Annotated in this window: 101 protein-coding genes and 1 riboswitch (1 of these 102 cut by a window edge); of the genes, 53 read left to right on the forward strand and 48 right to left on the reverse strand. The window is 69.5% G+C overall.

Going from position 1 to position 95,523, the window contains the following annotated elements; genetic code table 11:
* The 4 genes from gcvP to E4V01_RS14630 form a co-directional block, all read right to left on the reverse strand.
* Positions 1-1,845: the 5' portion of an aminomethyl-transferring glycine dehydrogenase gene (gene gcvP, locus E4V01_RS14610; RefSeq protein WP_135298901.1), read on the reverse strand. The gene continues 1,002 nt to the left of window position 1, outside the view; only the first 1,845 of its 2,847 coding nucleotides appear in the window; it begins with the start codon at positions 1,843-1,845; its stop codon lies off the left edge, out of view.
* A gap of 192 nt (positions 1,846-2,037) precedes the next feature.
* A complete protein-coding gene (gene gcvH / locus E4V01_RS14620) occupies positions 2,038-2,400 on the reverse strand; it encodes a glycine cleavage system protein GcvH (protein WP_135298839.1) in 363 nt (120 codons plus the stop codon).
* A gap of 26 nt (positions 2,401-2,426) precedes the next feature.
* Positions 2,427-3,605: a glycine cleavage system aminomethyltransferase GcvT gene (gcvT, locus tag E4V01_RS14625; RefSeq protein WP_135298840.1), complete on the reverse strand. Its 1,179-nt coding sequence runs from the start codon at positions 3,603-3,605 to the stop codon at positions 2,427-2,429.
* 47 nt (positions 3,606-3,652) lie between these two features.
* Positions 3,653-3,758, reverse strand: a riboswitch (glycine riboswitch).
* 155 nt (positions 3,759-3,913) lie between these two features.
* Positions 3,914-4,141, reverse strand: coding sequence for a hypothetical protein (locus tag E4V01_RS14630; RefSeq protein ID WP_060768584.1), 228 nt, complete (start codon positions 4,139-4,141; stop codon positions 3,914-3,916).
* Positions 4,142-4,248: 107 nt separating this feature from the next.
* Between E4V01_RS14630 and E4V01_RS14635 the strand changes: the two genes are divergently transcribed.
* Positions 4,249-5,400, forward strand: a complete 1,152-nt coding sequence (locus E4V01_RS14635; RefSeq protein ID WP_135298841.1) for an aminotransferase class I/II-fold pyridoxal phosphate-dependent enzyme — start codon at positions 4,249-4,251, stop codon at positions 5,398-5,400.
* Between the two features lie 6 nt (positions 5,401-5,406).
* Here E4V01_RS14635 and E4V01_RS14640 read toward each other — a convergent pair whose 3' ends face one another.
* Positions 5,407-6,267, reverse strand: coding sequence for an NlpC/P60 family protein (locus E4V01_RS14640; RefSeq protein ID WP_135298842.1), 861 nt, complete (start codon positions 6,265-6,267; stop codon positions 5,407-5,409).
* Between the two features lie 311 nt (positions 6,268-6,578).
* Here E4V01_RS14640 and E4V01_RS14645 point away from each other — a divergent pair, with 311 nt between their 5' ends.
* Positions 6,579-6,950 carry a hypothetical protein gene (locus E4V01_RS14645; RefSeq protein WP_060768587.1) on the forward strand — a complete coding sequence of 124 codons (372 nt, stop codon included), beginning with the start codon at positions 6,579-6,581 and terminating at the stop codon, positions 6,948-6,950.
* 58 nt (positions 6,951-7,008) lie between these two features.
* Here E4V01_RS14645 and E4V01_RS14650 read toward each other — a convergent pair whose 3' ends face one another.
* Together E4V01_RS14650 and E4V01_RS14655 are read right to left on the reverse strand one after the other, a co-directional pair.
* Positions 7,009-7,695, reverse strand: a complete 687-nt coding sequence (locus E4V01_RS14650; protein WP_060768588.1) for an SDR family NAD(P)-dependent oxidoreductase — start codon at positions 7,693-7,695, stop codon at positions 7,009-7,011.
* A gap of 62 nt (positions 7,696-7,757) precedes the next feature.
* Positions 7,758-8,474, reverse strand: coding sequence for an MgtC/SapB family protein (locus tag E4V01_RS14655; protein ID WP_135298843.1), 717 nt, complete (start codon positions 8,472-8,474; stop codon positions 7,758-7,760).
* Positions 8,475-8,766: 292 nt separating this feature from the next.
* Between E4V01_RS14655 and E4V01_RS14660 the strand changes: the two genes are divergently transcribed.
* The 10 genes from E4V01_RS14660 (at position 8,767) to E4V01_RS14710 (ending at position 18,193) form a co-directional block, all read left to right on the forward strand.
* Positions 8,767-9,762, forward strand: a complete 996-nt coding sequence (locus E4V01_RS14660; RefSeq protein ID WP_060768590.1) for a MoxR family ATPase — start codon at positions 8,767-8,769, stop codon at positions 9,760-9,762.
* Positions 9,763-9,767: 5 nt separating this feature from the next.
* The gene (locus E4V01_RS14665; protein ID WP_135298844.1) at positions 9,768-10,697 is read left to right on the forward strand and encodes a DUF58 domain-containing protein; all 930 of its coding nucleotides are present in this window, start codon (positions 9,768-9,770) and stop codon (positions 10,695-10,697) included.
* A 171-nt stretch (positions 10,698-10,868) separates the two neighbouring features.
* Positions 10,869-11,330, forward strand: coding sequence for a DUF4381 domain-containing protein (locus E4V01_RS14675; protein WP_135298846.1), 462 nt, complete (start codon positions 10,869-10,871; stop codon positions 11,328-11,330).
* Between the two features lie 5 nt (positions 11,331-11,335).
* Entirely contained in the window at positions 11,336-12,355 is a 1,020-nt protein-coding gene (locus tag E4V01_RS14680; RefSeq protein WP_135298847.1) for a VWA domain-containing protein, read from the forward strand.
* An 11-nt stretch (positions 12,356-12,366) separates the two neighbouring features.
* On the forward strand, positions 12,367-13,290 hold the full coding sequence (locus E4V01_RS14685) for a VWA domain-containing protein (RefSeq protein ID WP_135298848.1): 924 nt from the start codon (positions 12,367-12,369) through the stop codon (positions 13,288-13,290).
* Positions 13,290-14,228, forward strand: a complete 939-nt coding sequence (locus E4V01_RS14690; RefSeq protein ID WP_135298849.1) for a tetratricopeptide repeat protein — start codon at positions 13,290-13,292, stop codon at positions 14,226-14,228. Before E4V01_RS14685 ends, E4V01_RS14690 begins: the two co-directional genes overlap by 1 nt.
* Positions 14,222-15,547, forward strand: a complete 1,326-nt coding sequence (locus E4V01_RS14695) for a BatD family protein (RefSeq protein ID WP_135298850.1) — start codon at positions 14,222-14,224, stop codon at positions 15,545-15,547. Before E4V01_RS14690 ends, E4V01_RS14695 begins: the two co-directional genes overlap by 7 nt.
* Positions 15,548-15,634: 87 nt before the next feature.
* Entirely contained in the window at positions 15,635-16,717 is a 1,083-nt protein-coding gene (locus tag E4V01_RS14700) for a catalase family protein (RefSeq protein WP_060768597.1), read from the forward strand.
* A gap of 124 nt (positions 16,718-16,841) precedes the next feature.
* On the forward strand, positions 16,842-17,174 hold the full coding sequence (locus E4V01_RS14705) for a hypothetical protein (protein ID WP_060768598.1): 333 nt from the start codon (positions 16,842-16,844) through the stop codon (positions 17,172-17,174).
* A gap of 50 nt (positions 17,175-17,224) precedes the next feature.
* Positions 17,225-18,193, forward strand: coding sequence for a DMT family transporter (locus tag E4V01_RS14710; protein WP_245517573.1), 969 nt, complete (start codon positions 17,225-17,227; stop codon positions 18,191-18,193).
* Here the strand turns inward: E4V01_RS14710 and E4V01_RS14715 are convergent.
* The 7 genes from E4V01_RS14715 to E4V01_RS14745 all read right to left on the reverse strand — a co-directional run bounded on the left by E4V01_RS14715 (position 18,169) and on the right by E4V01_RS14745 (position 25,790).
* Positions 18,169-18,459, reverse strand: a complete 291-nt coding sequence (locus tag E4V01_RS14715) for a hypothetical protein (RefSeq protein ID WP_060768600.1) — start codon at positions 18,457-18,459, stop codon at positions 18,169-18,171. The two genes, E4V01_RS14710 and E4V01_RS14715, sit on opposite strands and share 25 nt — an antisense overlap.
* A 309-nt stretch (positions 18,460-18,768) precedes the next feature.
* A complete protein-coding gene (locus E4V01_RS14720; RefSeq protein WP_060768601.1) occupies positions 18,769-19,824 on the reverse strand; it encodes a hypothetical protein in 1,056 nt (351 codons plus the stop codon).
* A gap of 245 nt (positions 19,825-20,069) precedes the next feature.
* Positions 20,070-20,486, reverse strand: coding sequence for a peptide-methionine (R)-S-oxide reductase MsrB (gene msrB / locus E4V01_RS14725; protein ID WP_135298851.1), 417 nt, complete (start codon positions 20,484-20,486; stop codon positions 20,070-20,072).
* Positions 20,487-20,589: 103 nt separating this feature from the next.
* Positions 20,590-21,747, reverse strand: coding sequence for a YihY/virulence factor BrkB family protein (locus E4V01_RS14730; protein WP_060768603.1), 1,158 nt, complete (start codon positions 21,745-21,747; stop codon positions 20,590-20,592).
* Between the two features lie 132 nt (positions 21,748-21,879).
* The gene (locus E4V01_RS14735; protein WP_135298852.1) at positions 21,880-23,346 is read right to left on the reverse strand and encodes an HWE histidine kinase domain-containing protein; all 1,467 of its coding nucleotides are present in this window, start codon (positions 23,344-23,346) and stop codon (positions 21,880-21,882) included.
* 206 nt (positions 23,347-23,552) lie between these two features.
* Positions 23,553-25,085, reverse strand: a complete 1,533-nt coding sequence (locus tag E4V01_RS14740; RefSeq protein WP_135298853.1) for a malonyl-CoA synthase — start codon at positions 25,083-25,085, stop codon at positions 23,553-23,555.
* Positions 25,086-25,349: 264 nt separating this feature from the next.
* Positions 25,350-25,790: a hypothetical protein gene (locus E4V01_RS14745; RefSeq protein WP_135298854.1), complete on the reverse strand. Its 441-nt coding sequence runs from the start codon at positions 25,788-25,790 to the stop codon at positions 25,350-25,352.
* 351 nt (positions 25,791-26,141) lie between these two features.
* On the opposite strand from E4V01_RS14745, the gene E4V01_RS14750 reads away from it, so the two are divergent.
* Complete coding sequence (locus E4V01_RS14750; protein ID WP_135298855.1) at positions 26,142-27,047, forward strand: collagen-like protein; 906 nt, start codon at positions 26,142-26,144, stop codon at positions 27,045-27,047.
* A gap of 12 nt (positions 27,048-27,059) precedes the next feature.
* Here the strand turns inward: E4V01_RS14750 and E4V01_RS14755 are convergent, their stop codons facing one another.
* Positions 27,060-28,283, reverse strand: a complete 1,224-nt coding sequence (locus E4V01_RS14755) for a TIGR03862 family flavoprotein (protein WP_135298856.1) — start codon at positions 28,281-28,283, stop codon at positions 27,060-27,062.
* Between the two features lie 446 nt (positions 28,284-28,729).
* On the opposite strand from E4V01_RS14755, the gene E4V01_RS14760 reads away from it, so the two are divergent.
* On the forward strand, positions 28,730-29,755 hold the full coding sequence (locus E4V01_RS14760; RefSeq protein ID WP_135298857.1) for a TerC family protein: 1,026 nt from the start codon (positions 28,730-28,732) through the stop codon (positions 29,753-29,755).
* 141 nt (positions 29,756-29,896) lie between these two features.
* Complete coding sequence (locus tag E4V01_RS14765) at positions 29,897-30,199, forward strand: hypothetical protein (RefSeq protein ID WP_060768610.1); 303 nt, start codon at positions 29,897-29,899, stop codon at positions 30,197-30,199.
* 76 nt (positions 30,200-30,275) lie between these two features.
* Here the strand turns inward: E4V01_RS14765 and E4V01_RS14770 are convergent, their stop codons facing one another.
* Positions 30,276-30,854, reverse strand: coding sequence for a type 1 glutamine amidotransferase domain-containing protein (locus tag E4V01_RS14770; RefSeq protein WP_135298858.1), 579 nt, complete (start codon positions 30,852-30,854; stop codon positions 30,276-30,278).
* A 185-nt stretch (positions 30,855-31,039) separates the two neighbouring features.
* On the opposite strand from E4V01_RS14770, the gene E4V01_RS14775 reads away from it, so the two are divergent.
* Together E4V01_RS14775 and E4V01_RS14780 are read left to right on the forward strand one after the other, a co-directional pair.
* Positions 31,040-31,261 (forward strand): hypothetical protein, encoded by a 222-nt coding sequence (locus E4V01_RS14775; RefSeq protein ID WP_060768612.1) that lies wholly within the window; start codon positions 31,040-31,042, stop codon positions 31,259-31,261.
* Positions 31,262-31,442: 181 nt separating this feature from the next.
* Entirely contained in the window at positions 31,443-31,877 is a 435-nt protein-coding gene (locus E4V01_RS14780) for a translation initiation factor 2 (RefSeq protein ID WP_135298859.1), read from the forward strand.
* Between the two features lie 62 nt (positions 31,878-31,939).
* Here E4V01_RS14780 and E4V01_RS14785 read toward each other — a convergent pair whose 3' ends face one another.
* On the reverse strand, positions 31,940-32,329 hold the full coding sequence (locus tag E4V01_RS14785; RefSeq protein WP_003598900.1) for a hypothetical protein: 390 nt from the start codon (positions 32,327-32,329) through the stop codon (positions 31,940-31,942).
* Positions 32,330-32,673: 344 nt separating this feature from the next.
* On the opposite strand from E4V01_RS14785, the gene E4V01_RS14790 reads away from it, so the two are divergent.
* On the forward strand, positions 32,674-32,883 hold the full coding sequence (locus tag E4V01_RS14790) for a cold-shock protein (RefSeq protein WP_003598898.1): 210 nt from the start codon (positions 32,674-32,676) through the stop codon (positions 32,881-32,883).
* A gap of 207 nt (positions 32,884-33,090) precedes the next feature.
* Positions 33,091-33,318, forward strand: a complete 228-nt coding sequence (locus E4V01_RS14795; RefSeq protein ID WP_056200536.1) for a hypothetical protein — start codon at positions 33,091-33,093, stop codon at positions 33,316-33,318.
* A 169-nt stretch (positions 33,319-33,487) separates the two neighbouring features.
* Here the strand turns inward: E4V01_RS14795 and E4V01_RS14800 are convergent, their stop codons facing one another.
* Positions 33,488-33,928, reverse strand: a complete 441-nt coding sequence (locus E4V01_RS14800) for a DUF1489 family protein (protein ID WP_060772130.1) — start codon at positions 33,926-33,928, stop codon at positions 33,488-33,490.
* Between the two features lie 102 nt (positions 33,929-34,030).
* Positions 34,031-35,230 carry a hypothetical protein gene (locus E4V01_RS14805; RefSeq protein ID WP_135298860.1) on the reverse strand — a complete coding sequence of 400 codons (1,200 nt, stop codon included), beginning with the start codon at positions 35,228-35,230 and terminating at the stop codon, positions 34,031-34,033.
* Between the two features lie 168 nt (positions 35,231-35,398).
* On the opposite strand from E4V01_RS14805, the gene E4V01_RS14810 reads away from it, so the two are divergent.
* From E4V01_RS14810 to E4V01_RS14830, 5 genes are all read left to right on the forward strand, one after another.
* Entirely contained in the window at positions 35,399-36,604 is a 1,206-nt protein-coding gene (locus E4V01_RS14810) for an MFS transporter (protein ID WP_135298861.1), read from the forward strand.
* Between the two features lie 246 nt (positions 36,605-36,850).
* Entirely contained in the window at positions 36,851-37,999 is a 1,149-nt protein-coding gene (locus E4V01_RS14815; protein ID WP_060768616.1) for an MlaE family lipid ABC transporter permease subunit, read from the forward strand.
* Positions 38,000-38,090: 91 nt separating this feature from the next.
* Positions 38,091-38,963, forward strand: a complete 873-nt coding sequence (locus E4V01_RS14820) for an ABC transporter ATP-binding protein (protein ID WP_135298862.1) — start codon at positions 38,091-38,093, stop codon at positions 38,961-38,963.
* A 71-nt stretch (positions 38,964-39,034) separates the two neighbouring features.
* Positions 39,035-40,117, forward strand: coding sequence for an MlaD family protein (locus E4V01_RS14825; protein ID WP_135298863.1), 1,083 nt, complete (start codon positions 39,035-39,037; stop codon positions 40,115-40,117).
* Positions 40,118-40,237: 120 nt separating this feature from the next.
* Positions 40,238-40,861: an ABC-type transport auxiliary lipoprotein family protein gene (locus tag E4V01_RS14830; RefSeq protein WP_135298864.1), complete on the forward strand. Its 624-nt coding sequence runs from the start codon at positions 40,238-40,240 to the stop codon at positions 40,859-40,861.
* Between the two features lie 66 nt (positions 40,862-40,927).
* Here the strand turns inward: E4V01_RS14830 and E4V01_RS14835 are convergent, their stop codons facing one another.
* A complete protein-coding gene (locus E4V01_RS14835) occupies positions 40,928-41,746 on the reverse strand; it encodes an inositol monophosphatase (protein ID WP_135298865.1) in 819 nt (272 codons plus the stop codon).
* A 344-nt stretch (positions 41,747-42,090) separates the two neighbouring features.
* On the opposite strand from E4V01_RS14835, the gene E4V01_RS14840 reads away from it, so the two are divergent.
* Positions 42,091-42,591, forward strand: coding sequence for a DUF6101 family protein (locus tag E4V01_RS14840; RefSeq protein ID WP_135298866.1), 501 nt, complete (start codon positions 42,091-42,093; stop codon positions 42,589-42,591).
* A gap of 14 nt (positions 42,592-42,605) precedes the next feature.
* Here E4V01_RS14840 and rmf read toward each other — a convergent pair whose 3' ends face one another.
* The 3 genes from rmf to E4V01_RS14855 are packed head-to-tail and all read right to left on the reverse strand — an operon-like array spanning position 42,606 to position 44,404.
* Positions 42,606-42,848: a ribosome modulation factor gene (rmf, locus tag E4V01_RS26635; protein WP_135298867.1), complete on the reverse strand. Its 243-nt coding sequence runs from the start codon at positions 42,846-42,848 to the stop codon at positions 42,606-42,608.
* On the reverse strand, positions 42,830-43,780 hold the full coding sequence (ubiA, locus tag E4V01_RS14850) for a 4-hydroxybenzoate octaprenyltransferase (RefSeq protein WP_135298868.1): 951 nt from the start codon (positions 43,778-43,780) through the stop codon (positions 42,830-42,832). The genes rmf and ubiA overlap by 19 nt, the downstream gene beginning before the upstream one ends.
* A 21-nt stretch (positions 43,781-43,801) precedes the next feature.
* Positions 43,802-44,404, reverse strand: coding sequence for a hypothetical protein (locus E4V01_RS14855; RefSeq protein WP_060768624.1), 603 nt, complete (start codon positions 44,402-44,404; stop codon positions 43,802-43,804).
* A 305-nt stretch (positions 44,405-44,709) separates the two neighbouring features.
* On the opposite strand from E4V01_RS14855, the gene E4V01_RS14860 reads away from it, so the two are divergent.
* Positions 44,710-45,462 carry a 16S rRNA (uracil(1498)-N(3))-methyltransferase gene (locus E4V01_RS14860; protein ID WP_135298869.1) on the forward strand — a complete coding sequence of 251 codons (753 nt, stop codon included), beginning with the start codon at positions 44,710-44,712 and terminating at the stop codon, positions 45,460-45,462.
* Between the two features lie 29 nt (positions 45,463-45,491).
* On the opposite strand, the gene E4V01_RS14865 is transcribed toward E4V01_RS14860, so the two are convergent.
* On the reverse strand, positions 45,492-46,268 hold the full coding sequence (locus E4V01_RS14865; RefSeq protein WP_135298870.1) for a hypothetical protein: 777 nt from the start codon (positions 46,266-46,268) through the stop codon (positions 45,492-45,494).
* Positions 46,269-46,422: 154 nt separating this feature from the next.
* Between E4V01_RS14865 and E4V01_RS14870 the strand changes: the two genes are divergently transcribed.
* The 7 genes from E4V01_RS14870 (at position 46,423) to E4V01_RS14895 (ending at position 51,298) form a co-directional block, all read left to right on the forward strand.
* On the forward strand, positions 46,423-47,406 hold the full coding sequence (locus E4V01_RS14870) for an asparaginase (RefSeq protein ID WP_135298871.1): 984 nt from the start codon (positions 46,423-46,425) through the stop codon (positions 47,404-47,406).
* A 186-nt stretch (positions 47,407-47,592) separates the two neighbouring features.
* A complete protein-coding gene (locus E4V01_RS14875) occupies positions 47,593-48,963 on the forward strand; it encodes a glutamate--cysteine ligase (protein ID WP_135298872.1) in 1,371 nt (456 codons plus the stop codon).
* Between the two features lie 112 nt (positions 48,964-49,075).
* Positions 49,076-49,492 (forward strand): hypothetical protein, encoded by a 417-nt coding sequence (locus E4V01_RS14880; protein ID WP_135298873.1) that lies wholly within the window; start codon positions 49,076-49,078, stop codon positions 49,490-49,492.
* Positions 49,493-49,572: 80 nt separating this feature from the next.
* Positions 49,573-49,839: a sulfurtransferase TusA family protein gene (locus E4V01_RS14885; RefSeq protein ID WP_060768630.1), complete on the forward strand. Its 267-nt coding sequence runs from the start codon at positions 49,573-49,575 to the stop codon at positions 49,837-49,839.
* Between the two features lie 40 nt (positions 49,840-49,879).
* Positions 49,880-50,446 (forward strand): NUDIX hydrolase, encoded by a 567-nt coding sequence (locus tag E4V01_RS14890; RefSeq protein ID WP_060768631.1) that lies wholly within the window; start codon positions 49,880-49,882, stop codon positions 50,444-50,446.
* Positions 50,447-50,543: 97 nt separating this feature from the next.
* Positions 50,544-50,678, forward strand: coding sequence for a hypothetical protein (locus E4V01_RS26560; protein WP_256371258.1), 135 nt, complete (start codon positions 50,544-50,546; stop codon positions 50,676-50,678).
* Between the two features lie 221 nt (positions 50,679-50,899).
* Positions 50,900-51,298 carry a DUF3775 domain-containing protein gene (locus E4V01_RS14895; protein WP_135298902.1) on the forward strand — a complete coding sequence of 133 codons (399 nt, stop codon included), beginning with the start codon at positions 50,900-50,902 and terminating at the stop codon, positions 51,296-51,298.
* Between the two features lie 149 nt (positions 51,299-51,447).
* Here E4V01_RS14895 and E4V01_RS14900 read toward each other — a convergent pair whose 3' ends face one another.
* The 5 genes from E4V01_RS14900 to cobS form a co-directional block, all read right to left on the reverse strand.
* Positions 51,448-51,888: a hypothetical protein gene (locus tag E4V01_RS14900; RefSeq protein WP_135298874.1), complete on the reverse strand. Its 441-nt coding sequence runs from the start codon at positions 51,886-51,888 to the stop codon at positions 51,448-51,450.
* A 766-nt stretch (positions 51,889-52,654) separates the two neighbouring features.
* Complete coding sequence (locus E4V01_RS14915) at positions 52,655-53,347, reverse strand: TIGR02281 family clan AA aspartic protease (protein WP_060772131.1); 693 nt, start codon at positions 53,345-53,347, stop codon at positions 52,655-52,657.
* Positions 53,344-53,556: a DUF1289 domain-containing protein gene (locus tag E4V01_RS14920; protein ID WP_135298875.1), complete on the reverse strand. Its 213-nt coding sequence runs from the start codon at positions 53,554-53,556 to the stop codon at positions 53,344-53,346. Before E4V01_RS14920 ends, E4V01_RS14915 begins: the two co-directional genes overlap by 4 nt.
* Positions 53,557-53,611: 55 nt before the next feature.
* On the reverse strand, positions 53,612-54,289 hold the full coding sequence (locus tag E4V01_RS14925) for a hypothetical protein (RefSeq protein ID WP_060768636.1): 678 nt from the start codon (positions 54,287-54,289) through the stop codon (positions 53,612-53,614).
* Positions 54,290-54,303: 14 nt separating this feature from the next.
* On the reverse strand, positions 54,304-55,131 hold the full coding sequence (gene cobS, locus E4V01_RS14930; RefSeq protein ID WP_135298876.1) for an adenosylcobinamide-GDP ribazoletransferase: 828 nt from the start codon (positions 55,129-55,131) through the stop codon (positions 54,304-54,306).
* 167 nt (positions 55,132-55,298) lie between these two features.
* Here cobS and cobT point away from each other — a divergent pair, with 167 nt between their 5' ends.
* Positions 55,299-56,336: a nicotinate-nucleotide--dimethylbenzimidazole phosphoribosyltransferase gene (gene cobT, locus E4V01_RS14935; RefSeq protein WP_135298877.1), complete on the forward strand. Its 1,038-nt coding sequence runs from the start codon at positions 55,299-55,301 to the stop codon at positions 56,334-56,336.
* Positions 56,337-56,540: 204 nt separating this feature from the next.
* Here cobT and E4V01_RS14940 read toward each other — a convergent pair whose 3' ends face one another.
* Positions 56,541-58,082: a HAMP domain-containing sensor histidine kinase gene (locus E4V01_RS14940; protein WP_060768639.1), complete on the reverse strand. Its 1,542-nt coding sequence runs from the start codon at positions 58,080-58,082 to the stop codon at positions 56,541-56,543.
* A 327-nt stretch (positions 58,083-58,409) separates the two neighbouring features.
* Here E4V01_RS14940 and E4V01_RS14945 point away from each other — a divergent pair, with 327 nt between their 5' ends.
* From E4V01_RS14945 to E4V01_RS14955, 3 genes are all read left to right on the forward strand, one after another.
* Positions 58,410-58,865, forward strand: coding sequence for a (2Fe-2S)-binding protein (locus tag E4V01_RS14945; protein ID WP_060768640.1), 456 nt, complete (start codon positions 58,410-58,412; stop codon positions 58,863-58,865).
* A gap of 35 nt (positions 58,866-58,900) precedes the next feature.
* Positions 58,901-61,096: a xanthine dehydrogenase family protein molybdopterin-binding subunit gene (locus E4V01_RS14950; protein ID WP_135298878.1), complete on the forward strand. Its 2,196-nt coding sequence runs from the start codon at positions 58,901-58,903 to the stop codon at positions 61,094-61,096.
* A 170-nt stretch (positions 61,097-61,266) separates the two neighbouring features.
* Positions 61,267-64,662 carry a GAF domain-containing protein gene (locus tag E4V01_RS14955; protein ID WP_060768642.1) on the forward strand — a complete coding sequence of 1,132 codons (3,396 nt, stop codon included), beginning with the start codon at positions 61,267-61,269 and terminating at the stop codon, positions 64,660-64,662.
* Positions 64,663-64,794: 132 nt separating this feature from the next.
* Here E4V01_RS14955 and E4V01_RS14960 read toward each other — a convergent pair whose 3' ends face one another.
* Positions 64,795-65,787 carry an alpha/beta fold hydrolase gene (locus E4V01_RS14960; protein ID WP_135298879.1) on the reverse strand — a complete coding sequence of 331 codons (993 nt, stop codon included), beginning with the start codon at positions 65,785-65,787 and terminating at the stop codon, positions 64,795-64,797.
* 77 nt (positions 65,788-65,864) lie between these two features.
* Between E4V01_RS14960 and E4V01_RS14965 the strand changes: the two genes are divergently transcribed.
* A complete protein-coding gene (locus E4V01_RS14965) occupies positions 65,865-66,701 on the forward strand; it encodes a LysR family transcriptional regulator (protein WP_135298880.1) in 837 nt (278 codons plus the stop codon).
* A gap of 105 nt (positions 66,702-66,806) precedes the next feature.
* On the opposite strand, the gene E4V01_RS14970 is transcribed toward E4V01_RS14965, so the two are convergent.
* The gene (locus E4V01_RS14970; RefSeq protein ID WP_193763204.1) at positions 66,807-68,039 is read right to left on the reverse strand and encodes an amidase; all 1,233 of its coding nucleotides are present in this window, start codon (positions 68,037-68,039) and stop codon (positions 66,807-66,809) included.
* Between the two features lie 113 nt (positions 68,040-68,152).
* Here E4V01_RS14970 and E4V01_RS14975 point away from each other — a divergent pair, with 113 nt between their 5' ends.
* The 6 genes from E4V01_RS14975 to E4V01_RS15000 all read left to right on the forward strand — a co-directional run bounded on the left by E4V01_RS14975 (position 68,153) and on the right by E4V01_RS15000 (position 72,600).
* Positions 68,153-69,142, forward strand: coding sequence for an extensin family protein (locus E4V01_RS14975; RefSeq protein ID WP_135298882.1), 990 nt, complete (start codon positions 68,153-68,155; stop codon positions 69,140-69,142).
* 78 nt (positions 69,143-69,220) lie between these two features.
* Complete coding sequence (locus E4V01_RS14980; RefSeq protein WP_135298883.1) at positions 69,221-69,427, forward strand: hypothetical protein; 207 nt, start codon at positions 69,221-69,223, stop codon at positions 69,425-69,427.
* 85 nt (positions 69,428-69,512) lie between these two features.
* Entirely contained in the window at positions 69,513-69,785 is a 273-nt protein-coding gene (locus tag E4V01_RS14985) for a hypothetical protein (RefSeq protein WP_135298884.1), read from the forward strand.
* Between the two features lie 295 nt (positions 69,786-70,080).
* On the forward strand, positions 70,081-70,548 hold the full coding sequence (locus tag E4V01_RS14990) for a hypothetical protein (RefSeq protein ID WP_135298885.1): 468 nt from the start codon (positions 70,081-70,083) through the stop codon (positions 70,546-70,548).
* Between the two features lie 100 nt (positions 70,549-70,648).
* Positions 70,649-71,323, forward strand: a complete 675-nt coding sequence (locus tag E4V01_RS14995; protein ID WP_060768646.1) for a ribonuclease T2 — start codon at positions 70,649-70,651, stop codon at positions 71,321-71,323.
* 470 nt (positions 71,324-71,793) lie between these two features.
* The gene (locus tag E4V01_RS15000) at positions 71,794-72,600 is read left to right on the forward strand and encodes a 23S rRNA (adenine(2030)-N(6))-methyltransferase RlmJ (RefSeq protein ID WP_135298886.1); all 807 of its coding nucleotides are present in this window, start codon (positions 71,794-71,796) and stop codon (positions 72,598-72,600) included.
* A 16-nt stretch (positions 72,601-72,616) separates the two neighbouring features.
* Here E4V01_RS15000 and E4V01_RS15005 read toward each other — a convergent pair whose 3' ends face one another.
* From E4V01_RS15005 to E4V01_RS15015, 3 genes are all read right to left on the reverse strand, one after another.
* Complete coding sequence (locus tag E4V01_RS15005; protein ID WP_060768648.1) at positions 72,617-72,886, reverse strand: hypothetical protein; 270 nt, start codon at positions 72,884-72,886, stop codon at positions 72,617-72,619.
* A 14-nt stretch (positions 72,887-72,900) separates the two neighbouring features.
* Positions 72,901-73,131 (reverse strand): hypothetical protein, encoded by a 231-nt coding sequence (locus E4V01_RS15010; protein ID WP_135298887.1) that lies wholly within the window; start codon positions 73,129-73,131, stop codon positions 72,901-72,903.
* A 105-nt stretch (positions 73,132-73,236) separates the two neighbouring features.
* Positions 73,237-74,670, reverse strand: a complete 1,434-nt coding sequence (locus E4V01_RS15015) for an FAD-linked oxidase C-terminal domain-containing protein (RefSeq protein WP_135298888.1) — start codon at positions 74,668-74,670, stop codon at positions 73,237-73,239.
* A 315-nt stretch (positions 74,671-74,985) separates the two neighbouring features.
* On the opposite strand from E4V01_RS15015, the gene E4V01_RS15020 reads away from it, so the two are divergent.
* Positions 74,986-75,348 carry a cytochrome c family protein gene (locus E4V01_RS15020; RefSeq protein ID WP_060768650.1) on the forward strand — a complete coding sequence of 121 codons (363 nt, stop codon included), beginning with the start codon at positions 74,986-74,988 and terminating at the stop codon, positions 75,346-75,348.
* A 96-nt stretch (positions 75,349-75,444) separates the two neighbouring features.
* Here the strand turns inward: E4V01_RS15020 and E4V01_RS15025 are convergent, their stop codons facing one another.
* The 4 genes from E4V01_RS15025 to E4V01_RS15040 form a co-directional block, all read right to left on the reverse strand.
* The gene (locus tag E4V01_RS15025; RefSeq protein WP_060768651.1) at positions 75,445-75,930 is read right to left on the reverse strand and encodes a MarR family winged helix-turn-helix transcriptional regulator; all 486 of its coding nucleotides are present in this window, start codon (positions 75,928-75,930) and stop codon (positions 75,445-75,447) included.
* Between the two features lie 610 nt (positions 75,931-76,540).
* A complete protein-coding gene (locus E4V01_RS15030; protein WP_056200642.1) occupies positions 76,541-77,146 on the reverse strand; it encodes a hypothetical protein in 606 nt (201 codons plus the stop codon).
* Positions 77,143-77,862: a DUF1214 domain-containing protein gene (locus E4V01_RS15035; RefSeq protein ID WP_135298889.1), complete on the reverse strand. Its 720-nt coding sequence runs from the start codon at positions 77,860-77,862 to the stop codon at positions 77,143-77,145. The genes E4V01_RS15030 and E4V01_RS15035 overlap by 4 nt, the downstream gene beginning before the upstream one ends.
* Positions 77,863-77,872: 10 nt before the next feature.
* The gene (locus E4V01_RS15040; protein WP_135298890.1) at positions 77,873-80,182 is read right to left on the reverse strand and encodes a transglycosylase domain-containing protein; all 2,310 of its coding nucleotides are present in this window, start codon (positions 80,180-80,182) and stop codon (positions 77,873-77,875) included.
* A 311-nt stretch (positions 80,183-80,493) separates the two neighbouring features.
* Here E4V01_RS15040 and E4V01_RS15045 point away from each other — a divergent pair, with 311 nt between their 5' ends.
* Positions 80,494-80,958, forward strand: a complete 465-nt coding sequence (locus tag E4V01_RS15045) for a YcgN family cysteine cluster protein (protein ID WP_060768654.1) — start codon at positions 80,494-80,496, stop codon at positions 80,956-80,958.
* A 9-nt stretch (positions 80,959-80,967) separates the two neighbouring features.
* Here the strand turns inward: E4V01_RS15045 and E4V01_RS15050 are convergent, their stop codons facing one another.
* A complete protein-coding gene (locus tag E4V01_RS15050) occupies positions 80,968-81,624 on the reverse strand; it encodes a GNAT family N-acetyltransferase (protein ID WP_135298891.1) in 657 nt (218 codons plus the stop codon).
* Positions 81,625-81,901: 277 nt separating this feature from the next.
* On the opposite strand from E4V01_RS15050, the gene E4V01_RS15055 reads away from it, so the two are divergent.
* From E4V01_RS15055 to zapE, 4 genes are all read left to right on the forward strand, one after another.
* The gene (locus E4V01_RS15055) at positions 81,902-82,453 is read left to right on the forward strand and encodes a TadE/TadG family type IV pilus assembly protein (RefSeq protein ID WP_060768656.1); all 552 of its coding nucleotides are present in this window, start codon (positions 81,902-81,904) and stop codon (positions 82,451-82,453) included.
* On the forward strand, positions 82,453-83,286 hold the full coding sequence (locus E4V01_RS15060) for a TadE/TadG family type IV pilus assembly protein (protein WP_135298892.1): 834 nt from the start codon (positions 82,453-82,455) through the stop codon (positions 83,284-83,286). The genes E4V01_RS15055 and E4V01_RS15060 overlap by 1 nt, the downstream gene beginning before the upstream one ends.
* On the forward strand, positions 83,271-84,704 hold the full coding sequence (locus E4V01_RS15065; RefSeq protein ID WP_193763205.1) for a pilus assembly protein TadG-related protein: 1,434 nt from the start codon (positions 83,271-83,273) through the stop codon (positions 84,702-84,704). Before E4V01_RS15060 ends, E4V01_RS15065 begins: the two co-directional genes overlap by 16 nt.
* 308 nt (positions 84,705-85,012) lie before the next feature.
* Positions 85,013-86,227 (forward strand): cell division protein ZapE, encoded by a 1,215-nt coding sequence (gene zapE, locus E4V01_RS15070; RefSeq protein WP_135298893.1) that lies wholly within the window; start codon positions 85,013-85,015, stop codon positions 86,225-86,227.
* Between the two features lie 100 nt (positions 86,228-86,327).
* On the opposite strand, the gene E4V01_RS15075 is transcribed toward zapE, so the two are convergent.
* The 4 genes from E4V01_RS15075 to E4V01_RS15090 all read right to left on the reverse strand — a co-directional run bounded on the left by E4V01_RS15075 (position 86,328) and on the right by E4V01_RS15090 (position 88,698).
* Complete coding sequence (locus tag E4V01_RS15075) at positions 86,328-86,906, reverse strand: DNA-3-methyladenine glycosylase (protein ID WP_135298894.1); 579 nt, start codon at positions 86,904-86,906, stop codon at positions 86,328-86,330.
* Positions 86,907-86,925: 19 nt separating this feature from the next.
* Positions 86,926-87,603 (reverse strand): ribonuclease HI, encoded by a 678-nt coding sequence (gene rnhA, locus E4V01_RS15080; RefSeq protein WP_135298895.1) that lies wholly within the window; start codon positions 87,601-87,603, stop codon positions 86,926-86,928.
* Between the two features lie 61 nt (positions 87,604-87,664).
* Positions 87,665-88,450 (reverse strand): hypothetical protein, encoded by a 786-nt coding sequence (locus tag E4V01_RS15085; RefSeq protein ID WP_135298896.1) that lies wholly within the window; start codon positions 88,448-88,450, stop codon positions 87,665-87,667.
* The gene (locus E4V01_RS15090; RefSeq protein WP_060768662.1) at positions 88,447-88,698 is read right to left on the reverse strand and encodes a hypothetical protein; all 252 of its coding nucleotides are present in this window, start codon (positions 88,696-88,698) and stop codon (positions 88,447-88,449) included. The genes E4V01_RS15085 and E4V01_RS15090 overlap by 4 nt, the downstream gene beginning before the upstream one ends.
* A gap of 463 nt (positions 88,699-89,161) precedes the next feature.
* Here E4V01_RS15090 and E4V01_RS15095 point away from each other — a divergent pair, with 463 nt between their 5' ends.
* Both E4V01_RS15095 and gshB read left to right on the forward strand, forming a co-directional pair.
* The gene (locus E4V01_RS15095) at positions 89,162-89,470 is read left to right on the forward strand and encodes a hypothetical protein (RefSeq protein WP_060768663.1); all 309 of its coding nucleotides are present in this window, start codon (positions 89,162-89,164) and stop codon (positions 89,468-89,470) included.
* A 406-nt stretch (positions 89,471-89,876) separates the two neighbouring features.
* Positions 89,877-90,839, forward strand: coding sequence for a glutathione synthase (gene gshB / locus E4V01_RS15100; RefSeq protein ID WP_135298897.1), 963 nt, complete (start codon positions 89,877-89,879; stop codon positions 90,837-90,839).
* Between the two features lie 58 nt (positions 90,840-90,897).
* On the opposite strand, the gene E4V01_RS25720 is transcribed toward gshB, so the two are convergent.
* The 4 genes from E4V01_RS25720 to E4V01_RS15115 all read right to left on the reverse strand — a co-directional run bounded on the left by E4V01_RS25720 (position 90,898) and on the right by E4V01_RS15115 (position 94,859).
* Positions 90,898-91,053 (reverse strand): hypothetical protein, encoded by a 156-nt coding sequence (locus E4V01_RS25720; RefSeq protein WP_193763206.1) that lies wholly within the window; start codon positions 91,051-91,053, stop codon positions 90,898-90,900.
* Positions 91,054-91,709: 656 nt separating this feature from the next.
* A complete protein-coding gene (locus E4V01_RS15105) occupies positions 91,710-93,287 on the reverse strand; it encodes a Na+/H+ antiporter (RefSeq protein WP_060768665.1) in 1,578 nt (525 codons plus the stop codon).
* Between the two features lie 91 nt (positions 93,288-93,378).
* Positions 93,379-94,137, reverse strand: coding sequence for an N-acetylmuramoyl-L-alanine amidase (locus tag E4V01_RS15110; RefSeq protein WP_135298898.1), 759 nt, complete (start codon positions 94,135-94,137; stop codon positions 93,379-93,381).
* Entirely contained in the window at positions 94,134-94,859 is a 726-nt protein-coding gene (locus E4V01_RS15115; RefSeq protein ID WP_060768667.1) for a TerB family tellurite resistance protein, read from the reverse strand. Before E4V01_RS15115 ends, E4V01_RS15110 begins: the two co-directional genes overlap by 4 nt.
* Before the next feature lie 349 nt (positions 94,860-95,208).
* Here E4V01_RS15115 and E4V01_RS15120 point away from each other — a divergent pair.
* A partial coding sequence (locus tag E4V01_RS15120) for an SRPBCC family protein (RefSeq protein WP_135298899.1) occupies positions 95,209-95,523 on the forward strand: 315 nt, incomplete at its 3' end.

Raw genomic sequence — 95,523 nt, forward strand, 5'->3', positions numbered from 1 at the left:
GGCCCCGACCACGACGACGCTCATGCCGCACATCTGCGCCGAGGCCGGGTTGGTGCCGTGGGCCGAGGACGGGATCAGGCAGACCGTGCGGTGCCCCTCCCCGCGCGAGAGGTGGTAGCGGCGGATGGCCAGCAGCCCCGCATACTCGCCCTGCGCGCCGGAATTCGGCTGCATCGAGATCGCGTCGTAGCCGGTGATCGCGCAGAGTTTTTGGCTGAGGTCGTCGATCAACTCCCGATAGCCCAGCGCCTGATCCTCCGGCACGAAGGGATGCAATTCCGAGAACTCCGGCCAGGAGATCGGCAGCATCTCGGCGGTGGCGTTGAGCTTCATCGTGCAGGAGCCGAGCGGGATCATCGCCCGGTCGAGCGCGAGGTCGCGGTCCGCGAGGCGGCGCATGTAGCGCGTCATCTCGCTCTCGGCCCGGTTCATGTGGAAGATCGGGTGGGTGAGATATGCCGAGGTCCGCTCCAGGGCCGCCGGCAGGCGCGGCTCGGGATAGGCCTCGTCATAGGCCAGTTCGGTGCCGCCGAAGGCGCGCCAGACTGCCTGGACGATGTCGGGCCGGGTGCGCTGATCGACGCTGATGCCGATGCGGTCGGTGCCGATCCGGCGCAGGTTCACCCCGTTCTCGACCGCGCTCTTCAGGATCACGCCCTGGAACGCGCCGACCCGCACCGTGATCGTGTCGAAGAAGTGCTCGGGTTCGACGGTGAAGCCGAGCTGTTCCAGGCCGGCGGCGAGGCGCACGGCGTCGCGGTGGACGCGCAGGGCGATGGCCTTGAGGCCGGCCGGCCCGTGATAGACGGCGAACATCGAGGCGATGACCGCGAGCAGCACCTGGCTGGTGCAGATGTTCGACGTTGCCTTCTCGCGGCGGATATGCTGCTCGCGGGTCTGGAGGGCGAGGCGGTAGGAGCGGTTGCCGCGGGCATCGACCGAGACGCCGACGATGCGGCCGGGCAGCGCCCGCTTGTGGGCGTCGCGGGTCGCGAGATAGGCGGCGTGCGGGCCGCCATAGCCCATCGGCACGCCGTAGCGCTGCATCGAGCCCACCGCGATGTCGGCACCCATCTCGCCCGGCGCCTTCAGCAGCGTCAGCGCGAGCGGGTCGGCGGCGACCGCGGCGAGCGCACCGGCGTCATGAAGCGCGGCGATGAGATCGGAAAAGTCGTGAACCGCGCCGTTCACGCCAGGATACTGGAACAGCGCTCCGAAGACCCTGGACGGGTCCAAATCCGAAAAGGGATCGCCGACCACGACCTCCCAGCCGAGCGGCGCCGCGCGGGTCTTCAGCACGGCGATCGTCTGGGGCAGGCAGTCGCGATCGACGAAGAAGGCGCATCTGTCCGACTTCGCCACGCGCTTGGCCATGCCCATGGCCTCGGCCGCCGCGGTCGCCTCATCGAGCAGCGAGGCGTTGGCCACATCGAGCGCGGTCAGGTCGCAGACGAGGGTCTGGAAGTTGAGAAGCGCCTCCAGCCGGCCCTGGCTGATCTCCGGCTGGTAGGGCGAGTAGGCGGTGTACCAAGCCGGGTTCTCGAAGATGTTGCGCTGGATCGCCGGCGGCATCGTCGTGCCGTGGTAGCCCTGGCCGATCAGTGAGACGAGCAGGCGGTTCTTGTCGGCGGTGGCGCGCAGCTTCTCGAGCGAGCGCCGCTCGGTGAGCGAGACCCCGAAATCGATGTACTCGGCCTGCCGGATGTCGGGAGGCAGCGTCTCGTCGATCAGCGCGTGAAGCGACTTGGCGCCGACCGTCTCCAGCATCTGGTCGATCTCGGAGAGCTTCGGGCCGATATGGCGGCGGGCTGCGAAGTCGAAGGGATCATGGCGATCGTATTTCATGGGGCAAGCCTTTCGAAGGCGGATGCCGCGCGTCTCGTCACCCCCTCCCCCCCTCATCCTGAGATGCTGCGAAGCAGCCTCGATAAGAGGGCTCCAGGGATCGTGGCGGGTACGGGAGGTCTCCTTCGAGGCCTCCGCTGCGCTCCGGCACCTCAGGATGAGGGGGATGGCTGGGAAGGGATCCGGCCGGCGCTACTTCGCGAACTCCGCGTAGGCCGCCTCGTCCATCAGGCCGTCCATGGCGGAGGCGTCGTCGAGCTTGAGCCGGTAGAGCCAGCCGCCGCCCTGCGGGTCGGTGCCGACCGAGGCCGGGTCGGCGACCGCCGCCTCGTTGACCTCGGTGACTTCGCCGGAGAGCGGCGCGTAGACGTCGGAGGCCGCCTTGACGGACTCGACCACCGCGGCCGCCTCGCCCTTGGTCAGCTTCGTGCCGACCTTCGGCAACTCGACGAAGACGAGGTCGCCGAGCTGTTCGGCGGCGTGCGCGGTGATGCCGACCGTGGCGACGTCGCCATCGAGGCGCAGCCATTCGTGCTCATCGGTGAAACGCAGCATGGTCAAAACTCCTGACACGAGAGAGATCAGCCGCGCTTGAAGCCGGCCGGGACGAAGGGAAGCGGGGAGACGACAAGGGGGAGACGCTGGCCGCGAACCTCGGCGAAGACGCGGGTGCCGGGCGCGCTCAGCGCGGCCGGGAGAAAACCCATGGCGACCGGCGCCCCGACGCTCGGGCCGAAGCCGCCGGAGGTGACGCGGCCAACCGGCTCGCCGCCGGCCTCCACGGCGAAGAGCGGGGCCTCCGCCCGCACCGGCGCCCGCCCCTCGGGGCGCAGGCCGACGCGCCGCCGGGACGGGCCGGCCTCCATCGCGGCGAGGATCGTGTCGGCCCCCGGAAACCCGCCTTCGCGGGCGCCGCCCCAGCGGCGGGCGGGCGAGATCGCCCAGGCGAGGCTCGCCTCGACCGGATTGGAACCGGGGTCGATATCCGCCCCGTGGAGCGGCAGGCCGGCTTCGAGGCGCAGGGAATCGCGGGCGCCGAGGCCGACCGGCATCACCTCGGCCTCCGCGAGCAGGGCTTGGGCCACAGCCTCCGCGCGCTCGGCCGGCACGGAAATCTCGAACCCGTCCTCACCGGTGTAGCCGGAACGGCTGACGAGGCAGGGCGCGCCGAGGATCGCGACCGCGCGCACATCCATGAAGCGCATCGTCTCGGTCTCGGGGGCCAGCCGCGCCAGCACCTCGGCCGCCTTCGGGCCCTGAAGCGCGATCAGCGCATCCGGCACGAGCGTCATGTCGATGCCGTCCGGGAGATGCGCCCGGAGATGCGCGAAACCGGCGGCTTTGTTGGCAGCGTTGACGACGACGTGGAGCCGGTCCGGCAGGCGCGCAACCATGAGGTCGTCGAGGATGCCGCCGGCTTCGTCGGTCAGGAAGCCGTAGCGCTGACGGCCTTCGGGAAGCCCGAGGATATCGATGGGGGCGAGCACTTCGAGGGCGCGGGCCGCCTCCGCGACGTCGCCGGAGCGGGGCGTCACCGCGATCTGGCCCATATGCGACACGTCGAAGAGGCCGGCCGCTGCCCGCGTGTGCAGATGCTCCTTGAGCAGCCCGGCGGGGTATTGCAGCGGCATCGCGTAGCCCGCGAACGGCACCATCTTGGCGCCGAGGCGCAAGTGAAGCGCGTGCAGCGGCGTCTGTGCCAGCGGATCAGCGGAAACGGGAGCGGCAGGGCTCAAGGCCCCGGCAGCTTGCAGACTCATCGGGCACTCCACGACAGACGGATCTTGCCCGCCGGCCGGCTGGCAAGTTGCCCCCATCTGTCGCGCTTACCTGAGAGTTTCCCTCACTCGGCATTCGAGCGAGGTTTCTCCTTCGGTGGACGCCGGACGGCGCCTCTCTCCAGATTGTCCAACGGTACGGTGATTGTGCCTGAGAGTTTCCGGGGGTGGTTGCTCCGTCGGCGCCATGACTCATCTTTCGATAGGCCTGGGCTCTCCCGTATCGTCTGTATCGGACGCCGGAAGGCTCGCACTTTGCGCCCGCCTACGCAAGTCAAGTCCGGTGACGATCAGCGCATCATGTTGCGCAGCCGGCAATAGCCGCGGAAGCTCTCGTAGCCGGCCGGGCAACGGCGGAGGCAGGCCCCGGCCGCGTATTTCAGAGGCGGAGGGCAGGCATTGCGGAAGCGTTGCTCGCCGAACAGGTAGGACTGGGCCGGGCCGGCCGAGGCTGGCACCGGGCTGACGAGGGGGCCGGCAAAGGCCGTCAGCAGGAGGACGACGAGGCGGCGGCGCATGGCAGGGGGTTCCAGCGGAGCCTGTGCAACGCGCCGCCCCGCACCGGGTTCGCCACGCTCATCACCATCGGCTTGACATCCCTTCAGTGCCATCGCCTTCAAGCGTCATGTCGCCGAACCCATCGAACAGCCTCGACGCCTTCGCCGGAGAAAAGCTCGCCGGCCTCGAAGCCGCCGCCTTGCGCCGCCGTCTGGCCGTGACCGCCCGCGGCCCCGAGGCGGCGGCCGAGCGGGCGGGCCGCAGCCTCGTCTCGTTCTCCTGCAACGATTATCTCGGCCTCGCCCACGATCCGCGGGTAATCGCGGCGGCCACCGAAGCACTGGCCCGCTACGGCGCGGGCGCGGGCGCCTCGCGTCTGGTGACCGGCAATTCCCCCCCGCTCGCGGCGCTGGAGGAACGGCTGGCCCGGCACAAGGGCAAGGAGGCCGCCCTCGTCTTCGGCTCGGGCTATCTCGCCAATCTCGGCATCGCGCCGGCCCTCGTCGGCGCGGGCGACCTGATCCTGATCGACGAACTCGGCCATTCCTGCCTGTTCGCGGGGGCGAGGATGTCGGGGGCGCGGACCGTGCGCTTCGCCCACAACGACGTCGCGCAGTTGCGTGCGCTTCTCGCCGAGCATCGCGGCGCGGCGCGGCGGGCGCTGATCCTGACCGAGCGGGTGTTCAGCATGGACGGCGACCGGGCGCCGCTCTCCGAAATCCTGGCACGCGCGGGCGAGTACGACGCCTGGACGCTGGTGGACGATGCCCACGGCCTCGGCGTGGTCGAGCCCGGCCAGCGGGCGCCGCTCGAAATGGGCACGCTCTCGAAGACGCTGGGCTCCTATGGCGGCTATCTCTGCGCCTCGCGGCCCGTGATCGACCTGCTGACCAGCCGGGCGCGCAGCCTCGTCTACACCACCGGCCTGCCGCCGGCGTCCGCCGCCGCGGCGCTCGAAGCCCTCGACATCGTCGAGACGGAGCCGGAGCGCGCCACCCGGCCGCTGGCACTCGCCCGCCGCTTTACCGCGCGTCTCGGCCTGCCCGAAGCGATGAGCCCGATCGTGCCGGTGCTCATCGGCGCGGCGGAGGCGGCGCTCGCCCTCTCGGCGGCTTTGGAGGCGCGCGGCTTCCTCGTGGTGGCGATCCGTCCGCCGACCGTCGCCCCCGGCACCGCCCGTCTGCGAGTCGCCTTCTCGGCAGCGCATGACGAGGGGCAGGTCGATGCCCTCGCCGAAACGCTGACGGAATTGGCGCCGGAGAGCGTCCGCGCCGGCTGAACACCCTCAGGCGATCGAATCGAGCCGGCGGATCGAGGTGACGGCGCCGAAACTCTTGGCGGCGATACGCTCGACCGCCTCGCGCAAGGACTCGACCGCCACCGCCATGTGGTGGCCGTTGGCATGGATCAGCCGGTCAGCGTCGAGCATCAGCCCGACATGGCCCTTCCAGAATACGAGGTCGCCGCGCTGCAGCCCGTCGAGCCCCGGCGGCAGGGCGTTGCCGAGGGTCCGCTCCTGCTGGTCCGCATCGCGCGGGCAGGCCAGGCCCGCGGTTTCCAGGCAGAGCTGGACGAGGCCCGAGCAATCGAGGCCGAGACTGGTGCGCCCGCCCCAGAGATAGGGTGCGCCGACGAGTCGCTCGGCGGTGGCCGGAAAATCGGGCTCGGCGGTGCCAAGCGGCACGGCGTGGCCGGCAAAGACGTAGCCGCCGCCGGCGAGCCGCCAGTACGCGCCCTCTTGCATCTCCGCCGCGAAGGCGGCGCCGAGGCTGAGATGGGCGAGGTGCGGACGCTTCAGGTCGGGCGCCGGGTAGACGAAGGTGCGTAACGCGGCGACGCGATGGGTCGGCGCCGGATCGATGGCCCCGAGCGCCGTCTCCGGCAGGTAGCCGACATAGCCGTCGCGGGCGATCTGGCCCCAGGCGAATCCATCCTGGATCTCGAAGACCGTCACGGCGTCGCCCATGACCGCCTCGGTCTCGAGCCCGGCCTCGAGGCGCGGCGCACGGCGTAAGGGAGCGGAGGGCACGACGATTCGCGCCGGCTTGCCCGCGACGTAGCGCTCGGCCGTGACGACGCCTTTCAGGCGGATGTCGGCGAGGTCGGGCCGGGCCGGGGTGAGACGGGCGTCGCATGGATCTGGCATCGTGGCGCATGCGTGACGCAGGATCGGGGCGGGATTCGGGATGGAGGATCCCAAGACTCCCGATTTTCGGGCGACCCGTTGGCTCGTGGGTTCACCGAGTTATTTGCTGCGCTGCCGCGACACTATGACCGGCGCGGGCCTTCTGCGCTGGATAGCCCCGTCAACGAATGTGCTGGCGCCCGCACGGATCGGCGCGCATCCTGCATGCTCGACGAGCGGGGCGTCCGCCCGGCAAGCCATGCGGCCGGCGGTCCGTCACGTCCGATTTGGGTGCAGTGCACAAACCGGATGGACCGTCCTATGATCGGTGCATGAAGACCGCGAGTCGTGCCGTGAAAAAATCTCCGAAGAGCTTTCAGGATCTGCCTCCGATCCGGGTGCGGCGCGAGCCGCCCACGGTCGCCGAGGCGGTCGCCGCCGCCCAGGATCTCGCCGACGACGTCGAGCAGCAGGTGGAGATCGCCTGCGGGCTGATCGGCCTCGGCCCGGACGAGGTGCGCCCCCACGTGGTCGCCGCCGCCAAGGCCGCGGCGGCGCGTCCGGCGCACCGGCCGCTGGAGCAGCGCATCCTCGCACCGACGAGCCCGAACCGCTCTCCGCCGCGGGCAGTGATCGTCGAGCGCCGCAGCCGCCCGACCGTGGTGGTCGAGCGCCGCAGCCGGCCCCTCGACCCGCGCCGGTAAGACCAGGGTATCGTCTTTTAGGGAGTCCGGCGGTAGGCTTTCGGGACGACGCCCGGACTCACCAGGGCAGCGTCTCACCCCGGTGGTCGAGAAAGGCGAGATCCGTCCGGCCGGCTCTCGCTTCGATCACATCGGCCAAACCGGCCGCGCTCGTCGCCACGTCGAGGTCGGCCCCCTCGCCGCCCATATCGGTGGCGACCCAGCCGGGATGCAGCAGCAGCACGCCGAACGCGCCGTCGGCGTGGCGCGCCGCGAAGCTCCGGGCGTTGGTGTTGAGCGCCGCCTTGCTCGCCCGGTAGTTCTCCCATCCGCCCTCGGTGTTGAGGCCGACGCTGCCGAGCACCGAGGACATGAAGGCGAGCGTGCCGCCGGGGGCAATGGTCGCGGCAAAGGCGTCCGCAAACAGGATCGGGCTCACCGCATTGGTCAGGTAGACCTGTGCGTGGATCGCCCGCGACACCGCGTTGAGCGGCTTCTCCGCCTCGATCAGCACACCGGCCACCACGAAGACGAGATCGAATGTTTCGCCCCTCGTGCGCTCGTGCAGGGCGGCAACCGACGCCTCGTCGTCGATATCGACCGTCTCGACCCGCACCCCCTCCGCCGCGAGCCGTGTCAGACCAGGCGCGGCCCCACGCCGGGTCGCGGTGACCTGCCAGCCGCGCCGCAGGAAGGTCTCGGCCAGCCCGAGCCCGAGGCCGCGGGAGGCACCGACGATCAGGGCGTGTTTCTGGGTGTGGCTCATGGTGGCTCGTCCGCACTCGCAAAGGTGGATGCGTGGGCCGTAGGCTTCCCCGCAGGGCGCGATCAATCCCCCGTCTGCACCGACCACGTCGCGTGGCGCACCTCCGGCCGCTTTTCCAGATCGGCCACCACAGCGTCGAGATCCTTGGAGTGGACCGTCGTGGCGGTGAGCGTGGCGATGACGTCGACGGTGGTCTCGCCGCGTTCCTCCACCTCCGTCGTGCCGACGGGATAGTTCGCCGCCTCCAGGCGCTCGACCAGCAGGTCGCGGGCGAGGCCGGCGGTCTCGGCCGGCACCGTCACCTGCACGGCGTAGGTCGCCTCCGTCGCGCTCTCGTCGATGGGGATGCGGTCGATGAGGTTCACCAGCGGGCGCAGCAGCGTGTTGCCGGCAAGGACCGCGGTGGTGACGAAGCAGGCCTCCAGCGGAAGGTCGGCCCCGGAGAAGGCGCCGACGGCCGCCGCGCACCAGAGGGTCGCGGCCGTGTTGAGGCCGCGCACGTTCATCCCCTCCTTCATGATGACGCCCGCGCCGAGAAAACCGATGCCGGAGACGACATAGGCGACGACACGGGTCGCCCCCTCTCCGCCGGTCAGCCGCATGCCGAGATCGACGAAGGCAGCAGCGCCCAGCGCCACCAGGACGGCGGTACGCAAGCCCGCGCTGCGCTGCCGGTACTGCCGCTCGACCCCGATCAGGGTGCCGAGGCCGAAGGCGACCGCGAGGCTGATGCCGGAATTCAGGGCTTCGGGCGTGGGGAAGGGAAAGGGACCGGGCATGGACTGTTCGGGGACCTTTTCGGTGTCGCGCCGTTTCCCCGCTGTCGCACGAGCGTGACGGTTGCGTGACGAAACGTCACCGATCCGCGCGCACTCGGGTCGCGTGCGGTCAATTTGCCCGTGGCAAGGGCCGCGGCGCGGGATTGACGCGGCGACCGGGCAGCGGGCACACCGGCAGGATTGTGGGAGCCTTAAGAAAAACCCACGCTGAGGAGACGCGCATGCGGCAGGATCTTTCTCCTGCGACGAGGGCCGAGGCTCGACCGGCGACGGCGCCGGCAGAGGCGCTCGTATGAGCGTCGAGGCACTCGCCCGGCCTGCGACGGGGGCAACGCCCGTCCGTGACCGCATCCTCCAGCTCCGCGACGGGCTGAGCCACGGGCTGATCGGTGCCGACAAGCTCGTCGAGCGCCTGCTGATCGGGCTCCTGACCGGCGGCCACCTGCTGATCGAAGGCGCGCCGGGGCTCGCCAAGACCCGCGCGGTCAAGCGCCTGTCGGACGGGCTCGATGGCTCCTTCGCCCGCGTGCAATGCACGCCCGACCTGATGCCCGCCGACCTGACCGGCACCACTGTCTGGCGCCAGGATGCGGGCACCTTCGAGTTCCTGCCGGGACCGCTGTTCCACTCGCTGATCCTCGTGGACGAGGTGAACCGCGCGCCGCCCAAGGTACAATCGGCGCTGCTCGAATCCATGGCTGAGGGGCAGATCACGGTGTCGGGCCATACCCACCGCCTGCCGGATCCGTTCATGGTGGTGGCGACGCAGAACCCGATCGAGCATGCGGGCACCTTCCCGCTGCCCGAGGCACAGCTCGACCGCTTCCTGCTCCACGTCGTCGTCGAGATGCCGGACGAGGCCTCCGAGCGCCGCATCCTCGATCTCGTCGAGGGCGAACTGAACCACCACGCCGAAGCGATGCCGGTGAAGCTCTCGGTCGCCGAGGTGATCGCCGCCCGCGAGGCCGCACTCGCGACCTACGTCTCGCCGGCCCTCAAGGACTATCTCGTGCGGCTCGTGGCCGGCACCCGCGGCGACAGCGTCGCGCCGGAGCTGCGCGCGGCGATCGAACACCCGGCCTCGCCCCGCGGCACCCTGGCGCTGATGGTCGCTGGCAAGGCCCGCGCCTACCTGCACGGACGCGACCACGTCGTGCCCGAGGATATTTCGGACCTTGCGACCGACGCCCTCGCGCACCGCATCGGCCTGACTTGGCGGGCGGCGGCCGAGGGGCGCACCACGCGGGGCATCATCGGCGGGCTGGTCGAGCGGACGCGGGCGCTGTAGCCATCATGACCGCGACGGCGGCCCCCGCAAGCGACCTGACCGACGCCACCGGCATCCACCTGTCCGGGGCCGGGCTGATGAGCCTGCGCCATCTCGCGCGGCGCGGCGTCTCGCCCGCGACCCGCACCATCGCCGGGTTGCCCGGCGGCATCGTCACGCGCAAGCGCGGGCGCGGCTCGGAGCCGGACGACGTGCGGCCCTGGTCCGAGGGTGACGACCGCCGCTTCATCGACCGCAACGCCACCGCCCGCACCGGCCAAGTGCACGTGCGCACCCATCACGACGAGCGCGACCGCGCCGTGGTGCTGCTCGCCGATTTTCGGCCCTCGATGCTGTTCGGCACCCGCCGGGCGCTGCGCTCGGTGGCGGCGGCCGAGGCGCTGACGCTGCTCGGCTGGCGCATCGTCGGCGATGGCGGGCGCATCGGCCTGATCGCGGCGGGCGCGGGTGAGCCCGCGGTGATCCGCCCGGCCGGCGGCGAGCGGGCGATGACCGCCGTCACCGGCGCGCTGGCCCATGCCCACGCCGAAGCCCTCGCCGGCCCGACGGTGGACGACCCGCCGCTCACCGAAACGCTGGCGCTCGCCCGCTCGCTCCTGCCCTCGGGCGGACACCTCGTCGTGGCGAGCGCGCTGGATGCGCCGGGGCCGGATTTCGAGAATCTGATCACCGCGCTGGCCGAGCGGCTCTCGATCCGCCTGCTGCTGGTCAGCGACGCCTTCGAGCGGGCGCGCCCGGCCGGCCTCTACCCCTACGCCCTGCCGGGCGGACGCCGCGGCACCGTCCAGGCCGACCGCAGGGCCCAGCCCGCCGATGCGATCGACCCGCGCCTCGCGCGCCTCCATGCCTGCGGGGTCGAGGGCCTGCGCATCGACGTCGAGGCCGGACCGGAGAGCTACGCCCCCCTGATGGAGCGGCTCGATGCGGTGTTGTGAGATCGGGAGTGAATCCCCCTTTCCCCGCATCCGGGGAGCGGGGGCGGTTCAGGAAGAGACTCTTTCGGCGGCGTCCCCTCACCCTCGCCTGCCGGCTCGCTCTGCCGACAACAAGGTCGACAGAGCCCTCTCCCCGCCTGCGGGGAGAGGGGATGTGCGGAGGAGGCCGGAATGACCGGCCCCGCTCCCGACCTCTCCACCTTGCGCGGGCTCCATCTCCCCACCGGCGGCAACAGCGCGGTGCAGCCCGAGATGGTGGCCGCTCTGGCCGTCGGCTTCAGCCTCGCGCTGCTCGTCGGCCTGATCCGCCTCGTCCGGGCGCGTCGCGGCGCCTCGGTCCGCCGGGCGGCCCTGCGCGAGTTGGCGCTGGCCCGAAACCTCGAGCCGGAGGCCCGCCGCGTCGCGCAGGCCCGGCTGCTGCGGCGCGTGGTGCGCACGCTCAAGGGCGAGGCAGCGGCCGACACAAGCGGCGCGGCCTGGGCGGCGACGCTCGACACCACCTTCGCCACCGATTTCTTCCGCTCCGGACCGGGCCGCGTCTTCACCGACGATCTCTACCGGCGCCCGAAGACCATCGATCCCGCCGCCATCGATGCCGGCCTCGGCCGCCTGCTCTCACAAATCCGGGCCTGATCCGAATGCCCACCTGGATCACGGCTCTCGCCTCCGCCTTCGACTTCGCGGCGCCGCTCGCCCTGCTGCTCCTGCCCCTGCCGCTCGCCGCCCGGCTGATCCCGCCGGAGCGCCAGGGCGGCAGCGGCGCCTTGCGTGTTCCCCCCTCCCTCGTCGGCGGCGCCGAGCACGCCGAGAGCATCGCCGCCCGCGGCCGGCGTCGTCTCTGGCTCGTCGGAACGCTCTGGGCGGCCCTCGTCGTCGCGCTGGCCGGTCCCCGCCTCGTCCTGCCCGCGACCGCGCTGCCGGCCTCGGCACGGGAGATCGTGCTCGCCCTCGACCTCTCGGGCAGCATGGAGCGCAAGGATTTCTCGCTGGACGGTGAAACGGTCAGCCGGCTCGCGGCGGTGAAGCGCGTCGGCGCCGAGTTCATCCGCCGCCGGGCCGGCGACCGCATCGGCCTCGTCGAGTTCGCCGATCAGGCCTACGTCGCCGCAGCCCCCACCTTCGACACCGCCACCGTCGCCCGCACCCTGGAGGAGGCGACCATCGGCCTCGTCGGGCGCTCCACCGGCATCGGCGACGGGCTCGGCCTCGCGCTCAAGCGCCTCGCCCCGGCCCAGGTCGCGGCGGCCAAGGGCGAAGGGCCGCCCCCCTCCCGCGACAAGGTCGTGGTGCTGCTCTCGGACGGGGCCAACAATGCCGGCCAGACCGCACCCAAGGATGTGGCGGCGCTGGCGAAGGATCTCGGCGTGCGCGTCTACACCATCGCGCTCGGGCCGATCGATATGGCCGACAACCCCGACAACGAGCAGGATGTGGTCGATGTCGAAACCCTGCGGGCCATGGCCGAGACCAGCGGCGGCCGGGCGTTCCGCGTGAAGACCACCGACGATCTGGAAAGCGTGGCCAACGCCATCGACGAGTTGGAGGGCGGACGCGCCAAGGCACCGCCGCTGCCCCTGCGGCGCGACCTCTGGCCCTGGCCGGCGGCGCTCGCCTTCCTCTGCGCCTGCGGGCTCCTGGCGACGCGGCGCAGGATCTGATCGGGAATCGCATGATCGAATCCCTCACCCTGCTCCGCCCGCTCTGGTTCCTGGCGATTACCGTCGTGGCTCTGCTCGCATTGCGAGCGGCGTGGCGCTCGGCGCCGCTGGGCGACTGGAACAAGGCGGTCGATCCGCACCTGATGGCGCTGTTCGCCCGCCGCGGCGCGGTGCTGGGCGGGCGGCGGCAAGCCAACATCGCCGCCGCGCTCGCCGCCGGCATCCTGACGCTGGCGCTCACCGGCCCGGCCATCGAGCGCCCGGAGGCCTCAACCTTCCGCAACCTCGACGCCACGGTGATCGTGCTCGACCTCTCCCGCTCGGTCACCGAGGGCGGGCGCTTCAAGGAAGCGCGGCAGGCGGCGGAAGCGGTCGCGGAGGCCGCGGGCACCCGCTCGCTGGCGCTGATCGTCTATGCGGGCGACGCCTATACCGCGCTGTCGCCGACCAACGACCGCGAGAGCCTCGCCACCACCCTGTTCGCCCTTGATGCCGACACCGTGCCCGACCGGGGCAGCCACCCGGAACGCGGGCTGGCGCTGGCCCGCCGGACGCTGGCCGAGGCCAACGTCGTCGCCGCCGACGTCGTGCTCATCTCCGACGGCGACGGGATCGGTCAGGCGGCCGAGCGCGAGGCCGCCGCGATCCGGGACAAGGGCTGGCAGCTCCACGCCCTGTTCGTGCCCGCGGGCAAGGCGCTGCCACCCGGCGCGCCGCGCCCCGACCGGACCGCCCTCGACCGGCTCGCGAGCGCGGGCGGCGGCCGGGCCGCCGACATCGATGCCTCCGAGGCGGTGCTCGACCGTGTCGGCGCCTCGACCGCCCAGCACCTCGCCGCAAACGGCTACGGCGTGCTCGCCTTCGCCGATCTCGGCCGCTGGCTGCTGCTGCTGGCGCTTCTGCCCGCCCTCCTCCTGTTCCGACGGAGCGCGTGATGCTGGCGTCCTTCTCGCCCCGCCCCTTCGCTCGATCGACCTCGCTGCGGCGGATGCTGCCCGTCGCCTTCCCGCGCAACTGGCGGCGGCTCGCGCGCATCGCCGGGCTTGCGCTCGCGGGCGGCGGCCTCCTCGGCTTGCTGCTCGTGTCGGAGCCGCGCACGACGCTGGGCCGCTTCCTGATGGCGGCCGGTCTGCCCGGCGCGGCCGTTCAGGTGTTCGACACCCCCGCATGGCGCGCCGCCGCCCTCTACGAGGCCGGGCGCCATAGTGAGGCGATTCCGTTGTTCCGGGCGCAGGGCAAGCGCGGCGCCTACAACCTCGGCAACGCGCTCGCCCGCTCCGGCGACCTGCAAGGTGCGCTCGAGGCCTACGACGAGGCGCTGACCTACAACCCGCGCGACGCCGACGCGCAGGCCAACCGCTCGTTGATCGCCAAGGCCCTGGAAGAGGAGATCGACCGCGGCAAGGGCGGCGGCATCGCCAACGCCTCGGCGCAGTACGGCGCCCGCTACAACAACACCGCCAACCAGGACCAGAACGACGACATCCGCGCCACCGCCAGCGGCGAGGGTCTGGCCGGCAACAAGGAGGGCGGCTCCTCCGCCTCGCTGCCGGGCACGAGCCCGGTGGCCCGCCGCGGCAAGGCCGAGCAGCAGGCGGTCGATTCCGGCAAGGGACAGGCCCGCGGCTCGGCGAGCGACGCCGCCGGCCGCGGACGCCAGGGCGCCGGCTCGGCCATGGTCGCCGCCGCGCCCGAGCGCGAGGCGCGCCGGGTCACCAAGAGTTTCGAGGCGCACGAGATCCACCCCGACCGGCTCTGGCTCCAAACCCTGCCGGACGAGCCCGGCCGCTACCTGAAGCTGCGCCTCAAGGCCGAGCAGGCCCGCCGCATTGAGGCCGGCACCGCCATCCCGGGAGGCAGCAACCCGTGGTAACTTTTTTCGACTCGTTCAGGCGGGCCCTCCTCTCCCGCAGAGGGGAGAGGGGAACGCTCGCGACCCTCCTCCTCATCCTGCTGGCCTTGGCCGCCCCCGCCCACGCCATCGAGCCCGGCGACCTCACACTCACCGTGACGCCCGATCTCCCGAACGGCGCGCAGCCCTATGCCCGCGAGATGGTGCTGCTGCGCCTGCGCGGGGTCTACCGCACGCAGATTCTGCTGGAGGAGGTGCGCCAGCCCGCCCTCGTCAACTTCTCCTGGACCCAGCTCGGCCGCGACAACTGGGGCCGCACGCGGATGCCCGACGGGCAGATGGCGCTGGAATTCGAGCGCACGATCGCAGTCTTCCCCCAGCATACGGGGACCTTCACCATTGAGCCGTTCGTCCACCGCCTGACGATCAACGACAACGGCGAGCGCAAGCAGATCGACGTGCGCTCCGAGCCCGTCCCCTTCCCCGTGGCGGCCTGGACCGGCGCGAGCGGCGGCCCCGATGCGGCGGAACCGTGGTGGCTGCCGGCGCGGGACGTGGCGATCACCGATTCCTGGGACCCCGACCCCGAGACGCTGAACCAGGGCGAGACCGCGCGCCGGATCGTCACGCTGGAGGCGCAGGGCATGCTCGCCGAGGGGCTGCCGCCGCGCCCCGTCATGCGCACCCGCGGCATCATCACCTTCGCCGGTCCGGTGAAGCGCGAGACGATCATCACGCCCTCCGGCCCGGTGGCGCGGGCGACCTACCAGTGGGACATCAAGAAGGGTGTGGCCGAGGTGATCCCGCTCGACGCGATCAAGATCCCCTGGTTCGACACGCTCACGCGCACCCTGCGCGAGACCGAGATTCCCGCCCGCCAGATCGGCGGCGGTCTCGCCGACCGGGCGGAGGATCTCAAGGAAGCGGGGCCCGCCGCCTGGTCCGCGCTGGCCGCGGCGGCGCTCGCCGCTTTCGGCCTTGGGCTCGCGCTGATCGGCTTCCGCACCGGTCCGGGCTGGCTGCAACTCGACCGCGGTCACGCCCGTGCCCTGCGGCTGGCGGCGGCCGCGGGCGACGCGTCGGCTTTTCGGACGGTGCTCGGCCGTGCCGCGCAGGCGCAGCCGGATCTCGCCGCGCTCTGGCAGGCGGAGCCGGATCTGGCACGCGACCTCGCCGCCCTCGACCGGCAGGTGTTCGGCCCTGCCGCGTCCGGCGCGGACCCCGTCGATCTGCCGGGCCTCGCCCGGCGGCTCGGCCGGCGCCGGAGACGCGGCGCCTCCGCAGCGCGCGCGCCCGCTCCCCGGCTGGCGCCCCTCGACGGCCCGGTCGCGCAGGCGTGACCGGCTGGCTCTGAACAGCCGCGACCGGCCTCGGTTTGGATCCAGACCGACCCTGTCAGGGCCGGCAGATCCACCACGAGGCCGGACGTGAGCCCTGGAAGCCCGATTCCCTATCATCCATCCGTCGAACAGCCCCGCACCGACGAGGCCGACATCCACGCGCAGATGCTCGCGACTTTCGCGAAAATCCAGGAGACCACGTTCAAGGATTACGGCCGGGCGGTGCGGGGCGTTCATGCCAAGGCGCACGGCCTTCTCACCGGTCGGCTCGAGATCCTGCCGGGGCTGCCGCCCGAACTGGCCCAAGGGCTGTTCGAGAAGCCCAGCGCCTACGAGGCTTTGCTTCGCTTCTCCACCAATCCCGGCGACATCCTCGACGACAGCGTCTCCACCCCGCGCGGCCTCGCGCTGAAGGTCGTCGGCGTCGAGGGCGAACGCCTGGAGGGGGCTGAGGGCCTGAGCCAAGATTTCGTGATGGCCAACGCCCCGGCCTTCACGGCGCCGGACGACGCGGCCTTCCTCAAGAGCCTGAAGCTCCTGGCCGCGACCACCGACACGCCGCAAGTCTTCAAGAAGGCGTTCTCGGCGGTCCTGCGCGGCGTCGAATCGGTGCTCGAAGGCCTCGGCACCCGGAGCCCGACCCTGATCGCGATGGGCGGCCAGCCCGAGACGCACATCCTCGGCGAGACGTTCTACAGCCAGGTTCCGCTGCGCTGGGGCGCCTACGTCGCCAAGGTCGCGGTCGCACCGGCCTCGCCCGAACTGACGGCGCTGACGGGCGCGAGCCTCAACGTCAACGGCCGGCCCAACGGCCTGCGTGAGGCGGTGACCGCCTTCTTCGCCGAGAACGAGGGCGTGTGGGAGCTGCGTGCACAACTGCGCACCGACGAAGAAACGATGCCGGTCGAGGATGCCGCGAGGCCCTGGCCCGAGGAGGCGAGCCCCTATGTCGCCGTAGCTCGACTCATCGTCCCGCGGCAGGACGCGTGGAGCGAGGAGAAGGTGAGGCAGATCGACGACGGGCTCGCCTTCAATCCCTGGCACGCGCTCGCCGCGCACCGGCCTCTCGGCGCGATCATGCGCGCGCGCCGGGCCGTCTACCCAACCTCCGCAGGCTTCCGGGCCGCGCATAACGGCTGCCCGATCCACGAGCCGGGCGCGCGAGGGTGAACGACAGCGGAGCGGCCTCCGTCCCGTCTTCGTATGATCTGCGGCCGAACACGCCTTTCTCGGCATGCGGCCAAGCACCGGCGGCGTGATACGGTTTCCGCGGGGCGAGCGGGAAGGAGGCTGGATGCGAGGGATTCCGGCACTTCTCGCGCTGCCGGCTCTGGTTTTCCTGGACGCTCTGCTCGTCGGCGGGATGTTCCTTTACCAACCGGCCGGCGGCGAAGTCTTCACCGTCGTGCTGCTGGCCGGTGCATTGGCCGCCGCCGTCACGCGGCGGCGCTGGCTCCTGTTCGCGACGCAGAACCTCGTGACGGCGTTGGCGGCCGTGCGTCTGGTGCAGTTGACCGATCCCATCGAGCCGGGGGAGAGCATTCCGATCCTGGTCGCCCTGTCGCTCGGCAACCTCCTGGCGTGGCTGGTGGCGGGCGCCTTCCGGCGGCGACCCGGCTGGATTTGAGACCCGCTCGGACTCGTCCGCCACCGCGCGACAAAGGAACCGACGTGACCGTGAGACAGCCCGCGGCGGCACCGACGCCCGCCCGCGATCCGCGTCGCCTCGTCGGCATCGCCCTGATGTGCGTCGCGCCGGTGTTCTTCGCCAGCCTCGATGCCACGGGCAAGGTGCTGGCGGGCGCGGGCGTCGATCCGCTGCTCACCACCTTCATGCGCTACGCGGTCAACGTCGCGCTGGTGACCGCCTTGATCAATCCGGTGACACGGCCGGGCGTGGCCCACTCGCGGCGCCTGCCGCTCCAGATCCTGCGCTCGCTGCTGCTGTTCGGCTCCACCGCCTGCAACTTCCTGGCGCTACGCTCGCTCCAACTCGCCGAGACGATCTCGATCCAGTTCGCCGCGCCGCTGACCGTCGCGCTGCTCGCAGGGCCCATGCTGGGCGAATGGTCGTCGCGGATGCGGCTCGCGGCGGTGGCGACGGGCTTCGTCGGCGTCCTCGTCATCGTGCGGCCGGACGCGCTGGCGGCCAAACCGGCGATCCTGTTCAGCCTCGGCGCGATGCTCTGCTACGCGGTCTACGTGATCGTGACGCGCAAGCTCGCCGCCCACGATTCGACGGCCACGACGGTGTTCTACACCGGGCTCGGCGGGCTCGCGGTGATGAGCCCTCTCCTCCCGTGGATCTGGACGGCACCGGCCTCGGGCACGGTCTGGGCGCTGCTGATCGCGGTCGGGCTGTTCGGCACGATCGGCCACTGGCTGCTGGTGCTGGCCCATGCGCGGGCACCGGCAAGCCTGCTCGCACCCTTCATCTACACGCAGATCCTGTGGTCGGTGCTGCTCGGCTACCTGCTGTTCGGAGACGTGCCGAGCGCCTGGACGATGCTCGGCGCCGGCATCATCGTCGCCTCGGGCCTCGCCCTGCTGAGCGAGGATGCCTGGGTGCGCCGACAGGCGCGGCGGAGACAGACCGCTCCCCCGCGCATGTCCACGCGCACTCAGCGGTGGCGGTGGTGGCGATGATGGTGACGGCGGTGATGGTCATGGCGGTTCGAGCGCATCCGGGTGCGGTAGGCGCGCCGGCCGGGATCGATGCCGAGCACGCCGTTCACGCCGCCCACGGCACCGCCGACGGCGCCACCCACGATTCCGCCGATCGGACCGGCGACGCGATCCCCCTCGGCCGCGCCGCGACGCATCCCGCCGGGAATGCCCTGGGCCTGAGCCTCACCGGCGATCGGCAGGAGGCAGAGCATCAGCCCCGCGGCAGCAATGGCGAAACGTCTCATGGCGGCGATTCCTCTTTGGGAATGAACACTTGCCGGTGCTTCACCCGACAGGTTGCAACCGGATGCCAGCCAACGAAGCGTCGCCCTTGCCGGTTCCGGCCGACCGCCTCGCCATCCCCAAGATCCTCGCCCCAAGATCCTCGCCCCAAGATCCTCGCCCCAAGATCCTCGCCCCAGGGTCGGTGACGAACGGGGGCGTTCCCCTCCGCCTCGCAGACAAGCGGCCGTCATTCGAGGCCCTGCAACGAAGAACGCCGGCCCCTTGCGGGAGCCGGCGTTCCAAAAATCCTTCGACGCGGCCGGAGCCGGTCAGGTCTGCTGCGTGCGGCGGGGCCGAACCTGCCAGCGTTCGAACGCCTCGGTCACTTCCTCGTCGCGGCCCGGCTCCTGCGGGTTGCGGATCGCGGCGCCGAGCGCCTTCGAGAGGCTCTCGATCACGTCGTCGATGCGCGCATCCGGCGGCAACCGCTCGCCGGACTCGGCGGCAGGCTTCTGCCCCTCGGCGGTCTCGGCCGCGGGCTGAGCCTCCTCGGGCCTGGCGGCCTCCGTCGGTGCAGGCTCTTCGATAGCGGCCGGCTCGGGCGCCGGTGCTTCGGCGGGTGCAAGCTCCTCGGCCTTGGAGGCTTCGGGCGTCGGTTCGGCAGCGGCCGGGAGAGGCTCTTCGGAGGCCTGAGGCTGCTCCTCAGACTTGGTCTCGGAAGGCGTAGCCGGCTCCGCCACCGCCGCCGCGAGGAGCGCCTCCGGAATCGGCGCGGGCTTCGGCGGCTCGGACGGACGCGCCGGAGCGTCGCGCGGGGGCGACACGGGCTTCGACGGGGTGAAGGGCGGACGATTGGAGCCGAAGCGCGGCTCGATCAGGTCGAGCACCGCATCGAGGGCAGCGTTGCTCAGGGGGATGTCGCCCGGATTCGGAACGCCGGTGATCGCGATCGACTGGCCGTCATAGGCCTTGTCCGTCGTCACTTCGGCGCCGAACCAGACCGGCGGCGTGAAACCCTGCGCGGCGGCGGCATCGGAGAAGACGAGGCTGACGATGTCGAGGCCCGACGGACGCACGTAGCGATCGACCAGCGCCTCGACCGAACCACCGAGCGAGACCGTGGTGCGCTCGTAGACCGCCCGGCCCTGGCAGACGTCGAGGAGGGCGTCGCCGTGGGCGCGCGGCACTTCGGTGCGCTCCTCGGCCATCGCCCCCTCGGCGCCGGTCATCAGCACGAGGAAGCAGTTGGTGCCCTGCAGCCGCACGAACGAGGTCCGCCCGGCCTGCGGCGCGAAGTAGCCTTCGGTGACGCGGGACCCGCCCCGCTCCTTCCGCAAGAGACGGACCAGAGAGGGCGCCACGAGAAACCGGCGAACGACACTCATTCACTTCCCTCCGCGGGTCGGCACGCACCGGTCCGGGACCGCCCCCGGACACTCGGCCTTCGGGGCGCCGATCCCGAACGGGATCGGCTGCCGCCCACCGTATTGGACATGGGCGGTCCGCGAAGACCGGGGCGTTAACCTGTTCTTCACATGGACCTTCATGGCGAAGTGATGGGCCCGAAACAACCACGCGGCAAGCCTGGAGGCCGAAAAGGCGTGGAATTCATCGGGTCGATCCCATGAATTCAGCCCTCGGGTTCGAAGCCGAGGGCGACGCCGTTCATGCAGTAGCGCAGGCCCGTGGGGGCCGGCCCATCCTCGAAGACGTGGCCGAGATGGCCCTTGCAGCGGGCGCAATGCACCTCGGTGCGGGTCATCCAGTGGCTGCGGTCGACCGTCGTCTCCACCGCATCGTCGAGCGGCGCGAAGAAGCTCGGCCAGCCGCTGCCCGACTCGTACTTGGTGCCGCTCTCGAACAGCGGAGCGCCGCAGCCGGCGCAGACGAACGTGCCGGGGCGCTTCTCGGCGTTGAGGCCGCTCGTGCCGGCCCGTTCGGTGCCGTGCTCGCGCAGCACGCGGTACTGCTCCGGCGTCAGCGCCGCGCGCCATTCCTCTTCCGTGCGGATCTCGGGATCTGTGCCGATGACGTCGGATCCGGCCATGTCGCGTTCCTCCGGTGCTTTTCTCGTTTGGCAAGATGGTGCCGGGCACCGCTTGTCACGAGTGCGACCCTCCCGCGCAAGAACGGATGATGCGTTGTTCGCCTCAGGCCGCCGCACCCACGGTGTCGGCCATGCGCGCACCCCGCTGCCCCAGCGGCTTCTGCGGACTCGTGGTCGAATCGCGGGCGGTCTGGTGCTCGATCTCGGCGTTGATCTCGCCGCCGAGCAGCACGATCGTCGCCGAGATCCAGATCCAGGTCATGAAGCCGATCACGGCGCCGAGCGAGCCGTAGGTCTCGTTGTAGTTGCCGAAATTGGCGACGTACCAGGAGAACATGATCGAGGCGATGAGCCAGAGCAGGCCCGCCACCACGCTGCCGGCGCCGACCCAGCGCCAACGCGCCCGCTCCCGGCTCGGGCCGTAGCGATAGAGCACGGCCAGCCCGCCGAGCAGGACGAGGAGCAGCACCGGCCAGCGCGCCATGGCGATGAGGCGGGCTCCGTCGCCGAGGCCGAGGAAGTTGAACACCACCGGCAGTACGACGATCGAGATCAGCGCCAGGATGGTGAAGAGCAGCGCACCCGCGGTGAAGGTAAGCGAGCGGACGTTGAGCCAGAAGAAATTGCGCTTCTCCTCCTCCTCGTAGACGACATTGAGCGCATCGAACATCGCCTTCATCGCGGCGTTGGCGCTCCACAGCGACAAGGTCAGGCTGGTGAAGAAGGTGAAGCCCAGCGCACCGCCCCCCTTGGTGGCGATGCGCTTCACCTGCTCGCCGATGATCTCGGTGGCGCTCTCCGGCAGCACGCCGTGCAGGGTGGAAAGGTGGACGTTGATCGTGTTCACGTCGGCCACGAGCCCGTAGCAGGTGACGAGCGCGGCAATCGCCGGGAACAGCGAGAGCAGGGTGTAGAAGGTCACGCCCGCCGCGACCGAGAGCACCCGGTCCTTGTTGAATTCGAGGTAGACCCGCGTGGCGATATCCCACCAGCCGGGCGACGGGATCTCGCCGGGATGGTCGGCGGCGCGCCCCCGATCGGCTTGCGTCGCCGCGACCCAGCGGGCGGAGCGCCCCTCGTGGGAATGGGCGCCGCCGTTGCGCTCCTTGGCCTCCTCGGCCGCAGGCTCGTCGTCCGCGTCGGGCCGGCGCCGGGACGCGGCGGCGAGCGCGACCAGCGCCGCACCCATCATCAGGGTCCAGAGCACGGAGGCCGTACCTTCCGCGGGCAGGCGGGGCGGAGTCTGGGGGGAGGACGGCATGATTCGCGGGGTCGGGCGCAAGCGCCTGGATGAGACGCCGTTCAACCCCGGATCAGGCTTGGCCGTTCCCTCGAACCGCCGCGCATCCACCGGAAACGCCGGGACGGGAGACGGCTTCGGCGCGCGTGCCCCTCAGGCGACCTCGCGCTCGGGCAGCGGCGCCTCCAGCGTGAGGACGAGGCCGCGGCTGCGGTAGTCGATTTTGGCCTCGCCGCCGAACTCGGCCGCCAGGACCCGCTCGATCATGCGCGTGCCGAACCCGATCCGCGACGGCTTCTCGACCGGCGGACCGTCGAATTCCTCCCAGCGCATCAGCAGGCGCTTGGACGCATGACCCTCGACGTCCCAGTTGAGGATGATGCGGCCCGAATTGTTCGAGAGGCCGCCATACTTCACGGCGTTGGTGGCGAGTTCGTGCAGCGCCATCACCACGGCCAGCGTCAGGCGGGAGGTGAGGCGCACCTCCGGCCCGCCGAAGCGGATGCGGTTGCGCGGGCTGACCCGGAACGGCTGCAGGGCGCTCTCCACCGCCTCGGCGAGGGTCGCCCCGGCGGTGGCTTCCGAGGTGAGGATGTCGTGGGCGGTGGCGAGCGAATTGAGGCGCGCGTCCAGCGTCCGGCGGGCGTCGTCGAGCGAGGCGGCGTTGCGCAGGGTCTGGTGGGCGATGGATTGGACCGTGGCGATCGAGTTCTTCACCCGGTGCTTCATCTCGGCGGCGAGCAGGCTGCGCTGCTCGTCGGCCCGCTTGCGGTCGGTCACGTCCAGCGAGATGCCGGCCATGGAATGCGGCGCTCCGTCGGCCCGGTAATAGGCCCGGCCGCGCAACTGCACCCAGCGCACCTCGCCGCCGGATGCCATGACACGGTGCTCGACGTCGTAATCGCTCCGACGGTCGATGGCCGTCTGCATCGCGGCCTGCATCCGCTCGCGATCCTCCGGCACCACCGCCTCGACGAGGTCGTCGTAGCTGAAGGGCTCGCCGAGCGGGCGCCCGAAATTCTCTTTGCACAGGTCGGAGGCGACGAGCCGGCGCTCGGCGAGATCGAGGGACCAGGCACCGAGCCGGCCGGCGGCCAGCATGAATTCGAGGCGGTGCTCGCTACGGGTCAGGTCGTCGTTGCGGCGCTCGACCTCCTGCTCCAGGGCGTCGCGGTCGCGCTGGAGCCGGACCATCCGGTCGCGCTCCAGGGTCACGTCGAACTGCGAGGCGAAGAAGTAGGTGAGTTGCCCCTCGTCGTCGAAGACCGGCGAGATCAGCAGGCGGTTCCAGAAGACCTCACCGCTCTTCTTGTGGTTGAGAAGGTCGATCTCGACGGGCACGCGCCGCTCGATGGCGTCACGGATCCGGGCGACGTCGCGCGGATCCGTCTCCGGCCCCTGCAGGAAGCGGCAGTTGCGCCCCAGGATCTCTTCGCGGCTGTAGCCCGTGAGCTTGCTGAAAGCTCCGTTGACGAAGACGATCGGGTTGTCGGGCCGGTGCGGGTCGGTGATCAGCATCGGCATCCGCGTCGCCTTGACGGCGGCGGCGAACGGGTCGGAGCTTTTGGAAACGCGGACCAGTTCGGCCTCGATCCGGTCCTGCTCGGCACTCTTGGTCACGTTCGGACGAAACTCCGAGGGTTCAAGACTGAAAATACATGGACCGCCATCGCGTCCACGCCACCGGGACGCAGGCCCCCCGGAGCATGGGCGGGCTCATAACACCGGTCACCGCCAGCATCGCATCACAGGCTTGAGAGCGCCAGCGCGCGGCACTCTCGACGGGTCCTGACAGGAGAACCCGCCGACGCGCGCGGGCGACGGCGTCAGGCGCGGTAGAGGTCGGCGTGGGTCTCGCGCAGAAGGTTCTTCTGCACCTTGCCCATGGCGTTGCGCGGCAGTTCGGCTGCGAACAGCACGCGCTTGGGCCACTTGTACTTGGCCAGCCGCCCTTCCAGCGCGGCGAGGACCGCCGCCTCGTCGGGCGCGCCCTCACCCGGCACCACCACCGCCGTGACGCCCTCGCCGAAATCGGGATGGGCCAGACCGATCACCGCCGATTCGACGACGCCGGGCAGCGCGTCGATCTCGACCTCGATCTCCTTCGGGTAGACGTTGTAGCCGCCGGTGATGATGAGGTCCTTGCCGCGGCCGACGATGTGGACGTAGCCGTCGCGGTCGATCTTGCCGAGATCGCCAGTGATGAAGAAGCCGTCCACCTTCAGCTCGGCGGCGGTCTTCTCCGGCATGCGCCAGTAGCCCTGGAACACGTTGGGGCCCTTCACCTCGATCATCCCGACTTCCTCGGGCCCAAGGGGCGCGCCGGTTTCGGGATCGACCACGCGCAGGGTCACCCCCGGCAGCGGAAAGCCGACCGTGCCGGCCCGCCGCGCGCCCTCGTAGGGGTTCGAGGTGTTCATGTTGGTCTCGGTCATGCCGTAGCGTTCGAGGATGGCGTGGCCGGTACGCTGCGCCCATTCCCGGTGCGTCTCGGCGAGCAGCGGCGCGGAGCCCGACACAAACAGGCGCATAGGGGCGGCCGCCTCGCGGGTGAGGCCGGGCTCCTTGAGCAGCCGCGTGTAGAAGGTCGGCACCCCCATCATCGCGGTGGCCCGCGGCATCAATTCGAGGATCTTCTTCGCATCGAGCCGGGGCAGGAACAGCATCGTGCCGCCGGTGGCGAGCACGATGTTGGTGGCCACGAACAGCCCGTGGGTGTGAAACACCGGCAGGGCATGGATCAGAACGTCGCGCTCGGTGAAGTGCCAATACTGCGCCAGCGTGAGCGCGTTGGAGGCGAGGTTGTCATGGCTCAGCATGGCCCCCTTGGAGCGCCCGGTCGTGCCCGAGGTGTAGAGGATCGCCGCGAGGTCGTCGGCCCCGCGGGGCACGTCCGCGAAGTCCGGGCTCGCCGCATCGGCGGCCTCACTCATGCTGCCGCGCCCGGATGCGTCGAGGGTGCGGACCTGCTTCACCCCGGCCTCCCGGGCGACCGCCGACAATTCGGCCTCACGGGCGGGATCGCAGACGAACAGGGCCGGCTCGGCATCACCGAGGAAGTAGGCGACCTCGGGTCCCGTGTAGGCGGTGTTGAGCGGCAGGAAGACCGCCCCCGCCCGCACCGCGCCGAGATAGAGGAAGATCACCTCGGCGCTCTTCTCGACCTGCACCGCAACCCGGTCGCCGGGCTTCACGCCAAGGGCCTGGAGCGCGCTGGCATAGGCGCCGGAGCGAGCCAGAAGGTCGGCATAGGTATAGCGCGCGCCCTCCGAGGTCTCGATGAAGACCTTGGCGCACGGATCGGCCGGGCAATGGGTGCGCACGAGGCCGAACAGGTGATTGACGATCGGTTCGGCCATCGCGCGCTTCCTCACCAAATGCCCTGGGATCGATGTTCTTGCGACGGATCCTTGCGGCGGATCCTTGCCCTCCGCATTGGCGCGGGCGCGCGCTTCGTTCAAGCGGGAACGACCGGGAAGACGGCCAGGCGGTCGCAAGGCCGTGCCCGCTGTCATACCAAATCCGATCGATCCCTGCGGGATGGCGGATTTGGACCTCGCTCAGGCGCCGCGCGGGCTTGCCGATACAGTTCCCGCTTGGATCAAGCGGGGATTGTATCGGCTCTACTCCGTCGGGATGCGCCCGACCGAGCAGAGGGTGCGGAGCGCCCCGGCGCTGTCGGTGTAGCAGCTTGCCGACCAGCCGTTCTGCTGGATGAAGGATTTGCGCCCCTCGCGCAGAGCCGTCTGGTAGGCCCGCGCCAGGATCGGTTGCACGGTCGCGGCCGGCTCGCCGACCACGAGTTCGGAGGCGATCGTCAGCTCGCGGAAGAACTCGGCGGAGGGCGAGGGATCGCCCGAGGAGGCCTGCACGATGGGCTGGGCGCGGCAGGTGAGATCGAGCCGGACCCCGCTCGCGGCCCGGACGTCGATGCTCGGGCCGACCCGGCGGCCGGCCTTCTTCGCCCCCGTCGCCTGGGCGATGCGGGCGGCGAGCGCGTCGCACTCGTCGGCCTGCGCGGCGGTGGACAGGAGGAGGAGGACGGCGAGAAGCGGGCGAAGCATGGCGGTGGTTCGGTCTCGAAGGTCGCAAGCCAAAGTCACAAGCCTCGGCCGGCCGCGCCCGTGCGGGCTGTCGGCGGACCGTGCACTCTGCCGGCCTTCTTAAGGGATCGACCGGCGGATGGCTTCCGGTTTTCGCGGGATGTCTCCGCACTGTGTGCGCCGGCTTCGCCCCAAGTGGGCCGGATCTGTTGACACAATCAGAAAGAGCATTCCGCTCCAGCCGCTTGGCCTGTGGATGGATCATGTGGACGGGTGTGGACGGCGCCGCGGGCTTGACCCTAGCCGGGCGGCAACCGAAACCTTCCCTCCGCCGCGCCGGAAGACGCGCGGAACAAGATCGGAGGAGCGAGCATGCCGACGACGCGCGATCTGGGAGCACGAAAGCCGGCCACTTCGCGAGCCTTTTGGCAGACCCTCTCGCCGATCCTGATCGCGCTGGGCCTCGTCCTCGCCGGACCGGCGGCGGCGCAGGGCCAGGGTCAGGGCGAGGCCCAGCCGCGGGCAGCCCGCACCCGCGCCAAGGCACCGAACCCGCCGGTCCAGCCGATCCAGATCTGGGACGCGCGCATCGAGGGCGGCGACCTGCGCATGAGCGGCAGCGTGGGCAAGAGCGGCGTCACCGTGATCCTCGACGACGACATCTCCATCCTGTCGGACCGGCGCGGGCGCTTCGAGTTCCGGCTGCCCTACCGGCCGGCGACCTGCGTCGCGATGATCAAGGCCGGCGAGAACGAGCGCGAGGCGGTGGTCGCCAATTGCGCGCCGGAGGGGCCGGCCGGCAAGGCCGGCGAACAGGGCCCCGCTGGCCCTCAGGGCAGTGCAGGCCTCCAGGGACCGCCCGGTGCTGCGGGGCCGAAGGGCGATCCGGGCCCGAAGGGCGAGCAGGGGGCCAAGGGCGAGCAGGGGGGCAAAGGCGAGACCGGGCCAAAGGGCGAAGCGGGTCTGGCCGGGCCTCCGGGCGCGCCGGGGCCGAAGGGGGATCAGGGCCTCAAGGGTGAAGCGGGCTCGAAGGGTGAGCGCGGCCCCAAGGGCGATCCGGGATCGAAGGGTGAGACCGCGGCGACGGTGTCGGCCCCGTTCCGTGTCGTGCGGGCGCGTGCCTGCACCGATTCGGGCTGCACGCTCTCCTGCGATGCGGGCGAGGTGCTGGCCTCGGCCACCTGCCAGACGGGCGGTGCCGCGGCCTTGGACGGCGACACGAAAGCGTCCTGTGCGGCCGGCAGCAGCGGCATGGTCGGGATCTGCGCCCGGCCCTGAGCCGGACCGGATTCACCCCTGCCCGTCGAGCCAGGCCAACATCCCCTTCGCCGCCGCACGGCCGCCGGCGAAGGTCGCCTGGAGCAGGTAGCCGCCGGTCGGCGCCTCCCAATCGAGCATCTCGCCGGCCAGGAAAGTGCCGGGCCGCGCCCGCAGCATGAAGCCTGCGTCGAGTTCAGCGAAAGCGACGCCGCCCGCCGTCGAGATCGCCCGCGCGATCGGGGCCGGCCCGAGAAGCCGTAGCGGCATCGCCTTGATCGCCGCCGCCAGTGCATCCGGCGCTGTCGGCAGGGTGTTGGCATGCGCCTCGCGCAACAGGCCGATGGCGGCGGGGCTCAGCGCGGCCGCCTTGCGCATGCGGGTGGAGAGACTCTCGCCGGGACGGCTTCGGGCGAGGCGCGCCTGGAGCGCGCCCGCATCGAGATCCGGGCGCAGGTCGAGGGTGAGTTCGGCCAGGCCATCGCGCTCCACCGCCTCGCGGATCGGCCGCGAGAGCGCATAGATCACCCCGCCCTCGATGCCGTCCCCTGTGGCGACCGCCTCGCCGCGGGCGCTCGCCCCGCCGATGCGCGCGACCAGGCGCTTGAGCGGCTCGCCCGCGAAGCGTCCCGAGAAATGCGCCGACCACGCGACGCGGAAGCCGACATTGGCGGGCTTGAGGGGTGCCACCGCGACGCCGTTCCCCTCCAGCAGCGGCACCCAGGCCCCGTCCGATCCGAGCCGCGGCCAGCTCGCCCCGCCGAGCGCGAGCAGCGTTGCCCGCGGCCGGACGCGGAGCGGGCCCTCCGGGGTCTCGAAGGTCAGCGCCCCCTCCTCCAGGCCGACGAGCCGGTGCCGGGTGCGGATCGCGACGCCCAGGCCATCGAGGCGGGTGAGCCAGGCGCGCAGCAGCGGCGAGGCCTTGAAGCTCTCCGGAAACACCCGGCCGCTCGACCCAATGAAGGTCTTTTGCCCCAGCCCCTCGCACCATGCCCGCAGCGCGTCCGGCGGATAGGCCTCGACCGCCGCCGACAAGCGCGGATCGACGGGGGCGTAACGCTGCAGGAAGTCCGGCAGCGGCTCGGAATGGGTCAGGTTGAGCCCGCCGCGCCCGGCGATGAGCAGCTTGCGGCCGACGGACGGCATGCGCTCGTAGACGGTGACGGGCCAGCCCGCCCCGGCCAGCACCTCCGCCGCCACGAGCCCGGCCGGCCCGCCGCCGACGATGGCGATTCCATGCTCTCGATCCGCGTCCATGATCCGCGGCAGGGCCCGCTGACACCGTTCCTGTCAAGCGCGGCCGGGCTGAAAATCAGCACATCCGCTCTGCCGGTGAGGATCAGGGATGAGAATCCGGGCTATTGCCCGAAGCCGCTTCGGCGGCTTTGCGGCGCCAAGAGCGCCGCGCGGAGGCGGGCGCCGGCGACGGAGGCCAGCAAAGTCACCCGGATGATCACCTTCAGGCGATCATCCGGGATGAAAATCGCCCTGCCCTTGATTCGACGCGATCGCGCGTCTAACTGCCGGACATCGGCTGCGGGCCCCTCTGGCGGAACGCGCACCGTCCCCCTCGCGATGCTCCCGGAACTCCGGTGAGATCATCCGTCCGCCGGATTGGCGGCCCGTTCGGGAGGGAGACGGCAGACGCTTCCGCGATGTCGGAGTCGATGCTCTCCCAAAAGTGAAGCATCCGGTCCCGCGCGATGATGATGGAATTTTTGAACCACGAGTGGCTCGGCAAGCCCGTCTGGATGTGGCTCGGCTTCCACGCCCTGGTGGCCGGCCTGCTCGCCTTCGATCTCGGCCTGCTCCACCGCGACAAGAACCACGAGATCGGAGTGAAGGAGAGCCTGCTCCTCACCGCCTTCTACTTCACCCTCGGCCTCGCCTTCGGCGGCTGGATCTGGTGGATGCTCGGGTTCGACCCGGCCCAGGAATACGTGACCGGCCTCGTGATCGAGAAGTCGCTGTCGATGGACAACGTCTTCGTGATCGCGGTGATCCTCACCTCGCTCGGCGTGCCGCGGGCGGCCCAGCACCGGGTGCTGGTCTGGGGCATCCTCGCGGCGGTGCTGCTGCGCGGCCTGATGATCGGGCTCGGCGCGGCCCTGGTCCAGCAGGCGCACTGGGTGCTCTCGGTCTTCGCCGCGTTCCTGATCTATGTCGGCATCAAGATGCTCGTCTCGAAGGAGGAGGACGAGCATGACATCCAGAACAGCGCTTCCATGCGCCTGCTCAAGAAGTGGGTGCGCGTCACCGACAAGCCGGAGGGCCAGCACTTCATCGTCCGCAAGCCCGATCCGAAGACGGGCAAGCTGGTGCGCTGGCTGACGCCGCTCGCCGTGGCTTTGGTGCTCGTCAACATCGCGGACGTGATCTTCGCCGTCGACAGCGTGCCGGCGATCTTCGCCATCACCACCGACCCGTTCATCGTCTACACCTCGAACATCTTCGCGATCCTGGGTCTGCGCGCGCTCTACTTCGCGCTCGCCGCCATGGTGGACCGCTTCGCCTACCTGAAGACGGCGCTCGCCCTCATCCTGTTGTTCATCGGTACCAAGATCGTGGTCGCCGACACGCTGGAACTCGTCCACCTGCCGCCGTGGGTCTCGCTCGTCGTCACCCTGGTCCTGCTCACCCTCGGCGTCGTCTACAGCCTGTGGCGCACCCGCGGCGCGGCGGAGCCGGAGGCCGAGAAGGCCCGCGCGGAAGTGGCGCACCGAACCTGACGCAGGCGAGATCGGCGAAGCGCGCCTTCCCGCTCCGGCACGCTTCTCTCGCAATGCCTGGGAGAGTTCGTTCACGATCTTGCGCGATACTGGGGACAGGCCGGGGAACCGGCTGCGTTCCCAGAGTTTTTGGGCCTGACCATGCGGCGTTTCCTGACCAGCGGCATCAAGGCGATCCTGGCCATCGCCGTCCTTTCCACAGCCGCCCATTGGGCGATGCGCGTCCAACGCGAACCTGCATCGCCGGCTCTGCCGGTGGCCGCGCTCGCCGATCCCGTCACCACCGGCTCCATCGCCGCGCGCAAGTCCGAGCGCCTAGCACCGGAGGCGGCCGTGATGCCGGCGACCCTCGGCGGCGGCGTCGACAAGGATCACCTCGCCAAGTTGATGGCCGGTGCCGCCTCGGAACGGCCGAAGATTCAGAAGGCCGTCGCCAAGCGCTGACGGCGGCACGTCGTCAGGCAAAAAAACAGCCGCCGATCCAAGGATCGGCGGCGTTGTCGCCTTGGCGAGGCGAGGTTCAGGCGGCGAGCTGTCGCGGCTCGTGGCGGCCTTCCTTCACCTCCTCGACGATCTTGGCGCAGAAGGCATCGAGGTCGCCGGGGTTGCGGCTGGTGATAATGCCGCCATCGGTCACGACCGCCTTGTCCTGCCAATCGCCGCCCGCGTTGATCACGTCGGTCTTGATCGAGGCGAACGAGGTGAGCGTACGCCCCTTTACCGCGCCGGCCTCGATCAGCAGCCACGGACCATGACAGATCGCGGCCACGACCTTCCCGGAGGTGAGGAAGTTCCGGACCACTTCGAGCGCCTTCGGCTCGAGGCGCAGCTTGTCCGGATTGATCTGCCCGCCCGGCAGAACCAGCGCATCGTAGTCGGCGGGGTTCACGCTTTCGAGATCGAGATCGACCGGCACGTCTTTGCCCCGGTCGGTCTTGTCCCAGCCGCGGATGGTCTCTTTGGACTGGCGTGATTGCGGGCTCGCCACGGTGACCGTGGCACCGGCCTCCTTCAGCTTGGCCTGCGGCACCGTCAGCTCGCTTTCCTCGAAACCGTCGGTGGCGACGATGAGGATCTTGGCCTCGCGAATATCGGGCATGGGGATTCGCCCCATTGATGTCGGGGACTGCCGGGCCAACCGATCGCTCCCGGCGCGGTTCCTGAAACCATGACCGCGCCGTCACACCGCCGCACCCGTACGTCCCATGAGACGGACGAGGAACGGAACCGGACCGAAGGGCATGTGTTGGACCGCCATCCCCGAAGCCAGACAGGAGGCGGTTCATGGCCAATCCCGGCGCCCCGACCCCCGAGCCCACCCCCGGCGGACAGATCCCCGGCGATCTTCCCCCGCCGCCGCAGCCCGACGATCGGCCCGATATCGGCCCGACCGGACCGCGCACGCCCTACCCCGTCGATGATCCGAACATCGACGAACCGCGCGGACCCGGCTCCGAGCCGGACTATTTGCCCGGCGGGCCGACCGATCCCGGCATCCGGCTCTGATCCGATCCCGAGGCCGCGCCCCCGCCGAGCGGGGCGCGGTCACCCGACATCACATTTTTATCACATGTCGATGGCCGTTCGGTCTGCCCCCGGCCTCCCCTCATACGCACGCTTGCGTTGAGACGAAGCCGGCCCAACAACCGCCCTACCGTCCGCAGAGGCGGTTGGGGGATACCACATCATGTTCAAGCAATCTCTGGCCGCCGCCCTCGTCGCGGTGAGCCTTGCCGCGTGCGGAAGCGTCACGCGCGGCACGTCGGAGCTGATCGCCTTCACCTCCGAGCCGCCCGGCGCCGCCGTCGCCACCACGACGAACCGGTACTGCCCGACGACGCCCTGCTCGCTCGATGTGCCGCGCTCGGAGGAATTCGACGTGACCTTCACGAAGCCCGGATTCCAGCCGCAAACGGTGCCGGTGCGCACCAAGCTCGCCGGCACCGGGGCCGCAGGGTTCGCCGGCAACGTCCTGGCCGGCGGCGTCATCGGCATGGGTGTCGATGCCTATACCGGTGCGGCCATGGACCACACCCCCAATCCCGTCGCCGTCACCCTGGTGCCCGACGCCTTGCCGAGCGGGGAGCGCACGCGTCGCCGCCGCGCCAGGCCGGACGTCTGACCCTATCAAGGGCGGATCGCCGCTCGGCCAAAGCACGGCGCTTCAGCGGAGCGAACCTTCAATCAATGCCCGCCGTGAGAGGTGCGGACGTCCCGCGGCGCGGCCAGGATCTCGCTGAGGCTGGAGGCGACGTGGCGTGCCTCCTCGTCGGTCAGGCGGAGTTGGAACGGCGGCAGCGCACCGGCCTGAAGGGCCACCACCGCCTGACCCTGCTCGTCGGTGCCCACCTCGATGGCCGAGGAGGTCACGTCGAGCATGGCGACCTCCTCGTCGCCGTTCTCGTCGGGCAGATCGACCTCGCCGTCGTCATCGATCGCGGTGAGGAGCTGGCCGACGGCGCGCACGAGCGCGCGGGCGGCGCGGGCATCCATGACCACCGCCGTCGACTGGTCGTCCTTCTGGAACGAGAGCTGGATGTTCGCGCCTTCGAGGGAAACCGAGATGCCCGCCATGAACCGCCTGACTGCACTGCCTTGGAGCGGTGCGTAACCGCCTGGATTGACGATCATATATGCACCGGCCCCGTGCTTTGTCACAGGGTGGCGGAGGCAGTACCCCAGGCTCGATTTCCAAGCTCGGCGGTCGCCTCGCGCGCGCGGCCCCGGGGCGGCAGCGTTCCGTTCCGCCTTGTTAAGGCCGCATCGTCAGCCTACATGTCGTCGTGACGGGCGCGGCGGAGCGGATGGCTTCGGCCATTTGCAACCCGCCTGTCATCCCGCAAAATCGGCGGACGCTGCCAAGTGCTCGCTTCGAGCAGATGCTTGCGCTTGGCGTGTGAAGAACGAAGGAACTATTCGTGGATACTGGGACTGTTAAGTGGTTCAACGAGACCAAGGGCTACGGCTTCATTCAGCCGGATGACGGCGGCAAGGACGTTTTCGTTCATATCTCCGCTGTCGAGCGTGCTGGCCTGCGCAACCTCGTCGAGGGCCAGAAGGTGTCCTATGAGGTCCTGACCGACAAGCGCAGCGGCAAGGACGCGGCCGGCAACCTGCAGGCCGTCTGAGCCGCCTCGGGACCGGCGTTGAACCGGCCCGACCGCGCATTCTAAACCAACGAAGTGGCACCCACCGGACGAAGATTCTCGGAACGCGTTTCCAGGGATGTCTCGCGGTGGGCGCCGCCGACGCCAAAATCACCAGACCAAAACAACCAGAAACGACACCGGCCACGCCGAGAGGGCGCGGGATCCGGTGCGAGAAGAAGAAAAACAATGAAATTCGAGTTCCGGCGCCAGGATGGCGCCATTTCGCCCGTCACCAACGCGGCGACATTCCGGGTGGGCAGCTTGGTCGATACGCAGGCACGCAGCCCGCAGGCCGACCTCAGCCACCTCATCGACGCTTCCTACGAGTATCACTCACCGCGCGAACTGCGCTGGCACCTTGCCGACCGCCTCGGGGTTACCCCGGCCGTCGTCCGGTTGCAGGAAGCCGCCTGACCGACCCGGCCTCGCACCCATTCGGAGCGAGGCCAATCGGCCGCTGCCACGAGGTGGCGGCCTCACTCCAAGTCCGACGGATCCCTTCGGGAATAGCGGATTTGGCCTCGGCCCTAGCGCCGCTCGGGCTGAGCAATCGGCGTCCCGCTTGGTTCAAGCGAAAGCCGCGTCAGATCAAACCCAACGCTGCCAATTCCCGCCGCAGGGTCTCTGGCATTTCGGCGACCTCCCCGGCACTGGCCCGGTCGAGGTCGGCGGGCGCGTCACGCGCTTCGAGATAGCGCCAGCCCTGAAACGGGCGGCAAGGGCGCGGCGAGACCGGCGTCACCGCCGGATCGAGCACGAGGCGGCAGCGGTCGATCCCGTCGCTTCCCGTGATCGGCTCGATGGCGCGAATCGACTGACGGCAGGTCAGCGTCCCCTTCAGCACCCAATAGATCGAACCGCCGCCGGCGATGGCCCCCGCGCGCTTGGGGAACATGCGGGTGACGTGGACCGTCTCCGGCTCGTGGCCGAGGCGTAGGGCCTCCGCCCGATAATGTGCGATCCGCGCCTCCAACTCCTCGATGGAGGAGGGACCGACGCACAATTTCAGAAGATGCAAGGCCATGACGGGGCCCGTATAAGCCATCTGCCGGAAAACGGGCTGCCGGTTTTCAGGCGGAAAGATGCGGCGAGAAGAACCGCATCGCCCGCCCCCAGAACCGCTCTCTCACGCGAAGAGCGCGATCTTTTCCTCGATGCTCAAGGTATCGAGATCGGGGAAGGCCGCGGCGAGATCGTCGGCCGCCATCGGCTCGACCGCCGCCACGATCAGGGGCTCGGCCAGCGGCATGACCGCTTCGGGGGCTGCCGGAATGGTGTGTTCGGCGGCCGGTTCGGCCGCGTCCACCACGTCGAACGCTTCGACGTCCGACATCATCTCGAACGCGTCCGCGTCGTCCGCGCCGAACTCCTCCCCGAACTCCGGCTCGGCCGGAGCCGGAACGAGGATCGCGGAGACGGCTTCCGGTTCGAATGCGGCTTCGATCTCCGGCATTTCCAACGCGAAAAGATCCGCCGGGATTTCATTGGCCAGAACAGCGACGGGCGTCGCCATCCCGGTCGTGATCCGCTCCGCCGGCTCCTCGTCATGCGCCGGTTCCGGCGCCTCGGGGCTGGCCGGCAGGAAGTCGAGATCATCGTCGAGCGCCACGGTCGGCAGCGGCCGCAGGGTCGACAGAACCGGCGCGGGCGGCGGCCCTTCCATGTCGAGGAAGCGATCGACATCGCTCTGATCGAGGGCGGCGGCCGGTACAGGTGCGTCCTCGCCGAGCGGGGGCACCGCGTCCTCGGGACTGCCCCAGATCCCGATCATCGAAGCGATGCGGTTCTCGAGGTAGCGCAGGGTATGCACCACGCGGCTCGTGCGCTGGGCGGTGAGATCCTGGAACGAGCAGGCCGTGTAGATCTGGGTGGCGTGCCGATCGAGGGCGTCGCACAGCTCGGAATCGATTCCGGTCTCGCGCAGGGTCCAGGCGGCTTCCTGCACCTCCTCGGCGGCGCTGAGGATGTCGGAGGTCGCCCGCTCGGTGGCGCGCACGATCGCATCCAGGGCTTCCGAGGCGACCGTGAGACGGCTCTCACCCTGCTCGGCGGTCGAGAGGGCGGCCACCTCCGCGCGGGTGCGGGCGATGGCATCGGCCATCTCCATCAGGTCGCCGCGGAAGCGCCCGACATCGTCCGGCCGATCCGTCGTGACGACGTTCTCGATGCGCCGGATCGCGTCCAGCAGCACCTCGGTGTCGGCATTACGGTTACGGCGAGCGTATTCGGTCAAAAACCACCGGCCGCGCTCGGTTTCCCGGACGGCATCCTCGATGGCATCGTATTGCGACGCGTCCAGAGGCGTCAGGGAACGGGAACTCGACATCACACCCCGCAAAGACTCGGGCCCCACCGCGAGGAGTGCCGCGACGATTGACGGTCGGCGGCAGATTGACAGGCGCGCTTTAACGGCGGCTTACGCTTTCCGTCGCTTCGCCCCGCCGTGCGATGTTTTTGACCGATCGAAAGGGGCGGCCCGCTTCGCCGCGATCTCGTGACACGCACTGCCCCGACCGGCGAGCCCGATCCCGTCCGGCTCGGCCTCCTCTACGCCGTGGTCTTCGTCGAGATCGGCATCGCCATGCCGTTCATGCCCGTGTGGCTCGGCGCGCTCGGCCTCGATGCCGGGCTGATCGGCCTGCTGCTTGCCCTGCCGATCGCCACCAAGGTCGTCGCGACGCGGCCGCTGACGGGGCTGATCGACCGCGGCGTGCGCCCGCGCACCCTGCTCGTCGCCGGAAGCCTCACCCTGGCGCTGAGCTACGCCCTGATGCCGGCCGCCGCCGCCATCGCCGCAGCCTTGCTCGTCCCGCTGATCGTCGTGAACGCCGTGGCGCAAGCCCCGCTGGTGCCGAGCATCGACTACCTGACGCTCGCCGCCGCCCGCCGCTCGAAGCGGATCGACTATGCCCGTATCCGGCTGTGCGGCTCGGTCGCCTTCCTGGCCGCGAACCTCGCGGGCGGTGCGCTGCTGGGCGTACTCGGCGACCGGGTGGCGGTGCCGCTGCTGCTCACCGGGCTCTCGCTCGCCGCGACCCTGGTCGCAGCCTCCGGTCAGGAGGTCGCACCGCCCACCGAGCCGCATTCGGGGCTGGCGGCGGCCCCGCCCCTGCCGCGGGTGCTCCGGCTTTCCATCGCCGCGGCGGCGCTGATCCAGGCGAGTCATGCGGCGATCTACGCCTTCGGCAGCCTCGATTGGGCCCGCCACGGCGTCTCGCCGCCCTGGATCGGCGCGCTCTGGGCGGTCGGCGTCGCGGCCGAGATCGCGCTGTTCGCCCTCGTCGGCCGCTTTCCCGCGCGCTGGCGCAGCCCGTTTCGCCTGCTCGGGCTCGGGGCGGCGGCGGCTCTGCTACGGGCCCTGGGCCTCAGCCTCGCCGACGGGGAGCTGGCCGTGCTCCTGCCGCTTCAGATGCTGCACGGCCTCACCTTCGGCGCGACCCATCTCGGCATCATGGCGGCGGTCTCCGGCTTCGCGCCCGACGGCGCCCGCGGCCGGGCGCAGGGGACGGTCGGCGCCTCGACCGCGCTCGTCTCGGCGCTGGCGACGCTGGCCTGCGGCGCGGTCTACCGCTCGTTCGGCGGGCCTTCGACCTTCCTAATGATGGCGCCGCTGGCCCTCGCCGGCCTCGTCCTCGTAGCGCTGGCGCAACGCATCCATGATCCCCGCCGATTTGGCGGCAGCTCCCCCCATAAGGTATAGCCAGCGCCCGGTATCGGGATCCCGAAGAGATCATCCCTTTGGCGGGGCGAAAAGTCGTCGCTCTTGGCCGAGCCCCGAAAGGCGGCTTGAGCCCGCCGGAGCAGCGAGCCCGAAGATTCGGATTCGACGCGTCTTGGTAAGGAATTCGTTTCAAGATCCCGAGAGCATCATCCCGAAAGGCAGCCTCCGGCTTTCGGACGAAGATGATTCAAAAACGATAGGCTAGAGCGGAAGCGGGAGCGGCGCGTGCGGATCGCAGACGGCTCGGGCATCTCGGAAGCCGCGGGCGCCGACCTCGATGCGGGCGGTGGCCGCGTGATCCTGCACGGCCGCTGGACGGCGGACCAGGGTCCGGCGGTCGAGAGCGCCTCGGCGCGCATCGCCGCCCAGGGCCGGAACCAGCCCGTGCTGGTGGACCTCAGCGGCTTGGCGCGGCTCGACACCCTCGGCGCCTGGGTGCTGGAGCGGACCCGCGCCGAGATCGAGGCGGCGGGCGGGCGGCTGGCCTATGCCGGGGCGCGGCCCGAGCACCGCATCCTTCTCGGCGAGATGGGCCTGCGCGAGCCCGAACCAGCACCGCAGGATACCCGCAACCCGGCCCTGCGCTTCCTCGACGCCACGGGTCAGCGCGTCGCGCGCGGCGGCAACGAGATCCTGTCCGGCATCGCCTTCCTCGGCGAGGTGGTCGCCGCGGGCGGCCGGGTCGCGCGCCGGCCGCAGACCTTCCGCATGGCCGCGCTGGTCAACCAGCTCGAACAGGTGGCGCTCCGCGGCGTGCCGATCATCGTGCTGATCTCATTCCTGGTCGGCGGCATCGTCGCGCAGCAGGGCATCTTCCAGCTTCAGCGCTTCGGTGCGCAGAGCTTCGTCGTGAACCTGATCGGCCTGCTGATCCTGCGCGAACTCGGGGTGCTGCTCACCTCGATCATGGTGGCGGGCCGCTCCGGCTCGGCGTTCACCGCCGAGATCGGCTCGATGCGGATGCGCGAGGAGGTCGATGCCCTGCGTGTGATGGGTCTCGACCCGATCGAAATCCTGATCCTGCCGCGCATTCTCGCCCTTGTGATCGGCCTGCCGATCCTGGCCTTCCTCGGATCGCTCGCCGCGCTCGCGGGCGGTGGCCTCACCGCCGCGATCTATGGCGGCATGACCACCGACGCCTTCCTGGCACGGCTCCAGGCGGCAGTGTCGTTCCACCATTTCGCGGTCGGGCTCATCAAGGCGCCGTTCATGGCGCTGACGATCGGTATCATCGCGACGATCGAGGGTTTCGCGGTCGAGGGCTCGGCGGAGTCGCTCGGGCGCCACGTCACCGCCTCAGTCGTCAAGTCAATCTTCATGGTGATCGTGCTGGATGGCCTGTTCGCGGTCTTCTTCGCCGCGATCGATTTCTAAAGCATCATCCCGAAAGGTGGCCGCCGGCTTTCGGGATGATGCGAAAACAAAAACCTAAAGCATGCGGGCAGACGACGTTCGGACGGACCCCTTGACCACCCCTCATCTTTCCCCGGCCGGGCAGAACGCCGCCCAGAGCGACGCGATTATTCGCGTGCGCGATCTCGTGGTCGGCTTCGGCCCGCGCACGGTGATGAAGGGGCTCGACCTCGACATCCGCCGCGGCGAGATTCTGGGATTCGTCGGTCCCTCGGGGCAAGGCAAGTCGGTGCTGACGCGCACCATCCTCGGCCTCGTACCGAAGCGCTCCGGCACGATCGAGATCTTCGGCGAGGATGTGGACGGGCTCACCATCACCCGGCGGCGCCAGTTGGAGCAGCGGTGGGGCGTGCTGTTCCAGCAGGGGGCGCTGTTCTCGGGGCTCACCGTCAAGCAGAACATCCAGATGCCGATGCGCGAGCATCTCAAGCTGTCCGAGCGCCTGCTCGACGAGTTCGCCCGCCTCAAGATCGAGATGGTCGGCCTCAAGCCGGATGCCGCCGACAAGTACCCCTCGGAGCTGTCGGGCGGCATGATCAAGCGGGCGGCGCTCGCCCGCTCGCTGGCGCTGGACCCGGAGATCCTGTTCCTCGACGAGCCGACCTCCGGCCTCGACCCGATCGGCGCGGGCGAGTTCGACGACCTCGTCTCGACCCTGAAGAAGACGCTCGGCCTGACCGTCTTCATGGTGACGCACGATCTCGACAGCCTCTACACCGCCTGCGACCGCATCGCGGCGCTGGGCGACGGCCGGATCATCGCGCAGGGGACGATCGAGGAGATGCTGGCGAGCGACCACCCCTGGCTGCGCTCCTACTTCCACGGCAAGCGCGCCCGCGCCATCGCCACGCCGAACCAAGCCTCGCAGACCGGCCAAGCGTCGCAGACCGGCCAAGCGTCGCGGCCCGGCTATGCCCATGCGTAAAGCCCCGATGATCGCCCCCGGTGCGGTTTCGCACCGCTTCGCCCCCTCGGATCGGGATTAGAGCTGAGCCGATGGAGACTCGCGCAAACTACGTCCTGATCGGCGCCTTCACCATCGGCGTCGTGTTGGCCGCCTTCGGCTTCGTGTTCTGGCTCCAGGGCGGCTCCCGGGGACAGGCGACCCAGGCGCTCCGCATCGTGTTCTCCGGCTCGGTCGGGGGGCTGGCCAAGGGCTCGACCGTGTCGTTCAACGGCATTAAGGTCGGCGAGGCGCTCGACGTGCGCCTGCTGCCGCAGGACCCTCGCCGGGTCGTGGCGACCGTGCAGGTCGATCCCTCGACGCCCCTGCGCGCCGACACCCGCGCGCGGCTCGATTCCGCGATGCTGACCGGCGTCTCGCAGATCGCACTCTCCGGCGGCAGCGCCGACGCGCCCGCCCTCACGCCCGGATCGAGCGACAAGATGCCGACGATCTTCGCCGATTCGAGCGACATCCAGGACATGATGGCCGCCGCCAAGCAGATCGCGCAGCGGGCCGACGACGTGCTCCAGCGCCTCGACAAGGTCGTGGCCGGCAACGAGGGCGCGATCAACCGCACCCTTGCCAACGTCGAGTCCTTCTCGAAGACGCTCGCCGAGGCCGGGCCCTCCATCGCCGGCCTCGTCAAATCGGTGGACGGGCAGCGCCTCAACCGGGTGATCGAGAACGCCGAGACCTTCTCGACCGCGCTGGCGAATTCGAGCGGGGACATCCAGGCCGGGCTGCACGACGCCCGCAGCCTCGCCGCCAAGCTCAACGCCTCCGCCGACAAGATCGACGGCGTGCTCAAAGGGGCGGAGGGCTTCCTCGGCTCGGCCTCGGGCCAGCAGGGCGCGGGTACCTTCGCCGAGATTCGCGAGGCGGCGATCTCCGTGCGCGACGCCGGCCGGGCGTTCCGGGCGCTGTCGGAGAACCTCGACAAGCGCACCGCCAACATCTCGACGAGCTTCAACCGCCTGTCGGGGACGAGCCGGCGCGAGGTCGAGGCCCTGTCGAGCGACGGCCAGCGCACCCTCAACACCCTCAGCCGGGCGGCCCGCAGCCTGGAGCGCGACCCATCGCAGGTTATTTTCGGCGGCAAACCATCGTTGCCGGAATACAACGGTGGCCGTTGAGCGGTTCGGTTTCCGGACGATGTGTCGGCACGCACGGCGCAGCTTGAGCGTTGGCGTATGCTCCCGCGTGCTAGAGGGGGTGTCAGTCTCCCCGACAGCGAACGGACGGTGCCCGAGCGTATGACGCGTCTTCCTCTCTCGCCTGCTCTTCCCGGTCGCCCCCTGTCCGGCCGCATCCTGAGGGCGGGCGCCCTTCTCGCGCCGCTCGCGCTCCTCGGCGGCTGCGGCGGCGGCACGCCGCTCACCTTCGACCTCGCCGCCCTGCCGGGTCAGGCGCGGGCGGGCGGCGCGGCGCGCTCGATCGTCGTGTCTGAGCCCGTCGGCCTGCAGCCGATGGAGGCCGACCGCATCATCGTGCGCGAGCCCGGCGGCTCCCTGTCTTTCCTCGGCGGCGGCCAGTGGGCCGACCGCCTGCCGCGCCTGATCCAGACGCGGGTGATCCAGAGCCTCGAAAATACCGGCCGCCTGCGCTCGGTCTCGCGGCCCAGCGACAAGGTGCCGTCGGACTACCAGCTCGTCAGCGAGATCCGCGAGTTCGACGTCAATTCCGGTACCGGCGAAGCGGTGGTGGACCTCTCGGCCAAGCTGATCGCCGAGGGAACCGGACGGGTCGTCAACGCCCGCGTCTTCACCGCCCGCGTCCCGGTGAAGACGGTCGATCCGCAGAGCGCCGCCGCCGGCCTCGACGCGGCTTTGGGCCAGGTCCTCGCCGACCTCGTGCGGTGGGTGAACACCGCGCGATAGGGCTGCGAGCGGCCGCCGCTATCCCTTGAACCGAACGACCGAGCCCGATTGCGGCGGCTTCGGCGCTCACGCCTCCAGCGCGGCCAGAGCAGGATCGCGCAGCGACAGCGGCACGGCGATCAGTTCGCCGTGGCGCGGCTCCGGGCGGTTGTAGACCGCCGGCCGGCCCTGGAGATCGCAGACCACGCCGCCCGCCTCGCGGACGATGAGGTCCGCGCCGGCGAGATCCCAATCCCGCGCATCCCGGGAGACGAGGCCAAGATCGATCCGGCCCTCGGCCACCCGCGCGAGCCGCAGGGCCAGCGAGGGCACGCGATCGACGATCGTGACCGAGGGGCGCGGGCCGAGCCGCGCCGCGCCGTCGAGCAGGCGGTCCTGCATTGGCTTCGGACCGGTGATGCGGGCGCCCTCCAGCGTCGCCTGCGGCGCGACGCGGATCGGCACCCCGTTGAGGGTCGCGCCCTCGCCCGCCACGGCCTCGTAGAACTGATCGGTTGCGGGCGCGAAGACGCCGCCGAGCACCGGCTCGCCCCGAGCCAGCAAAGCGACGGCAATCGACCAATCCGGATGCCCGGACAGAAAGGCGCGGGTGCCGTCGATCGGATCGACGATCCAGACGAAGTCGTGGCCGAGCCGCACCGGATCGTCGCTGGTCTCCTCCGAGAGCCAGGCGGCCCGCGGCTCGATCTGCGACAGGCGGATCTTGAGGAAGGTGTCCACGGCGACGTCCGCCTCGGTGACCGGCGAGCCGCCGGCCTTCGACCAGACCCGCGCGCTGGTCTGCTCCCCCTGGCGGAAGAAGGGCAGCGCGAGCGCGGCGGCCTCCCGGATCGCGTCGTGCAGCACGGGCCGCAGCGCCGCGAGAGAGGATGTCGTCTGGGTCATGGATCCCGGTCGGAGCCGTTCGTGCAAAGCCGGCCTCATGCCGTTTGAACGGCGCCGACGCCCTTTCGTTTTAGAGCATCGGTGGAAAAAGTGGCCATCGGATTTCGGAACGCAGTGATGCAGCCGCGGCCGTACCGGCCGCACGCCCGGACCGGCTCGCCCGCACGGTTACCGACATTTGCACCAATCCCGGCAAGGGTCCGTTGAGCATCCGGCAGACTTGGGCTCGATCCACGATCGCTTAACGCTCACTCTTAAGGCGCCTTGGGGGAGACGACCGGCACTGTGCTTGTCAGATCAGCGCGTCCGACAGAGACCGCGACACGGGATAGGGCGTCGAACCGATGATGACTTTCGAGATCATGAATCAGAACTGTCGGCCCGGCATCGACGACGAAGCGGCTGCGCCCTGCATCACGGTTCAGGCGACGCCGCTGCCGCTTCTCGGAGTGACCCACGCCATCACGCCCGTCGGTGTGGCTATGGCTTTCGCCGACGATGCGGCCGATGCCTGCGGCGAGGACCGCTTCTCCCTGCTTCTCGTCGATGACGAGGGCGAGGTGACGATGCGGCTCGGGCCGTTCGCGGAGGAGGATGTCGTGGCGGTGTGGCGCGACATCTCGACCACGGGCGGTCTCGCCCGGATGCTGCTGCGCGAGGACGGCGCCATCGTCCCGGTCTCGCAGCAGCTCGGCCCGGTCGTGCTCGGCAAGGGCCGCCAGCGCCGCCGGCACGCCGCGCTCAGCGGACGCCGCCCGCGCTTCCTCGTGCGACGCAAGCCCGCCCGCCTCCCGGCCCGGCCCTGCATCCACCGGGGCGAGAGCGAGATCATCTCCCGCGGCTGAGACGGCTTCCCGCCTCAGCCGTTGTCGAGCGGCCTGTCCGGCGAGCGCTCGGCCGGAGAACCGTCATAGCCCTCGAGCCACGCCGTGCGCTCGGGCGAATTCACCGGATAGGGGCAGGCGTCGCGCGGACGCCCCTGGATCCGGGCACGGGCGCCCCGGGTGATCGGATCGTCGGTGCGGATCTGTCTCCCGCATGGAAGCGGATATGGCGCGGGGACGAGCCGTCGCCCCGGCCGGTTCAGTGCAGACCCTGCCACAGCGCGTCGGCGGCAAGCCCCGCGAACAGGATGAGGCCTGCATCGCGGTTCGAGCGGAACAGCGCCAGAGCCCGCAGGCCGTCGCGCTCGGAAAGATGCAGAACCTGTCGAGCGAGATGGGCGGCGAACAGCCCGAGCCCGATCCAGCTCAACGGGCCGGCCCCGGCGCCGGCCAGCGCCGGCACGAACAGGGCGACGGCGCTCGCGTAACAGAGCCCCACCGCGAGCCGCAGGCGCGCGCCGAACAGCCGGGCCGAGGAATGGATGCCGACGATCTCGTCATCCTCGATGTCCTGCACCGCGTAGATCGTGTCGTAGCCGACGATCCAACAGATCGTGCCGGCATAGAGCCACAGGGCCGGCGGATCGAGGCGGCCGAACACGGCGACCCAGCCCATCAGCGCGCCCCAACCGAAGGCGAGGCCGAGCACCGCCTGCGGCATCGGCATCACCCGCTTCATGAAGGGGTAGATCGCTACCGGCGCCAGCGAGAGCATGCCGACGAGAATCGCGGTCGCGTTGAATTGCAGCAGCACCGCGAGGCCGACCAGCGCCTGCGCCACGAGGAAGGCGGCGGCCTGTTTCGTCGTCACCTGTCCCGAGGGGAGCGGGCGCGAGCGGGTGCGCTCGACCTGTGCGTCGAGCTTCCGATCGGCGATGTCGTTGTAGGTCGAGCCGGCGCCGCGCATCGCCACCGCGCCGATCAGGAACAGCACGAGATGGCCGAGATGGGGGCCGGGATTCCCGGCAGCGGTCGCAGCGAGTGCCGCCGACCACCAGCACGGCAGCAGCAGCAGCCACCAGCCGATCGGCCGCTCGATCCGGGCGAGGCGCAGATACGGCCGCGCCCCGGCCGGCGCGAGCCGGTCGGCCCAATGGCCGGCGACCGCGTCGGCGACGCGGCCGGAGCCGGGCTCGGACGGAGAGGGCAACGGTGACGCGGCGCTGAAAACTTACAGTGCGCCCTGCGGCATGCGGAAGGCGCCCGACAGGCCGGGACCGCCGAGCAGACCACCGCCGCCGCCGCCGTTCTGCGCCTGGGTCTTGGCCTGGGCTTCCATCTTCGAGGCCTGGGCGGCGATGCCACAGACCTTGGTGCGGATCGCCGCGACCTTGTTGTGGTCGGCCTTGAAGCCTTCCGAGAAGGAATCCGGGATCGAGCACCACTCCTTGTTGGCGGTGATCCACTTGATGCCGGTGGCGCCGTTGGCCTGGAGCTGGCCGAACAGGGAGCACGCCTCCTGCGGCGTCATCTTCTTCTTCGAGTTCGAGGCGGAATTGGCCTTGGCCACGAGGTTCTTGCGCTCGATCAGCGTCTTCTGGATCGAGCCGCAATCGGTGCCCGCCTGCTGCGGCACGGACTGGGCCGGCGCGGCCGGAGCCATCGGCGCGGGAACGCTCATCGGCGCGCCGGCCGAGGGCGCAGGTTCGGCCGGCGTATCCATCGACGGCAGCGGCATCCCGCCCATGCTCTGGGCCAGAGCCGGCCCGGCCAGCAGGACAAGGCCGACAAGAGCGGCGGCGGTCTTCGTCGGTGCAACAATCCTGGCAGACATTCGGCCCGGTCCTTCTCCCCGCATGCCGCGACGGGTGTACCCCCGATCCCGCAGCGCCCATCCGGCCCGAATCCCTGGCGGCTCGCGCCGCGGGCCCGGCAGAGGGGCTTGAAGTGTTTCGATGCGGCAGTCTTCTGCGCACGGGATTGTGGCGCCAATGGTGCCTTCCGCCGCCCGAATGCCAGGAGCGTGGGAAACGCCTTGAAACATTCGAGGCGTGTTCTTTTTGCACCAGTCAGTGTCGGAACCGCCGATTGACAGGCTGGGGCCGCCACGCGACGAGACCAGCTTGCCTGCGAGAGACCATGGCTGCTTACGACTTCACCGCCCCACGCCTCTTCGTCGAAGCGGATCTGGCGGAGGGGCGCGTCCTGCCGCTGGAGCGGGCGCAGGCGAACTACCTGCTCACGGTGCTGCGCCGCGCGGAGGGCGAGCCCGTCCTGCTGTTCAACGGGCGCGACGGCGAGTGGCGCGCCGAGATCGTGCCGCAGGGCCGCAAGAGCGCGGACCTGCGCGTGGTGGCGCAGACCCGGCCGCAGCCGGCGCCGGCCGACCTGCACTACCTCTTCGCGCCGCTGAAGACGGGCCGCATCGATTACATGGCGCAGAAGGCGGTCGAGATGGGCGCGGGGCGCCTTCAGCCGGTCTTCACCCGCTTCACCCAGGGCGAGCGGATCAAGCTCGATCGTCTCCAGGCCAACGCGATCGAGGCCGCCGAGCAATGCGGCATCCTTTCCGTGCCGGAGATCGGCGAGCCGGCCCGGCTGCCCGCCTGCCTCGATGCCCTCGAAGCGAATCGCCTGCTCGTGTTCTGCGACGAGGATGCGCCCGTCACCGACCCGGTAACGGCCCTACGCGGCGCGGCCGATCCGGCGCGCCCGCCGCCGCTCGCCGTGCTGGTCGGTCCCGAGGGCGGATTCCACGAAGAGGAGCGCGCACTGATCGCCGCCCGCCCCAACACGGTCGCGCTGTCGCTCGGCCCGCGCATCCTGAGGGCGGATACCGCCGCCGTGGCGGTGCTGGCGCTGGTGCAGGCGGTGCTGGGAGATGCGCGGTGAGATTCCTGGCGCGAGCGGTTGAACGCCCGTCAGGCGGCAACCGCTGCCTGCTTGGAACGACGAATTAGAAGTGCCCGAGCCCCTCGAAGCAGGAAGTAAGTGATCAAGACCACCCCGACCATAACGCTCGGAAACGCCTCACCCATAACGAGGGCGAACAGCATCACAACGACGACGAATCCCAGACCACAGAGCCGGAGCAGCATTTCCGCGAGCCAGAGCATTTTGCCGGACAGTGTCGGCTTGGGCTCGTGCAAGCCGAAGGTTGAAAATCCAGCGATGACACCAAGCGACACGAAGACAGCGTAAGCGAGCGGTGATGTCCTGCGCCAAAGGCTCCACTCCGCATGCAACCATTCACCCCACGTCGCCGGCCGCACCTTGATCCCCCACGAGCCTTCTCCCGCCTCGATGTTCCAGAGGTCGTCCCGCTCGTCGAAGGGCGGTACGATCGGACCGTCTCGTCCGAATGTCGTCGGGTCCGGCTCGATCACCTCGCCCGAGCTGTGATCATAGCCATGGCAGCGAAGCGGCGTATCGCACACGATTGAGAGCGACCACGTTTTCGGCCCCTCCGCGATCAGCCGGCTCTCGGCATCAAGGATGATGATACGCAAAGGGTCAGCAACGAAAATGCCGTCTCCGGCGATGATGCGCATCTCGCCCCTCTGACCGTCCGGCAGAAGGATCGGCTGCGCTTCGGTGAAGTAGGGGCGATGCGCCGAGGCAGATCCGGCTGCGGTGAGCCAGAGCAGGAACGGCAGGATCAGAGCAAGAGGGGCGGATCGCAGACGGGAGCGGGGCACGGGTATCTCGGGGCAATCGCGCCCTGATTGTATTCCGAGTTGTGCTCGACCCATCTCGGCATTGCAATTCGTCTTGTCCTGTTTCCTCGACAATCGACGCCGGAATGATACGGGCACGATGTCCGGCCTTGTGGCCGCCGGAGCCTGACGCGCCATGCCCCTCCCCCGCATCCTCCTCCTGTCCCTCGGCGGGACGATCACCATGACCCGGAGCCTCGAGGGCGGGATCGTGCCGACGCTGACGGCCGCCGACCTCGCGGATTCGGTGCCGGGGCTGGCCGCGGTGGCATCCATCGAGACGCTCTCGCCCCTGCGCCGGCCGAGCGCCGGGCTCACCCTCGACGACCTCATCGGGGTGGCGCGCACGCTCAACGAGCGTCTCGCGGGCGACCTCGACGGCGCGGTGGTGATCCAGGGCACCGACACGATCGAGGAAACGACCTTCGTCCTCGACAGCTTGGTCGCCGGCGACAAGCCCGTCGTCGTCACGGGCGCGATGCGCGGGCCGGAAAGCGCTGGCGCCGACGGGCCCGGCAACCTGCTGGCCGCGACCATCGTCGCGGGCAGCACGGCGGCGCGAGGCATGGGCGTGCTCGCCGTCCTCAACGACGAGATCCACGCCGCCCGCCTCGTGCAGAAGGCCCACACCGCTCTGCCTTCGGCCTTCCGCTCACCGCTCGCCGGCCCGGTCGGGCTCGTGATCGAGGGCGAGGCCCGGATTTTCCTGCGATCCCACCGCAGCCTCACCCTGACCGGTCCCTTGTCGGACGAGCCGGCCCCCGTGGCACTCCTGAAGATGGGGATCGGCGACGACGGACGGCTGCTCGCCGCCCTGCCCGATCTCGGCTTCGCGGGCGTCGTGATCGAGGGAATGGGCGCGGGCCACGTGCCGGAGGCGCTGGCGGCGATCGTTTCCACCCTGGTCGGGCGGATTCCGGTGGTGCTCGCCTCTCGCACCGAGACCGGTCCTGTGTTCTCGCGCACATACGGGTATCCCGGCGGCGAGATCGATCTGCTGGCCCGCGGCGCACTCTCGACGGGCATCCTGTCGGGCGTGAAAGCGCGGCTGATGCTGCAGCTTCTCCTTCGGGCGGGGCTCGATCGGGCGGCCTACGCCCCCTACTTCGCGGATCCGTGATCGGCGGGATGAGCGCCGTAAACAGAAGCTTGAGTCATGTCTGCCATGCGGTCGGCGGGCGCGTTGTTCACCCTTGCGGCGTCCTCTAAGGACACGACATCCGGTGAGGCCGCTGCCGGCCCCGTCCGGTGGCGGATCCTCGGCGCGCCGCTGACCCTTCGACCGACGTTACCTTCGAGGCAGCGCATGGCGCGCGACACGTCCGACACCACCCCGCTCACGACGCGGGACGAACTGATCGCGTGGTTCGCCGCGGGCGAGAAACCGCGCTCGCGTTTCGCCATCGGCACCGAGCACGAGAAGATCCCGTTCTACACCACCGACCACATGCCCGTTCCCTATGAGGGCGAGCGCGGCATCCGGGCGCTTCTGGAAAATCTCGGTCGCGAGACCGGCTGGGAGCCGATCCTGGATGCTGGCCACATCATCGGTCTGGCGGGACCCGAGGGCGGCGGCGCGATTTCGATCGAGCCCGGTGGCCAGTTCGAACTCTCCGGCGCGCCGCTCCCCGACATCCACGCGACGGCGAGCGAACTCGACGAGCATCTCGCCGCCACGAAGCGCGCGGCGGAGCCCCTCGGCATCGGCTTCCTCGACCTCGGCATGAGTCCGAAATGGACCCGCGAGGCGACGCCGCAGATGCCGAAGAGCCGCTACCGCATCATGCGCAACTACATGCCGAAGGTGGGCAAGCTCGGCCTCGACATGATGCTGCGCACCGCGACCGTGCAGGTGAACGTCGATTTCAGTTCCGAGGCCGACATGGTGCGCAAGATGCGCGTCAGCCTCGCGCTTCAGCCCATCGCCACGGCGCTCTTCGCCAACTCGCCCTTCACCGACGGGCGGCCCAACGGCTTCCTGTCGCGCCGCTCGGAGATCTGGCGCGACACCGACCCCGACCGCACCGGCATGCTGGCCTTCGCCTTCGACGAGGGCTTCGGCTACGAGTCTTACGTCGATTGGCTGCTCGACGTGCCGATGTATTTCGTCAAGCGCGGCGAGACCTACCACGACGTCGCCGGGGCCTCGTTCCGCGACCTGATGGCCGGGCGCCTCGCGCAATTGCCGGGCGAGCGGGCCACCGTCTCGGATTGGGCGAACCACGCCTCCACCGTCTTCCCGGAAGTGCGGCTCAAGCGCTTCCTCGAGATGCGCGGCGCCGATGTCGGCGGGCCCGCGATGATCGCCGCGCAATCGGCTTTCTGGGTGGGGCTCCTCTACGACGAGACCGCCCTCTCCGCCGCCTGGGATCTGGTGCGCGGCTGGTCCGCCGGCGAGCGGGAATCCATGCGTGCCGCCGTGCCGCGGCTCGGGCTCCATGCCAGCATCGGCGGACGCTGCCTCGGCGCGGTCGCTGCGGAGGCGCTTGCCATCGCCCGCACCGGCCTGCAGGCGCGGGCGCGCCGCGACGGCAACGGCCGCGACGAGGCGGTCTATCTCCAGCCGCTGGAGGCGATCGTGGCCGCCGGCCGCAGCCATGCACAGGAGCGCCTCGCCGATTACGAGGGGCCCTGGGAGAAGTCCGTCGATCCGGCTTTCACGGCCTGCACGTTCTGATCGTTCGGGTACCACCTTAGATTTATCGTCCGCGGCAAGCGGGGCCGTCGGAACGCGTTCTGCGCCGCGTTGTTCCTCTGCGTGTTCCTTATCGCGTAAGGAGTTCGCATCCATGTCCCGCATCACGACCCTGACGCTGGCCGGCCTCACCGCGGCGAGCCTGACGGTGACGGCCGTTCCGCCCGCCCAGGCCGCGCCGCTGCCGGCGATGAGCGCCGCGCAGGTCGGCGGCGGCATCACCGTCGAGACCGTCGGCTGGCGCCGCGGATATTACGGAGGCTATTACGGCCCCCGTTACCGCTACGGCTACGGGTATCGCCGCCGCAACGTCGCGGGTGCGCTGTTCGCGGGTGCGGCGCTCGGCCTGATCGGCGGCGCGATCGCCGCCAGCGCGGCCCCGCGCTACTACGGCTATCCGGCCTATGGCGGTTACTACGGCTACGGCTACGGCGTCCCCGTCGGCTATTACGGCGGCTACGGCTACCCGGTTTATGGCGGCTCTTACGGCTACGGCCCCTACGGCTGGTAGCCATCTCCTCCGCCCGTGAAAAATCACGCCCTGCGGCTGGGTTCAGCCGGCAGGGCGTTTTCGTGTTATGCGCCGCTCCCATGTCCGAGATCTCGCAGGACGGCACGGTCGAACTCGACCTCAGCGGCCTCAAATGCCCCCTCCCTGCACTCCGCACGCGCAAGGCCCTGCGGGCCCTCGCGCCCGGGGCATGCTTGGCTGTGACCGCGACCGATCCGCTGGCCGGGATCGACATTCCCAACGTCGTCCGCGAGGAAGGAGCCGCGCTGGAGGCGATGGAGCGCCGCGGCCCGGCCGCGCGCTTCCTGATCCGCCGCGGCGCCGACCGCCCGCCTGCGCGAGCCTGACCCCGAGATTTCCGACCTGAAGCGCCGAACCGGAGACGCCATGCCCCCCGAGATCCGCGGCACCCGCACCGTCCACGATGGCTGGGCGAGCTTCCTCGTCGCCGAGGTGACGACCCCCGAGGGCGCCGCGGTGACCCGCGAGATCGAGGATCACGGCGAGGCGGTTTGCGTGCTGCCCTACGATCCCGAGCGCAAGGTGGCCCTGCTGATCAGGCAGTTCCGCGCGCCCCCCTTCTTCACCGCAGGCGTGACCGATCTGCTGGAAGTGCCTGCGGGCCTGCTCGACGAGGCCGATCCGGCGGAGGGCGTGCGCCGGGAGGCCTTCGAGGAGACCGGCCTGCGGCTGTCGGATCTGGAGCCCATCTCCACGGTGTGGAGCCTGCCGGGCATCTCCACCGAGCGGATGCACCTGTTCCTCGCCCCCTACGCGGAGAGCGACCGGGAGGGGCCGGGCGGCGGCTTGGCCGAGGAGCACGAGGCGATCACCGTGGTCGAGATGCCGCTCTCCACCCTCGCCGCCATGAGCGAGGCCGGCGAGATCGTCGACATGAAGACGCTGGTGCTCCTGCTCTCGCTCCGCCTGCGCCGCCCCGAACTGTTCGCCTGACGCGCCGCTTGCGGACCGGTCGGCAGACCCTATCATCCTCTCTCACGCGGAACGGATTGTCTCGAAACAACAGACGCCGCCGCGGGGAGATGCGCTCATGTCGTTCTTCATCGGGATCGCCGGTCCCTGGCTCGTGATCTCCGCCCTGCTGTTGATGTGGCACCGGCGGGAGGCGGAACGCCCGGCGCGGACCGTGGACGCCGAGCCGGGCGGATACCCGCCGCGAGCCTGAGGCTTATCGGGGCGCCCTCCGCCTGCCGCTCCCTTCCTCTCCCGAATCCGCATGGCGCTCCGGCCCGGCCGAACCAACGGCCACGCCACGGGTTGTCGAGGCTCTGCGCCCTGTCGCAAGCCCGACGGCACCGGCCTGGCCGGACGCCCGTGGCGGACACGGCGCGTTCCGTTCGAACCCGACGCGCCGCGCTTGGCGGGCCGTCGATGCTGGAGCCGCTTATGGACATTGCCCTCGACAAGATCACCGAGATCATCCTGCGGCTGCGGGCGGTCGAGGTGAAGGAAGGCGCGACCGATCCGGATTCGGGCTCCAACCCGACCGATGACGGCTCGATCGACATGCTGGTCGGCGGCACCGACGACGCCACCGAGCAGGAAATCCGCAGCATGATCGCCGGTCTCAACGAGGACGAGCGCGCCGATCTCGGGGCCCTGCTGTATATCGGCCGCGGCGACTACGAGGCGGCGGAATGGCGCACGGCGGTCAATTTCGCCAAGGAGCGTGAGGCGGCCGGCGATACGGTGATCCGCGAATTGCTCGGCACGCCGGATGCGGCGCCGCTCCTCGAAGAAGGTCTCGACGCGCTGGGAATTCCCATGGAGACGCCCGAGGCCTGAGGCGTCCCATCCTGCGTCAGGCTACGGCAAACGCCCGCGGCAAGCCCGACGAGGCACGGCTCAGTGTGCTTCGAACGTAATCTGCATCTCGCAACGGAGAATCGGCCCGGAACGAGCGCTCCGGGCCGATCCGCATCTGGGGATAGGTTTCAGGGTTCGCAGGCCAGCGCCTTCGCGCCGATGGCGACGAACTCCGCCGCCGTGCGCAGCTCGTCGTCGATCCGCGGCGTTCGCGCCACCTGCTTGGCCTCGCGCGCCAGACGATCGTTGCAGGAGCAGGTGGGCAGCCCCTGGCCCACCGACGGCGAGCAGGCATCGTGGTGCATGCAGGCCCGGTCGAGGGCATCGATCGGGGGAAGGCCGGCGCCGCGGCTGCCCGGGCCGCAATAATTGCCGTGAAAGACCAATGCGCCCTGGGGAAGTCCGTTGCCGAGGTCGGTTACGGTCGGCGCCTCGACGGAGGGTGCCTCGACGTCCGGTGTGACCACGGACTGAGCCGAGACGGCGAGCGGTGCGAGGCCGAGCAGGACGGCCGAGAGACCGGCAACGAGGGGACGACGCCGGGCGGCGCGGTAGGCAAGTATAGCCACGGTCGGAAAACTCCGTTCGAAACGCTCCCCTCACAGCACTTCAGCGGCCAGGATCGTCACCCGCACCGGGAAGGCCGAGCCGTTCAAACGATTTGTCCGTGGACGTGGTTCACTCCATACCGCAAGAAGCAAGCCATCCCACCGGCGTTAGAACCTATCGTTCAAGCCCGCCGCGAACGACGCCGAAGCCTGATTCCGAGCGGCCCGTGCCATATTGGGCAGGCACCGTCGCATCGTAGACGGTCGCGCCGCCGCCCTGCCTGCCGAGATCGGCGTAGAGATCTTCGACGTTCGCCGAGCTACGCTCCGTCAGCGCGGATTCGATGCCCGCACTGCGTGGGATTGTCTCCCACGTCCTCGACCAAGCTCAGGCGATGTCTCAGACGAGCGAACCCGCGACGTCAGCCGACCGATCCCGGCGGGGCTCGTCCGTGCCTCGATCGAGGCCGACGTCGCACCGCACGACGGCGGGTTGCGTCTCGGCTCCGGACTCGCCGCCTCGGGTCGGGTCTCCCCCTCGGCGCTGCCGGGCTCGGGGCGCCCCGCCGTGATCGGCACCGGGCTCGGTCGGGATGGAGGGACGACGGTGGAATCGCTGCGCGGTGACGCGTCGGCACGGGGCCAAGGCTTTGGCGGGCAAGGTCCGAGTGGCCAGGGTCCGAGTGGCCAGACTCCAAGTCGTCAGGACCCGAGTCGTCAGGACCCGAGTCGTCAGGGGCCCGGCGCGCCTGGGCGGCTTCGGAGTGGCGGGCGCCGCCGACGCCCGTCAGCGGCTGCGCAGGATCAGCCGGTCGCCGCGCACCTCGTAAGAGGGCAATCGGTCGAGGAAGCTCTGGCCGAGCAGGTTGGTGGTCAGCACGCCGGGCCGGCTCACCATCGCGTTGACGTTGCGCTCGGTGATCGGCCCCACCGTGATCGAGTCGAGCCGGATCGGCGCGGTCAGCGCCGTGCCGTTGGCGGTGGAGACGCGTTGCGTGAACGCGCTCTCCGGCGGGCGGATGCGGAGACGCTCGGCGGTCTCGGCGGTGAGCACGACGCTGCTCGCCCCCGTATCGAACACGAAGCGCTCCTCGCCGCCGCCGTTCACCGCCGCCAGCACCGAGAAGTCGCCATCCGAGCGGCGAGTGATCGTCACCTCGCCGCCGGGGCCGACCACGGCGGTGCCGGGGCGCAGGGCCCCGACAACATCGGCGCCCACCCGCTGCGCGTCGTCGCGATAGGTGTAGCCGACGACGATCACCGCGCCGATGGCGAGCCAGATCAGGATCGAAACCAGGGTCTTGCCCGGCATGACGAGCGCCTGCCGCCAGCGGCCGGCGGTGAGGAGCAGCAGCAGCGCGGTCATGGAGACGACGCCGGCGAGCTGATCCGAATCGAGCCCCATCATCGGGCCGCCGTCATGGTTGGCGATCAGGACGACGAGGCCGATCCCGAGAATGGCGAGGCCGGCCCACATCATGACGCGCACGCCTCCCGGCCGGGATAGGCCCGGCGCAGCCGCTCGGGCAGTGCGGCCATGACGGCCAGGCGCTGCGCCTCGGAAAGCGAGCCCCACAGCCCGATCTCGTCGCGCGTGCGCCCGCAGCCCTCGCACAGGCCCGTCACGGCATCGAGCACGCAGAGCTTGGTGCAGGGAGAGGAGGTTTTTTTCGAAGGAGTCGCCAGCATCGCCCGTGCAAATGGGACGGAGCGGGGCCGTGAATCAAGGGTTTTGCCGGAAACCTTATGCCGCCCGCGGGTCGTCGGACGGGCTGCGCTTCAACCAGTGGATCGGGTGGACGAGGATGCGCGTTCCCACATCACCCTCCCAATGCGTCCGCAATCCTTGCGCCTCCACGGCCGCCACGATCTCGGCGGCGATGGCGGCCATGGTCGCGTCGCGGTCGTCGAACGAGCCGAAGGCGAGGTAGAGCCCCTGATCGAAGACGACCGCCTCGACATCCTGACCGTGGTAGAAGACGAACCCCCGCGAGGCGCGCCCGCGCTCCCGGCGCTGGTGATAGACCTCGGCCGCATCCGAGACGCCGTCCGAGCGGGTGTAGCCGGCATCGTGCAGCGCGATGATCCCGCTCGCGTCGAGCGCATCGAAGGCGATGGCGAGGCGATCGAAATCCGTTTCCAGCGGCCACGTCGCCTCGTCGGCCCGCTTGCGTGCGAAGGCGCGGGCCACCTCCGCCTCGACCCAGCGGCGATCATCGGGCGCGATGGCGTCCGGGGTCAGATACTCGTCCAGGATCGTTTCGAGCGTCGAGGCTTCGGTCTCGAAGCCGCCGCGGGCCAGGATCTCGATCCGCTCGGCAGTGTCGGCGCGGTCGATCGTTTCCACGGGTGAATCGGACGGGGCTTGGTTCTGCGCCTTTCCCGTCCGGCCCTGAAAAAGCCGGCGGAGGATCCTCAGCATCACGCGGCTCCCGCCTACGCCGTCGCCACCACCAGGGCCAGCAGCACCGCGATCTCGCCGACTTGCTGACAGGCGCCGACCACGTCGCCGGTCTGTCCGCCGATCTTCCGTTCGGCGAGCGCGCTGAGGCCGAAGGCCGCGAGCGGCGCCAGGATCAGCGCAAGGCCGAGACCCAGCGGCGGCAGGCCGAGGGCGGCGGCGATCCCGGCCAGGATCAGGCAGATCACTCCCGCGATGCCCAGGGTCGCCCGGGTCGGCCGGCCGACGGCAGCGCCCGCACCGCCGGGACGAGCAGGGTCGAGGATCGCGAGCGGGACCAGCGCCACCGTCCGCGACAGGGCGGCGGCGAAGAGCAGCGACACGGCGGCGAGTCCGCCGGAACGGTCGAGCAGGGTCGCGAGCATCGCCGCCCGCAGCGCCAGCCCGAGAAACAAGGCGGTACCGCCATAGGCGCCGATGCGGCTGTCGCGCATGATCTCCAGGCTGCGCTCGCGGCTCTGCCCGCCACCGAACCCGTCGGCGACATCGGCCAAGCCGTCCTCGTGCATGGCGCCGGTGATGAGGGCGAGCGCCACGAGGGCGAGGGCGGCGGCGACGAACGGCCCGAGCCGGATCTCCCAGGCCAGAACCAGCAGGAGGGCAGCGGGCGCGGCGATCAGCACCCCCGCCAGCGGCAGCATCCGCGGCACGGTGCGAAAATCCGGCGCGGCATAGGGCGCCGGCTCGTCCGGCAGCGGTGGAACCGGCAGGCGGGTGAAGAAGCGGAGGCAGGCGGCGAGATCGTAGACCAGCTCCGCCCCCGGAAAGGGCGGCCCGAGATCGCGGCCACTGCGCTCGATCATTCCGCGTCCCTTCCCCTCGGCCGCCTGTACCGCGGGCCCGTCCGCTTCTATAGCGCCGGGAGCCTCCTGCCTGCTACGCGGCGCCGCTGGCTATCCGGTGGCAATTCCCGCACCGATCGGGCGACCTCCTTCGTTTTTCCCGCATCCGACGCGCACGAGCCCTGCCGATGACCTCCAGCCCGACCGCCGACGCCTCGCCCTTCGCCGACATCCGCCGCCTGCTCACGGAGATGCCCGGCCCCGACGGGGACGCGGTCGCCGCGATCCGCGCGCGGGATGCCAGCCTCACCAAGCCGCCGGGCGCGCTCGGGCGGCTCGAAGCGTTCGTGGAGTGGCTCGGCGCGTGGCAGGGCAAGGCCAAACCCACCCTCGACCGGCCGATGGTCTGCGTGTTCGCCGGCAGCCACGGCGTGGTGGAGCGCGGCGTCTCGGCCTTCCCCGCCGCGGTCAACCGACAGATGCTCGACAACTTCGCCGCCGGGGGGGCGGCGATCAACCAGCTCTGCGCCGCCTACGGCCTCGGCTTCCGGGTGTTCGACCTCGCCGTGGATCTGCCGACCGGCGACATCTGCTCCGGCCCGGCCCTCGACGAGAAAGGGTGCGTGGCCACAATGGCCTTCGGCATGGAGGCGGTGGCGGCGGGGACCGATTGCCTCGCGGTCGGCGAGATGGGCATCGGCAACACCACGGTCGCGGCGGCGATCTACGCCGCGCTCTACGGCGGCGAGGCCGAGCACTGGGTCGGGCGCGGCACCGGCCTCGATGCGGCCGGCCTCGCCCGCAAGGCGCAGGCCGTGCGGCTGGCGCTCGACACCCACAAGGATCATCTCGGCGACCCGCTGACGATCCTGGCGCGCCTCGGCGGCCGGGAGATCGCGGCCATGGCCGGGGCCATCCTCGCCGCGCGGCTGCAGAGGGTGCCGGTGGTGCTCGACGGCTATGTCGCGACCGCTGCGGCGGCGGTCCTGCACGCCGCCGACGCGCACGCCCTCGACCACTGCATCGCCGGCCATTGTTCGGCCGAAGGCGCGCATGGCGAGGTGCTGGAACGGCTCGGCCTCAAGCCCGTCCTGTCGCTCGACATGCGCCTCGGCGAGGCCTCGGGCGCGGCCCTGGCGCTCGGCCTGCTGAAGGGTGCGCTCGCCTGCCACCGCGACATGGCGACGTTCGAGCAGGCGGGGGTCTCGGGCAAGAGCGAGAGCTAGAGCATCGTCTTTTCCGAGAGCCGGAGGCCACCTTTCGGGAGGATGCTGTCGAAGCACGCCCGAACGGTCGATCCCGACGATCGATCCTGTCGCGTCGGTCTGCCAGGAGAAGCGCCGCAGCGTGTTTCGAGGCTGCTGCGCAGCTCCTGGGCATGAGGACCGTCGTGGTTGCCGGAACCGGTCGATCCGGCTCCGACACGCGCGTCAGGCCGCCCGCGCATGCCGGGCGGACGCCGCCTCGGCCGGGGCCTTCTCGGCACCGAGATTCATCGCGGGCAGGGTGTCCATGCCGCGGCTCGCGGGGAAGGTGACGATCACCTCGGTGCCCTCGCGCGGCTTCGACTTGAGCTGGAAGCCGCCGCCATGGAGGTCGATCAGACCCTTCACGATCGGCAGGCCGAGGCCGGAGCCCTGCTCGGCGGTCTTGATCGCCAGCGAGCCGCGCCCGAACGAGGACATCACCGTTCCGAGTTCGTCCTCGGGGATGCCGGGCCCGGAATCCTTGACGCTGAGATATTGCCCGCCCGACGAGGTCCAGCCGACCTTGATCGTGATCTCGCCGCCCGGCGGCGTGAACTTCACCGCGTTCGACAGGAGGTTGAGCACGATCTGGCGCAGCGCCCGCTCGTCGGCCCAGAGACGCGGCAGGGAATCGTCGATCAGGCTGGCGAAGGTCTGGCCCTTGCTGCGAGCGCGCAGGGTCATCATGTGGCGGCACTCCTCGACCGTATGGGCGAGCTGCACCGCCTCCTCGGTGAGGTCGTAGCGCCCGGCCTCGATGCGCGAGAGGTCGAGGATCTCGTTGATGAGATTGAGCAGGTGCATCCCGCTGTCGTGGATGTCAGTGGCGTATTCCCGGTAGGCCGGGGCGACATGGGTGCCGAACACCTCGTTCTTCATCACCTCCGAAAAGCCGAGGATGGCGTTGAGCGGCGTGCGAAGCTCGTGGCTCATGGTGGCGAGGAACCGGGACTTGGCGAGGTTCGCCTCCTCCGCCCGCCGCCGGGCCTCGTCGGAATTGGCCTTGGCCTGTTCGAGTTCGGCGAAGATCGCGTCCTTCTCCGCCCGCGATTGCAGGGTGCCGACCGCGGAAGCGTAGAGGCGGCGTGCCAGTCCGGCGAAGAAGATCTGGCTCGCCACCGTCATCGCAACGAGGAGCATCGTGTCCATGTCGCTGGAGAAGACCAGCAGCGACAGCGCCGCCAGCATGAGCGGCACAAGACCGGCTAGGGCGGCGACCGGGACGGTCGCGGCGAGCATCGTCGTCACCGCCGCGACGATGACGAGGCCGAACAGCGCGAAGGTGCGCGCTTCGGGAACGCCCACGAGCAGCAGCATCGCCCAGGCGGCGCTCTGGCCGAACTCGGCGGCGACGAAGGCGCGCCCCCAGTGCTTCAGCGACAGGCTTTCCGGCGCCTGCCGCAGAAAGCGGCGGCTCAGGAGCAGCATCAGGGTGGTGGCGGCGATCGCCCCGGCCGCCCAGATCGCCGCGGTCACGGCCGGCACCCATATCGAGGAGGCACCCGCAACCATGAGCGCCAGCACTAGGAGCGGAATGCCCGCCCCGACCCGGTACTGGGCATAGAGGCGCAGGAGTTCGGTGTCGAAGGCCCGCTCCAGCCCGCTGGTGGAGGTCAGCCGTTCCCGCGCCGAGCGCATCTCGCGCGCGATGCCGCGCCGCTTGGCCACCTCTTGCGAGGAGGGCCCGCGCCCGCGCTGAACCATCTCCGCTGTGAGGTCGGGCATAACAGTCGAGATCGCCAATCGGGATCGGAACGCCGGGCGCCCGGTCGTGGTCTTGCGGCGCAGAGGGCGAGGTGGAGAGCCCGCAGGGTGCCGTGCGAACCGTTAAGAAGCGGCTTCGACGATCCGGCGAATTGCGCGGATACGGGGGCGGAAACGTCTCATCCTTATTCAGGTGCGCTCCCGCACATCGGGGACGAGCGTACAGGATCAAACTCGGAACGATTCCAAGTGCCGACACCACGTGACGGCCCCGAAGCGCATCTCGCGGCCCGATGGTGGCCCTGAGCCTGGGCGCTTCGTGCGACACCTTCCTTTCGGAGTGCGCCCATGCTGACCCTCAACCTGAACGGCGTGGCCCGGGAGGTCGATGCCGACCCCGACATGCCCCTGCTCTGGGTGATCCGCGACCGCCTCGACATGACCGGGACCAAGTATGGCTGCGGCATCGCCCAATGCGGCGCCTGCACCGTGCACATGGATGGCCAGCCGGTGCGCGCCTGCCAGACCCGCATCGGCGATGTGGGCGAGGCCAAGATCACCACGATCGAGGGCGTCGAAGGCAAGGTGGCCGATGCGGTCAAGGCGGCGTGGCGCGGCCTCGACGTGGTGCAGTGCGGCTACTGCCAGTCCGGCCAGATCATGTCGGCCATCGGCCTGCTCACCGAGAACCCGAAGCCCAGCGACGCGGATATCGACGGTGCCATGGACGGCAATGTGTGCCGCTGCGGCACCTACCAGCGCATCCGCGCCGCCATCCACGAAGCCGCCCGCACGCTCGCCTGAGCCGCCCCGCAGCCTATCAAGATTTGGAGCCCGGCATGCTCAAGCTAGACATGACTGATGCGCCCGTCCCCTCGCGGCGCGCCTTCCTCGGCGGTGCGGTGGCAGGTGCCATGCTGCTCGCCTTCCGCCTTGACCTGAAGGGTGCCCGCGCCGCGGAGGCCTCGGACGCGCTGTCGAAGGCCCCGGCCCAGCCAAACGCCTTCGTACGGATCGCCGCCGACGACACCGTCACCGTGATGATCAAGCATCTCGATATGGGCCAGGGCAACACGACCGGGCTCACGACCATCCTCGCCGACGAACTCGACGCGGATTGGAGCCAGATGCGCGTCGCCTTCGCCCCGGCCGACGCCAAGCTCTACGCCAACGGGCTGATGGGACCGGTCCAGGGCACCGGTGGCTCGACGGCGATCGCCAATTCCTGGTTCCAGCTTCGCAAGGCGGGGGCGGCTGCCCGCGCCATGCTGGTCGCCGCCGCCGCCGACAAGTGGGGCGTGCCGGCAGGCGAGATCACCGTCGCGAAGGGCGTCATCGGCCACACGTCCGGCAAGCAGGCCCGCTTCGGCGAATTCGCGGAGGCCGCCGCCGCCAAGCCGGTGCCGCAGGAGCCCCGCCTCAAGACGCCGGCCGAGTGGACGCTGATCGGCGGGCGCGTGCCGCGCATCGATTCCGCGGCGAAGACCGACGGCACCGCGATCTACTCCCTCGACATCCGCCGCCCCGGTCAGGTCACGGCGCTCGTCGCCCATCCGCCGCGCTTCGGCGCGACGGTGAAGTCGGTGGATGCGGAGGCCGCGCAAGGCATGCCCGGCGTCGTCGGCATCGTCACGATCCCGACCGGCGTGGCGGTGATCGCCCGCGACACCTGGAGCGCGATGAAGGCCCGCGAGGCCCTGAAGATCACCTGGGACAATTCCGCCGCCGAGACCCGCTCCTCGGACGCGATCCTCGCCGAGTACCGCGAGACGGCCAGGTCGTCCGGCCTCGTCGCCTCGCAGGCGGGCGACGCCGACGGCGCCATCAAGGGCTCGGCCAAGGTGCTGGAGGCGGAGTTCTCCTTCCCCTATCTGGCCCATGCCGCGATGGAGCCCCTGAACGCGACGATCGAGCGGGCGGCGGACGGCAGCTACGACGTCTATGCCGGCTGCCAGATCCAGACCATCGAGCAGGCGGTGGTGGCAGCGACGCTGGGCGTCACGACCGACCGGGTCCGGCTTCACACCCAGTGGGCCGGCGGCTCGTTCGGCCGGCGGGCGACGCCGGGCGCCGACTACTTCGCCGAGGCCGCCACGATCGTGAAGGCCTGGGACGGCAAGGCGCCGGTCCACCTCGTCTGGACCCGCGAGGACGACATGGCGGCCGGCTATTACCGCCCGCAGGTCTATCACACGGTCAAGGCGGGCCTGAACGAGAAGGGCCAGATCACCGGCTGGCGCCACACCATGGTCGGCAAGTCGATCATGATCGGCTCGCCCTTCGAGGCGATGCTCGTCAAGAACGGCATCGACTCCACCACCGTCGAGGGCGCCTCCGACACGCCCTACGCGCTGCCGGCCTACCGCTTCGAGGTGCACAACGCCCGCGAGGGCGTGCCGGTCCTGTGGTGGCGCTCGGTCGGCCACACCCACACCGCCCACGTCATGGAGGTGTTCATCGACGAGCTGGCGCATGCCGCGGGGTCCGATCCGGTCGCCTACCGCCTGTCGCTGCTGACCCGCGCACCGCGCCTGTCGGGTGTGCTGAAGCTCGCCGCCGAACGGGCCGGCTGGGGCGGAAAACCCTCGGAGAAGGGCCGCGGCCTCGGCGTCGCCGTGCACGAATCCTTCGGCTCCTACGTCGCGATGGTGGCCGACGTCACGGCGGGTGAGTCCGGCGTGAAGGTCAACCGGATCGTGGCGGCGGTCGATGTCGGCATCGCCGTGAACCCGGACGTGGTGCGCGCCCAGGTCGAGGGCGCGGTGGGCTTCGCCCTGTCGGCGGTGCTGCGCAACCGCATCACCCTCAAGGACGGCGTGGTGCAGGAGCGGAACTTCGACAGCTATCAGCCGACGCGCATCTCCGAGATGCCGCGGGTCGAGGTTCACATCGTGCCCTCCGAAGTTGCCCCCACCGGGATCGGCGAGCCCGGCGTGCCGGTGCTGGCGCCGGCCATCGCCAACGCGGTCTTCGCCGCGACGGGCCAGCGCCTGCGCTCGCTGCCGCTCGACCTGTCGAGCCTGCGCGGCGCGTAAGCCGCCGGACCGGGGCGCGCCGTGCCCCCTCTCCGCCGGCTCCGGGCCGGGACCGGCGGGCCGACCACGTACACATCTCAGCGAGGCGCGCCTCCACAACGCCCACGTGCTTTACAAAAGCGGCAGCCTATCGATTAGGTGATGCCCATCGAGCCGCAACAGGGCGCAGGATGGGCGAAAGAACAGACCCGCCCGGGTGGCCGTCGAATCGCGACGCAACGGCGCGACGGATCCTTGAATTCGATTGGGCCGAAGCGGCCCTTCGGGCGAGCGAAGAGAAGTACCGCACCTTGTTCCAGACCATGGAGCAGGGTTTCTGCGAACTCGAATTCGTGCGCGACGAGCAGGGCCGGGCCGTCGATTTCCGCTACATCGAGCTGAATCCCGCCTTCGAGCGGCTGGTCGGCCTGCCGGCAGCGGAGGCGCGCGGGCGGACGGGACGCGAAGTGGTGCCCGACCTCGATCGCTGGTGGGTCGAGACCTACGAACGCATCGCCGCGACGGGCCTGCCGGCACGGCTGGAGCACACGGACACGCCGATGGGGCGCTGGTTCGAGGTCTCCGTCTACCCGCAGGCGAACGACCGTGTGCTGATCCTCTACGACGACGTCACCGAGCGTAAAGTCGCCGAGACGGGCCTGCGCGATCGCGAGGAGCGACAGGCCTTCCTCCTGGCGCTGAGCGATGCGGTGCGCACGCTGACCGATCCGGAGGCGATTCAGAGCGCGGCATGCCGGTTGGTGGGTGAGCGGCTGGATGTGGACCGGTGCTACTACGCCGCCATCGACGAAACCGCGGGGATCATCCGGATCGCGTGGGACCACATTCGCGGCGATGCGCTCTCGGTCGCCGGCGAGCACAAGCTCGCGGACTTCGCATGGTCCGCCGGGATTCTCCGCCGCGGGGAGTGCCACGTCCTGGCCGATACGCAGGCCTGCGTTTCGGTTCCGGAGGCCAGCCGTCCCGCCTTCGCCGCCCTGCAGATTGGCGCCTGCATGGGCGCACCGCTGATCAAGAACGGCAACCTGGTCGGCGCGCTCTGCGTCAGCCACTCGACCCCGCGGCAGTGGGTGGAGGCCGACTTCGCCTTGCTGCGGGAAGTGGCCGAGCGGATCTGGTCGGCGGTCGAGCGCGGCCGGGCGGAGGCGGACATCCGGCGCAAGAACGCGGTGCTGGAAGGGATCAACCGCATCTTCCGTGAGGCGCTGACAGCCCCCACCGAGGAGGAACTCGGCCGCGTCTGCCTCGCGGTCGCCGAGGATGTGACGCAGAGCGTCTTCAGTTTCATGGGGGAGATCGACAAAGAGAACGACCGGTTCGACGAACTCTCCATCAGCGATCGCGGCTGGCAGAACTTCGCGATGGAAGATCCCGCTTTTCCGAAGGGCGTCGGCCCAAAAGGACTCCAGATCCACGGCCTTTACGGCCGGGTGCTGCGCGAGGGGAAAAGCCTCATCGCCAACGATCCCGGCTCGCACCCGGACCGGATCGGTACACCGGCGGGCCACCCGCGCCTGAAGGCCTTTCTCGGCGTCCCGCTGAAGTGGAACGGACAGACCATCGGAATGATCGGGCTCGGCAACCGCGCGGGCGGATACCGGTCGGAGGATCGCGAAGCCGCCGAGGCCCTCGCCCCGGCCATCCTCCAGGCGCTGCTGAGCAAGCGGACCGCCGACACCCTGCGCGAGAGCGAGGGGCGCTTCCGGACCCTCGCCGAACTCGTGCCGAGCCTGCTCTGGAACTGCGATCCCGAGGGCAAGGTCATCGTCGTGAACCAGCAATGGGGCGACTATACCGGCCAGACTCAGGAGCAGGTCCAGAACGGCGGTTGGCTGGCCACCATCCCCCCCGACGAGAGAGCGGAGACGAAGCGCATCTTCACCGAAGCCTTCGCCGCCGGCCGGCCGGTGGAGCGACAGCAGCGCATCCGCCGCCGCGACGGCCCGTTTCGATGGTTCCTGATCCGCCACGCCCCGGCGCGGGACGCGGAAGGGCGAATCACGCGCTGGATCGGCGCCGCCACGGACATCCACGATCAGCACCTTGCCGCCCAGAATCTGCGGGCGGAGGAGGCACGGCAGGCCTTCCTTCTCGATCTCGCCGACCGGCTTCAGGACCAGACCGACCCGCAGGCTGCCCTTCAAACCGTGGTCGAGGCGCTGGGGCGCCATCTGGGCGCCGGACGGGTTGGCTACGCGCGCCTCTCTGCGGACGGCAAGCGGGTCGAGCGGCAGGTCGGCTATCACGCCGAGACCGAGGCCCGGCTCGGCCCCATGCCCATCACGGCCTTCGGCCGGGCGGTTCTCGATCGGCTCGGGGACGGCGAGACGATCATCGTGGACGATACCGCGGCCGTTGCGGCCCCCGGCGTCTGGCGACAGGGCGCCGTCGGCAGCTTCGTGGCGGTGCCGCTGGTCCGCGACGGCCGGATCCGCACCGTCCTCTACCTGACCCATCGCGAGCCCCGCGCCTGGACACGCTCCGAGACGACACTGATCGAGGAGGTGGCCGCGCGGACCTGGGAGGCGGCCGAGCGGGCGCAGGCCGAAACGGAGCTGCGCACGAGCGAAGCCCGGCAGCGCGCTCTGGTCGAAGGCATCCCCCAGCTCGTCTGGCGGGCGGGCGACGGCGGCGCGTGGAGCTGGGCGAGCCCGCAATGGTTCCGCTATACCGGCCAGAGCGAGGCCGAGAGCCGCGGCTTCGGCTGGCTCGACGCGGTTCACCCCGAGGATCGCGACCGGGTCCAGGATGCCTGGAGCGGGGCCGCCATGGCCGAGGTGCTGGCCGTCGACTACCGAATCCGTCACGCCCCCGAGGGCCACTATCGCTGGTTCCAGTCACGCGCCCTGCCGCTGCGCGCGGGAAGCGGCATCCTCGAGTGGCTGGGCACCTCCACCGACATCGACGACCTGCGGCAGCTTCAGGAGCAGCAGGGCGTGATGGTGGCCGAGTTGCAGCACCGCACGCGCAACCTCATCACGGTGGTGCGCTCGCTGGCCGAGCAGACCATGGCCCGAAGCGACTCCATGCCGATGTTCCGCGCGCGGTTCTACGACCGGCTCGCGGTGCTCTCGCGGGTGCAGGGCCTGCTCTCCCGCTCCACCATCGAGCCGATCACCCTGCACGCACTCATCGTCACGGAACTCGACGCCCTCGGCGCCTGGGAGGCGTCCGAGCGGATCTATCTCGACGGCCCATCCGTGCGGCTGCGCAAGGCGACGGTGCAGACCTTCGCCTTGGCCCTGCACGAACTCGCCACCAATGCCCGCAAATACGGCGCGCTCGCCGGAGAGACGGGGTGGCTGAGCGTGACGTGGCGCACCTATACCGAGGACGACCGGATGCGGCTCGCCCTGCATTGGAGCGAGACGGAGGTCGAGCGCTCGCAGGAAGAGGGCGCCGCCCAACGGCGCGGCTACGGGCGCGAGCTGATCGAGAAGGCGCTGCCCTACGCCCTCGACGCGCGCACGCGCTACGAACTGAGCGAGACCGGTCTGCACTGCTCCATCGACCTGCCGCTCACGGAACGGCGCAAGGCGGCGCCGCGTGGGACCGTGTCGGGCTAGAGCAGAGTCCCGAAAGGCGGTGCCGGTTTTTGAAAAAAAGATGATGCGAAAACAAGAGGATAGAGCATCGTCGGCGGCGATCCGCACCATGAATCGGTCGGAGGTCGCGGAACATCACCGGAAAAGGGGTCCTCATCGGCAGGAAGCTGGCGACTTCGAGCAGGAGCGACGGGTCGCGCCGTCTGCATGCGTCATGCAACGACCGACACGGGACGCCGAGCCTTCCCGACCCACCGCGTGCATGAGGAAGGGTAGAACCTCCTTCAGTACGGCCTCCGGTGCCTGACGTTGCGGAAAGTGGCCGAGATTGGGCAAGACCATGCGGCGATAGAAAGCTGCAAACAACGCGTCCCTGTCCTTCGAAGTCGCCGGATCGTTACAGGGGTCGGCACCGCCATGGAGCGTCAGGATCGGGACCTGGATGACCGGATCAGCCGCGAGCTGGGCTTCGAGTGTGGCATAGCGGGGATCTGGCTCGGCATGCCCCCATCGCACGCGGTAGGAATGCAGCGTCACGTCCGCCCAGTCCGGATTGTCGAAGGCGGCGGCCGTCGTGGCGAAAGCCGCATCCGGCACCCGCCAGCCGGGATTCCAGATCGTCCAGATGTGGCGCGTGAAACGGTGTCGATCGTCCCGCACCAGGGCATCACCGCGTGGCAGGGCCATCAGCCAGTGATACCAGTAGTTCTGCGTCTGGTTCAGCGTCAGGGTCTGGCCCGGATCGTTCGTGCCCCAGCCGACCGAGAGGGCGACACAAGCCACGATGCGCTCGGGAGCCGTGCAGGCCGCGATGTACGACGCCCGCGCCCCCCAATCGTGGCCGACGACCGCAAAGCGGTCGAGGTTCAATGCATCGGCGAGATCAAGCAGGTCGGCTCCGAGCGCCGCGAGTTGGCCCGAGCGGGGAATGTCGGCTCCCCGGAAGCGCGTCGGGCCAAAGCCGCGCAGATACGGCGCGAACGTGCGGAAACCCGCGGCGTGGAGAGTGGGGACGATGGCGTCCCAAGTCCGGATATCGTCCGGCCAGCCGTGCAGGAGCAGCACGGGAAAGCCGTCAGGCGGGCCGCCGACCTCGTAGGCAATGTCAAGCAGCGGCGTCGTGGCGGTGTGCAGGAGCGTCGTCATGGGCCGAACATGTCGTGGCCTCGGTATCGCGACGAACGCTGCCTTGAGGCAGCAGCGATCACAATTTACGATGACTGATGGACCTTCGCGGATTGCACGCTTTCAGAATCGTGGCTGAGGCCTCCTCGATGACGGCGGCGGCCGAGCGGCTCGGCACCGTCCAGTCGGCGCTGTCGGCGCGCATCGGCCAATTCGAGACCGCGATCGGAATGAGGCTGTTCGAACGACTCCCCAGGGGTGTTCGCCTGACAGCCGCGGGGGCACGACTCCTGCCTTACGCGGAGCAGATGGAGATCCTCGCCGCCGAGGCGATGCGGGCGGCCCGGGGAACCGAGACGGCCGGCCCGTTCCGACTGGGTGCGATCGCGGTCGCAGCCACCACCGTGCTTCCCCCCGTCCTGGCCCGGCTGTTGGCGGACCACGAGGGGCTCGACCTGCAAGTGGCGACCGGCGTTTCGCGCGACCTCGACGCCTTACTGGCGGAGGGGAAGCTCGATGCGGCCATCCTCGGTCACCGTTCGATCCATGCGGCCATCATCTCCCGTCCGCTCGACAGTCTCCCGCTCGCCCTGCTGCGTCCCGCAGGCATGCCGGCCGAGACGGCTGGCCAAGCCTTCACCTTCGCCGCGGGCTGCATCTGCCGCGAGCGACTGAATCAAGTGCTGCGGGAACGCAGGATCGGCGCCCGCATCGTCGAACTTGGCTCGGTGGAGGGAATCCTCGGCTGCGTTGCCGCCGGTCTCGGCGTCGCGCTTCTGCCCGAGGTGCTGGCGCGGCAGAACGGCATCGCAGCGGAGCGCGTAGGCCGGCTCGACCTGTTCGTCGGGTCCAGGCCGGAAGCGGAGGGGCAGGTGCGAGCCTTCGTCTCAGCGTATCGAGCGTGCCGGGCGGCCTTCGCGCGCGACGTCGCCTGACCGAGAGGCGCCGGCCTGATGCAATGGGGTCGAAGACGGCTTGAGCGAGGTCCTGTCTTCCGTTCAGCCTCGAGCGCCGAAGGACAAAGCCCCGCGGGGCGATGTCTATGCCCGCGCCAGCGCCCCCTCGATCATCCGCGCGACGGCGAGCGCCCGTCCGTCGTCGCCGAAGCGGGCGATCACCTGCACGCCGAGCGGCAACCCGTCCCCCGGCACCGGAACGGTGACGCAAGGCACGCCCATCAGGGTCCAGAGGCGATTGAAGCGCGCATCGCCGGTCGAGCCGAGACCCTTCGGCGCGCGACCGACGCTGGAAACCGTCAGGATCGCATCGACATCCGCGAACAGCGCCTTGAGCAGTCGGCGCGCCCGGTGCGCCTCGCGGCGGGCGGCGTCGTAATCGGCGGCGCTGAGATCCTGCGCCCGGTCGAGCTGGCCGCGCAGCACCGGCGGCAGCGCCTCCCGGTGTTCGGCATATTCCCAGGCGAGCGCTTGGCGCGCCTCGAAATCCTGCACGGTCGGGTGCGCGGCCCAGGCCCGCGCGAAGGGCTCCGGCAGGACGAGATCGCGCAAAACCGCCCCGGCCCGCTCCGCGGCACGGGCCGCGTGATCGAGCGCCGCCAACGCGTCCGCGTCGGCGCTCCCCGCGAAATCCTGGAGGCAGAGGGCGAGGCGCGGGTGCTCCGGGGCGGGCGCCTCGAGACCGGGCCGGTCCGCGATCAGCGCGAGCGCGTGGGCGATGTCGGCGACGGAGGCGCCGAACAGGCCGACCGTGTCGAGCGCCCAGGAGAAGGTCTTGACGCCGACCGTCGGCAGCAGCCGGAACGAGGGCTTGATCGCTGCGATCCCGCAGAAGGCCGCCGGGCGGATCACCGAGCCGCCGGTCTGGGTGCCGAGCGCCAGGGGCAGCATCCCGGCGGCGATGGCTGCGGCCGAGCCCGAGGAGGAGCCGCCCGGCGTGTGGCCGGGATCGTGCGGGTTCACGGTGGCGGCGGGGTCGAGGCCGGCAAAGGCCGTGGTCGCGGTCTTGGCGAGCGGCACGGCGCCGAGCGCGCGCAGCCGCGAAACGATCGCCGCGTCGGCCCGCGGTCGCCAACCGGCATAGATCTCCGAGCCGGACTCGGTCGCCATGTCGGCGGTGTCGATGATGTCCTTGATCCCCACCGCGATGCCGGCGAGCGGCCCACGCGCGGGCGCTGTGGCCTCGGGTGCGGTGCGCAGCACGGCGCCGATGGCGGGGTCGCGGGCGGCGATCCGCTCGCGCGCCGCCTGGATCGCGTCCGCCGCCGAAAGGGTGCCGTCCGCGACACGGGCGCGGATGTCGAGAAGCGAGATCATGCCCATCCGAGTCACGGTCCGTGTCGAATCTGTCAACAGCGCTCCACATGGGGGCGGATCCGACCGCGCATCGTTAGCGCCTCGTTTACGGGACGATGCGCATCGTCGCGTCCATGTGGCGTAAAGCGTTAGCGTTCTCGGCTCTGGTGCTGTTCGGCGCGGGGCTCACGGGCTGTGCGATCAACCGGTTCGAGCGCCGGGAAGCATGGCGCGACCAAGCCGAACAGATGTGCATCGCGCGCAAGCTCGTGCAGCCGACGGCCTATGTCTCACTCGCCAAGGAGATCGACGGCCCCGGCCCCTGCGGCATGCAGCAGCCGTTCAAGGTCACCCGGCTCGGCGGCGGCACGGTGGCGCTCAAGCAGCGCATGACGCTGGCCTGCCCGGCGCTCGCCGAGGCCGAGGCGTGGCTCGCCGACACGATCCAGCCCGCCGCCAACCTCTATTTCGGCGTGCCGGTGGCCGAGATCAACGCGGGCACCTATTCCTGCCGCGGTCGCAACAACCAAGCCGGTGCCAAGCTCTCCGAGCATTCGTTCGGCAACGCGCTCGACATCATGTCCTTCACGCTCGCGAACGGGCACGTCATCACCGTCAAGGGCGGCTGGCGCGGCACCGAGGCCGAGCAAGCCTTTCTGCGCGAGGTGTTCGTGGGGGCCTGTGCCCGGTTCTCGACCGTGCTGGCGCCGGGTTCCAACGTGTTCCACTACGACCACATCCACGTCGATCTGGCGATGCACGACCCGCGCGGCCTGAAGCGCATCTGCAAGCCGCTGCTCAAGTTCGAGTCGCAGCTCAACCTTGCCGACGGCTCGCCGCGGCCGCTGGCCTCGCCCCGCCCGCCCGCGCGCCAGACCGTCCCGACCCAGGCCCCGATCGACGTCGAGGAGGACGATCCCTACGGCGTCGCGCCGACCTACTCGCGCACGACCGGCACGCGCCTCGCCCGCGCGCCGGCTGCCCCGGCGCCCACGGCCTACGCCGCCGCCCCAGCCCCGAGCCGGCCGCGCTCTCCGGTTCCGGCGCATGACGCGGCCTACGCGCCGCTGTCGCTGGCCGCGCCTCACACCGCGGATCACGCGTCCGACGAGCCGATCTACTGAAAAACTGGAACTTACCTCCAATCGCAGCTAATCTCCGCCAGTCTGAGTTTGAGCGATATCAGGGAGAGATCGATCCCTATGCGTCGACTGGTCATCAGAAACGTATCCTCCGTCGAGCTTGGGCTCATGCTCGAACCGTGGACAGATCGGGAAGACCTCAAGCCGGGCGGCGAGATCACCATCGAAGGCAATTTTTCCGACGATGATGAACTCATACTGGATTTTTGCGACAAGAATTTCATATCCATCTGGACACCCCCAGACAGCACGTTTTCCGAAACCTGACCATCAACAAACATGCAGCGGATAGCACACTGCATACTTCCGGATGGCCAGCTTAAGACGCTTTGTTTTCAAAGCAAAATCCTGAATGAAATCACATCTTCTGAAACAGATTACTGTCTGGCGCAAACTCTCACCATCGCGCGTCATTCGTTACAATTGCATGAAAAACCTTCATACAAAAAAATTCCGCGTCTATTCGTGCGATTTTGTTGAACCCGATCTTCAGTACTCAGATCTGCAGGAAAGAACACTCGTCGAAACCATTTTGATGTGGAATCCAGAGAAAAAAGGAGAGCCAAAGTGGTTCGATGATTTAGAAGAAGCCATCTTGGCACATGATAGAGATTTCGAAAATTGATCAAATTTGCATGCGGCCTTTTCTTGCCTGTTGAATGAATTTTATCCCGTACATATGAGTGATTAGGCAAGCGACCTCATCGCGAGCGACGCGAAGCCTCCCGCTTGCTCCGCGACGCTCCGGCACTGTGCCTCCAACACCCCAGCCCAGCCCAAAAGCGGTCTCCGCGACGGGTCCAAGCTTGACTTGGCACGAGGGCAGCGCATCGTCTTTCGCCCATCCGGTGCCCGCTGCGCCAAGCCCTGAACGGGCCTGCGTCGCGCCACGGCACCCTCAACTGGCGGATCTGAGCGGCATGCGCCCGAACCTTCCCCTCGCCGTCCTGGCGCTCGGCCTCGTCACGGCCTCGTCCGTGCTGCCGGCGCTCGCCCGCTCCGGCCGCGAGGAGATCTCGCCGGCCGAGGAGCAGACCTTCCCCTACGACGCCGACATCCCCGGCTGCCAGGACACCGGCGTTTTGGAGAAGGTCTCGACCCAGTTCGCCGAGAAGGAGGCGAAGTTCTGGAACTCGTCGCTGACGATCGTCTCCTACGAGCGGATCGAGCGCACCGCGTGGCGCCCCTACGGCGTCGACTTCATCCCGCGCCGCTTCTGCTCGGCCCTCGCCACGACCTCGGACGGGGTGCGGCGCAAGGTCGATTACTCGGTGCGCGAGAGCCTCGGCATCATCGGCTCGACCTGGGGCGTCGATTTCTGCGTCCACGGCCTCGACCGCAACAATGCCTACGCCTACGCCAGCGCCTGCCGGATGGCGCGGCCCTGATCGGGGCGGGAAAGCGGCAGCGCCGCGCGGATGCAAGCTTGACTTGCAGGCCGCGCCCGGCATCGTCCTGAGAGCGTCCCGCCGCTCCCGAGACCCGTCCATGCTCCGCCTCCGCCGCCTTGTGACCCTGGCCCTCGGTCTGACCCTGGCCTCCGGTGCGGGCGCGCAGGATTTCGGCGGGTTTCGCCGCGGCGGCGAGCCCGGCAGCTTCGACTTCTACGTGCTGTCGCTGTCGTGGTCGCCGACCTATTGCGACAGCGAGGGTGCGCGCCGCGACCGCAACGGGCAATGTGCCCCGGGCCGGGGACTCGGCTTCGTGGTGCACGGGCTGTGGCCGCAATACGAGCGCGGCTATCCCTCGAACTGCTCGGCAGTGGAGCGCCCGCTGACCCGCAACGCGGTCGAGGCTGCGGGGGAGATCATGCCGAGCGAGGGGCTGGCCCGCCACGAGTGGCGCACCCACGGCACCTGCTCCGGCCTCGATCCCGTCGCCTATTTCAAAGCGGTGAAGACGGCGCGCGAGGCGGTGACGATCCCCGAGGCGTTCACGAAGCCGGATGCGAGCCTGCGCGCCGCCCCGATCGAGATCGCCCGGCAGTTCGTGATGGCCAATAAGGGCCTGCGCCCGGACATGATGTCGGTGACGTGCCGCCGGGGGCAATTGCAGGACGTGCGGATCTGCTTTTCGAAGGATCTGCGCGGCTTCACCCCCTGCCCCGAGGTGGCGCGCCAGAACTGCCGGGCCGGCGAGGTGTCGGTCGACGCGGCAAGGTAAGGCGCGGATATTCCGTCGGTTTGTGTGAAGCCCGAAGTCCACGGATTGTGGAATTCCGCAGAACGACATTATGTTGTGGGTGGAGACCGGCGGGTGGCCGCCCGCCGGTCAGACGATCCTGATCAGATCAGCGCGAGGTGGATGGCTAAGCGCCAACCATCTCGCGTTTTCGTCACGGTGATGCTGACCGCAATCGGGAAATCGATCACATTCTCTCACCTCCTTCCCGGTTCGCCTGCTCGCGATGGGCGGTGGCCGGCTGGCTCCACCGCAAGCCCCGCTGGCCACGGGGCCGTCGCAACCGGGAAGGTTCACGTCCGACACGACCACGTATGAGCGGTTGCGCTTCCGCCCGTCAACGATGACGGCGCCGTGCCCTCAACTCAGCATGCCTTCGACGTCGCCTCTCCTGATCCTGGACACGCGCCCTGAACTACCGTCACGCCTTCCACGCCGGCAATTTCGCGGATGTGCTCAAGCACCTCGTGCTGACTCGCGTGCTCGTCCATCTCTGCGCCAAGGACAAGCCGTTCCGCGCCATCGACACCCATGCGGGCCTCGGCGTCTACGATCTCGCGGCGGAGGAAGCCGGGCGCACGGGCGAGTGGCACGAGGGCTTCGGCCGGCTCGACGTGCCGTTCGCGCCCGAGGTCGAAGCCCTGCTCGCGCCCTACCGCGAGGCGGTCGCCGCCGTGCGGGCGCGGTTTGGTGCCACCACCTATCCCGGCTCGCCCGCGATCATCCGCGAAGCCCTGCGGGCCGGCGACAAGGGCGTCTTCGTGGAGTTGCATCCGGCCGACGCGCAGACGCTGGCACAGCGCTACGCCAGCGATTCGCGCACGAAGGTGATGCATCTCGACGGCTGGACCGCGCTCAACGCCCTGATCCCGCCGCCGGAGCGCCGGGGCCTCGTGCTGATCGACCCGCCCTACGAGGAGCGCGGCGAGATCGACCGTTTGGGCGCGCACCTGATGAAGGCCGCGCGGAAGTGGCCGACCGGGATCTATCTCGGCTGGTATCCGATCAAGGACGTGTCCGGGGTCGATCGCATGGCGGCCATGCTCGATGCGGGGCTGGAGCGGCCCGCCTTGCGCCTCGACCTGATGATCGAGCGGCCCGATGATCCGACACGCCTGACCGGCACCGGGCTCGTGGTCGTCAACCCGCCCTGGACCCTGGCGGCGGAAGCGGAACTGTTCATGCCGGCTCTCGCCGAGCGGCTGGCCCGCAGCGGCTACGGCGCCTTCCGCAGCGAGCGGCTCGGGCCGGCGGGGTAGAACACCCGCCTCGCCCTCAATGCAGCGTCCCCTCCCCCGGCTCGGGCTCGGCGCCCGGTTCGGGAATCCCCTCGGCGAAGGGAAATTCCAGGACGACCTCCCCGGCCTCGTCGGTGACGACGAGGATCGCCGTGACCAGCCGCGGATCGCTCCCCTCATCCTCCAGGCTGGCGCGGATCGTCGCCCGCGCCACACGCCAGGCCTGATCGGGATCGCGCAGTTCCACGCCCTCGTCGTCGGTGAGGGCGTCGGCGCCGATGCGGGTGTGGAAGAAGTAGCGGGGCACCGGGGAAGGCGGCCTTACTTCGCGGAGCCCTGTTGCGGGTTCTGTCCGCCGGACTTGTCCTTCTTGTTGGCCTCGTGGTGGCCGATGGCGCAACCGGCGGCGGCACCGGCCTTGCCGTGGCCGGCCATGCTGCCCGCCGCGCCGCCGACGACGGCGCCCTTGAGGCAGCCCTTGGCCTCGACCGGGCCGGCCAGAGCGGCCGCTCCGAGAGCGAGGACGGCAGCGGCCAGAATCGGATGCTTCATCACGTGAGCCTCTGGTTGGCGCATCGTCCCGGCGCGATCATGGCAGGCCGATGCGAAGCGAGTGAGACGCCAACCGGCCGCGACCGCATCCGTTCCGCGGCCCGTTCAGGCCGCGATCCGGCCCTTGAGTGGGAAGACCTTCGCCGGGTTCATCAGCCAAGCCGGATCGAACACGTTGCGCACGCGCATCTGCTGTTCGAGGTCGTCCTGCGTGTATTGGAAGCGCATCAGCTCGCGCTTCTCGATCCCGACGCCGTGCTCGCCGGTGAGGCAGCCGCCAACCTCGACGCAGAGCTTGAGGATCGCGTCCCCCGCAGCCTCGGCCTTCTGCAACTCGCCGGGCGTGTTGATGTCGAACAGGATCAGCGGGTGCAGGTTGCCGTCGCCGGCATGGAACACGTTGGCGACGCGAAGCCCCTGCTCGGCGCAGATCGCCTCGATCCGCTCCAGCACGTGGCCGAGCTGGCCGGTCGGGATCGTGCCGTCCATGCAGATGTAGTCGGAGATGCGCCCGGTGGCGCCGAAGGCGGATTTGCGGCCCTTCCAGATCGCGGCGGATTCGGCTTCCGACTTCGAGACGCGGATGCTGGTCGGGTTGAACCCTGCGGCGATCGCCTCGATGCGCGCCAGCATGTCCGAGCATTCCTCGTCCGAGCCCTCGACCTCGATGATCAGCATCGCGGCAGCATCACGCGGGTAGCCGGCCTTGGCGAAGTCGTCGGTGATGAGGATCGCCTCGCGGTCCATGTACTCGATGGCGACGGGGATGATGCCGGCCGCGATGATCGCCGCGGTGCAGGCGCCGGCATCCTCGACCGAGGAGAAGCCGACCAGGGCCGGGCGCGCGCCTTCCGCGGCGCGCAGGATGCGCACGGTGGCCTCGGTGACGATGCCGAGCTGGCCTTCCGAGCCGCAGATCAGGCCGAGCAGGTCGTAGCCGCCGGAATCGAGATGCTCGCCGCCGAGCTCGACCACGGTGCCGTCGTTGGTCACGAGCGTGACGCCCATGAGGTTGTTGGTCGTCACGCCGTATTTCAGGCAGTGCGCCCCGCCGGAATTCATGGCGATGTTGCCGGCGATGGTGCAGGCGAGCTGGCTCGACGGGTCCGGCGCGTAGAAGAAGCCCTCATGCGCCACCGCCCCGGAGATCGCGAGGTTGGTGATGCCGGCCTCGACCCGGGCGATGCGGTTGGAAAAATCGAGATCGAGGATACGCGTCATCTTGCCCACCCCGATGATGATCGCGTCCTCCTGGGCGATGGCACCGCCGGCCAGCGACGTGCCGGCGCCGCGCGGCACCACCCGCACACCGTGGGCGTGGCAGAACGCCATCACCGCCGAGACCTCCCGGGTCGTGGAGGGCAGCACCACGGCGAGCGGCATCTTGCGGTAGGCGGTGAGACCGTCGGTCTCGAAGGCGCGGCGCTCGTCCTCCGTCGTCACCAGCGCCTCCGGCGCCACCAGCGCGGAAAGCCCCTCGATGATCGCCTCGCGGCGGGCGACGACATCCGCATCCGGCGCGGGGAAGGCGATCGACATGGCCGGCATCTCCTCAAGAGATTTGTATTTTCGACTTCGCTTTCGGCGATCCACAGGGGCGTGCGGGGTCTTCAGCCCCGCTTCAGCCGCCGCAGTTCAGGTTCGCCTGGACGACGTCGGGCACACGTCTTAGCGGAAAGTCTCCCGAGACGCACGGCAGTTCCCACCGACCCATGCAGCCACCGAAAGGAGCGGAAGCGTCTTCGTGAACCAGCCTCGGCTGGACGCGTGCCCGGCATAGTCTATATCTGTTCTAAGGCTAAAAGCTCTGCCATAAGCAGGCCGGCTTCGGCCGTTCCAAGGAGGAAAACAACGATGCGTCATCTCATCCTCGGCGCCGCCCTCGCGCTGCTGTTGCCTGTCGCCGCCCATGCCGAGGGCGATGCCGCCGCCGGCGAGAAGGCGTTCGCGCCCTGCAAGGCCTGCCACAATTTCGAGAAGAACGGCGTCGGCCCGACCCTGAAGGGTGTCGTCGGCATGAAGGCCGGTGAGGGTGCCGACGGCTACGCCTTCTCCGACGCGCTGAAGAAGTCCGGCATCACCTGGGACGAAGCCAACCTCAAGGAGTGGCTCACCGACCCGAAGAAGAAGGTGCCCGGCACCAAGATGGTCTTCCCGGGCGTCAAGGACCCGAAGAAGGTCGACGACATCATCGCCTACCTCAAGACGAAGTCCTGAGGCCCCGCGCCTCCGGAGTTCGATCGGATCAAATAGGAAAGCCGCCCCTCGGGGCGGCTTTTCTCGTTTGAAACACTTGATCGACCGGCGGGTGCGTCAGCGAGACGCGTTCGCGGCCGGCACCTCGGTGCTGCCGGCGCGGGCATGCAACTCGTCGCGCATCATGGCGAGGTTGTCGAGGAGTGCGCGCCGCTCGTCGAGGGTCATCCCGGTCATGCCGCCCACCGTATGCGGCAGGCAGTCCATCTTGCCCTTGAGCCCGCGCCCCTTGTCCGTCAGGAAGATGCTGACCTGGCGCTCGTCCGGACGGTCGCGGGCGCGCCGGACATGACCGGAGGCTTCGAGGCGCTTGAGGAGCGGCGTGAGCGTGCCGGAATCGAGGAAAAGGCGGCTGCCGATTTCCTTGACCGAGAGCCCCTCCTCCTCCCACAGCACCAGCAGCACGAGATATTGCGGGTAGGTCAGCTCGTGATGGGCCAAGAGGCTGCGATAGGCGCGACCGAAGGCATGTGCCGCCGCGTAGACGGCAAAGCAGAGTTGGCTGTCCAGGGATTGCGGGTCATCGCGGCCCGTTTGACTCATGACACTCTTCCTCGGTGCGCCCACGGCGCACTGGCGTTTCGGACCCGCAAACGGGTTCGGCACCGACGGATATGGGGACGGCGAGCCGCCTCCGCGAATCACTGGACCGCCCCGCGATCCGCCGCCGCCATCGGATGAGATACCTGCGTGAAAAGGCAGCAGCCCCTTGGGCCCCTGCGCTTTCGCGCGATACGCATCCCGGCCAATGGCAGCCGCGCGGCAGAATCCCTGCGACAGACCTAAGACGCGGACCCTAAAGAAAAATCGCCGTGGGTACAATCGAACCACGCGCATGGCTTTCACGGCCATCCGCATGGACGCGGCGCTCCCGAAAGCCGCTGAGACGGAAATAATCCGCTCGTTTCTCGAAGAGCGACCGACGCGTCCGAGGGGCCGAACTGGGATCGGGGCAACCGGCGGCGAGGGGCGTCGATGCCTCGGGCAATGGGCCCCCGCGCCCCTGCAATCGCTGTGGACGGCCACAACGGCACCGGCGCTTGCAGCAGCGGAGCAGTTCAACTTTTGCCTTCAAAAGTGCCTCGCAAAACTCCTGGTCTCCGACTGTTCTCGTTCTGGCGATGACAGCGCGGCGGGCGTTTTGTGAGAGACACTAACTTTTGCCCTTCCCCGGCTCCTCCCCCGTCGGCTCGGCCGGGCTGTCGATCGTGCAGGACACCGCCTGCACCGCCGCGTCGGCCACCGCGCGCTCGCTCGGCAGCGCGGCGATCACGCGGACCACTGCGAAGCCGCGCCGGGCGGGGGCGACGATGCGCACGTCGCGGGTCACCTCGCCGGCCACGTCGTTGGCCAGCGCCTCGTCGTACTGGGCGCGGGTCATCACCACGAGGTCGAGCCCACCGCGCACCGCCGCCTGATCGGTCACCGCGTAGAAGGCGCCCCGGCGGCTGTGCATCGAGACCGACAGCATCAGCGAGCCGGCCTGGGCCGAGACCCGCATCGGCCCGTCATCGAGGTCGTAGGAGCACACGCCAACCGAGACAGCCGGATCGGGATTGGGCAGCCATTCGCCGTTCGCCGCGGGTGCGCCCGCAAGGCCGTGGATGCGCAAGGGGTGGTCGAGGGTCTCGCTCGCCCGCGCGCGGGTGAAGGCGTCGCCCTCCGAGAAGCGCGGAATCGCCAGCACCGTGGCGATGTGGACGATGCCGGCGATGACGAGGCCGCAGGCGGTGGCGAGCCAGAACGCGCCGCGGCTCATGAACCGCACCCCGTGCGCTCGATCGCCGGCAGGGTGTCCCGGTCGAGCGAGCCGACGCTGGCGGCCACCGGCGTGTCATAGAGGCGCAGCGCCAGCCGCACCGGCCCCCTCGGCCGCGGCATCGGCAGCCAGTTGCCGGGCTGGACCTCGGGGCTCAGCTGGATCGCGAAGCGACCGTCGGTCTCGCGCAGGATCTCGGTGGAGGTAAAGCCCGTCCGCACCGGATCCTGCCCCGGCGCCAGCGCGCCACGGCCGGTCACGGTGAGGGTCCAGGCGCGGGCCGGGGGCGTCACGCCCGCGAGGCGATAGCTACAGGCGGCGTCCAGCGTCCGTCCCTCGTCGTCGCTGGCAGCGGTGAGCAACATGCCCTCCCCGACCGCAAGGGGAATGTCGCCGCGCCGGGCGTTGACGGCGCGGGCATAGGGGTCGGAATCGAGCGAGCCCGCCCGCGGCCACGCCGTCCAGCTCCCGATCGCCGTCCCGCCGAAGGGATAGCCGCCGCTGGTGGCGTAATCGGCACTGGCGAGGCCCAGGAGCCCGCCGAGGGTGAGCGCGTAGACGAATAGCCCGACGCGCGAGCTGCGCGAGGCGGCACCGCGCGCGAGGCGGCCCAGGTGCTGGGGTAGCCGCTGGGGTAGCCGCCCGGACGGCTCGGCGCCCGCGTCCTCGCGCAGCGATGTTCCGGCCGCCGGGCCGACTCCACTCGACAGGGCCATGGGGTCGGCCTCAGGGCGTCCCGAAGCCGCCGGAGGCGCGCGCGCCCTCGGCGACATCGACGGGCACGAGGCCGGGCGCACGCACCCGATCGGGGGCGACGGCGCCGGAGCGCGCCGGATCGGTTTTGCCAGGCTCGCTCTTGCCAAGTTCACCCTTGCCAGGCTCGCTTTTGGCGGCGGAGCGGCTGGTCTCGACGTTGCGGAACAGGCCGTTGAGGCCCGACAGCACCTCGAAGGAGCGGCGCGAGAGCCGGCCACCGGTGCTGGCGGCGGCGGCCGCGCCGTCGGCCGCCTGGGCGGCCTGCGGCGCGCTCCTGCGGTCGTTCAGGCCGGGCATCGGCTTCAGCTCGATGCCCTGATGGGCAGGGGCCATGATCTCGTGCCACGTCATCGCGGGGAGCGAACCGCCGGTCATCTTGTTGGTCGGGCTGTGATCGTCGTTGCCGTACCAGACGGCGCCGACATAGTTGCCGGTGTAGCCGACGAACCACGCGTCGCGGTAGCCGTTGGTGGTGCCGGTCTTGCCCGCGACCTTCACGCCCTCGATCTGGGCCTTCCGCGCGGTGCCTTCCTCGACGACCTTGTTGAGCATGTAGTTCATGTCCGCCGTCACCTGGGACGAGAGCACCTGCACCGGCTTCTCGTCGGCGTGGCGGTAGATCACCTCGCCGCTGGAATTGCGCACCTCGGTGGCGACGTAGGGCTTGGCGACCCGTCCGCCATTGGCGAAGACCGCGAAGCCCGCCGCCTGATCCATCACCGTTACCTCGGTGGCGCCGATCGGCAGCGAAGGCGTGTCGGTCAGCGGCGTCGTCACGCCCATCGCTTTCGCGAGCTGGATGATCTTCTCGCGGCCCGCCTCCGCCGCCTTCCAGTCGTGGGTGATGCCAAGCCCCTTGCCGATGGCTGTGGTGACCTTGATCGGGATCGTGTTGACCGATTTCGCCACCGCGAGCCACATCGGCTGTCGGCCGGAATAGGAGCGGCCGTAATTCTGCGGGCACCAGTTGCCGACGCAGACCGGCGAGTCCACCACCGCCGTGTCCGGCTTGAACAGGCCCGAAGCCAAAGCCGCGGCATAGACGTAGGGCTTGAACGAGGAGCCCGGCTGGCGCAGCGCATCGGTGGCGCGGTTGAACTGGCTCTCACCGTAATCGGCGCCGCCGACCATGGCACGGAGCGCCCCGTCGGGGTCGAGGATCACCACGCCCGCCTCGTCCACGTCGTACTGATCGCCGAGCCGCCGCAGCATGTTCTCGACCGCCTGGTCGGCGGAGCGCTGGATCGAGAGGTCGAGCGGTGTCTTCACCGTCAGCACGCGGTCGTTGCGGAGCTTGCCCGCATCGGCCATCCGCTTCACCTCGTTGAAGGCCCAATCGAGGTAGTAGTCGGCAGTGATGTCCTTGGTACGGGTGACCGGGGTGGCGGGGTTGCGCAACGCCGTCTGGATCTGCCCTTCGGTGACGAAGCCCGCCTCGACCATGTTGTGCAGCACGTCCACCGCCCGGCCGCGGGCGGCGGGCAGGTTGACGTTGGGCGAGTATTTGGTCGGTGCCTTGAACAGGCCGGCGAGCATCGCGGCTTCCGCCAGCGTGATGTCCTGCAGGCGCTTGCCGAAATAGTAATCCGCCGCCGCCACGGCGCCGAAGGTGCCGCCGCCCATATAGGCACGGTCGAGATAGAGCTTGAGAATCTGGTTCTTGGTCAGGTGCGCTTCGAGCCAGAAGGCGAGGAACGCCTCGTTGACCTTGCGCTCCAGCGAGCGCTCGTTGGTCAGGAACAGGTTCTTGGCGAGCTGCTGCGTCAGGGTCGAGCCGCCCTGCACGTTGCCCTTGCCGGAGGAATTCGAGACGAGCGCGCGGGCGGTGCCGATCGGATCGATGCCCCAATGCTCGTAGAAGCGCCGGTCCTCGGTCGAGAGCAGCGCCTTGATCATCAGTTCGGGAAAGTCGTCGAACTTCAGCGAGTCGTCGTGCTTGATGCCGCGGCGTCCGACCTCGGTGCCGTAGCGGTCGAGGAAGGTGACGGCGAGATCCTGGGCCTTCAGCCAGTTGTCGCTGGTGAGGTTGAAGGCGGGCTGAGCCAGGAACAGCAGCAGCATGGCGCCCGCCGTCCCGATGGTGACACCCTCGCTGGTGAGGTCGAGGGCGTAGCGCTTCCAGCCGCGGACCGAGAAGACCTGCATCCGCGCCTGGAAGCGCTCGTAGGCTTCCGTCGTGGAATGGCCGCCCTCGTACAGGCTCGCATTGACCCAGGCATCGAAGGCCAGGGCCGCGCGGCTGATCCGCGTCGTCAGCGTCTTGAGGCTGGGCAGGCGCAAGGCGGCTTCCGGTTTCTTTAAACGATGTCCGGGTCGGCGTAGAGAAAGCCCAGGCAACGATGATCCGATACGTTCTGTATCAGGACAGGCGCCGGCCCGCGAGCTTTCGCTTCCGTTAAGGAACGCGAAGGGCGGGCCACCGTCCCCCCGGCGGACCGCTCACCGCACGTTAACCTTAAGACGTCTGTGGCAGCCGAATCCGGCGGGCGGATGGCGGATCGTCCGGTCCTGCTTGCTCCCGGCGTCAGCATGCGGCAGGAGAGGCGCCTTGTCCCGAAACGATACGATCGAAAGCGAGCGAGGCGCCTGATATGGCCGAGCGCAGCGAAGGGCCGTTCTGGCGCGTGAAGACGCTCGAGGCGATGAGCCCGGCGGAGTGGGAGAGCCTGTGTGACGGCTGCGGCCGCTGCTGCCTGCTCAAGCTCGAGGACGACGACACCGGCGAGATCCACCACACCGATGTCGGCTGCACGCTGCTCGACACCCATACCTGCCGCTGCCGCGACTACCGCCACCGTGCCAAACGCGTGCCGGACTGCGTGCAACTGACGCCGGAGGCGGTGCGCACGATCCCCTGGCTGCCGCCGACCTGCGCCTACCGCCTCGTGCGGGAGGGCCGCGACCTGCCCGCGTGGCACCCGCTGAAGACCGGCCGCCGGGCCAGCGTCCACGATGCCGGCATCTCCGTGCGCGGACGCGTCGCCGGCAACGAGGAGGAGTTTGCCGAGGACGAGTTGGTCGAGCGCATCGTCGCATGGCCGGACGAAGCCGCCTGAACGGCCGATTCAGGCTGCATGCGCGAGAAACGGCGGCAGACACGGCGAGGGAAGCGGCCGGGATCGAGGCAGGGTCGCCATGGCGAGGTTGAAATCGAGGGTCGCCTCGATCCCCTCCCGCCACAAGGAGAGCGGCGTCGGCTGCGCGAGACGGATCGCACCCTCGCTTTCACCCTCGGTGAAACGTAGCTCCGCGCCGAGCCCCGCGACCAGCCGCCGCATCGCGACGTTGTGGGGCATGCAACGCAGACGAAGCTCGACGAGGCCGCGATTGCGGGCGGCCTCCGCCAGACGCCGCAGCAGCCTCAACCCGAAACCCGCCCGCCGAAACCCCTGCTCCACCGTGAGTGCGACCTCCGCCCGCCGGGCGTCCGCATGTCCAGGGCCGAACGGGCGCAATTCGCCGAGCGCCCGCAGGGTGCCGTCCACGAAGACGCCGACGATCATGCCGGGCGCGACCATCGCCTGCGCCGCGTAGGCCGCGGCCGCCCGGTCACCGACCGCGGCCATGAAGCGATTGGCGCGGGTTTCCGGATCGAGGCGCAGGAAGAAGGCCCGCACCGCCGGCCCATCGCTCGGCCAGAGGCGGCACAGACTCGGTCGGCCACGTGCCGCCCCGAGGGGGCGGTCCGAGGGACGATCATCGGGAACCGTTGAGAGGGGCATCGGGGAAGCGAGGAACTCTTGCAGCGCGCCGGATCGGCGATTCACCCGCGCGGCCTCCCTCTCCGACGCAGACCGAGCCCATTTGGTGCGGCGGCGCGCTCACCGCAATGCAGCAAAGTGCCGGATCTCCGCTCGGGCTTGCATGGCTGGTCTGTCCGCTTCCTTCAGGTCTGCAATCAGAGCCGATAGAAGCATCGCACCGATCTGCGCCAGCAAAGGCCCGGATTTCTGATATCCTGTTATCTTTTATTTAAATTCTGCAAGATACCCTGAATCCATGCGGCGAGAATCGAATTACATTTGCAACGATGAAGGATCGACGGCCGTCGAGTTCGCCCTCGTCGGAGCAGCGTTCATCCTTACACTGCTTTTCGTGATGGCATCCGCACTCGTCGTGTACATCAACCAGACCATCGACAATGCGACGATACGGGCATCCCGCAAGATCCTGACCGGGAACCTTCAGTCTCAATCGACTGCAGCAACGCAGGCGGGTTTCAAGCAAAGCCTCTGCGGATACCTGCCGGCGACGATTTCTTGCGACAACGTCATCGTCAATCTGTACGTCGTGCCCAAAGCTGGGCAGCCCAGCGGGTACTACTCCTACGTCTCATCCGACTTGAGCGGCGTGACCGTGGCCAATCTCGCCACGGGGTCGGGGCAATTCAATCTCGGCAACCGGGGGGATTACCAGTACCTTCAGGTCATCTACCCGATCACGTTCCTGCCTCCGCAGATTTCGTCCTGGCTGAGCGGCGGCGCGACCTACAAGGGCAAGCCGGCCTATCTCGCGGTCTCGGCCGCGGCCTTTCGCAACGAGCAGTACTGATGGCGGCCGGCTCCCCCCGCACGCCACTCCCCGCGGCGCAACGCGGCGCCGCGCCGGACAGCACCCTCGCCTTCCGGGCGCTGGCGACGCTTCGAAGCGTCCGCGCCAGCCTCGGGGCGCAGGTGGACGGCTTCCGTGCGGCGGAGGGCGCGGTGGCCGCCATCGAGTTCGCCCTGATCCTGCCCACCCTGCTGCTGGTGCTGTTCGCAGGCACCCAAGTGGTCGCCTACATCGACGCGACCCGCAAGGTCGAACTCGTCGCGCACTCGATCAGCCAGATGATCTCGCAATCGGTGCCGCCGGACAGCTCGACGGTCGCCCTGGTCAACGCCACCGACCTGCACTTCAGCTACGACGCCACCCTCGTGCTGTTTCCCTACGTGATGAAGGACGCCAAGCGGCGGGGCCGTTCGTGGTGGGAGAACATCTCGATCAACTATGCCAGCATCCAGTTCAAGGCGAAGAACAGCGCCTGCCAGAACAACCCCGACACCAGCGTCGACCTGAGTCCCTGCTATGATGCCAAGGTGGTCTGGACGACCACCGGCACGGCCCAGCCCGGCGGGAACAACTACCGGCCCTGCGACACGCCACAACTGCCGACAGCCGACGACGCGGTGTCGACTCGGACCACCCTGCCGCGATCCACCTACGGGCCCGGATCGCTGGTGGTGATCGATGTGGCGTTCGATTTTACGCCGACCTTCGGGTCGGGCTTCGTCCCCGCCGTGCGGATCGCGCGAACGGCCTATGTGCAGCCGCGCTACGCTTCGCTGGTGAACTTCGACACAACCAACAACGACGGGATCGCGACCAAATGCACCGGCTATTGACCCGCGCAGGCCGGCTCAAGGGCCGGGCGTCGGCCCTGACCTCGAACACCGAGGGCAGCATCAATGTCCTCTTCGCGCTCGCTGTGCTCCCGACCATCGGCCTCGTCGGCCTCGGCATCGATTACGGCATGGCGATCAGCAGCAAGACGCGGCTCGACAATGCAGCGGACGCCGCCGCGCTCGCGGGCGTCGTGACGGCCAAGGAGTTCATCGCCGCCAACGCGCAGCAGAGCGACGTGACGGCGTCCGGCATCAAGGCCGGCGAGTACCAGGCCCTTAAGGCCTTCAACGCCAATGCCAGCAAGGTCCCGTTCGCAACGGTCTCTCTTTCTCAACTTGAGATCGCAAGAAGCGGACAAACCCTCGATGCGACGGTCAGCTATACGGCCACTGTTCAGAGCACGTTCGGCAGAATCTTCGGGCTTTCGGCGACGACCCTGACCAACCGTGTCAACGCCTCGGTCGACCTCGCAAGCTACCTCGATTTCTACCTGATGGTGGACGTATCGGGCTCAATGGGTCTGCCGACGAAAGATTCCGACGCTGAAGCACTCGCCATGCAAAGCAAGGAGAAGCAGGGAAACTGCCAATTCGCGTGCCACTTCCCAGATAGTGTCGGCTGGACCAAGGCGGCGGGAAAAATCCAGTTGCGGTCCGACGCGGTGAACAACGCGGTCTGCGAACTTCTTAAACGGGCCTCGAAGCCGGTCGTGCCGAACCAGTATCGAATCGGCATCTATCCGTTCATCAATCAATTGGCGACACTCGCACCCCTCGCCGATACGACCACCTCGCTTGCCGCGCTGAGAACGGCGGCCCAGTGCGACAAGATTTGGCCGCTCGCTTTCACCAATCTGCTCGATACGGGCAGCACGCAACTTTTCACGAACAACGATCCGAAAACCGGCACCGGCAGCGGTGGAACTCATTTTGAGGCGGCCCTGCCGAAGATGAAGTCGACCATCAAGCCCTACGGCAACGGTTCCGCCTCAACGAACTCGAGGCCGTTCGTGTTTCTGATCACCGACGGCATGCAGAACAGCCAGTCGTACTCGGCGTGGAAGGATACGAAGACATTTTCTGGAAATCCCTCGAAGTTTGCAGGCTATCCCAATGCCGACTGGAACGGATCGCAACCCGCTCAGATCGATCCGTCGAAATGCACGGAACTCAAAAATGCGGGCGCGACCATCTCGGTTCTATACATACCCTACAACATTGTAAAAAATTACAACAATGACAGCTACATCGTTTGGGAGAATGGCCGCGTCAATCAATTCAGCCCGACACTCGCAGATCCTCTTCGGAATTGTGCATCGCCGGGATTTTTCTATAAAGCCAACACGCAGGCCGACATCACCGCTTCACTCGGCGCAATGTTCAATCAAGCGCTGAGAGTTGCTCGCATCACTCAATAGAATACCCTTGCTCTGAACCGAGTGATGGTTCGGCACGAGGCGGAATAGTAGAATGAGCGCTTGGAGCCGCTCCCCGTTGCAGCGTCATGGGGAGCGGCTCCGGCGTATTCAGGTCCGAGCATGGTTGCGCACGATCGCCTCCGGCAGGAAGCCTCCGCTTCGGATCGCTGCGGATGTTCGCAAGGTTGACCTGCGCCGGCTTGATCGCGGTGCCGCGGCGCGGCAGAGCGCGGCAAGCCACACCGCCCGTCTCCTCCGCCGGCTCGCCCGCCGGAAGAGCCGCTCCCTCACGCGAACGATCGGCCGGGATGCCCGAGACCTACGCCCCCTCCGACCATGCCCGCGCCGGCGCGGTCTCGCCCGGTCCGGTCCGCGAGCGCTACGACGCCCTCGTGGGCTCGGGCGCGATCGAGCGCGACCCGTCGCAGATCCGCCTCGTCCAGGCCCTCGACCGGCTGGTGCAGAACTTGGAGCGCCGCCGCCGGGCGAAGAAGGGCAGCGCGCTGGGCTGGCTGTTCGGCCGCAAGGACGACGATGTCGGGCCGCCCAAGGGGCTCTACATCTGGGGCTCGGTCGGCCGCGGCAAGACCATGCTGATGGACCTCTTCCACGAGGCCGCGCCGGGCCCGAAGCGTCGGGTCCATTTCCACGGCTTCCTCGCCGACGCGCACGAGCGCATCCACGCCCACCGTCAGGCCTTGAAACGGGGTGAGGTGAAGGGCGACGACCCGATCCCGCCGGTGGCCGAGGCGCTGGCAGCGGAAGCGACGCTGCTCTGCTTCGACGAGTTCACGGTCACCGACATCGCCGACGCGATGATCCTGGGGCGCCTGTTCGGCGCCCTGTTCAAGCGCGGCGTGACGGTGGTGGCGACCTCGAACGTCGAGCCCGACCGGCTCTATGAGGGCGGCCTCAACCGCGCGCTGTTCCTGCCCTTCGTGGCGGAGCTTCAGGAGCGGGTCGAGGTGCTGCGCCTCGATTCCCGCACCGATTTCCGCCTGGAGAAGCTCGGCGGAAGCTCGGTCTATCATGTGCCGGCCGACGCGGCGGCCGAGGTCGCGCTCGATGCCGCCTTCAAGGCGCTCTCGGGGCGCGCGAAGGGCCAGCCGAGTACGGTGAAGGTGAAGGGCCGCGCGGTTCCGGTGCCGGAAGAAGCCGGCGGCGTCGCCCGCTTCAGCTTCGACGACCTGTGCCGCAAGCCGCTCGGCGCCTCCGATTACATGGCGCTCGCCGACCACTTCCACACCCTGATCGTCTCCGGCATTCCGGTGATGGGCGAGGCGGAGCGCAACGAGGCCAAGCGCTTCATCACCCTCATCGACACCCTCTACGACGCGCATGTGAAGCTCGTCGCTTCGGCCGAGGCCGAACCGACCGGACTCTACACCGCGGCGCAGGGCCGCGAGGCCTTCGAGTTCGAGCGTACCGCCTCCCGCCTCATCGAGATGCGCTCGGAGGAATATCTCGGCACGCCGCACGGGCGGGCGCCCTCCGGGTCGAGCGCAGGGCTGGCCGAGACCTAAAGCATCGTCCTGGATAGCCGATCCAGGACGATGCTTGAGGCTCCTGTTTTCGCATCATCTTTTTTTTCGAAAGCCGCCAACCACCTTTCGGGACGATGCTCTAAGCCCCCTCCCCCGCGGCACCGGATTTCGCTCGCGGCAGCGGACGGCTGAGATAGGGCGAGCCGGGCACCAGAAAGCGCCAGGGTGCCTCGACCCCGCGGCTGATGCCGATGCGGGTCGTCGCCGCGACCGGCATCGGCCGCTGCGGCGCCGCCCAGGCGAAGGGCGCTCGGTCGAGGGGCAGGCCATCATGCGACAGGTCGATGCCGAGCGCCTGGGCGAGCCGGCCCGGCCCGGCGCAGAGGAGGCGCGGCGCGTCGAGCCCGCGGCGGGTGCGCATCGTCTCCAGACCCGTGGTCGGTTCGAGCGCCCGAAGCAGTACGGCGCTGCCGGTCTCGCAGACGAGGTTGAGACACCAGTGCAGGCCGTAGGAGCGGTAGACGTAGGCGCGGCCCGGCGGCCCGAACATGCTGGCATTGCGCCGCGTCGGCCCGGCGAAGCTGTGCGAGGCCGGATCGGTCCGGTCGTAGGCCTCGGTCTCGACGATGAGGCCGCCGACGCCGTCCACGCACAGCCCGTGGCCGATCAGTTCGGCGGCGACGGTCGCGGCGGGGCGGTCGAAGAAGGCCGGGTTCATTGCGCCCGCCTCCGCCCGATCAGGACGCCTTCTGCAACTCGGCCCGAACACGGGCGACGCCCGGCGGCTTGAGTTCGAGCGCCAGCCGCACCGCGTCCTCGAGATAGGCTTGAGGGGTGATCCCGGCACGACCTGCCGCCCGCGACAGAGCGTTGGCCAGATCCGCGCTCAGCGCCACCTGCACCGTCTTGGGTTGCACAGGCGGCGCCGGCGCCAGGGCTGGGGCGGGATCGGCCGGCGCAGGCATCGCTTCACCCGACGTCTTGCCGCTCAGGGCCTCGCGCCGGCCGAGGGTCGCGAGACGGTCGGCGCGCTCGTTGCCGGCCTCGCCGGCATGGCCGCGCACCCAGGTCCAGCGCACGTCGCGGGCCGCGGCCAGCGCGTCGAGGCGCTGCATCAGGTCGATGTTCTTCACCGGCCCCGTGGCGGTGCGCCAGCCCCGCGCCTTCCAGCCGCGCATCCACTCGGTGACGGATTTGACCACGTACTGGCTGTCGCAGCGCATCTCGATCGCGGCGCCCTCGGGAAAATGCTCCAGGGCGCGGATCGCGGCGGTCAGCTCCATGCGGTTGTTGGTGGTGGCGCGCTCGCCGCCGTACAGCTCGATCGTCCCGGAGGGGTCCTGGATCACCGCCGCCCACCCGCCGGGGCCGGGATTGGGGTCGCAGCCGCCATCCGCATAGACGATGGTTCGCATCGGTCCCATTCGCTTTCAGCCCTGTGTCTGCCGTTTCCGGACCGGGGCTAATACACCGAGGCTAAAATTTGGCCACGACCGGCGCGGCCAAAACCGCCTGTACCGGCGGCTCGACGAGGCCGCAGCGGGCGGCAGCGTCCGGCGGCAGAAGCGGGTCGAGGAGCCCGCGCCGCTCTTCGAGAAAGGCGAGCGCCTGCTCGGCCGACGCCGCCTCGCGGCCGGGCATCTCGATCAGAAAATGCTCGAGCGCGTAGCGATAGCGGGCGATGCGCAGGGATGTTTCCAGGCGCACCCACGCCACGAGACAGCGGTTCTCGGCGACGCGCATCGCGGCCTGCCGCACGTCCCGATCGTCGAAGCTCTTCGAGAACGGCAGGGCGCGCAGGCGCACCCCGTCCGCGTCGAAGACGCGTCCGGCGACGGCCGCGAAGATCGGGATCAGGCGACCGTCGGCCACCGCGTCGTCCGACAACCTGCGGTAGCGGGAATAGGGGGAGCGAAACGACTCGGAGATCAAATCGTTGTGATAGGCGGGAATATCGTCGCGCCGCCAACGCGGCGGCAGCACGCGGGCTCGGGTCAGGTTGGCGAGCGCGTCGAGGAAGGCGGCGTGGACGTCAGCGGGCATCAAGAACCGCCAGGCCCGATCGCGCAGGATCGTCTCGTCGTCGGTGAGCGGAAAGGCCGAAGCCGGCGCGCCGCGTTCGTAGGCGGCCACCGTCCCCGTGGTCTCGATCAGGCCGTTCCAGGCGCTCGACGCCGGACGGCCGAAGTCACCCTCCTGCGCACAGGCGCCCGGCAACAGGGCCAGAAGCAGGCCGGCGGATCGAAAGCCGGGGCGCGTCACGAGCGGCGGCGGCGCGGAACCGGCAGAGCCTCGGCCTCCGGCATCCTCTCGTAGCGCACGCCCATGAACAGCAGGATCTGACCGCGCGGCGCATCGTCCGCCTCGCGGCGGAAGCGGCGGGTCGTCGCGGGGGCGAAGGGTACGACGGAGCCGGTCGCGCCGCTCTCCCGGTGGCCCGGCTTCGCCGCGGGAGCGGAAGGGGACGCTAAAGAAGGTGTCTTGGAGGGGGCGATCGTTGAGGGCGTCATGGGCCTGTCCCGTCGATGTGTGTGGCGGCCGGCTCCCGCCCTGCGGCCACCCGGAGCGGGCTGGCAGCATCGGGCGGGCGCTCGTCGTGAGCGGGACGGGCCCGCCCCGGCCGGGCGATCTCAGGCCAAGCTCAGCACGACGTGGTTAACGGAGTGTTTCAACGCACGTCGCATTCCGCGTCCATCCGCGGCGAAGCGCGGCCTCGGCGCGACCTGTTTCGCGGACGGCACGGTCCTTGCGTGAATGTCATTGCCCATGGCGGGCGTTTCCTCCCTTGACTTCGGCCCCGCGCGATCGCGCTGCGGGGCCGTTTCTTTGTCGGGCGGTTTTTCTCGGTGATGCCGCAGACCCGGGCGGGCGTGACAGGGCCGGCGCAACGGCTGCGTGCTGCGCTTGCTAACGAGGGGGGATGCCCGATATGCGGAGCCAACCCAACTTTGATCGAGCGAAGGACAAGGCAGGATGCGTCCGGACTTCACACGATTCGGCAGCCCGGCGCGCGGCGTGTCCGCGGCCCTGAGACTAGCGCCTCTCGCTCTGCTGGCTCTGGTGGCGGCAAGCCCGGCCCAGGCCCAGCGGGAGGACCAGGGGCTGCAACTCGGCTGCGCCAACGACTACTTCCGGCTTTGTGCCGGCGTCGATCCGAACAGCCAGGATGCCGACGCCTGCATGACCCGCAACCGCTCGCGCCTCTCACCCGAGTGCAAGTCCGCCATCAGCGACTACGACCGGCGCAGCGGGGGCGCCTCGCAATCCCGCGGCCAGCGCTAGGGCATCGTCCTGGATACAGGATCCAAGACGATGCCCTAGCCTCTTGTTTTTGCGTCATCTTTTTCCGACGGCCGGCAACCGTCTTTCGGAACGATGCTCTCGAGCGCATTTCGACGACGTGGCCACCGGTTCGTCGAGAGAATGCGTCTCGTAACACCGACCTGGAGACGCCGGCCTGATGCAACGAGGTCGGATACGGCTCTTAGGGGGCCTCCCGGAGTGCCTCGCAAGATGCCCGGGCGCTGAGCATCGCCCCTCCGGCTGCGGCGCTGCACCGGGCATGATGTGAGAGGCACTCGGATTCCGGTCCCCTCGGAGGATCGTCGATCGGAACGGAGCGGGCTCGCCAGGAGCCCGCTGTTTCGCCCGCTGTTTGGGCGGAACGCACAGCAATTCGGGGACGAGCATGGCGTTGACCGTCGCGGTCCAGATGGATCCGATCCAGTCGATCCGCATCGCGGGCGACACCACCTTCGGCCTGATGCTGGAGGCGCAGGCGCGGGGTCACAGCCTCTATACCTACACGCCGGACCGGCTCTCGATGCAGGGCCGGCTGGTCACGGCCTACGCTCAGCCCGTGACGGTGCGGGATGTCGAGGGTGCGCACGCGACCCTCGGGGCGCCGGAGCGCATCGATCTCGCCGAAGTCGACGTGGTGCTGATGCGCCAGGATCCGCCCTTCGACATGGCCTACGTCACGGCCACCCACATGCTGGAGAAGGTCGCCGGGCGCACCCTGGTGGTCAACGATCCGGCCGAGGTCCGGAACGCGCCGGAGAAGCTGTTCGTCCTCGACTTCCCCGAATTGATGCCGCCGACCCTGATCTCCCGCGACCGCGCCGAGATCGAGGCGTTCCGCAAGGAGCACGGCACGGTCGCGATGAAGCCCCTGCACGGGCATGGCGGCGCGGCGGTGTTCCGGGTCACGGAGGAGGATCCGAACTTCGGCTCGATGTTCGACCTGTTCTCCGCCACCTTCCGCGAGCAGTGGGTGGTGCAGCGCTTCCTGGAAAAGATCACCGAGGGCGACAAGCGCATCATCCTCGTGGACGGCGAGCCGATGGGCGCGATCAACCGCGTGCCGGCCAAGGGCGATATCCGCTCCAACATGGTCCGCGGCGGCGCCGCTGGCGCCTCCGATCTGACCGAGCGTGAGCGCGAGATCTGCGCCACCATCGGGCCGGAGTTGAGACGCCGCGGCCTGATCCTCGTCGGCATCGACGTGATCGACGGACATCTCACCGAGATCAACGTCACCTCCCCCACCGGCATCCGCACCATCAAGCGGCTCGGCGGGCCCGATCTCGCGGTGTCGGTCTGGGACGCGATCGAGGTGCGGCTCGCCGCCCGCCGCAGCCTCGGCGCCTGACCGCCGCCCGAGACGGGGGCGTCTCGGATAATCAGCTCATCCCCGCCTCGATCAGCCCCTATCGAAAGACCGGCAGCCCGACCCCGATCAGGGCGAGGCCGAGGACCAGCAGGAGGCCGGACAGGGTTTCGGCCAGCGCTGAGCGCGCGCCGAAGCGGTGTGCCTGAGCCGCCAGCCCGACACCCGCGACAAGACAGGCGGTGCTCGCGACCATCAGCACGGGCGATCCAGCGGGCGGACGACATCCCGGCCCGCGAGACAGTCGCTGCGTGAGCCCATCCCGAGGGCATGGCCGGGAATACGGGAAGACGTCGCTGGGGGCTGCCCAGGCGGCCGTGCAGTCGGGCATGAGGCTGACAGTTCGAACATCGATCTCGGCATCGGACCTGTTCCCGCCCCTTCCGCGGAAGCGGATGGCAGCGCGAAGACATGAGGGATCGCGGTCACGCCGCGTGGCGCAGGCCATTACGTGTCACGGCGGCAAAAGGTTTGCCCGGCGCGCTTCTGACAGCCGTCCCGGTCATCGCCGCCTCGGGCCCGCGAGCCTTACCGCATGAGCACTTTATTCGCCCAGGGTTTCTGGATGACTCCAAAGGCGATACACAGTTCTTTGCAACATATCGCGGAACATAGCGCGCATTTCAGCACTGGAAACGAATCTCACAAGCCGACCTATCGATAGGCAGCGAACATCAAGATTATATTCGATCGAACGCGCGGCAGGCCGGATAGTGCCACAAAGATTAACTTTGGCAAATCGAAGTTATATTCAATTGGCAATTTCGCATTATAATCTCAATATTAAAGCTTCAGTCAAGTTTATGCAATTTTAAGGTGAGTTCGTTCGAACCTTATCCGTCGGGACGCGCATCAGGCCTCTCCTCGCGGCGTCGCATTGAGCTCGGCCCAATCGAGTTCTTCTTCCAACACGAGATAGGCGTCGTCGCCGATCCGGCCGTTCCGGCGCAGGGTCAGGAGGCGGTCGCGGGCGGCGTGGATCGCGCGGCGGCGGGGCTCGTCGGTCGGCAGCCCTTCCGGGGCGAGGCCGTCCTCATGCGCCTCGGCCTGGGCCAGCGCGGCATGGAACTCTCGACGCAGGGCATCCGCCGCCTCCGAGCGGTCGTTCTTCAGGGCCTCGACCGCAGCGCCATAGGCCTCGGCCCGCGCCCGGCCGACCTCGCGGCCGACAGGATCGCTATCCTCCAGCCCGAGCCACCCGAGGATCGGGCGCAGGCTCAAGCCCTGAAGCACCAGCGTACCGATCACCACACAAAAGGCAGTGAGCACGATCAAGTCGCGATAGGGAAACGCGCCGCCCTCGGGCCCGCCCTCGGGCAGGGCCAAAGCCGTGGCGATGGTGACGAGGCCGCGCATCCCCGACCACGAGACGGCAAAGCCGGCGCCGAGGCCGAGATCGCGGGCCGGGCCACGATCGTCCGGCTGATCGGAGGCGACGCCGAAGCCGACACGCCGGATGGCGCTCGCCGGCAGCACCCAGGCGATGCGGACGAGGATCACGGTGACGACCACGGCTGCGGCGACGGAGGCGTAGGCGAATTCCTGCTCGGGCGTCATCCGCGCCAGGATCGGCCCGATCTGCTCGCCGATCAGCACGAAGGCGAGGACGTTGAGCACGAAGATCGCCGTTTCCCAGACCGCGTTCGAGATGACCCGCGGGCGCGGCGAGGTCTGGCCGGGCGCGCGGCGGGCCACGGTGATCGCGAAGCTGACCACGGTGAGTACCCCGGACAGTTCCATCGCCTCGGCAGCGATCCAGAGGCCGAAGGCGGCCGCGAACTGCAACACGATGACGCTGGCCGGCTCATCGACGCGGCGCAGGATCCGCAGGTAGACGAGCGCGGCGAGCGGCCCCGCCACGAGGCTGCCGACGACACCGATCAGGAAGGCCGGCGCCACCTCGGCAACGGCGAAATGGCCGGTCATCGCTGCCGCAACGCCGAGCCGGTAGATCAACAGCGAGGCGGCGTCGTTGAGCAGGCTTTCGCCGCGCAGGATCGTGGCGAGACGATGCGGCAGGGAGACGTGGTTGAGCACCGACAGCGCCGCCACGGCGTCCGGCGGGGCCACGATCGCCCCGAGCACAATGGCGGCGGCGAGCGGCATGTCCGGCACGAGCCACAGCGCGACCGCCGCGACCGCCGCGGTCGTCGCCGCCACCGCGCCGATGGCGAGCCCGGCGATGGGGCGGGCATTGCGCACGAGGTCGCGCAGGGACGTGCTGTAGCCGGCATCCATGAGCACGGGCGCGAGGAACAGGGCGAGCGCCAGTTCCGGATCGAGCGTGAGGCCCGGCACGCCGGGCACGAAGGCGAGGCCGACGCCGCCCAGGGCCAGGAAGGCCGGATAGGGCGCGCGCAGGCGCCGCGCCAGGGCAGCGAGCAGAACAGCGCCAACCAGGACGCCGACGATCCAGTGGAACACGAACATGGAAAAGGGTGGATCCGACGCGCAGCCGTGACGATGACGGTGACGACGGAACGCCGGGCGATCGGTATTCTTTCCGAAAGCCTCGGCCGGGCTAAATCGACGCTGGCCGGGTGGCGATCAGATCACGCAAGGTCGTGATCGTGGAGGAATCCGCGACGCCATCGATGCGGGTCGGCCGGAAGTGGCGCTGGAAGGCGGTGACGACCGCACGCATCGCCGCATCGAACTGGCCGGTGACCGGCTGCTCGTAGCCGTAGAGGGCCAGCATCGCCTGCAGGGCCTCGACCGGCTGGCCGGTATCGCCCATGGCCAAGAAGCGGCCATCCCGCACCGGCGCCGGCGGCACCCAGTGCCCGACGCCCTCGCGCGCCAGCCGCTCCCAGGGAAAGTCTTCGCCCGGATCCTCCTTGCGTGCCGGCGCCACGTCGGAATGGGCGAGCACGCGGGGGCCGGGGATCGCGCGCCGGACGACGATGTCGCGGGCAAGCCGCGTCACCGCGGCGATCTGCGCCTCCGGATAGGGCGGGAGCCCGCCGGCATGGCCGGGATGGGCGATCTCGATGCCGATGGAGCGGGAGTTGATGTCGCGTGCGCCCGCCCAGGCTCCGGCGCCCGCGTGCCAGGCGCGGTCGGCCTCCGGCACCATCTGCACGACGCGTCCGTCCTCGAACACGAAGTAATGGGCCGAGACCTCGGCGGAGGGGTCACATAGACGGTCCAGCGCACCCTGCGCCGTCGGCATGCCGGTGTAATGCAGGATCAGCATGTCGAGCGCGCCGCCGACCCGCGCGCCGCGGTTGGGCGAGGCGACGACGGCCTGCGCGAGCGGGCTGTCGGGCGAGAAGCTCACGTCAGCCCCCGCTCGGCCGCGATCTGGTCCCAGGCGGCATTGATGGCGGCGAGCCGGTGCGTCGCGATCGCCACGGCCTCCGGCGGCAATCCGCGCGCCAGCGCCCGGTCGGGATGGTTCTCGGCCACCAGCCGCCGGTACTGCGCCTTGAGGGCGGCGGGGTCGGCGGAGCGTTCGAGGCCGAGCACGAGATAGGGATCGTCGGCGAGCCGCACGTGCCGGGCGGCGATCCGGCGGAAGGCCGCCTCGTCGAGGCCGAAAATCCCGGCGACGGAGCGCAGGTAGCGCTCCTCGCCCTCGTGGATCGCCCCGTCGGCGGTGGCGATGTGGAACAGGCCGTCGAGCACGTCCTCAAGCAGAGCCGGCTCCTCGCCGAAGGTCGCGGCGAGTTGACCGGCATAGGCCTCGAAGCCGTCGGTCGTCGCCTTGGCAAGGTCGAACAGGCGCTGGACGCCCGCGCGCGCCTCGGGCTCGACCTGCACCACCCGCCCGAAGGCCCGGACCTCGGACTCGGTCACCACGCCGTCGGACTTCGCCATCTTGGCCGCGAGCGCCACGAGCCCCGTCGTGAACAGGACGTCCCGGGGCGTCGGGCCGAAGGGCGCGCCCTCGCGATCGACGAGAAAGTGGCCGGCGACCGATCCGACCAGCGCTCCGATCGGCCCGCCGACCAGGACGCCGATCCCGGCCCCGCCGATCTTGCCCCACAGGCCGGTGCTCATCGGGCGCCGCCCGCAACGGGAGAGCGGAAGCGTGAGGTATCGAGGGGGGACAAGGGCGGATCCGAAGTCATTCAGCAGGAGCGATCGCCACGGCTTAGTGTCTCTCACAAAACTCCCGCTGCGCCGTCCTCGCCAAAGCGAGAACGGTCAGAGATCGGGATTTTTGTGAGGCACTCTTAACGCCGCAAAGCGTACCGCAGCGCAAGCCCGGTGCTTTAATCGACCGCAAAAGAAAGGCGATTATATCTTTCCCACATACTTGACCGGTCATGGCCGTCTTTCGATTGCGCACTACCTAATGGGCTCCCCATGTCCGGGGCCGACAAGAACCCTGCTGAGGAAACGCTAGATGTTGAAGATTGCCTTGCCGGTTGTGGCTCTCGCAGCTTTCGCTGCCACTCCGGCCCTTGCCCTTGAGGTGACAAAGACAGCGACCGTTGCGGCTTCGCCGGACAAGGTTTGGAATACCATCGGCGGCTTCTGCGGCATCGGCGATTGGCACCCCGTGGTTGAGAAGTGCGCGCTGTCCGACAAGGGGGGCAAGGAAGAGCGCACTCTGTCGCTTAAGGGCGGCGGCACCATTGTGGAGCAGGAGCAATCCCGCGACGACAAGAAGATGGACTACACCTACACGATCCTTTCGGGCCCCCTGCCGGTTGAGGAC

It is taken from the genome of Methylorubrum sp. Q1 (assembly GCF_004683995.1).
Classification (GTDB): domain Bacteria; phylum Pseudomonadota; class Alphaproteobacteria; order Rhizobiales; family Beijerinckiaceae; genus Methylobacterium.

Coding starts and splice junctions, on each gene's coding strand:
- gcvH (WP_135298839.1), bottom strand. CDS start 2,400: ATGCTGCGTTTCACCGATGAGCACGAATGGCTGCGCCTCGATGGCGAC.
- gcvT (WP_135298840.1), bottom strand. CDS start 3,605: ATGAGTCTGCAAGCTGCCGGGGCCTTGAGCCCTGCCGCTCCCGTTTCC.
- E4V01_RS14630 (WP_060768584.1), bottom strand. CDS start 4,141: ATGCGCCGCCGCCTCGTCGTCCTCCTGCTGACGGCCTTTGCCGGCCCC.
- E4V01_RS14635 (WP_135298841.1), top strand. CDS start 4,249: ATGTCGCCGAACCCATCGAACAGCCTCGACGCCTTCGCCGGAGAAAAG.
- E4V01_RS14640 (WP_135298842.1), bottom strand. CDS start 6,267: ATGCCAGATCCATGCGACGCCCGTCTCACCCCGGCCCGGCCCGACCTC.
- E4V01_RS14645 (WP_060768587.1), top strand. CDS start 6,579: ATGAAGACCGCGAGTCGTGCCGTGAAAAAATCTCCGAAGAGCTTTCAG.
- E4V01_RS14650 (WP_060768588.1), bottom strand. CDS start 7,695: ATGAGCCACACCCAGAAACACGCCCTGATCGTCGGTGCCTCCCGCGGC.
- E4V01_RS14655 (WP_135298843.1), bottom strand. CDS start 8,474: ATGCCCGGTCCCTTTCCCTTCCCCACGCCCGAAGCCCTGAATTCCGGC.
- E4V01_RS14660 (WP_060768590.1), top strand. CDS start 8,767: ATGAGCGTCGAGGCACTCGCCCGGCCTGCGACGGGGGCAACGCCCGTC.
- E4V01_RS14665 (WP_135298844.1), top strand. CDS start 9,768: ATGACCGCGACGGCGGCCCCCGCAAGCGACCTGACCGACGCCACCGGC.
- E4V01_RS14675 (WP_135298846.1), top strand. CDS start 10,869: ATGACCGGCCCCGCTCCCGACCTCTCCACCTTGCGCGGGCTCCATCTC.
- E4V01_RS14680 (WP_135298847.1), top strand. CDS start 11,336: ATGCCCACCTGGATCACGGCTCTCGCCTCCGCCTTCGACTTCGCGGCG.
- E4V01_RS14685 (WP_135298848.1), top strand. CDS start 12,367: ATGATCGAATCCCTCACCCTGCTCCGCCCGCTCTGGTTCCTGGCGATT.
- E4V01_RS14690 (WP_135298849.1), top strand. CDS start 13,290: ATGCTGGCGTCCTTCTCGCCCCGCCCCTTCGCTCGATCGACCTCGCTG.
- E4V01_RS14705 (WP_060768598.1), top strand. CDS start 16,842: ATGCGAGGGATTCCGGCACTTCTCGCGCTGCCGGCTCTGGTTTTCCTG.
- E4V01_RS14715 (WP_060768600.1), bottom strand. CDS start 18,459: ATGAGACGTTTCGCCATTGCTGCCGCGGGGCTGATGCTCTGCCTCCTG.
- E4V01_RS14720 (WP_060768601.1), bottom strand. CDS start 19,824: ATGAGTGTCGTTCGCCGGTTTCTCGTGGCGCCCTCTCTGGTCCGTCTC.
- msrB (WP_135298851.1), bottom strand. CDS start 20,486: ATGGCCGGATCCGACGTCATCGGCACAGATCCCGAGATCCGCACGGAA.
- E4V01_RS14730 (WP_060768603.1), bottom strand. CDS start 21,747: ATGCCGTCCTCCCCCCAGACTCCGCCCCGCCTGCCCGCGGAAGGTACG.
- E4V01_RS14740 (WP_135298853.1), bottom strand. CDS start 25,085: ATGGCCGAACCGATCGTCAATCACCTGTTCGGCCTCGTGCGCACCCAT.
- E4V01_RS14745 (WP_135298854.1), bottom strand. CDS start 25,790: ATGCTTCGCCCGCTTCTCGCCGTCCTCCTCCTCCTGTCCACCGCCGCG.
- E4V01_RS14750 (WP_135298855.1), top strand. CDS start 26,142: ATGCCGACGACGCGCGATCTGGGAGCACGAAAGCCGGCCACTTCGCGA.
- E4V01_RS14755 (WP_135298856.1), bottom strand. CDS start 28,283: ATGGACGCGGATCGAGAGCATGGAATCGCCATCGTCGGCGGCGGGCCG.
- E4V01_RS14760 (WP_135298857.1), top strand. CDS start 28,730: ATGATGATGGAATTTTTGAACCACGAGTGGCTCGGCAAGCCCGTCTGG.
- E4V01_RS14765 (WP_060768610.1), top strand. CDS start 29,897: ATGCGGCGTTTCCTGACCAGCGGCATCAAGGCGATCCTGGCCATCGCC.
- E4V01_RS14770 (WP_135298858.1), bottom strand. CDS start 30,854: ATGCCCGATATTCGCGAGGCCAAGATCCTCATCGTCGCCACCGACGGT.
- E4V01_RS14775 (WP_060768612.1), top strand. CDS start 31,040: ATGGCCAATCCCGGCGCCCCGACCCCCGAGCCCACCCCCGGCGGACAG.
- E4V01_RS14780 (WP_135298859.1), top strand. CDS start 31,443: ATGTTCAAGCAATCTCTGGCCGCCGCCCTCGTCGCGGTGAGCCTTGCC.
- E4V01_RS14785 (WP_003598900.1), bottom strand. CDS start 32,329: ATGGCGGGCATCTCGGTTTCCCTCGAAGGCGCGAACATCCAGCTCTCG.
- E4V01_RS14795 (WP_056200536.1), top strand. CDS start 33,091: ATGAAATTCGAGTTCCGGCGCCAGGATGGCGCCATTTCGCCCGTCACC.
- E4V01_RS14800 (WP_060772130.1), bottom strand. CDS start 33,928: ATGGCCTTGCATCTTCTGAAATTGTGCGTCGGTCCCTCCTCCATCGAG.
- E4V01_RS14805 (WP_135298860.1), bottom strand. CDS start 35,230: ATGTCGAGTTCCCGTTCCCTGACGCCTCTGGACGCGTCGCAATACGAT.
- E4V01_RS14825 (WP_135298863.1), top strand. CDS start 39,035: ATGGAGACTCGCGCAAACTACGTCCTGATCGGCGCCTTCACCATCGGC.
- E4V01_RS14830 (WP_135298864.1), top strand. CDS start 40,238: ATGACGCGTCTTCCTCTCTCGCCTGCTCTTCCCGGTCGCCCCCTGTCC.
- E4V01_RS14835 (WP_135298865.1), bottom strand. CDS start 41,746: ATGACCCAGACGACATCCTCTCTCGCGGCGCTGCGGCCCGTGCTGCAC.
- E4V01_RS14840 (WP_135298866.1), top strand. CDS start 42,091: ATGATGACTTTCGAGATCATGAATCAGAACTGTCGGCCCGGCATCGAC.
- E4V01_RS14855 (WP_060768624.1), bottom strand. CDS start 44,404: ATGTCTGCCAGGATTGTTGCACCGACGAAGACCGCCGCCGCTCTTGTC.
- E4V01_RS14860 (WP_135298869.1), top strand. CDS start 44,710: ATGGCTGCTTACGACTTCACCGCCCCACGCCTCTTCGTCGAAGCGGAT.
- E4V01_RS14870 (WP_135298871.1), top strand. CDS start 46,423: ATGCCCCTCCCCCGCATCCTCCTCCTGTCCCTCGGCGGGACGATCACC.
- E4V01_RS14875 (WP_135298872.1), top strand. CDS start 47,593: ATGGCGCGCGACACGTCCGACACCACCCCGCTCACGACGCGGGACGAA.
- E4V01_RS14880 (WP_135298873.1), top strand. CDS start 49,076: ATGTCCCGCATCACGACCCTGACGCTGGCCGGCCTCACCGCGGCGAGC.
- E4V01_RS14885 (WP_060768630.1), top strand. CDS start 49,573: ATGTCCGAGATCTCGCAGGACGGCACGGTCGAACTCGACCTCAGCGGC.
- E4V01_RS14890 (WP_060768631.1), top strand. CDS start 49,880: ATGCCCCCCGAGATCCGCGGCACCCGCACCGTCCACGATGGCTGGGCG.
- E4V01_RS26560 (WP_256371258.1), top strand. CDS start 50,544: ATGTCGTTCTTCATCGGGATCGCCGGTCCCTGGCTCGTGATCTCCGCC.
- E4V01_RS14895 (WP_135298902.1), top strand. CDS start 50,900: ATGGACATTGCCCTCGACAAGATCACCGAGATCATCCTGCGGCTGCGG.
- E4V01_RS14915 (WP_060772131.1), bottom strand. CDS start 53,347: ATGATGTGGGCCGGCCTCGCCATTCTCGGGATCGGCCTCGTCGTCCTG.
- E4V01_RS14920 (WP_135298875.1), bottom strand. CDS start 53,556: ATGCTGGCGACTCCTTCGAAAAAAACCTCCTCTCCCTGCACCAAGCTC.
- E4V01_RS14925 (WP_060768636.1), bottom strand. CDS start 54,289: ATGCTGAGGATCCTCCGCCGGCTTTTTCAGGGCCGGACGGGAAAGGCG.
- cobS (WP_135298876.1), bottom strand. CDS start 55,131: ATGATCGAGCGCAGTGGCCGCGATCTCGGGCCGCCCTTTCCGGGGGCG.
- cobT (WP_135298877.1), top strand. CDS start 55,299: ATGACCTCCAGCCCGACCGCCGACGCCTCGCCCTTCGCCGACATCCGC.
- E4V01_RS14940 (WP_060768639.1), bottom strand. CDS start 58,082: ATGCCCGACCTCACAGCGGAGATGGTTCAGCGCGGGCGCGGGCCCTCC.
- E4V01_RS14945 (WP_060768640.1), top strand. CDS start 58,410: ATGCTGACCCTCAACCTGAACGGCGTGGCCCGGGAGGTCGATGCCGAC.
- E4V01_RS14950 (WP_135298878.1), top strand. CDS start 58,901: ATGCTCAAGCTAGACATGACTGATGCGCCCGTCCCCTCGCGGCGCGCC.
- E4V01_RS14955 (WP_060768642.1), top strand. CDS start 61,267: ATGGGCGAAAGAACAGACCCGCCCGGGTGGCCGTCGAATCGCGACGCA.
- E4V01_RS14960 (WP_135298879.1), bottom strand. CDS start 65,787: ATGACGACGCTCCTGCACACCGCCACGACGCCGCTGCTTGACATTGCC.
- E4V01_RS14965 (WP_135298880.1), top strand. CDS start 65,865: ATGGACCTTCGCGGATTGCACGCTTTCAGAATCGTGGCTGAGGCCTCC.
- E4V01_RS14970 (WP_193763204.1), bottom strand. CDS start 68,039: ATGATCTCGCTTCTCGACATCCGCGCCCGTGTCGCGGACGGCACCCTT.
- E4V01_RS14975 (WP_135298882.1), top strand. CDS start 68,153: ATGTGGCGTAAAGCGTTAGCGTTCTCGGCTCTGGTGCTGTTCGGCGCG.
- E4V01_RS14980 (WP_135298883.1), top strand. CDS start 69,221: ATGCGTCGACTGGTCATCAGAAACGTATCCTCCGTCGAGCTTGGGCTC.
- E4V01_RS14985 (WP_135298884.1), top strand. CDS start 69,513: ATGAAATCACATCTTCTGAAACAGATTACTGTCTGGCGCAAACTCTCA.
- E4V01_RS14990 (WP_135298885.1), top strand. CDS start 70,081: ATGCGCCCGAACCTTCCCCTCGCCGTCCTGGCGCTCGGCCTCGTCACG.
- E4V01_RS14995 (WP_060768646.1), top strand. CDS start 70,649: ATGCTCCGCCTCCGCCGCCTTGTGACCCTGGCCCTCGGTCTGACCCTG.
- E4V01_RS15010 (WP_135298887.1), bottom strand. CDS start 73,131: ATGAAGCATCCGATTCTGGCCGCTGCCGTCCTCGCTCTCGGAGCGGCC.
- E4V01_RS15015 (WP_135298888.1), bottom strand. CDS start 74,670: ATGTCGATCGCCTTCCCCGCGCCGGATGCGGATGTCGTCGCCCGCCGC.
- E4V01_RS15020 (WP_060768650.1), top strand. CDS start 74,986: ATGCGTCATCTCATCCTCGGCGCCGCCCTCGCGCTGCTGTTGCCTGTC.
- E4V01_RS15025 (WP_060768651.1), bottom strand. CDS start 75,930: ATGAGTCAAACGGGCCGCGATGACCCGCAATCCCTGGACAGCCAACTC.
- E4V01_RS15030 (WP_056200642.1), bottom strand. CDS start 77,146: ATGAGCCGCGGCGCGTTCTGGCTCGCCACCGCCTGCGGCCTCGTCATC.
- E4V01_RS15035 (WP_135298889.1), bottom strand. CDS start 77,862: ATGGCCCTGTCGAGTGGAGTCGGCCCGGCGGCCGGAACATCGCTGCGC.
- E4V01_RS15045 (WP_060768654.1), top strand. CDS start 80,494: ATGGCCGAGCGCAGCGAAGGGCCGTTCTGGCGCGTGAAGACGCTCGAG.
- E4V01_RS15050 (WP_135298891.1), bottom strand. CDS start 81,624: ATGCCCCTCTCAACGGTTCCCGATGATCGTCCCTCGGACCGCCCCCTC.
- E4V01_RS15055 (WP_060768656.1), top strand. CDS start 81,902: ATGCGGCGAGAATCGAATTACATTTGCAACGATGAAGGATCGACGGCC.
- E4V01_RS15060 (WP_135298892.1), top strand. CDS start 82,453: ATGGCGGCCGGCTCCCCCCGCACGCCACTCCCCGCGGCGCAACGCGGC.
- E4V01_RS15065 (WP_193763205.1), top strand. CDS start 83,271: ATGCACCGGCTATTGACCCGCGCAGGCCGGCTCAAGGGCCGGGCGTCG.
- zapE (WP_135298893.1), top strand. CDS start 85,013: ATGCCCGAGACCTACGCCCCCTCCGACCATGCCCGCGCCGGCGCGGTC.
- E4V01_RS15075 (WP_135298894.1), bottom strand. CDS start 86,906: ATGAACCCGGCCTTCTTCGACCGCCCCGCCGCGACCGTCGCCGCCGAA.
- rnhA (WP_135298895.1), bottom strand. CDS start 87,603: ATGCGAACCATCGTCTATGCGGATGGCGGCTGCGACCCCAATCCCGGC.
- E4V01_RS15090 (WP_060768662.1), bottom strand. CDS start 88,698: ATGACGCCCTCAACGATCGCCCCCTCCAAGACACCTTCTTTAGCGTCC.
- E4V01_RS15095 (WP_060768663.1), top strand. CDS start 89,162: ATGCGTCCGGACTTCACACGATTCGGCAGCCCGGCGCGCGGCGTGTCC.
- gshB (WP_135298897.1), top strand. CDS start 89,877: ATGGCGTTGACCGTCGCGGTCCAGATGGATCCGATCCAGTCGATCCGC.
- E4V01_RS25720 (WP_193763206.1), bottom strand. CDS start 91,053: ATGGTCGCGAGCACCGCCTGTCTTGTCGCGGGTGTCGGGCTGGCGGCT.
- E4V01_RS15105 (WP_060768665.1), bottom strand. CDS start 93,287: ATGTTCGTGTTCCACTGGATCGTCGGCGTCCTGGTTGGCGCTGTTCTG.
- E4V01_RS15115 (WP_060768667.1), bottom strand. CDS start 94,859: ATGAGCACCGGCCTGTGGGGCAAGATCGGCGGGGCCGGGATCGGCGTC.